Origin of the sequence: Enterobacter sp. KB-221C9, from assembly GCF_041320715.1 — a bacterium.
GTDB lineage: Bacteria > Pseudomonadota > Gammaproteobacteria > Enterobacterales > Enterobacteriaceae > Enterobacter > Enterobacter asburiae_D.
Genome location: NZ_JBGIWG010000001.1, coordinates 226,266 through 339,803, shown reverse-complemented (window position 1 = coordinate 339,803; position 113,538 = coordinate 226,266). Strand labels below are relative to the sequence as shown.

114 protein-coding genes and 2 tRNA genes (1 of these 116 cut by a window edge) are annotated in these 113,538 nt (G+C 54.9%); 46 read left to right on the top strand and 70 right to left on the bottom strand.

The window, feature by feature from the left end; translation table 11 throughout:
- Nucleotides 1-93: 93 nt before the first annotated feature.
- From AB8846_RS01630 to AB8846_RS01620, 3 genes are all read right to left on the bottom strand, one after another.
- The gene (locus tag AB8846_RS01630) at nt 94-342 is read right to left on the bottom strand and encodes a GlsB/YeaQ/YmgE family stress response membrane protein (RefSeq protein WP_006174788.1); all 249 of its coding nucleotides are present in this window, start codon (nt 340-342) and stop codon (nt 94-96) included.
- Between the two features lie 285 nt (nt 343-627).
- Entirely contained in the window at nt 628-2,112 is a 1,485-nt protein-coding gene (locus AB8846_RS01625; RefSeq protein WP_370731854.1) for a diguanylate cyclase, read from the bottom strand.
- A gap of 113 nt (nt 2,113-2,225) precedes the next feature.
- Nucleotides 2,226-3,746: an EAL domain-containing protein gene (locus AB8846_RS01620; protein ID WP_370731853.1), complete on the bottom strand. Its 1,521-nt coding sequence runs from the start codon at nt 3,744-3,746 to the stop codon at nt 2,226-2,228.
- Between the two features lie 235 nt (nt 3,747-3,981).
- Between AB8846_RS01620 and AB8846_RS01615 the strand changes: the two genes are divergently transcribed.
- Nucleotides 3,982-5,481, top strand: a complete 1,500-nt coding sequence (locus AB8846_RS01615) for an EAL domain-containing protein (RefSeq protein WP_370731852.1) — start codon at nt 3,982-3,984, stop codon at nt 5,479-5,481.
- A gap of 290 nt (nt 5,482-5,771) precedes the next feature.
- Here the strand turns inward: AB8846_RS01615 and AB8846_RS01610 are convergent, their stop codons facing one another.
- The 3 genes from AB8846_RS01610 to icd form a co-directional block, all read right to left on the bottom strand.
- Complete coding sequence (locus AB8846_RS01610) at nt 5,772-6,017, bottom strand: YmjA family protein (protein WP_370731851.1); 246 nt, start codon at nt 6,015-6,017, stop codon at nt 5,772-5,774.
- A gap of 74 nt (nt 6,018-6,091) precedes the next feature.
- Entirely contained in the window at nt 6,092-6,439 is a 348-nt protein-coding gene (locus AB8846_RS01605) for a DUF1304 domain-containing protein (protein ID WP_202774394.1), read from the bottom strand.
- A 77-nt stretch (nt 6,440-6,516) separates the two neighbouring features.
- Nucleotides 6,517-7,767 (bottom strand): NADP-dependent isocitrate dehydrogenase, encoded by a 1,251-nt coding sequence (gene icd / locus AB8846_RS01600; protein WP_063142859.1) that lies wholly within the window; start codon nt 7,765-7,767, stop codon nt 6,517-6,519.
- A 117-nt stretch (nt 7,768-7,884) separates the two neighbouring features.
- Here icd and rluE point away from each other — a divergent pair, with 117 nt between their 5' ends.
- The 8 genes from rluE to AB8846_RS01560 all read left to right on the top strand — a co-directional run bounded on the left by rluE (nt 7,885) and on the right by AB8846_RS01560 (nt 15,694).
- Entirely contained in the window at nt 7,885-8,538 is a 654-nt protein-coding gene (gene rluE, locus AB8846_RS01595) for a 23S rRNA pseudouridine(2457) synthase RluE (protein ID WP_069302654.1), read from the top strand.
- A 9-nt stretch (nt 8,539-8,547) separates the two neighbouring features.
- Nucleotides 8,548-9,021, top strand: coding sequence for an NUDIX hydrolase (locus AB8846_RS01590; RefSeq protein WP_033145233.1), 474 nt, complete (start codon nt 8,548-8,550; stop codon nt 9,019-9,021).
- 40 nt (nt 9,022-9,061) lie between these two features.
- Nucleotides 9,062-10,174 carry a tRNA 2-thiouridine(34) synthase MnmA gene (mnmA, locus tag AB8846_RS01585; RefSeq protein ID WP_032657963.1) on the top strand — a complete coding sequence of 371 codons (1,113 nt, stop codon included), beginning with the start codon at nt 9,062-9,064 and terminating at the stop codon, nt 10,172-10,174.
- A 27-nt stretch (nt 10,175-10,201) separates the two neighbouring features.
- Nucleotides 10,202-10,831, top strand: a complete 630-nt coding sequence (gene hflD, locus AB8846_RS01580) for a high frequency lysogenization protein HflD (RefSeq protein WP_013097081.1) — start codon at nt 10,202-10,204, stop codon at nt 10,829-10,831.
- 19 nt (nt 10,832-10,850) lie between these two features.
- Entirely contained in the window at nt 10,851-12,221 is a 1,371-nt protein-coding gene (gene purB, locus AB8846_RS01575; RefSeq protein ID WP_370731850.1) for an adenylosuccinate lyase, read from the top strand.
- 123 nt (nt 12,222-12,344) lie between these two features.
- Complete coding sequence (gene phoP / locus AB8846_RS01570; protein ID WP_028019015.1) at nt 12,345-13,016, top strand: two-component system response regulator PhoP; 672 nt, start codon at nt 12,345-12,347, stop codon at nt 13,014-13,016.
- Nucleotides 13,017-14,480, top strand: a complete 1,464-nt coding sequence (phoQ, locus tag AB8846_RS01565; protein WP_063145804.1) for a two-component system sensor histidine kinase PhoQ — start codon at nt 13,017-13,019, stop codon at nt 14,478-14,480.
- Between the two features lie 92 nt (nt 14,481-14,572).
- Entirely contained in the window at nt 14,573-15,694 is a 1,122-nt protein-coding gene (locus tag AB8846_RS01560; RefSeq protein ID WP_370731849.1) for a JmjC domain-containing protein, read from the top strand.
- Nucleotides 15,695-15,779: 85 nt separating this feature from the next.
- Here the strand turns inward: AB8846_RS01560 and AB8846_RS01555 are convergent, their stop codons facing one another.
- Together AB8846_RS01555 and pepT are read right to left on the bottom strand one after the other, a co-directional pair.
- Nucleotides 15,780-16,271, bottom strand: coding sequence for a transposase (locus AB8846_RS01555; RefSeq protein ID WP_370731848.1), 492 nt, complete (start codon nt 16,269-16,271; stop codon nt 15,780-15,782).
- A gap of 96 nt (nt 16,272-16,367) precedes the next feature.
- Nucleotides 16,368-17,591 (bottom strand): peptidase T, encoded by a 1,224-nt coding sequence (gene pepT / locus AB8846_RS01550; protein ID WP_121931268.1) that lies wholly within the window; start codon nt 17,589-17,591, stop codon nt 16,368-16,370.
- A 237-nt stretch (nt 17,592-17,828) separates the two neighbouring features.
- Here pepT and potA point away from each other — a divergent pair, with 237 nt between their 5' ends.
- Genes potA through potD form a run of 4 tightly spaced genes read left to right on the top strand, consistent with a single transcriptional unit; the run spans nt 17,829 to nt 21,637 of the window.
- Nucleotides 17,829-18,977, top strand: a complete 1,149-nt coding sequence (gene potA / locus AB8846_RS01545) for a spermidine/putrescine ABC transporter ATP-binding protein PotA (protein ID WP_173651701.1) — start codon at nt 17,829-17,831, stop codon at nt 18,975-18,977.
- Entirely contained in the window at nt 18,961-19,818 is an 858-nt protein-coding gene (gene potB / locus AB8846_RS01540; RefSeq protein ID WP_370731846.1) for a spermidine/putrescine ABC transporter permease PotB, read from the top strand. The genes potA and potB overlap by 17 nt, the downstream gene beginning before the upstream one ends.
- The gene (potC, locus tag AB8846_RS01535) at nt 19,815-20,606 is read left to right on the top strand and encodes a spermidine/putrescine ABC transporter permease PotC (RefSeq protein WP_370731845.1); all 792 of its coding nucleotides are present in this window, start codon (nt 19,815-19,817) and stop codon (nt 20,604-20,606) included. The genes potB and potC overlap by 4 nt, the downstream gene beginning before the upstream one ends.
- Nucleotides 20,603-21,637, top strand: coding sequence for a spermidine/putrescine ABC transporter substrate-binding protein PotD (gene potD / locus AB8846_RS01530; RefSeq protein ID WP_370731844.1), 1,035 nt, complete (start codon nt 20,603-20,605; stop codon nt 21,635-21,637). Before potC ends, potD begins: the two co-directional genes overlap by 4 nt.
- Before the next feature lie 47 nt (nt 21,638-21,684).
- Here the strand turns inward: potD and AB8846_RS01525 are convergent, their stop codons facing one another.
- Nucleotides 21,685-22,914, bottom strand: coding sequence for an EAL and HDOD domain-containing protein (locus AB8846_RS01525; RefSeq protein ID WP_370731843.1), 1,230 nt, complete (start codon nt 22,912-22,914; stop codon nt 21,685-21,687).
- Between the two features lie 237 nt (nt 22,915-23,151).
- Here AB8846_RS01525 and AB8846_RS01520 point away from each other — a divergent pair, with 237 nt between their 5' ends.
- Entirely contained in the window at nt 23,152-25,083 is a 1,932-nt protein-coding gene (locus AB8846_RS01520; RefSeq protein WP_370731842.1) for a methyl-accepting chemotaxis protein, read from the top strand.
- 45 nt (nt 25,084-25,128) lie between these two features.
- Here the strand turns inward: AB8846_RS01520 and cobB are convergent, their stop codons facing one another.
- From cobB to lolC, 5 genes are read right to left on the bottom strand one after another with little or no spacing between them, the layout of a single operon-like run.
- Nucleotides 25,129-25,950, bottom strand: a complete 822-nt coding sequence (gene cobB, locus AB8846_RS01515; RefSeq protein WP_121425907.1) for a Sir2 family NAD+-dependent deacetylase — start codon at nt 25,948-25,950, stop codon at nt 25,129-25,131.
- A 14-nt stretch (nt 25,951-25,964) separates the two neighbouring features.
- Complete coding sequence (gene nagK, locus AB8846_RS01510; protein ID WP_370731841.1) at nt 25,965-26,876, bottom strand: N-acetylglucosamine kinase; 912 nt, start codon at nt 26,874-26,876, stop codon at nt 25,965-25,967.
- A 53-nt stretch (nt 26,877-26,929) separates the two neighbouring features.
- A complete protein-coding gene (gene lolE / locus AB8846_RS01505; protein ID WP_063144613.1) occupies nt 26,930-28,174 on the bottom strand; it encodes a lipoprotein-releasing ABC transporter permease subunit LolE in 1,245 nt (414 codons plus the stop codon).
- Nucleotides 28,174-28,875 carry a lipoprotein-releasing ABC transporter ATP-binding protein LolD gene (gene lolD / locus AB8846_RS01500; protein WP_010429765.1) on the bottom strand — a complete coding sequence of 234 codons (702 nt, stop codon included), beginning with the start codon at nt 28,873-28,875 and terminating at the stop codon, nt 28,174-28,176. Before lolD ends, lolE begins: the two co-directional genes overlap by 1 nt.
- Nucleotides 28,868-30,067, bottom strand: coding sequence for a lipoprotein-releasing ABC transporter permease subunit LolC (gene lolC / locus AB8846_RS01495; RefSeq protein WP_032668182.1), 1,200 nt, complete (start codon nt 30,065-30,067; stop codon nt 28,868-28,870). The genes lolD and lolC overlap by 8 nt, the downstream gene beginning before the upstream one ends.
- Before the next feature lie 256 nt (nt 30,068-30,323).
- Between lolC and AB8846_RS01490 the strand changes: the two genes are divergently transcribed.
- From AB8846_RS01490 to AB8846_RS01480, 3 genes are all read left to right on the top strand, one after another.
- The gene (locus tag AB8846_RS01490; protein ID WP_331412619.1) at nt 30,324-31,397 is read left to right on the top strand and encodes an acyltransferase family protein; all 1,074 of its coding nucleotides are present in this window, start codon (nt 30,324-30,326) and stop codon (nt 31,395-31,397) included.
- 149 nt (nt 31,398-31,546) lie between these two features.
- Nucleotides 31,547-34,993: a transcription-repair coupling factor gene (gene mfd, locus AB8846_RS01485; RefSeq protein ID WP_370731840.1), complete on the top strand. Its 3,447-nt coding sequence runs from the start codon at nt 31,547-31,549 to the stop codon at nt 34,991-34,993.
- 657 nt (nt 34,994-35,650) lie between these two features.
- Complete coding sequence (locus AB8846_RS01480; RefSeq protein ID WP_063144617.1) at nt 35,651-36,616, top strand: L,D-transpeptidase family protein; 966 nt, start codon at nt 35,651-35,653, stop codon at nt 36,614-36,616.
- Between the two features lie 74 nt (nt 36,617-36,690).
- Here AB8846_RS01480 and bhsA read toward each other — a convergent pair whose 3' ends face one another.
- The gene (gene bhsA, locus AB8846_RS01475; protein WP_023616599.1) at nt 36,691-36,948 is read right to left on the bottom strand and encodes a multiple stress resistance protein BhsA; all 258 of its coding nucleotides are present in this window, start codon (nt 36,946-36,948) and stop codon (nt 36,691-36,693) included.
- A gap of 245 nt (nt 36,949-37,193) precedes the next feature.
- Between bhsA and AB8846_RS01470 the strand changes: the two genes are divergently transcribed.
- On the top strand, nt 37,194-37,829 hold the full coding sequence (locus AB8846_RS01470; RefSeq protein ID WP_029739866.1) for a TetR/AcrR family transcriptional regulator: 636 nt from the start codon (nt 37,194-37,196) through the stop codon (nt 37,827-37,829).
- 59 nt (nt 37,830-37,888) lie between these two features.
- Here AB8846_RS01470 and AB8846_RS01465 read toward each other — a convergent pair whose 3' ends face one another.
- The 8 genes from AB8846_RS01465 to hinT all read right to left on the bottom strand — a co-directional run bounded on the left by AB8846_RS01465 (nt 37,889) and on the right by hinT (nt 43,977).
- Nucleotides 37,889-38,428, bottom strand: coding sequence for a glycine zipper 2TM domain-containing protein (locus tag AB8846_RS01465; protein ID WP_063144618.1), 540 nt, complete (start codon nt 38,426-38,428; stop codon nt 37,889-37,891).
- A gap of 193 nt (nt 38,429-38,621) precedes the next feature.
- Nucleotides 38,622-39,926 carry an NAD(P)/FAD-dependent oxidoreductase gene (locus tag AB8846_RS01460; RefSeq protein WP_023335290.1) on the bottom strand — a complete coding sequence of 435 codons (1,305 nt, stop codon included), beginning with the start codon at nt 39,924-39,926 and terminating at the stop codon, nt 38,622-38,624.
- 238 nt (nt 39,927-40,164) lie between these two features.
- Nucleotides 40,165-40,707: an alpha/beta hydrolase YcfP gene (ycfP, locus tag AB8846_RS01455; RefSeq protein ID WP_370731839.1), complete on the bottom strand. Its 543-nt coding sequence runs from the start codon at nt 40,705-40,707 to the stop codon at nt 40,165-40,167.
- Between the two features lie 34 nt (nt 40,708-40,741).
- A complete protein-coding gene (gene nagZ, locus AB8846_RS01450) occupies nt 40,742-41,767 on the bottom strand; it encodes a beta-N-acetylhexosaminidase (protein ID WP_202774434.1) in 1,026 nt (341 codons plus the stop codon).
- 11 nt (nt 41,768-41,778) lie between these two features.
- Nucleotides 41,779-42,603 (bottom strand): thiamine kinase, encoded by an 825-nt coding sequence (gene thiK, locus AB8846_RS01445; RefSeq protein WP_370731838.1) that lies wholly within the window; start codon nt 42,601-42,603, stop codon nt 41,779-41,781.
- Nucleotides 42,584-43,231: a penicillin-binding protein activator LpoB gene (gene lpoB / locus AB8846_RS01440; RefSeq protein ID WP_331412627.1), complete on the bottom strand. Its 648-nt coding sequence runs from the start codon at nt 43,229-43,231 to the stop codon at nt 42,584-42,586. Before lpoB ends, thiK begins: the two co-directional genes overlap by 20 nt.
- Before the next feature lie 10 nt (nt 43,232-43,241).
- Entirely contained in the window at nt 43,242-43,616 is a 375-nt protein-coding gene (locus AB8846_RS01435) for a YcfL family protein (protein WP_063144624.1), read from the bottom strand.
- A 1-nt stretch (nt 43,617) separates the two neighbouring features.
- Nucleotides 43,618-43,977 carry a purine nucleoside phosphoramidase gene (gene hinT / locus AB8846_RS01430; RefSeq protein WP_006809243.1) on the bottom strand — a complete coding sequence of 120 codons (360 nt, stop codon included), beginning with the start codon at nt 43,975-43,977 and terminating at the stop codon, nt 43,618-43,620.
- A 349-nt stretch (nt 43,978-44,326) separates the two neighbouring features.
- On the opposite strand from hinT, the gene fhuE reads away from it, so the two are divergent.
- Nucleotides 44,327-46,516: a ferric-rhodotorulic acid/ferric-coprogen receptor FhuE gene (gene fhuE / locus AB8846_RS01425; RefSeq protein ID WP_370731837.1), complete on the top strand. Its 2,190-nt coding sequence runs from the start codon at nt 44,327-44,329 to the stop codon at nt 46,514-46,516.
- 141 nt (nt 46,517-46,657) lie between these two features.
- Here the strand turns inward: fhuE and ptsG are convergent, their stop codons facing one another.
- The 14 genes from ptsG to yceD form a co-directional block, all read right to left on the bottom strand.
- Entirely contained in the window at nt 46,658-48,091 is a 1,434-nt protein-coding gene (gene ptsG / locus AB8846_RS01420; RefSeq protein ID WP_029739869.1) for a PTS glucose transporter subunit IIBC, read from the bottom strand.
- A gap of 297 nt (nt 48,092-48,388) precedes the next feature.
- On the bottom strand, nt 48,389-49,183 hold the full coding sequence (locus AB8846_RS01415) for a metal-dependent hydrolase (protein ID WP_214578989.1): 795 nt from the start codon (nt 49,181-49,183) through the stop codon (nt 48,389-48,391).
- Between the two features lie 10 nt (nt 49,184-49,193).
- Nucleotides 49,194-50,198 carry a DNA polymerase III subunit delta' gene (holB, locus tag AB8846_RS01410; protein WP_370731836.1) on the bottom strand — a complete coding sequence of 335 codons (1,005 nt, stop codon included), beginning with the start codon at nt 50,196-50,198 and terminating at the stop codon, nt 49,194-49,196.
- Nucleotides 50,195-50,836 carry a dTMP kinase gene (gene tmk / locus AB8846_RS01405; protein ID WP_370731835.1) on the bottom strand — a complete coding sequence of 214 codons (642 nt, stop codon included), beginning with the start codon at nt 50,834-50,836 and terminating at the stop codon, nt 50,195-50,197. Before tmk ends, holB begins: the two co-directional genes overlap by 4 nt.
- Complete coding sequence (yceG, locus tag AB8846_RS01400; protein ID WP_063144629.1) at nt 50,826-51,848, bottom strand: cell division protein YceG; 1,023 nt, start codon at nt 51,846-51,848, stop codon at nt 50,826-50,828. Before yceG ends, tmk begins: the two co-directional genes overlap by 11 nt.
- Nucleotides 51,849-51,850: 2 nt before the next feature.
- Nucleotides 51,851-52,660, bottom strand: coding sequence for an aminodeoxychorismate lyase (gene pabC / locus AB8846_RS01395; RefSeq protein WP_370731834.1), 810 nt, complete (start codon nt 52,658-52,660; stop codon nt 51,851-51,853).
- Between the two features lie 120 nt (nt 52,661-52,780).
- A complete protein-coding gene (gene fabF / locus AB8846_RS01390) occupies nt 52,781-54,022 on the bottom strand; it encodes a beta-ketoacyl-ACP synthase II (RefSeq protein ID WP_024909028.1) in 1,242 nt (413 codons plus the stop codon).
- 91 nt (nt 54,023-54,113) lie between these two features.
- The gene (gene acpP / locus AB8846_RS01385; protein ID WP_003857954.1) at nt 54,114-54,350 is read right to left on the bottom strand and encodes an acyl carrier protein; all 237 of its coding nucleotides are present in this window, start codon (nt 54,348-54,350) and stop codon (nt 54,114-54,116) included.
- A 154-nt stretch (nt 54,351-54,504) separates the two neighbouring features.
- Entirely contained in the window at nt 54,505-55,239 is a 735-nt protein-coding gene (fabG, locus tag AB8846_RS01380) for a 3-oxoacyl-ACP reductase FabG (RefSeq protein WP_008500795.1), read from the bottom strand.
- Nucleotides 55,240-55,251: 12 nt separating this feature from the next.
- A complete protein-coding gene (gene fabD / locus AB8846_RS01375; protein ID WP_331412639.1) occupies nt 55,252-56,181 on the bottom strand; it encodes an ACP S-malonyltransferase in 930 nt (309 codons plus the stop codon).
- 15 nt (nt 56,182-56,196) lie between these two features.
- Complete coding sequence (locus tag AB8846_RS01370) at nt 56,197-57,150, bottom strand: beta-ketoacyl-ACP synthase III (protein ID WP_032658014.1); 954 nt, start codon at nt 57,148-57,150, stop codon at nt 56,197-56,199.
- 6 nt (nt 57,151-57,156) lie between these two features.
- Nucleotides 57,157-58,191 carry a phosphate acyltransferase PlsX gene (gene plsX / locus AB8846_RS01365; protein WP_060568787.1) on the bottom strand — a complete coding sequence of 345 codons (1,035 nt, stop codon included), beginning with the start codon at nt 58,189-58,191 and terminating at the stop codon, nt 57,157-57,159.
- An 80-nt stretch (nt 58,192-58,271) separates the two neighbouring features.
- Complete coding sequence (gene rpmF / locus AB8846_RS01360; protein WP_003857964.1) at nt 58,272-58,445, bottom strand: 50S ribosomal protein L32; 174 nt, start codon at nt 58,443-58,445, stop codon at nt 58,272-58,274.
- Nucleotides 58,446-58,461: 16 nt separating this feature from the next.
- Complete coding sequence (gene yceD, locus AB8846_RS01355) at nt 58,462-58,983, bottom strand: 23S rRNA accumulation protein YceD (RefSeq protein ID WP_014883375.1); 522 nt, start codon at nt 58,981-58,983, stop codon at nt 58,462-58,464.
- A 140-nt stretch (nt 58,984-59,123) separates the two neighbouring features.
- On the opposite strand from yceD, the gene AB8846_RS01350 reads away from it, so the two are divergent.
- On the top strand, nt 59,124-59,708 hold the full coding sequence (locus AB8846_RS01350) for a nucleoside triphosphate pyrophosphatase (protein ID WP_370731833.1): 585 nt from the start codon (nt 59,124-59,126) through the stop codon (nt 59,706-59,708).
- A 100-nt stretch (nt 59,709-59,808) separates the two neighbouring features.
- Here the strand turns inward: AB8846_RS01350 and rluC are convergent, their stop codons facing one another.
- Complete coding sequence (rluC, locus tag AB8846_RS01345) at nt 59,809-60,756, bottom strand: 23S rRNA pseudouridine(955/2504/2580) synthase RluC (RefSeq protein WP_024909023.1); 948 nt, start codon at nt 60,754-60,756, stop codon at nt 59,809-59,811.
- 572 nt (nt 60,757-61,328) lie between these two features.
- Between rluC and rne the strand changes: the two genes are divergently transcribed.
- Nucleotides 61,329-64,457 carry a ribonuclease E gene (gene rne / locus AB8846_RS01340; RefSeq protein ID WP_370731832.1) on the top strand — a complete coding sequence of 1,043 codons (3,129 nt, stop codon included), beginning with the start codon at nt 61,329-61,331 and terminating at the stop codon, nt 64,455-64,457.
- 41 nt (nt 64,458-64,498) lie between these two features.
- Here the strand turns inward: rne and AB8846_RS01335 are convergent, their stop codons facing one another.
- The gene (locus AB8846_RS01335) at nt 64,499-65,401 is read right to left on the bottom strand and encodes a LysR family transcriptional regulator (protein ID WP_074147299.1); all 903 of its coding nucleotides are present in this window, start codon (nt 65,399-65,401) and stop codon (nt 64,499-64,501) included.
- A gap of 145 nt (nt 65,402-65,546) precedes the next feature.
- Between AB8846_RS01335 and AB8846_RS01330 the strand changes: the two genes are divergently transcribed.
- On the top strand, nt 65,547-66,761 hold the full coding sequence (locus AB8846_RS01330; protein WP_370731831.1) for an MFS transporter: 1,215 nt from the start codon (nt 65,547-65,549) through the stop codon (nt 66,759-66,761).
- Nucleotides 66,762-66,836: 75 nt separating this feature from the next.
- Here the strand turns inward: AB8846_RS01330 and flgL are convergent, their stop codons facing one another.
- From flgL to flgB, 11 genes are all read right to left on the bottom strand, one after another.
- Nucleotides 66,837-67,790 carry a flagellar hook-associated protein FlgL gene (flgL, locus tag AB8846_RS01325; RefSeq protein ID WP_063144641.1) on the bottom strand — a complete coding sequence of 318 codons (954 nt, stop codon included), beginning with the start codon at nt 67,788-67,790 and terminating at the stop codon, nt 66,837-66,839.
- 14 nt (nt 67,791-67,804) lie between these two features.
- Complete coding sequence (gene flgK, locus AB8846_RS01320; RefSeq protein ID WP_063144643.1) at nt 67,805-69,445, bottom strand: flagellar hook-associated protein FlgK; 1,641 nt, start codon at nt 69,443-69,445, stop codon at nt 67,805-67,807.
- Between the two features lie 75 nt (nt 69,446-69,520).
- On the bottom strand, nt 69,521-70,474 hold the full coding sequence (flgJ, locus tag AB8846_RS01315) for a flagellar assembly peptidoglycan hydrolase FlgJ (RefSeq protein WP_024909017.1): 954 nt from the start codon (nt 70,472-70,474) through the stop codon (nt 69,521-69,523).
- Complete coding sequence (locus tag AB8846_RS01310; protein WP_063144647.1) at nt 70,474-71,571, bottom strand: flagellar basal body P-ring protein FlgI; 1,098 nt, start codon at nt 71,569-71,571, stop codon at nt 70,474-70,476. Before AB8846_RS01310 ends, flgJ begins: the two co-directional genes overlap by 1 nt.
- 12 nt (nt 71,572-71,583) lie before the next feature.
- Entirely contained in the window at nt 71,584-72,282 is a 699-nt protein-coding gene (gene flgH, locus AB8846_RS01305; protein ID WP_024909015.1) for a flagellar basal body L-ring protein FlgH, read from the bottom strand.
- 57 nt (nt 72,283-72,339) lie between these two features.
- A complete protein-coding gene (gene flgG, locus AB8846_RS01300; protein ID WP_008500810.1) occupies nt 72,340-73,122 on the bottom strand; it encodes a flagellar basal-body rod protein FlgG in 783 nt (260 codons plus the stop codon).
- A gap of 11 nt (nt 73,123-73,133) precedes the next feature.
- Entirely contained in the window at nt 73,134-73,889 is a 756-nt protein-coding gene (locus tag AB8846_RS01295; RefSeq protein ID WP_029740347.1) for a flagellar basal body rod protein FlgF, read from the bottom strand.
- A 20-nt stretch (nt 73,890-73,909) separates the two neighbouring features.
- On the bottom strand, nt 73,910-75,160 hold the full coding sequence (gene flgE / locus AB8846_RS01290) for a flagellar hook protein FlgE (RefSeq protein ID WP_331412647.1): 1,251 nt from the start codon (nt 75,158-75,160) through the stop codon (nt 73,910-73,912).
- Nucleotides 75,161-75,186: 26 nt separating this feature from the next.
- Nucleotides 75,187-75,897 (bottom strand): flagellar hook assembly protein FlgD, encoded by a 711-nt coding sequence (flgD, locus tag AB8846_RS01285; protein WP_063144650.1) that lies wholly within the window; start codon nt 75,895-75,897, stop codon nt 75,187-75,189.
- A gap of 11 nt (nt 75,898-75,908) precedes the next feature.
- Entirely contained in the window at nt 75,909-76,313 is a 405-nt protein-coding gene (gene flgC / locus AB8846_RS01280; protein WP_008500814.1) for a flagellar basal body rod protein FlgC, read from the bottom strand.
- 3 nt (nt 76,314-76,316) lie between these two features.
- On the bottom strand, nt 76,317-76,733 hold the full coding sequence (gene flgB, locus AB8846_RS01275; RefSeq protein ID WP_023311135.1) for a flagellar basal body rod protein FlgB: 417 nt from the start codon (nt 76,731-76,733) through the stop codon (nt 76,317-76,319).
- Nucleotides 76,734-76,890: 157 nt separating this feature from the next.
- Here flgB and flgA point away from each other — a divergent pair, with 157 nt between their 5' ends.
- From flgA to flgN, 3 genes are all read left to right on the top strand, one after another.
- Nucleotides 76,891-77,550, top strand: a complete 660-nt coding sequence (flgA, locus tag AB8846_RS01270; protein ID WP_370731830.1) for a flagellar basal body P-ring formation chaperone FlgA — start codon at nt 76,891-76,893, stop codon at nt 77,548-77,550.
- 93 nt (nt 77,551-77,643) lie between these two features.
- Complete coding sequence (flgM, locus tag AB8846_RS01265) at nt 77,644-77,937, top strand: flagellar biosynthesis anti-sigma factor FlgM (RefSeq protein ID WP_023335261.1); 294 nt, start codon at nt 77,644-77,646, stop codon at nt 77,935-77,937.
- A 4-nt stretch (nt 77,938-77,941) separates the two neighbouring features.
- Nucleotides 77,942-78,367, top strand: coding sequence for a flagella biosynthesis chaperone FlgN (flgN, locus tag AB8846_RS01260; protein ID WP_025755834.1), 426 nt, complete (start codon nt 77,942-77,944; stop codon nt 78,365-78,367).
- Nucleotides 78,368-78,426: 59 nt separating this feature from the next.
- Here flgN and murJ read toward each other — a convergent pair whose 3' ends face one another.
- The 4 genes from murJ to rimJ form a co-directional block, all read right to left on the bottom strand.
- A complete protein-coding gene (gene murJ / locus AB8846_RS01255) occupies nt 78,427-79,962 on the bottom strand; it encodes a murein biosynthesis integral membrane protein MurJ (RefSeq protein ID WP_331412650.1) in 1,536 nt (511 codons plus the stop codon).
- Nucleotides 79,963-80,091: 129 nt separating this feature from the next.
- The gene (locus AB8846_RS01250) at nt 80,092-81,015 is read right to left on the bottom strand and encodes a Gfo/Idh/MocA family oxidoreductase (RefSeq protein ID WP_311390710.1); all 924 of its coding nucleotides are present in this window, start codon (nt 81,013-81,015) and stop codon (nt 80,092-80,094) included.
- 2 nt (nt 81,016-81,017) lie between these two features.
- The gene (locus tag AB8846_RS01245) at nt 81,018-81,668 is read right to left on the bottom strand and encodes a YceH family protein (RefSeq protein WP_370731829.1); all 651 of its coding nucleotides are present in this window, start codon (nt 81,666-81,668) and stop codon (nt 81,018-81,020) included.
- A 9-nt stretch (nt 81,669-81,677) separates the two neighbouring features.
- Nucleotides 81,678-82,262, bottom strand: a complete 585-nt coding sequence (rimJ, locus tag AB8846_RS01240) for a ribosomal protein S5-alanine N-acetyltransferase (protein WP_008500822.1) — start codon at nt 82,260-82,262, stop codon at nt 81,678-81,680.
- A 236-nt stretch (nt 82,263-82,498) separates the two neighbouring features.
- On the opposite strand from rimJ, the gene mdtH reads away from it, so the two are divergent.
- The 9 genes from mdtH to AB8846_RS01195 all read left to right on the top strand — a co-directional run bounded on the left by mdtH (nt 82,499) and on the right by AB8846_RS01195 (nt 89,177).
- Nucleotides 82,499-83,707, top strand: coding sequence for a multidrug efflux MFS transporter MdtH (mdtH, locus tag AB8846_RS01235; protein WP_063144660.1), 1,209 nt, complete (start codon nt 82,499-82,501; stop codon nt 83,705-83,707).
- A 123-nt stretch (nt 83,708-83,830) separates the two neighbouring features.
- Nucleotides 83,831-84,391, top strand: a complete 561-nt coding sequence (locus AB8846_RS01230; RefSeq protein WP_023311126.1) for a lipoprotein — start codon at nt 83,831-83,833, stop codon at nt 84,389-84,391.
- Between the two features lie 126 nt (nt 84,392-84,517).
- Entirely contained in the window at nt 84,518-85,564 is a 1,047-nt protein-coding gene (pyrC, locus tag AB8846_RS01225) for a dihydroorotase (protein ID WP_063144662.1), read from the top strand.
- A gap of 74 nt (nt 85,565-85,638) precedes the next feature.
- The gene (gene dinI, locus AB8846_RS01220; RefSeq protein WP_008500826.1) at nt 85,639-85,884 is read left to right on the top strand and encodes a DNA damage-inducible protein I; all 246 of its coding nucleotides are present in this window, start codon (nt 85,639-85,641) and stop codon (nt 85,882-85,884) included.
- A 274-nt stretch (nt 85,885-86,158) separates the two neighbouring features.
- A complete protein-coding gene (bssS, locus tag AB8846_RS01215; protein ID WP_008500827.1) occupies nt 86,159-86,413 on the top strand; it encodes a biofilm formation regulator BssS in 255 nt (84 codons plus the stop codon).
- Nucleotides 86,414-86,529: 116 nt separating this feature from the next.
- Nucleotides 86,530-87,648: an N-methyl-L-tryptophan oxidase gene (gene solA, locus AB8846_RS01210; RefSeq protein WP_370731828.1), complete on the top strand. Its 1,119-nt coding sequence runs from the start codon at nt 86,530-86,532 to the stop codon at nt 87,646-87,648.
- Between the two features lie 60 nt (nt 87,649-87,708).
- The gene (locus AB8846_RS01205; RefSeq protein ID WP_032638658.1) at nt 87,709-87,822 is read left to right on the top strand and encodes a YceO family protein; all 114 of its coding nucleotides are present in this window, start codon (nt 87,709-87,711) and stop codon (nt 87,820-87,822) included.
- 208 nt (nt 87,823-88,030) lie between these two features.
- A complete protein-coding gene (locus AB8846_RS01200) occupies nt 88,031-88,597 on the top strand; it encodes a cytochrome b (protein ID WP_331412655.1) in 567 nt (188 codons plus the stop codon).
- A 1-nt stretch (nt 88,598) separates the two neighbouring features.
- Nucleotides 88,599-89,177 carry a YceI family protein gene (locus AB8846_RS01195; protein WP_063145758.1) on the top strand — a complete coding sequence of 193 codons (579 nt, stop codon included), beginning with the start codon at nt 88,599-88,601 and terminating at the stop codon, nt 89,175-89,177.
- Nucleotides 89,178-89,218: 41 nt separating this feature from the next.
- Here the strand turns inward: AB8846_RS01195 and AB8846_RS01190 are convergent, their stop codons facing one another.
- On the bottom strand, nt 89,219-90,268 hold the full coding sequence (locus tag AB8846_RS01190; RefSeq protein ID WP_063145759.1) for a rhodanese-related sulfurtransferase: 1,050 nt from the start codon (nt 90,266-90,268) through the stop codon (nt 89,219-89,221).
- A 222-nt stretch (nt 90,269-90,490) separates the two neighbouring features.
- Here AB8846_RS01190 and AB8846_RS01185 point away from each other — a divergent pair, with 222 nt between their 5' ends.
- The 3 genes from AB8846_RS01185 to AB8846_RS01175 all read left to right on the top strand — a co-directional run bounded on the left by AB8846_RS01185 (nt 90,491) and on the right by AB8846_RS01175 (nt 93,247).
- Entirely contained in the window at nt 90,491-91,417 is a 927-nt protein-coding gene (locus tag AB8846_RS01185) for a Kdo(2)-lipid IV(A) acyltransferase (protein ID WP_032658045.1), read from the top strand.
- A gap of 140 nt (nt 91,418-91,557) precedes the next feature.
- The gene (mdtG, locus tag AB8846_RS01180) at nt 91,558-92,775 is read left to right on the top strand and encodes a multidrug efflux MFS transporter MdtG (RefSeq protein WP_370731827.1); all 1,218 of its coding nucleotides are present in this window, start codon (nt 91,558-91,560) and stop codon (nt 92,773-92,775) included.
- 97 nt (nt 92,776-92,872) lie between these two features.
- Nucleotides 92,873-93,247, top strand: a complete 375-nt coding sequence (locus AB8846_RS01175) for a MysB family protein (RefSeq protein WP_023311118.1) — start codon at nt 92,873-92,875, stop codon at nt 93,245-93,247.
- 6 nt (nt 93,248-93,253) lie between these two features.
- On the opposite strand, the gene AB8846_RS01170 is transcribed toward AB8846_RS01175, so the two are convergent.
- From AB8846_RS01170 to mdoG, 3 genes are all read right to left on the bottom strand, one after another.
- Entirely contained in the window at nt 93,254-93,481 is a 228-nt protein-coding gene (locus AB8846_RS01170; protein ID WP_024908995.1) for a YceK/YidQ family lipoprotein, read from the bottom strand.
- An 84-nt stretch (nt 93,482-93,565) separates the two neighbouring features.
- Nucleotides 93,566-96,094: a glucans biosynthesis glucosyltransferase MdoH gene (gene mdoH, locus AB8846_RS01165; protein WP_370731826.1), complete on the bottom strand. Its 2,529-nt coding sequence runs from the start codon at nt 96,092-96,094 to the stop codon at nt 93,566-93,568.
- Nucleotides 96,087-97,622, bottom strand: a complete 1,536-nt coding sequence (gene mdoG, locus AB8846_RS01160; protein WP_080460236.1) for a glucans biosynthesis protein MdoG — start codon at nt 97,620-97,622, stop codon at nt 96,087-96,089. The genes mdoH and mdoG overlap by 8 nt, the downstream gene beginning before the upstream one ends.
- A 272-nt stretch (nt 97,623-97,894) precedes the next feature.
- Here mdoG and mdoC point away from each other — a divergent pair, with 272 nt between their 5' ends.
- Nucleotides 97,895-99,034 (top strand): glucans biosynthesis protein MdoC, encoded by a 1,140-nt coding sequence (mdoC, locus tag AB8846_RS01155; RefSeq protein ID WP_370731825.1) that lies wholly within the window; start codon nt 97,895-97,897, stop codon nt 99,032-99,034.
- Nucleotides 99,035-99,067: 33 nt separating this feature from the next.
- Here the strand turns inward: mdoC and ymdB are convergent, their stop codons facing one another.
- The 5 genes from ymdB to csgB all read right to left on the bottom strand — a co-directional run bounded on the left by ymdB (nt 99,068) and on the right by csgB (nt 101,545).
- Nucleotides 99,068-99,610, bottom strand: a complete 543-nt coding sequence (gene ymdB, locus AB8846_RS01150; RefSeq protein ID WP_370731824.1) for an O-acetyl-ADP-ribose deacetylase — start codon at nt 99,608-99,610, stop codon at nt 99,068-99,070.
- Between the two features lie 106 nt (nt 99,611-99,716).
- Entirely contained in the window at nt 99,717-100,037 is a 321-nt protein-coding gene (locus AB8846_RS01145) for a type 1 fimbrial protein (protein ID WP_370731823.1), read from the bottom strand.
- A 164-nt stretch (nt 100,038-100,201) separates the two neighbouring features.
- Nucleotides 100,202-100,534: a curli assembly chaperone CsgC gene (csgC, locus tag AB8846_RS01140; RefSeq protein ID WP_148243262.1), complete on the bottom strand. Its 333-nt coding sequence runs from the start codon at nt 100,532-100,534 to the stop codon at nt 100,202-100,204.
- 62 nt (nt 100,535-100,596) lie between these two features.
- The gene (gene csgA, locus AB8846_RS01135; protein ID WP_063145768.1) at nt 100,597-101,049 is read right to left on the bottom strand and encodes a curli major subunit CsgA; all 453 of its coding nucleotides are present in this window, start codon (nt 101,047-101,049) and stop codon (nt 100,597-100,599) included.
- A 40-nt stretch (nt 101,050-101,089) separates the two neighbouring features.
- On the bottom strand, nt 101,090-101,545 hold the full coding sequence (gene csgB, locus AB8846_RS01130) for a curli minor subunit CsgB (protein WP_370731822.1): 456 nt from the start codon (nt 101,543-101,545) through the stop codon (nt 101,090-101,092).
- A 763-nt stretch (nt 101,546-102,308) separates the two neighbouring features.
- On the opposite strand from csgB, the gene csgD reads away from it, so the two are divergent.
- From csgD to csgG, 4 genes are read left to right on the top strand one after another with little or no spacing between them, the layout of a single operon-like run.
- A complete protein-coding gene (gene csgD / locus AB8846_RS01125; RefSeq protein WP_023335238.1) occupies nt 102,309-102,959 on the top strand; it encodes a biofilm master transcriptional regulator CsgD in 651 nt (216 codons plus the stop codon).
- A 4-nt stretch (nt 102,960-102,963) separates the two neighbouring features.
- Nucleotides 102,964-103,353, top strand: coding sequence for a curli production assembly/transport protein CsgE (csgE, locus tag AB8846_RS01120; protein WP_370731821.1), 390 nt, complete (start codon nt 102,964-102,966; stop codon nt 103,351-103,353).
- A gap of 23 nt (nt 103,354-103,376) precedes the next feature.
- Nucleotides 103,377-103,790, top strand: coding sequence for a curli production assembly/transport protein CsgF (gene csgF / locus AB8846_RS01115; protein WP_023335236.1), 414 nt, complete (start codon nt 103,377-103,379; stop codon nt 103,788-103,790).
- A gap of 26 nt (nt 103,791-103,816) precedes the next feature.
- Nucleotides 103,817-104,650, top strand: coding sequence for a curli production assembly/transport protein CsgG (gene csgG, locus AB8846_RS01110; protein ID WP_063143912.1), 834 nt, complete (start codon nt 103,817-103,819; stop codon nt 104,648-104,650).
- Nucleotides 104,651-104,693: 43 nt separating this feature from the next.
- Here csgG and AB8846_RS01105 read toward each other — a convergent pair whose 3' ends face one another.
- From AB8846_RS01105 to ghrA, 4 genes are all read right to left on the bottom strand, one after another.
- Entirely contained in the window at nt 104,694-105,176 is a 483-nt protein-coding gene (locus tag AB8846_RS01105) for a DUF1097 domain-containing protein (RefSeq protein ID WP_073961616.1), read from the bottom strand.
- 96 nt (nt 105,177-105,272) lie between these two features.
- Complete coding sequence (locus tag AB8846_RS01100) at nt 105,273-105,827, bottom strand: molecular chaperone (RefSeq protein WP_033145180.1); 555 nt, start codon at nt 105,825-105,827, stop codon at nt 105,273-105,275.
- 21 nt (nt 105,828-105,848) lie between these two features.
- On the bottom strand, nt 105,849-106,586 hold the full coding sequence (locus AB8846_RS01095; RefSeq protein WP_370731820.1) for a phosphatase: 738 nt from the start codon (nt 106,584-106,586) through the stop codon (nt 105,849-105,851).
- 84 nt (nt 106,587-106,670) lie between these two features.
- Entirely contained in the window at nt 106,671-107,609 is a 939-nt protein-coding gene (gene ghrA, locus AB8846_RS01090; RefSeq protein WP_370731819.1) for a glyoxylate/hydroxypyruvate reductase GhrA, read from the bottom strand.
- A gap of 232 nt (nt 107,610-107,841) precedes the next feature.
- On the opposite strand from ghrA, the gene AB8846_RS01085 reads away from it, so the two are divergent.
- Nucleotides 107,842-107,929: transfer RNA gene (locus AB8846_RS01085), tRNA-Ser, on the top strand.
- A gap of 243 nt (nt 107,930-108,172) precedes the next feature.
- Here AB8846_RS01085 and AB8846_RS01080 read toward each other — a convergent pair.
- A complete protein-coding gene (locus AB8846_RS01080; RefSeq protein WP_370731817.1) occupies nt 108,173-109,078 on the bottom strand; it encodes a LysR family transcriptional regulator in 906 nt (301 codons plus the stop codon).
- A gap of 109 nt (nt 109,079-109,187) precedes the next feature.
- Between AB8846_RS01080 and AB8846_RS01075 the strand changes: the two genes are divergently transcribed.
- The 3 genes from AB8846_RS01075 to AB8846_RS01065 all read left to right on the top strand — a co-directional run bounded on the left by AB8846_RS01075 (nt 109,188) and on the right by AB8846_RS01065 (nt 110,981).
- Nucleotides 109,188-110,048: a pirin family protein gene (locus tag AB8846_RS01075; protein WP_331412668.1), complete on the top strand. Its 861-nt coding sequence runs from the start codon at nt 109,188-109,190 to the stop codon at nt 110,046-110,048.
- 20 nt (nt 110,049-110,068) lie between these two features.
- Nucleotides 110,069-110,746 carry an isochorismatase family protein gene (locus tag AB8846_RS01070; RefSeq protein WP_032638688.1) on the top strand — a complete coding sequence of 226 codons (678 nt, stop codon included), beginning with the start codon at nt 110,069-110,071 and terminating at the stop codon, nt 110,744-110,746.
- Nucleotides 110,747-110,893: 147 nt separating this feature from the next.
- Nucleotides 110,894-110,981, top strand: a tRNA-Ser gene (locus tag AB8846_RS01065).
- A 171-nt stretch (nt 110,982-111,152) separates the two neighbouring features.
- Here the strand turns inward: AB8846_RS01065 and phoH are convergent.
- Nucleotides 111,153-111,941 carry a phosphate starvation-inducible protein PhoH gene (gene phoH, locus AB8846_RS01060; protein WP_008503509.1) on the bottom strand — a complete coding sequence of 263 codons (789 nt, stop codon included), beginning with the start codon at nt 111,939-111,941 and terminating at the stop codon, nt 111,153-111,155.
- Nucleotides 111,942-112,441: 500 nt separating this feature from the next.
- Nucleotides 112,442-113,538 carry the 3' portion of an iron uptake transporter deferrochelatase/peroxidase subunit gene (gene efeB / locus AB8846_RS01055; RefSeq protein ID WP_370731816.1) on the bottom strand. Its footprint extends 187 nt past the window's final position, so 1,097 of the gene's 1,284 nt are visible here — the last part of the coding sequence; the start codon falls outside the window, past its right edge; it ends in the stop codon at nt 112,442-112,444.

The following is a 113,538-nucleotide window of genomic DNA, read 5'->3' as shown; positions in this document are numbered from 1 at the left end:
ATCGCGGCGTTTGCCGGCACGCAGCTTGGCTGGTGGTAAACCCGCCACGTAAAAAAGGCCGCCATCCGGCAGCCTTTTTTAACGCGTTAAGGATCAGCTTTTGATTTTTCTGTAGATAAACAGCACAACCAGCGCACCGATCACCGCGACGGCGAAGCTGCCGAAGTTAAAGCCATCGACTTTACCAAAACCGAACAGCGTACTGATCCAGCCGCCCACTACCGCGCCGATAATACCCAGTATTACGGTGACGATAAACCCACCGCCATCTTTGCCCGGCATGATCCACTTCGCCAGAATACCCGCAATAAGCCCAAAGATAATCCAGGATAAAATTCCCATAACTTTCCTCTCTGTATGGTTTTTGTCATTAAATCAACGACACAAAAAAGAATAGCACAGGATTTCAGAAAGGAAATTTGTGATAGGCATCACAATGCGAGAGTGCACAATTATTCATCAACAAAAAGAGCGTGCCACATAAACTGTGGGGTTGCATCTTTTGTTGAGAAAGATTATCTTTCTCAACACTGAATAGTTGAGCGAAACACTCAGGTATTCAGTACGACATTGCTCACATTGCTTCCAGTATTTCTTGCCCACTTTTAAGTGGGCTTTTTTTTCTGTTCATACCCCAACAAACGCGTACCGGTTACGTCCTGCGCGTTTTGCCTGGTAGAGCGCCTGGTCAGCGGCAATAATGATATTCTGCTGGCTGCCCGCAATGTCGACGGCACGCGCGGTAGAAATTCCGACGCTTACCGTTACCCGCCCGAAGGGGCTAAAAGCATGCGAGATTTGCAGAGAAAACACGTTGCGTATAATCGTCTGCGCCAGTCGAAGCGACTCCTGGATATCCGTATCCGGCAATATCAGCGCAAACTCCTCCCCGCCGTATCGCGCCACAATCTGATCATCACGGGTAAGGCTCTCCCTGAGACTGTTACCCAGCAGCGCCAGACACCGGTCCCCTTCCGGATGTCCGTAGTTATCGTTGTATTTCTTGAAGAAGTCCACGTCCACAATCATTATCGAAATCGGTGCATCATGCCCGGCACAAAGCGCGATTTCCGAGAGGATTTTTTCATCAAAAATGCGACGGTTATAAAGCCCGGTTAGCGCATCCTCAGAAGCGATAATCTTCAGCGCCTTGTTATCTCTGGTTTTTCTGGATAAGTCGGAATACAGGAAGTATGACGCGACGATGAGTATCGCCGTGAAAACGAAAATGAGCACCGCCAGCTGAATGGCCTGCTTGCGCCACGGTGAGAGGGCTTCATCAATGCTGACGGCCACGGTGGTGACCAGTCCGTAGCGTCCGTTTTTCTCATAGGCATAAATGCGTTCGATTTTATCAAACCGCGAAATGGAACTGGCTATCCCGGTATTTTGTACCTTGAGGTATTTCCTGAAGAGCGGTGAATCAGAAACAATCGTGCCGATATAGGTATTTTTAAAAGGATAACGGACCAGCAGCACGCCTGACTCTGTTGTTAAGCCAATGACGCCCGCGTGACCAATATTAATCTGCCCGTAGAGCGCGAGAAAATTCTCGATACCCAGCGTCACCACCACCACACCGTTAAATGCCCCGGTGTGGGTTTCAAGGCGCCGACTAATGGTGATGACCCATTTACCATTGGTTCTGCTGACTACGGGCTCGCCAATAAAAATCTGCTGATTTTTATTTTCCTTGTGATAGATAAAAAATGACCTGTCCGACCCTTTGCGCGGGCCCGTAAACGTTTCGTGCAATGCGGTAAAGATATCGCCCCTGGCATCGTAAACAACCACATTATTAATCTGGGTAAGGAGATTATCCTGATTATTTATCATTCGTTGAATATGGCTCGCCTGCTGTGGGGTCATGCCATAAATTTCGATTATGTCGGAAACGGTAGTAATTAACATTTCACTCTGGCGCATGATCCCCTCGGTATAGACATCAAGGGTATGGCTCAGGTTAGCGACGCTGGTATTAATTTGCTGGATTGACTGCTGTCTGGACGTGGCAATTTGGACGGCAAGCGACAGCGAGATAATCAATGAGACAATGATGACGGTAATGGTTGTTGTGTAAAAAGTATTTTTCACATGCACGAGCTTTTCCACCTTATCACGCCTGACATCCCTGGCTGACAACTCTAGTCACTGTAACAAAGCTCATGATAAGAGGAAAATGAATTGCACTTAAGCATACAACAGAAGCTCGTCTTAATTTCGTTTTACAAACTTACCGTCTCCCGGGGCTTAGATAAAATGACTTTAATAAAATCGATATACGAGACGGGCTTACCAAAATAATAACCCTGCAGCAGGGTAATCTCATTACGATTGAGATAATCCAGCTGCGCTTTCGTTTCTACGCCTTCAGCCACAATGCGCAATGAGAGTTTTTTTGCCAGGTCAATGACGCAGTCCAGCAGGATCGTTGAGTCCTTTTCATCTGAAACCCGGTTCACAAAGCTTTTATCAATTTTAATATAATCAATGGCAAGCGCATTAAGGCATGACAGCCCGGAATAGCCTGTACCAAAATCATCCAGTGCAATGACAAAACCGGCGTTATGCAGCATGTTAAGGTTTTCCACCAGATGAGGATTATCGATCAACGGTTCACGCTCGGTCACCTCGAGAACCAGTTTGACTTCTTTACCCTGAAACCCCTTTCCGAAGACGCGACAGTCACCGATGAAGGAAGGCGCATTGATGTGTCTGGCGCTGATGTTCACCCCGATATGAAACCCGTCCGGTAGCTTAGGCAAAAGCGGCTTAAGCTGTGTAACGACTTTCGCCATCAACCCTTTGGTTAGCGGAATAATCAAACCGCTGCGTTCGGCAATCGGAATAAAGACATCCGGTGGGATAAAGCCTGATTTTGGATGCTTCCATCTTGCCAGGACTTCAACGCCATACAGCCCGCCGGTATCGCCGTTCACGATCGGCTGGTAATACGGCACGATCTCCCCCTGCAAAATGGCCTTACGTAAATCGTCCTCAAATGAGGTGCTTTTCCCCTTGTAACGGCGGATCAAAATGCCCACCGCCACCGATAGCGCAAGAATAAGCAGTATCAGGCTCCATCCCTGTTGCAGTAGCCGCGTCAGGCTAAAAAAGGCAGGGGGTTGCCAGGCCAGGCTAAAGGGGAATTGCGTTGACGCCGTAATCGCCCCCGCCCAGGAGGCGGCTTTCCAGCCGGTAACATCCCCCTTGCGTCCAAGCATGCTTTCGCCGACAACCAGCCCCAGATCTACGCTGTTTGATGCGCTTGCGATGACGTCCCGCAAGTGTGCATCACTCACGCTGACGATGACGCGCCCTGCCGCGACAGGCGTCTGGAAAATAAGCACCGGAATGCCGTTCACCAGCCGATTGCCGGGTAACAGCATCAGTTTTTCGACAGGTAGCGTCTCCGGATGAATAATCAACACGCCATTCCCGGGAAGGGAAGTACAGATGATTTTACCCTGCTGCTGGATCATGATGGCGCGCAGATGCGGTTTTAGCGCGGCCTCTGTCCCCAGCGCCAGCTGTCCGCTACTGGTACACCCTTCGGCCGCAACATGCTTCGCCGTGTTGGCCGCACTGACGGCTTCAGCCAGAATATTTTCTATTTTTTGGGTGCTTGCCGTGGCGGTATGACTAATATTAAGCTTCGCCATCTGCCATAGCTGCCAGTTAATAATCAGAATGCCGCTCAGAAAAAGAAACAAGGCACTGAGAATAGGGATCATCACGTTGCGCACGATGTTTTCCTTAATAGAAAAAGCAAGCATGGATGTTCTGGGAGTAGAGCCTGTGCTAACCCGGTATTGCTTATAACAATGAAAATAGCTTAGCTGAGAATTGTCTTAAAAAACTGATGCTTTCGTATGAGTTCACCTGCCCGAATTTACTCACCTGACGTGACTATCAGGGTTGTGCCTTGCCCTGGCTGTGTTAAGATTTGTGAAATCAGGGAGCGGACAGGATAACCGGGAAATGAAAAAGCTCATTGCCGTTGCGATCGTTTCAACGCTTCTGGTCATTCTGTCTCTTTATGCGGTCAATGCTGTTATCGTGGGGCAGCAGAAGAGCAAACAGCGTGAGATATCCCATACCCTATTACATTATTCAGAAGACCTGTCCCAAAGCGTGGCGATGGCCCTTAAAAGCATCAGTACGCAGGGATGTGATAAAACCAGCCTTGATAGCTACAGGCAAATAACGCTGAATAACTATTATTTCGACGATATCGGTTTTATCGAGAAGGGAAAAATAGTCTGTACTGCCTTTTGGGGTAAACTTGCAGCGCCCGTTGCGCTTCCTGCAGAGCTGCATAAAACGCCGAGAGGCTTTCTCCTGGCGCAGTTTTCCAGAAAAGATTTTTTCACGGGCAATGCGGCAATTTATAATAATCTTATTATCTTCACCACCCGCTATGCTTACGATAAATTCACCCCGGTTACGGCAAGCTATTCTCTGAGTACCACGACCAAAGACTTCGGCAGAGTCTTTTTTTCAACCGTCCCTGAGTTAACGCAGCAGAGCTGGCTGCATTCGAAGCTGTTTACCCTGACCCTGACGCAGTGCAGCGCCCTCTGGGACCTGTGCGTCATCGTGAAGCATCACGACGCTGGGCTGGCCTCGTTACCCCCGTTTATCTTTTCGTTTCTCGCCGTCATTCTCTATTTTATCTGGGTCGCGATAACGTTATTTATCTTCCGCATCTATGAAGACCGTTTTTCTCTGGAACGCACGCTGATCAAAGCCGTCATCACCAATACCATCAGCGTTAACTACCAGCCCATTATCCGCATTCACGATCAAAAAATCGTGGGCGTCGAAGTTCTGTCGAGATGGCGCGATCAAAAGCACGGGGACGTCTCTCCGGAGCTGTTTATCCCATTAATTAAGAAGATTGGTCTTTATAAAAAATATTATAATAATATTATCGAGAAATCCCTTTCTGAGATTGCCCCACTGGCGATTAAACACCAGCTGATCGTCTCCATTAACGTTGGGCGGACGGAAATTGAAGACGGGCAGTTCATTAGCACTTTGCGGCGTGAGTGTTTAGCCAATCACCTTCCCCTTTCCCTGATGAAGGTCGAACTTTCCGAGAAAGCCGTTTCCACGGCAGATATCCTCGAGGGGTTTTGTCAGGAGCTCAAATCACTCGGTGTTAAAATATCAATAGATGATTTTGGCGTGCAAAATTCAAACCTCGCTCGCCTGTCGCTGCTTGAATATGATGAGATCAAAATCGATAAGTCGCTGGTGGACGGCATTAGCGAGCATTATAAGCAAAACATCTTTGCTATCTTCAGCGATGCCCTCGCGAGATTGAATAAGACCCTTGTTTTCGAGGGCGTGGAAAATGAAATTCAATATCGCTTTATTGCGAGCAGATATCCCGATGCGCTGATTCAGGGATGGTATTTTTCTAAAGCACTCACCCGCAGCGAACTGGCGAAGCGACTCACCGGGGTTGCACCGTAACCAGAAGCCTTGCATATCCATTTTTTTCCAGCCGGGCATTTCCATTTTTTACGCAAAAACATATAGTCGTCACAATCAGACGGTAAATTACCCTGAAGCACACTCATATTTTGGTTAAAAACGTGAAATTATCCTTACTATTCCCAGTGGTACTCTTTTGTCTGACCGTTATTTTAGCGCTGTTTATCGACGCCCCCGCTTCACATATTCTGCGGAAAAAATGCATGTGGTCCGATAGCGTGATGCTGAGCTGTATCGCAAAGCATCAGCATAACGGTTTTTGAAGCAGACTATTCATTTCCCCACTGATTGAGGAAATTCGCAATATCATCAATGCGACCCGCAAGGATCCCGGCCTCAGCGGCCATCTCCTGCTGAGCCTCCTCGCTGATCTCCTCATTATTCGATAAACGGGTGAGCAGCAGCTGGAAATAATGCGCCAGCGCGTCGCGCTCTGACTCCGCGACCGGGTCTGCGGCTTCCGTCGCATACTCATCGGCAATGTCATAATATTTCAGTGGGATATCGTTGTTCATAACTGTCTCGTCGCTAACCAGCAAAGGTAAAGCCATCAGTATATCGGACGCCTTACCTCAACCAAAGCATTGCTTCAGATGAGTAACGCAAGCAGCGCTGCGAGCGCGGGCGCGGCCTGTACATACAAAATTTTTCGGCTGGCGGTGGCTGCGCCAAAGAGCCCGGCAATTAACACGCAGGTCAGGAAGAAGATGGCCACCTGAATACCCTTTTCGCCGAGCCAGAGGCTCCAGAGCAGACCTGCGGCCAGAAAACCGTTATACAGCCCCTGATTTGCGGCCAGCACGCGGGTGTCGCGCGCAAAGTCGGGACGCAGATTAAAGGCCTTGTGCCCTGTTTTGGTATTCCACAGGAACATTTCCAGCACAAGAATGTAGAGATGGATGAGTGCAACGACAGCGATAAGGACAGTGGCTAACATCGTGTTGTCTCCCGCAGGCAGAGGCAAAAAAAACGGGAACCCTCAGGCCCCCGCTCTTGTTTAACCCAGATTCTGGATTACATGTTCGCGATAATCGCGTCGCCAAACTCTGAACATTTCAGCAGCTTAGCGCCTTCCATCAGACGTTCGAAATCGTAAGTTACGGTTTTCGCGTTGATCGCGCCTTCCATACCTTTAACGATCAGGTCTGCGGCTTCGAACCACTCCATATGGCGCAGCATCATCTCTGCGGACAGGATGATAGAGCCTGGGTTCACTTTGTCCTGACCGGCGTATTTTGGTGCAGTGCCGTGGGTCGCTTCGAACAGGGCGCACTCGTCACCGATGTTCGCGCCTGGGGCGATACCGATACCGCCAACCTGCGCTGCCAGGGCATCAGAGATGTAGTCACCGTTCAGGTTCATACAGGCAATCACGTCGTATTCTGCAGGACGCAGCAGGATCTGCTGCAGGAACGCATCGGCGATCACATCTTTAATGATGATCTCTTTGCCGGTATTCGGGTTCTTGATCTTCTGCCATGGGCCGCCGTCGATCAGCTCGCCGCCGAACTCTTCGGTCGCCAACTGGTAGCCCCAGTCTTTGAACGCGCCTTCGGTGAACTTCATGATGTTGCCTTTGTGAACCAGGGTCACAGAGTCACGGTCGTTGGTGATTGCATATTCGATGGCCGCACGCACCAGACGTTTAGTACCGTCTTCAGAGCACGGCTTGATGCCGATACCGCAATGTTCAGGGAAGCGAATTTTCTTCACGCCCATCTCTTCGCGCAGGAATTTAATCACTTTTTCTGCGTCAGCAGAGTCCGCTTTCCATTCGATACCCGCGTAGATGTCTTCTGAGTTTTCGCGGAAGATAACCATATCGGTCAGTTCAGGGTGCTTAACCGGGCTAGGGGTGCCCTGATAGTAACGAACCGGACGCAGACACACGTACAGGTCCAGCTCCTGACGCAGTGCCACGTTCAGGGAACGGATACCGCCGCCAACTGGCGTCGTCAGTGGGCCTTTAATAGCAACGCGGTAGTCGCGGATCAGGTCCAGCGTTTCTGCTGGCAGCCAGACGTCCTGGCCATAAACTTGAGTAGATTTCTCACCGGTGTAAATTTCCATCCAGGAAATTTTACGCTCGCCTTTGTAGGCTTTCTCAACAGCGGCATCAACCACTTTCAGCATCGCCGGGGTAACGTCTACACCGATACCGTCACCTTCGATGAACGGGATAATCGGATTGTGAGGAACGTTAATCTTGCCGTTTTGCAGGGTGATCTTTTTACCTTCCGCCGGAACAACTACTTTGCTTTCCATTAACCTCTCCTTCGAGCGCTTCTGGTTGTTACTGATCTTATGTTAATAAATTGTAATGAGCCCTTCGATAGTACCTGATTGTCCTGCGCCATGAAAGGTCTTCGTTATTAGGCTATAATGCGGCAATTGATAACGCCTGAAAATACCATGAAGAAAACTTCTTTTACAAAACACCGGGTTGAGCGATTCAGCTCGCGACAAGCCGCCAGAAGACCGCAGGAAACCCAGCCGAAGCGGGTCATTTTGTTCAATAAACCCTACGATGTTTTGCCGCAGTTTACCGATGAAGCCGGGCGCAGCACCCTGAAGGACTACATCCCCGTTCAGGGCGTCTACGCAGCCGGGCGTCTGGACCGCGACAGCGAAGGCCTTCTGGTCTTAACCAACGACGGCGCATTACAGGCGAAGCTCACGCAGCCCGGAAAACGCACCGGTAAAATTTACTTCGTACAGGTGGAAGGCGAGCCGGATGACGCGACGCTGGCAGCGCTACGCAGCGGCGTGACGTTGAACGACGGTCCAACCCTGCCCGCAGGTATTGAACGCGTGAATGAACCGGAGTGGCTGTGGCCGCGCAATCCGCCGATTCGCGAACGCAAATCCATTCCGACAAGCTGGCTCAAAATTACCCTTTATGAAGGCCGCAACCGCCAGGTTCGCCGCATGACCGCGCACGTCGGCTTCCCTACCCTGCGTCTGATTCGCTACGCTATGGGTAGCTACACCCTGGAAACGCTGGCAAACGGCGAATGGCGCGACGTTGCCCCTTAAGGAGTCACTATGTTTAAACCTCATGTCACGGTTGCCTGCGTGGTCCACGCCCGGGGTAAATTCCTTGTTGTCGAAGAGAGCATTAACGGCAAAGCGCTGTGGAACCAGCCTGCCGGACACCTTGAAGCCAACGAGACCCTGCTGCAGGCAGCGAAACGCGAGCTGTGGGAAGAGACCGGCATTCACGCTGAGCCCCAGCACTTCATCCGTATGCACCAGTGGATCGCGCCGGATCACACCCCGTTTCTGCGCTTTTTATTTGCCGTTGAGCTTAGCGAAACGTGCGCCACAGAGCCGCAGGATGACGATATCGACCGCTGTCTGTGGGTCACCGCCGACGAGATCCTGAACGCGCCAAACCTGCGCTCGCCGCTGGTTGCGGAAAGCATTCGCTGCTGGCAGTCTGCTGGCCGCTTGCCGCTGGATGTTATCGGCGCATTTAACTGGCCGTTTACAGAGGGTGTCAATGGTGGGGGGGCGTGATAGAATACGCCGCCTTGAAGTTCAATGTCGTGAGTATTCCATGTCAGATAACAGCCAGAAAAAAGTAATCGTCGGCATGTCCGGCGGTGTCGATTCCTCCGTTTCCGCCTACCTGTTGCAGCAACAGGGCTATAAGGTGGAGGGCCTGTTCATGAAGAACTGGGAGGAAGATGACGGCGAGGAATACTGCACCGCCGCTGCGGATCTCGCCGACGCGCAGGCCGTATGCGATAAGCTCGGCATTGAACTGCACACCGTTAACTTTGCCGCAGAATACTGGGACAACGTTTTTGAACTGTTCCTGGAAGAGTACAAAGCCGGCCGCACGCCAAACCCGGATATTCTGTGCAACAAAGAGATCAAATTTAAAGCCTTCCTGGAATTCGCCGCGGAAGATCTGGGCGCAGACTACATTGCGACCGGTCACTACGTGCGTCGTGCAGACGTGAATGGCAAAAGCCAGCTGCTGCGCGGTCTGGACGGCAACAAAGATCAGAGCTATTTCCTCTATACGCTGAGCCACGAGCAAATCGCCCAGAGCCTGTTCCCGGTCGGCGAGCTGGAAAAGCCGCAGGTGCGTAAAATCGCCGAAGAGCTGGACCTGATCACCGCGAAGAAAAAAGATTCCACCGGCATCTGCTTCATCGGCGAGCGCAAATTCCGCGATTTCCTGGGTCGTTACCTGCCTGCACAGCCGGGTAAAATTGTCACCGTCGACGGTGAAGAGATTGGCCAGCATCAGGGGCTGATGTACCACACCTTAGGCCAACGTAAAGGGCTGGGTATCGGCGGGACCAAAGAAGGTAGTGAAGATCCATGGTACGTCGTCGACAAAGACGTCGAAAACAATATTCTGGTTGTTGCCCAGGGTCACGATCATCCGCGTCTGATGTCCGTTGGCCTTATCGCGCAGCAGCTGCACTGGGTCGATCGTGAGCCGCTGAAAGGCACGCTGCGCTGCACGGTGAAAACCCGCTACCGTCAGACCGATATTCCTTGCACCATTACCGCGCTTGATGACGATCGCATTGACGTGCGTTTCGACGAGCCGGTCGCCGCCGTCACTCCGGGTCAGTCCGCTGTCTTCTACAGCGGTGAGATCTGCCTGGGCGGCGGGATCATTGAACAGCGCCTGCCGCTGCCTGCTGTTTAATACGATTGCACACATAAAGGAGACCGTGTGGCGAAGAACTACTATGACATCACCCTGGCGCTGGCGGGAATTTGCCAGTCAGCCCGTCTGGTGCAACAGCTTGCGCATCAGGGTCATTGCGACGCTGATGCCCTGCACGTTTCACTGAACAGCGTTATCGATCTCAACCCCGGCTCGACCCTGGGCGTGTTCGGTGGCAGTGAAACCAATCTTCGCCTCGGTCTTGAAACCCTGCTTGGCGTGCTTAACGCCAGCAGCCGTCAGGGATTAAACGCAGAGCTGACCCGCTACACGTTGAGCCTGATGGTGCTGGAACGTAAGCTGAGCGCAGCAAAAGGCGCGCTAAATACTCTGGGCGATCGTATTGCCGGGTTACAGCGTCAGCTCGACCATTTTGACCTGCAGTCCGAAACGCTGCTCAGCGCCATGGCCGGCATTTATGTCGACGTCATCAGCCCGCTGGGCCCGCGTATTCAGGTCACCGGATCCCCTGCCGTGCTGCAAAGTCCGCAGGTACAGGCAAAAGTGCGCGCGTCCCTGCTGGCAGGGATCCGCGCCGCCGTGCTGTGGCACCAGGTTGGCGGTGGCCGCCTGCAGTTAATGTTTTCTCGTAATCGCCTGACCACTCAGGCAAAACAAATTCTTGCTCATTGTTAACCTCCCGGAGTTGCGAATTATGGAATTATCCTCACTGACCGCCGTATCCCCTGTAGATGGACGCTACGGCGATAAAGTCAGCGCGCTGCGCGGGATCTTCAGCGAATATGGTTTGCTGAAGTTCCGTGTTCAGGTTGAAGTACGCTGGCTGCAAAAGCTGGCCGCCCAGGCAGCAATCAAGGAAGTTCCTGCTTTTGACGAAAAGGCAAACGATTACCTTGATAAAATCGTTGCTGAGTTTAGCGAACAAGACGCCGCGCGCATTAAGACCATTGAACGCACCACCAACCACGACGTGAAAGCGGTTGAGTATTTCCTGAAAGAGAAAGTGGAAAGCGTCCCTACGCTGCATGCCGTGTCTGAGTTCATTCACTTCGCCTGTACCTCTGAAGATATTAACAACCTGTCACATGCGCTGATGCTCTCCACCGCGCGCAAAGAGGTCGTGCTGCCTTACTGGCGTAAAATCATCGACGCGGTAAAAGCGCTGTCCGTGGAATACCGCGACCTTCCGCTGCTCTCCCGTACCCACGGCCAGCCAGCCACCCCATCCACGATGGGTAAAGAGATGGCGAACGTCGCGTACCGTATGGAGCGCCAGTACCGTCAGCTGGAGCAGGTTGAGATCCTCGGCAAAATCAACGGCGCGGTCGGTAACTATAACGCCCACATCGCCGCTTATCCGGAAGTGGACTGGCACCAGTTCAGCGAAGAGTTCGTGACCTCTCTGGGCATTCAGTGGAACCCGTACACCACCCAGATTGAGCCGCACGACTATATCGCCGAGCTGTTTGACTGCATCGCGCGCTTCAACACCATCCTGATCGACTTCGATCGTGACGTGTGGGGCTACATCGCCCTGAACCACTTCAAGCAGAAAACCATCGCCGGTGAAATCGGCTCTTCCACCATGCCGCACAAAGTAAACCCAATCGACTTCGAAAACTCCGAAGGCAACCTGGGCCTGGCGAACGCCGTGCTGCAGCATATGGCGAGCAAACTGCCGGTATCCCGCTGGCAGCGCGACCTGACCGACTCCACCGTACTGCGTAACCTGGGCGTGGGCATTGGCTACGCGCTGATCGCGTATCAGTCCACCCTGAAAGGCGTGAGCAAACTGGAAGTGAACCGTGACCGTCTGCTGGACGAGCTGGATCACAACTGGGAAGTGCTGGCGGAGCCAATCCAGACCGTGATGCGCCGTTACGGCATCGAAAAACCGTACGAGAAGCTGAAAGAGCTGACCCGCGGCAAACGCGTCGACGCCGAAGGCATGAAGCAGTTTATCGACGGTCTGGCGCTGCCGGAAGAAGAGAAAACGCGCCTGAAGGCGATGACCCCGGCGAACTACATTGGCCGCGCCATCACCATGGTCGACGAGCTGAAGTAACGCCCCTCTCCCCCTTTTCGCCCGAAAAGGGGGATGCTTTTCCCCGGTTTACTCAATGTTTATCCCCACAACAACATAATCAGCGTTAAACTATTCATACCAATTATTTAGGGAGAAGAGATGATGCGCGTACTGGTTGTTGAGGATAACGCATTGCTACGTCATCACCTGAAGGTTCAGCTTCAGGAGATGGGACATCAGGTGGACGATGCTGAAGATGCAAAAGAAGCCGATTATTATCTCAATGAACACCTGCCGGATATCGCCATTGTCGATTTAGGGTTGCCTGACGAAGACGGTCTGTCGTTAATTCGCCGCTGGCGCAGCCACGATGTCTCTCTCCCGGTTCTGGTTCTCACCGCCCGTGAAGGCTGGCAGGATAAGGTTGAAGTGCTCAGCGCGGGTGCGGATGATTACGTCACCAAACCGTTTCATATTGAAGAGGTGGCGGCGCGCATGCAGGCGCTGTTACGCCGCAACAGCGGGCTGGCTTCACAGGTTATTTCCATCCCGCCTTTCCAGGTCGATCTCTCCCGCCGGGAATTAGCGATCAATGATGAAGTGATCAAGCTCACCGCCTTCGAATACACCATCATGGAAACGCTGATCCGTAACAATGGCAAAGTGGTGAGCAAAGATTCCCTCATGCTCCAGCTCTATCCTGATGCTGAACTGCGCGAGAGCCATACCATTGACGTGCTGATGGGACGTTTGCGTAAGAAAATCCAGGCGCAGTATCCACAGGATGTGATTACCACCGTCCGCGGTCAGGGCTACCTGTTCGAATTACGCTAAATGAGACGGATTTTACGCCACATTCTGCCCCTCTCGCTGCGGGTTCGTTTCTTACTGGCAACTGCCGCGGTCGTGCTGGTGCTGTCGCTCTCCTACGGCATGGTCGCCCTGGTGGGCTACAGCGTCAGCTTTGATAAAACCACCTTTCGCCTGCTGCGTGGCGAAAGCAATCTGTTTTATACCCTGGCGAAGTGGGAAAACAACCGAATCACCGTCGAAATGCCGGAAAACCTCAACCAGCAGAGCCCGACGCTGGCCCTGATTTATGACGAAAAGGGAAAGTTACTGTGGGCGCAACGTGACATCCCCTGGCTGGTCAAAAGCATTCGTCCCGACTGGCTCAAAACCAACGGATTTCATGAAATTGAGGCCGATCTCAACACCACCAGCTCGCTACTCCGTGAAGATCGCTCCCTGCAGCAAAAGCTGAACGAGATCCGCGCTGATGATGCCGAAACGGAGATGACGCACTCCGTTGCAATTAACCTCTATCCGGCGACGCTGAATATGCCGCAGCTGACCATCGTGGTGATCGACACCATCCCGGTCGAGCTGAAGCGTTCGTATATGGTCTGGAGCTGGTTCATCTACGTTCTGGCTGCGAATCTCCTGCTGGTGATCCCGCTGCTGTGGGTGGCGGCGTGGTGGAGCTTGCGCCCTATTGAATCACTGGCGAAAGAAGTTCGTGAACTGGAAGAACATCATCGCGAAAAGCTGAACCCGGAAACGACCCGTGAACTCACCAGCCTGGTGCGTAACCTCAACCGCCTGCTGAAAAGTGAACGCGAACGCTACGATAAATACCGTACCACCCTTACGGACCTGACCCACAGCCTGAAAACTCCGCTGGCCGTCATGCAAAGTACCCTGCGTTCAATGCGCAGTTCGAAGCTGAGCGTCGATGATGCCGAGCCGGTGATGCTGGAGCAGATCAGCCGTATTTCACAGCAAATTGGCTATTACCTACACCGCGCCAGCATGCGTTCCGGCAGCGCCCTGCTGAGCCGTGAACTGCACCCGGTAGCCCCGCTTCTGGATAACCTCACGTCCGCCCTCAACAAGGTGTATCAACGTAAAGGGGTGAACATCAGCCTCGATATCTCGCCAGAGATAAGCTTTGTGGGTGAAAAAAATGACTTCATGGAAGTGATGGGCAACCTGCTGGATAACGCCTGCAAATACTGCCTGGAGTTCGTGGAAGTGTCTGCGCGTCAGACGGAAAATGAGCTGCATATTATCGTTGAGGATGATGGCCCGGGGATCCCGCGCAATAAGCGTGATGTGGTGTTCGATCGCGGTCAGCGCGCCGATACGCTACGTCCTGGCCAGGGCGTAGGATTAGCCGTCGCGCGCGAGATTGTCGATCAGTACGACGGAAAAATTGAAACCAGCGAAAGCCTGCTGGGCGGCGCCAGAATGGAGGTCATTTTTGGTCGCCAGCAGCCCACATCGAACGATAGTTAACCCGTTATGTGAAAAATGCGAGGATCTCGCAGCCGGGGGGCTGAGCTTCCGTTATAATCCGAGTCAGTAAGAGCCTGCGGAATAAAAAAATTATGGATTATCACTTAACACTTAACTGGCCCGAGTTTATTGAACGTTACTGGCAAAAACGCCCGGTGGTTCTGAAGCGCGGGTTCAGCAATTTTGTCGACCCCATCTCGCCTGACGAACTGGCCGGTCTTGCCATGGAAAACGAAGTCGACAGCCGTCTGGTCAGCCACCAGGACGGGAAATGGCAGGTCAGCCACGGTCCTTTCGAAAGCTACGATCACCTCGGTGAAAACAACTGGTCGCTGCTGGTGCAGGCGGTTAACCACTGGCACGAGCCAACTTCCGCCTTAATGCGTCCGTTCCGCGCCCTGCCCGACTGGCGCATGGACGATCTGATGATCTCCTTCTCCGTACCTGGCGGCGGCGTGGGTCCGCATCTGGACCAGTACGACGTGTTTATCATTCAGGGTACGGGCCGCCGCCGCTGGCGCGTGGGCGAAAAAGTACCAATGAAGCAGCACTGCCCGCATCCGGACCTGCTTCAGGTTGACCCGTTTGAAGGGATTATCGACGAAGAGCTGGAGCCGGGTGACATTCTCTACATTCCACCGGGATTCCCTCACGAAGGCTACTCTCTGGAAAACTCACTCAACTACTCCGTAGGGTTCCGCGCGCCGAGCGGCCGCGAGATGATCAGCGGATTTGCCGACTATGTTCTGCAGCGCGAACTGGGCAGCTATCGCTACAGCGATCCTGATGTGCCTGCACGCGAGCATCCGGCGGATATTCTGCCAGAAGAACTCGATAAGCTGCGCGGCATGATGCTGGATCTGATTAACGAGCCGGAGCACTTCAAACAGTGGTTTGGTGAGTTTATCAGCCAGTCTCGTCATGAGCTGGACGTTGCGCCGCCGGAGCCGCCTTATCAGGCTGACGAGATTTACGATGCGCTACAGCAGGGCGATAAGCTGGCGCGTCTGGGCGGATTGCGCGTGCTGCGCATTGGCGAAGAAGTGTTCGTCAACGGCGAGAAGCTGGACTCTCCGCACCGTCCGGCGCTCGAAGCCATTGCCAGCCATCTGGTGCTGACTGCCGACACCTTTGGCGATGCGCTGGAAGACCCGTCCTTCCTCGCGATGCTGGCCGCGCTGGTCAACAGCGGATACTGGTTCTTTGAGGACTGAGTCGCTGTAATGCCCGGTGGCGCTTCGCTTACCGGGCCTACATTCGGATCGTAGGCCGGGTAAGGCGTAGCCGCCACCCGGCTTTTTACTTCCGCTCACCCGCTGCAAAATCCTTTATCTCTCCCGCCCAATCCGCCGGATATAACCCTTCCCGTACATCGCGATGAAACGTTGAATACGGCCAGTCCATGACTTTGCTGACGTAGCCATGCTTCAGCGGATTGATGTAGACGTAATCCATATGCCGCCGGTAGTCCTCTTCGTTACGGACGGTGTGCTCCCAGAAGCGTGGTTGCCAGATATGGCGCATTTCGATGTTGCGGCTAAATGTCTTTTTGATATCCCGCCAGCGTGCCGAAAAGTTACTGTCGCCTTCCGGTAAGGTCCAGATACAGTGCATATGTTCAGGAAGGATTACCCATGCGTTGATAGCGAATGGCTTTGCGTGCTTAACCATTGAGGTGGCAGCACGCAGGCTGTCGATATGACGGGTAAGCAAATCGCTCTGGCGGTTTTGCAGGTTGACGGTGAAAAACCAGGTTCCACCCGGGACGTATTGGCGGCGATAGTTTGACATGGGCATTCCTTGCCTTAATGCCGGGTGGCGGCTGCGCCTTACCCGGCCTACATTCTGTTCGTAGGTCCGGTAAGCGAAGCGCCACCGGGCTTTTTCCTACCGCTTCGCGGTCAACTCCGCTATCCGCACTATCACTTTCACCGCTTTTTCCATCCCTTCCAGCGTCACAAACTCATGCTTGCCATGATAGTTGTAGCCACCGGTAAAGAGGTTCGGGCACGGCAGCCCCATAAACGACAGCTGAGAACCGTCGGTGCCGCCGCGAATCGGCTTCAGCTGGGGTTCAATATCGCAGTCGCGCATCGCCTGCTGGGCGATATCGAGAATATGCGGATGCGCCATCACCTTCTCGCGCATATTGTAATAGCTGTCTTCAATGATCAGCTCAATATAGCAATCAGGGTGTAATCCTTTACCGACCTTCTTGGCGATCTCCATCATCTTACGCTTGCGCGCCTCAAAGGCTTTGCGGTCAAAATCGCGGATTATGTAGTGCATCTGCGCGCTGTCCACGGTGCCTTTGATGCTGGTCAGGTGATAGAACCCTTCATACCCTTCGGTCTGTTCAGGGCTCTCTTCCGCCGGGACTTCCGCATGAATACGCGACGCCAGCGACAGCGCGTTCACCATGACCCCTTTCGCCGAACCGGGGTGAACGTTGTTGCCGACAATTTTGATCGTGACGGACGCGGCGTTGAAGTTTTCATACTCCAGTTCACCGACGCCGCCGCCGTCAACGGTATAGGCCCACTGCGCGTTAAAGGCTTCCACGTCGAAGTGCTTCGCGCCCTTGCCGACCTCTTCGTCCGGCGTAAAGGCCACGCGGATATCCCCGTGCGGGATATTTTTCTCTTTCAGCACCGCCAGCGCGGTCATGATCTCCGCAATGCCCGCCTTGTCATCCGCCCCCAGCAGCGTTTTGCCGTCGGTGGTGATCAGCGTCTGGCCCAGCAGCTGGTGCAGCACCGGGAACATCACGGGCGAGAGCACTTCGTCGCCAATACCCAGCGCAATGTCGCCGCCGCGGTAGTTTTCCACAATCTGCGGGTTCACATGTTTACCGCTAAAATCCGGAGAGGTGTCGACATGGGAGATAAAGCCAATCGCCGGAATATCACCCTGGACATTCGCCGGCAGCGTTCCCATCACAGTGCCTTTCTCGCTTAACGTGACGTTGACCAGCCCCATGGCGTCAAGCTGCTCTTTAAGCAGGTTTAACAACTTCCACTGGCCTTCGGTGCTTGGCACCTGGCGAACACCCGGCTTAGATTGGGTATCCAGCGAAACGTACTGTAAAAAACGCTCAAGTAATTTATCCATGCAGTCACCCTCACTTTTTGTGACAACATTATCAATAAGCATCAAAACGCAAATATTGCGTCAGGTCACTTTTATCCCGCAAACGAGAATATTTTCCGTTTATATCGTTATGCGTTAATAAATGTAGCTTATGAATCAGTGACAAGGATTGGCGATTGCAGGGTATTGCCGTAGAATGTCCGCCCTCATTACGAGTCACCAAGGTGGTTACACACAAACCCCGCTTCAGTCTGCTGCCTGAGGCGTCTATATGGGACAGCGCAAAAATTGAATACACAATCCCGTTCACGTTCACCGCTGGTGCAACTGGAACGAATTCGTAAAAGCTTTGATGGCAAAGACGTTATTTCCGACCTCACGCTCACCATCAATGACGGTGAGTTTCTGACGCTGCTTGGCCCCTCTGGCTGCGGCAAAACAACCGTACTGCGCCTTATCGCCGGGCTGGAAAGCGTCGATAACGGCCATATCCATCTTGAAAACCAGGACATCACCCGGCTTCCCGCCGAAGATCGCCACGTCAATACCGTCTTTCAGAGCTATGCCCTGTTCCCGCACATGACCGTGTTTGAAAACGTGGCGTTTGGCCTGCGGATGCAAAAAACCCCGGCGAGCGAGATCGAACCGCGCGTCACCGACGCCCTGCGCATGGTGCAGCTTGAGACGTTTGCCCAGCGTAAACCCCATCAGCTTTCCGGCGGCCAGCAGCAGCGCGTGGCCATCGCCCGCGCCGTCGTCAACAAGCCTCGCCTGCTCCTGCTGGATGAATCCCTCTCGGCGCTGGATTACAAGCTGCGCAAGCAGATGCAGAACGAGCTCAAAGCCCTGCAGCGCAAGCTCGGCATTACCTTTGTCTTCGTCACCCACGATCAGGAAGAGGCCCTGACCATGTCCGACCGCATCGTGGTGATGCGCGACGGCAAAATCGAGCAGGACGGCACGCCGCGCGAGATCTACGAAGAGCCGAAGAATCTGTTTGTTGCCAGCTTCATTGGCGAGATCAATATCTTCGACGCCACGGTGATTGAGCGTCTGGACGACCAGCGCGTGCGCGCCAGCGTCGAAGGACGCGAGTGCAATATCACGGTGAATTTCCCCGTCGAAAAGGGACAAAAGCTCAACGTTCTGCTGCGCCCGGAAGATCTGCGCGTCGATGAAATTCACGGCAATACCGAGGCCGAAGGGTTAATCGGCTATATCCGCGAGCGCAACTACAAAGGGATGACGCTGGAGTCTGTCGTCGAGCTGGAGAACGGCAAAATGGTGATGGTCAGCGAATTCTTTAACGAAGACGACCCTGACTTCGACCACTCTCTCGACCAGAAAATGGTTATCAACTGGGTAGAAAGCTGGGAGGTTGTGCTGGCTGATGAAGAACACAAGTAAATTCCAGAATGTGGTGATCGCCACGATCGTCGGTTGGCTTGTGTTGTTTGTTTTTCTACCCAACCTGATGATCGTTGCCACCAGCTTCCTGACCCGCGACGACGCTAGCTTCGTTTCGCTGGTCTTTACGCTGGACAACTACGTGCGCCTGCTCGATCCGCTCTATTTTGACGTGCTGCTGCACTCACTCAATATGGCGCTGATTGCCACCCTTGCCTGTCTGGTGCTGGGTTATCCCTTCGCATGGTTCCTCGCGGGCCTGCCGCAAAAGGTGCGGCCTCTGCTGCTGTTTTTACTGATTGTTCCGTTCTGGACGAACTCGCTCATCCGTATTTATGGCCTGAAGATCTTCCTCAGCACAAAGGGCTATCTCAATGAGTTTCTGCTGTGGCTCGGGGTGATTGATACGCCGATCCGCATCATGTTTACCCCGAGCGCGGTGATTGTGGGTCTGGTCTATATCCTGCTGCCGTTTATGGTGATGCCGCTCTACTCCAGCATTGAGAAGCTGGATAAACCGCTGCTGGAAGCGGCAAAAGATCTGGGCGCCAGTAAGCTGCAGACTTTTCTTCGCATAATTATTCCGCTGACGATGCCCGGCATTATCGCGGGCTGTCTTCTGGTGATGCTCCCGGCGATGGGCTTGTTCTATGTGTCGGACCTGATGGGAGGCGCGAAAAACCTGCTGATCGGTAACGTAATCAAGAGCCAGTTCCTGAACATCCGAGACTGGCCGTTCGGGTCCGCCACCAGCATTACGCTGACGGTGATAATGGGCCTGATGCTGCTGGTCTACTGGCGCGCCTCGCGCCTGCTGAACAAAAAGGTGGAACTCGAATGATCGGTCGACTGCTTCGCGGCGGTTTTATGGCCGCCATTTATGCCTGGCTCTATATCCCGATCGTTATTTTGATCGTGAACTCGTTTAACAGCTCGCGGTTCGGGATTAACTGGCAAGGGTTTACGACCAGCTGGTACAGCCTGCTGATGAACAATGACAGCCTGCTGCAGGCCGCTCAGCACTCGCTGACGATGGCGATCTTCTCCGCCACCTTCGCGACGCTGATTGGCTCGCTCACAGCTGTAGCGCTTTACCGCTATCGCTTTCGCGGCAAACCGTTCGTCAGCGGCATGCTGTTTGTGGTGATGATGTCACCGGACATCGTGATGGCCATTTCGCTGCTGGTGCTGTTTATGCTGCTGGGCGTACAGCTTGGCTTCTGGTCGCTGCTGTTTTCCCATATCACCTTCTGCCTGCCATTTGTGGTGGTGACCGTCTTCGCGCGCCTGAAAGGGTTCGACGTGCGCATGCTGGAGGCGGCGAAAGATCTGGGTGCCAGCGAGATGACCATCCTGCGTAAAATCATCCTGCCGCTGGCGATGCCTGCCGTGGCGGCCGGATGGCTGCTTAGCTTCACCCTGTCGATGGATGACGTTGTCGTATCCTCCTTCGTCACCGGGCCGAGCTATGAAATTCTGCCGTTGAAGATCTATTCAATGGTGAAAGTTGGCGTCTCACCAGAGGTGAACGCGCTGGCGACCATTCTGCTGGTATTGTCGCTGGTTCTGGTGATCGCCAGCCAGGTTATTGCTCGTGATAAAACAAAATCTCAGGGGACAATGAAATGAAAAAAATGCTCGCCGCTGCGGCGCTGGTGCTTGGCATGGGTGCCGCGCACGCTGATGACAGCAAAACGCTCTACTTCTACAACTGGACCGAATACGTGCCGCCGGGCCTGCTGGAACAGTTCACGAAGGAGACGGGCATCAAGGTGATCTACTCGACCTACGAGTCGAATGAAACCATGTACGCCAAGCTGAAAACGTACAAAGACGGCGCGTACGATCTGGTCGTTCCTTCCACCTACTTTGTCGACAAAATGCGTAAAGAGGGCATGATCCAGAAGATCGATAAAACGAAGCTGAGCAACTTCAGCAATCTCGATCCAGAGATGCTCAACAAGCCGTTCGACCCGAATAACGACTACTCCGTTCCGTATATCTGGGGTGCGACCGCGATTGGCGTGAACAGCGAGGCCGTCGATCCGAAAACGGTGACGAGCTGGGCCGATCTGTGGAAGCCGGAATACAAAGGGAGCCTGCTGTTAACCGACGACGCGCGTGAAGTGTTCCAGGTGGCGCTGCGCAAGCTGGGCTACTCGGGCAATACGACGGATCCGAAAGAGATTGAAGCGGCGTATAACGAGCTGAAAAAGCTGATGCCTAACGTGGCGGCGTTCAACTCTGATAACCCGGCTAACCCGTATATGGAAGGCGAAGTGAATCTGGGGATGGTGTGGAACGGCTCCGCGTATGTAGCCCGCCAGGCCGGTACGCCTCTTGAGGTGGTCTGGCCGAAAGAAGGTGGGATCTTCTGGATGGATAGTCTGTCGATTCCGGCCAATGCGAAAAACGTTGAAGGAGCGCTTAAGCTGATTAACTTCCTGCTGCGCCCGGACGTGGCGAAACAGGTTGCCGAGACGATTGGCTACCCGACGCCAAACCTCGCCGCACGCAAGCTGCTGAAGCCTGAAGTGGCTAACGATAAATCGCTCTACCCGGATGCCGAAACCATCAGCAAAGGTGAATGGCAGAACGATGTCGGTGACGCCAGCCGCCTCTATGAAGAGTATTACCAGAAATTAAAAGCGGGCCGCTAGCCGGTATCGCGTTCCTCCTCACGCCGCCTGTACGGCGTGAGGAAGGATTAACTGACCGTATTCTCTCCTGCCCAGATCGTCGCCTTTCGCATCGCCTCAACCACATCCTCATCCGACAGACCCAGCGCCTCACGAACCCGGGTCGCCTCGTCCCACTGCTGCTGCTCGTAGTAACGGCAAAGGCTCACCATATTGGCTAACCGTCCCTCCTGGTGGCACAGCGCATTGCTCACGCTCTGCGGCACCGCAATTTGCTTCATCAACTCTGCCATCGGCAGCTCAAGGAGGGTATCGAGCAGGGAAAACAGGCCGCACATGAAGGCATTTTCAGCCAGCGCCGGTTCTTTCATCGTCTCAGCTATCAGCTCACAGAACTTACCGCGCATCATACTCAGCGGGTAAAGCTCGCTGACGGTGTCATTGCCCGCACTGGCGAGGACCACCACGGCAACAAACCGTCGGAGCTGGTTTTCACCGAGATATCTGAGCACTTCACTCAGGGTTAACTTACTGAAATTGCAGGCACCGATATGTTTAAATGCGGTGTGTTTCATGTAGCGCATGATTTTCCAGGACAGCGTGAGATCGGTTTTAATCAACGACTCAACGATCCGAAAATCAGGCTTATTGCGTCCGACCTCCATTTGCAGCCGAAAAATCGCCAGCTGATTTTGCGATAGCCGTTTATATTTAATCACCTCGGGGCGGCAGAAAAAATAGCCCTGAAACAGCGAGAACCCCTCTTCTCTGTATTGGTTGAATTCCTCTTTAGTCTCAATTTTTTCAGCGAGATATTTTATATGTGCGGTCTGTTTTTTACGCGATGCGAGATACTCTCTAATTTGCGCTAAGGTGTAATTTCTGACGTCGAATTTCAGTATCGAAATATAGGGTAAAAAAGCATCCCATTCTGGTGCAAGGGTGAAATCATCAAGCGCAAACTGATAGCCGTGCGCATTCATCTCCCTGACGGCCTGAAGCAGTTCAGCCCCCGGCACAGCATCTTCAAGGATCTCAATGACCACGCTCTCTTTATCCAGCGCTTCTCCACTGCGGTCAATGACCATTCGCGACGGGAAATTAATAAACGACGTATGCGCCCCGGCGATGCGCTGGGACGGCACGCATAAAAACTGATCTGATATCATTCTGGATGTGGCATATTCCGCCGACACGTCCGGAAAACGGTTAGTCATCCCATCTCTGAAGAGCAGCTCATAGGCCACCGTCTTCATTTCAGGGTTAAAAATGGGTTGTCGCGCAATAAATCCGTACATATCCCATCCTCCTCTACAACTTTATATTTATTAGCATCCTCTTTCTACACGACGATAACGAGCATTATCGAGCACTATTTTGATTGAATGCACAAAATAAAAGCATCCACACTAATTAACGGGATTTATATGTTCAGGATTTAAATTAAATATACCTGGCGATCTACAGAAAGAGGAAAAAATATCCGATAAGGAATATGTGCCTGCCCGACATGCATAATATTACGGGAGAAGAGAATGAAAGACGCCATGGTCCGAAGACAAAAAATAAGAGTCAAGACGTTGATGCTATTGTCCATTTTCCTCACCGTGACGGTGGGCTTTACGGCAACGATCGGGTTTATGATGTGGCAGTGGATGGCGCAGCAGGAGGTTCTGGCCAAAAAACATATCCGCCAGATTGCCGAGGTGCAATCGTTGCAGGTGAGCAAACAGCTGGATTCTGCCCTGGCTGCCGCCCGGGACATGGGCAACAGCGCCCTGGCGCTGCGCGAGGCGGGGGTATCCGATCGCCAGAGCCTGAACCAGCTGCTCATCCACTATCTGTCGGCTCATCCACAGTTTCTCTCTATGTCGATGGCCTTTGAGCCCAACGCGTTCGACGATAAAGATGCCGCCTGGGCCGGTCAGAGCGGTGAAGATCCTGCCGGACGTTACGCCCGCTACGTTGACCGGGACGCCACCGGCAAACCGGCATTACACCTGCTGACGGACATCGAAACCCCCGGCAGCGGTGATTATTATCTGCTGCCGAAACAACGGCATACAGATGTGATCATCGAGCCCTATATTTATCCCTACAACGGCGTGGACGTGATGCTCACCTCGATTGCCGCCCCCATCATGCGCGACGGTCAGTTTCTGGGCTCGGTCACTTCTGACTTCTCCCTCGCCACGCTGCAATCGACGATCGGCGCGATTAAACCGTGGAACGGCACTGGCTACGCCCTGCTCCTCTCCGCGGATAATAACGTGGTGTCCAGCCCGGACAAGCGCGCGGCAGGCAAGCCTTACGCCGGTCAGATTACCGGTCATGACGTCACCCGGGTAAACGATCCGCTGCTGAAGGAGGACGTGTTTATCACCTGGCAGGACATCGCCGTCGGTAATAGCCAGACGCCGTGGAAACTCGCCATTATCACCCCGGTCAGCGAAGTGATGGCCGAAGCGCGCGCATTTTTACTGAAAGCCATTGTCCTGATGGTGTTAAGCATCGTGGCGGTTAGCCTGGTGATGGCGCAGATCTTTACCCGCAAAGTGGACCGTCCGGTGGGGGGTGAACCTTCGGAAGCCGCCGGGATTGCCCTGGCCGTTGCCCGGGGGGATCTGAACAACACCATCCCGGTTCGCTCCGGGGATACCCACAGCATTTTTTATGCCCTGCACACCATGCAGATGCAGCTCAAGCGCATCGTCGACAATATCAGCGAAGCCAGCCATTCCGTGCACGGCGGCACCAGCGAAATTTCGGCGGGCAACCTTGACCTCGCCTCGCGAACCGAAGAACAGGCGGCTGCGATTGTTGAAACGGCAGCCAGCATGGAAGAGATTTCGGTCACAGTGAAGAATAATGCCGACAACGCCCATAAGGCGACCACGCTGACCGATCGCGCCGCGAGCCTCGCCGGGCATGGCGAAACGCTGGTGAACGACGTGGTCGTTGTGATTGGGGAGATTGATGAGAGCGCGCGTAAGATCGGTGAGATTAACAGCATTGTCGACGGTATCGCCTTCCAGACCAATATCCTGGCGCTGAATGCTGCCGTTGAAGCAGCACGGGCTGGCGAACAGGGGCGCGGCTTCGCGGTCGTCGCAGGGGAAGTCCGCAATCTTGCCCAGCGAAGCGCTAACGCGGCAAAAGAGATCTCTCAGCTGATTGCCGAGTCCTCAGGCCGCGTAAGCAAAGGCGTTGAGCTGGTCAATGAAACCGGGGTGATGATGAAACAGGTGATTGAAGCGGTGTCGCATGTGCATCTGGTCATCAACGATATCGTTCAGGCGCTGGACGAGCAAAATCGGGGGATTAGCCAGGTGAGCACCGCCGTTAACCAAATGGACAGTACAACCCAGCAGAACGCCTCTCTGGTTCAGCAGATCTCTGCGGCAGCACTCTCGCTGGATGAGCAGGCTAAATCGCTGGAGAAGACGCTGGCGTTCTTCCATTCATAACTAAACGGGCACCCGCTGGACGGGTGCCCGTTTACTCTCTTACCGTTACAGCCCTTTCAGCAGCTTGTCGACAAACTCCGGGACGACCGTGCTTGCCAGACCATAGTGTTTCTCCTCAAACTCGCTGCCCACCTGGCTTGGCTCAAGGTTGAGTTCAACCGTATGCGCACCGTGCAGTCGCGCTTCGTGGACAAACCCCGCCGCCGGGTAAACATGTCCGGATGTGCCGATGGCAATAAACACGTCGGCCATCGCCAGCGCGCTGTAGATCTCATCCATTCCCAGCGGCATTTCGCCGAACCAGACCACGTGCGGCCGCAGGCGCGACGGGAACTGGCAGCAGTGGCACTTATCCTCTGGCAGCACGTCTTCTTTCCAGTCCAGCACCTGACCGCTCCAGGCGCAGCGAACCTTGAGCAGCTCGCCGTGCATATGGATGATGTTCTTGTTACCGGCCCGCTCGTGCAGGTTGTCGATATTCTGCGTCACCAGCAGAAAACGATCGCCGAGCTCCTCTTCCAGCTTCGCCAGCGCAAGATGCGCCGCATTCGGCGCAACTTCAGGCTGCTGAAGCTGACGACGGCGGGCGTTGTAAAACGCCTGCACGAGATCCGGATCGCGGGCAAAGCCTTCCGGCGTGGCCACATCCTCCACGCGGTGCTCCTCCCACAGCCCGTCCGCCGCGCGGAAGGTTCGAATTCCTGACTCGGCGGAGATCCCCGCTCCGGTCAGCACCACCACTCTGGGTTTATCCATCGCTTCTGGCATCATTCTGTCTCTGAAAAAGATCCGCTGGCGCAAGCGCTCACGCAAGCGGCGTTTGTTTTTGCGAAAACGGCTGAGTCGACCCTGGCGACGCGACAGCATAGAAACCTCGTAAACTAATCGGTGAGATGAAGGAATGCGGCTCCGCGCATGCCTCCTGCGTCCCCGTGTCGCGCGCGTTCAATACGCGGCACGCGGGCAACCGGCAATAAATGTCGGGGCAAACGCCCGGACAACCGTTCCGTAATCGCGGTAAAGTTTGAAAGCCCTCCCCCGATCACCAGCAGATCCGGGTCGACGATGGTGAGAATATTTCCCAGACACACCGCCAGCAGATCCAGATAGCGCTCGACGTGCTCACGCGCCTGCGCATCCCCTTGCTCCCACAGGGTAATGATTTGAGGGGCCTCAAGTTTCTGATGATAGAAGTGTTCGTAAAGCCATGCAAACCCGCGGCCGGAGAGATAGTTCTCAATACAGCCGTGCTGGCCGCAGCCGCAGCGGGTCAGCGGGAAATCACGCCCCACCACTTCCAGGGCATCCACCGGCAAGCGGATATGGCCAAACTCACCGGTAATGTAGCTGCGCCCGGTAATCGGCTTACCGTTAATCACAATCCCCCCGCCGACGCCGGTACCGAGGATCAGCCCCATCACCAGCGGATAGTGACGGAATTCATCATCCCAGGCTTCAGAGAGCGCAAAGCAGTTGGCATCGTTGTCTAAACGCACGTCGCGTTCAAGGATGGCAGAGAGATCGGCGCGCAGCGGTTTACCGCTGGCGGCAGGCACGTTGGCGGCATACAGCGTGCCGTCGTCGGTTTCGGGCATCCCGGGAATGCCGATGCCGACGCTGCCTTTCACGCCAAAGCGTTCATCAGCCTGCGCCACCAGCGCGGCAATTGCGGTTAAAAATTCGTCGTAGCTTTCGCGCGGCGTGGGAACGCGGGTTTCCCACTGCAGTTTGAGGTCTTTATCAAACACGCCGAGCGCAATCTTGGTGCCGCCAATATCAAATCCATAATACATAACGCATTCCTCTTTCGACCTGGCGGCCCGAAAGCCGCTAGATCATGACGTAATTACTGGCCACTTAATACCCTCGCCGGATCGATTCGGCTTGCGCGACGCGCCGGATACCAGCTTGCCAGCAGACTCAGTAAAAGTGCTGTAACCAGCACATAAAAAACATCCAGCCAGTGCAGTTCAGACGGCAGGAAGTCAATAAAATAGATATCACCGGACAGGAACTGGTGGCCGATAAGCTTTTCGATCCCGTTGATAATTGGGGTCAGCTGCAGGGAAACCACCACGCCAATCACCACGCCGCACAGGCTGCCAAACAGCCCGGCCAGCAAACCGTACCAGACGAAGATGGCGCGAATAAGACCGTCTTTCGCCCCCAGCGTACGCAGCACGGCGATGTCGCCGCTCTTGTCCTTGACCGCCATCACCAGCGTCGAGACGATATTAAAGCACGCCACACCAATCACCAGCACCATCGCCAGATACATAATGGCGCGGATCATCTGGATATCACGGTACATATACCCGTAAGTGCCGATCCAGCTTTTGATGTAGACATAGTTATTGGTCACGCTGCCCGCGTCGCGTACCAGCTTGTTGGCGTTAAAGACGTCGTTCACCTTAATGGCAATACCCGTCACGCTGTCGCCCATATCGAGATACTGGCGCGCATCTTCCATCGGCACCATGGCGAAGCTGTGATCGAGCTGACCGCTCAGCTGAAGAATACCGGTGACGTGCAGGCGCACGCGCTTAGGCTGCTGCAGCTTGTGGTCGGCGCTGGCGTTCGGGATCATGATTGACACCCAGTCGCCCTGCTTGACCTTCAGGGCATCGGCAACGCCTTTACCCATGATGATCTGCTGCTCGCCGGCCTTAAAGTTGGCCCACGCGCCGTTCTGCACATAGTTTGGCAGCGCGCTGAGACGCGCTTCCTGGACGGGGTTGACCCCTTTCACCTGAATGGCGCGCAGGTTTACCCCGCTCTCCACCAGCCCGGTAAAGTTGATGTAGGGCGCGGCCGCGGCAATGCCCGGCACTTTTTCAACTTTGTTGAGCGCATCGCTCCAGTTCGTCCACGGCTGGTTAACCGGCTCGATCTCCCCGTGCGGCACCACTGCCAGAATACGGTTATTCAGCTCGCGCTCAAAGCCGTTCATGGCGCTCAAGCCCACAATCAGCACCGCCACGCCCAGCGCAATACCGATGGTCGAGATGACGGAGATCAGCGACACCATGCCGCCTCGACGGCGGCCGCGGCTAAAACGTAAACCGATGAGTAACGATAACGGTGACGCCATTACTCTGCTCCCATCAGGGTCAGTTCCGCGTTCAGATGGCCGTCGCGCATCTCAAGCTGACGCCCCATGCGTTTTGCCAGCTGCAGATCGTGGGTCACGACCAAAAACGCGGTGCCCTGCGAGGCGTTCAGCTCGCCCAGAAGCTGGAAAATACTGTCCGCATTGCGGGCATCCAGGTTACCGGTAGGCTCATCCGCCAGCACCAGACGCGGGTTGTTAACCAGCGCACGGGCAATCGCCACGCGCTGGCGCTCGCCGCCGGAAAGCTCAGAGGGACGATGGTTACCGCGATGGCCCAGCCCTACCGCTTTCAGCATATCGCTGGCGCGAGCGTTTATTTCTGCCGGTTTCTTTTTACCAATCAGCAGCGGCATCGCCACGTTTTCCAGCGCCGTGAAATCCGGCAGCAGGTGGTGGAACTGGTATATAAAGCCCAGCTCGCGGTTACGCAGCTCGGCCTTCGCCGCGGAGGACATTTTGCTCATCGGCTGGCCGGAGAAAATCACGTCGCCTTCGGTTGGCGTATCCAGCCCGCCCAGCAGATGCAGCAGCGTACTTTTGCCCGAGCCGGAGCTGCCGACAATCGCCATCATCTCGCCTTCACCCACGCTAAAGCTCACATTGTGCAGCACGTCGGTTTGCACAGTGCCTTCCTGATAGCGTTTGGACAGGTTGTCGCATTGCAACAGGATCTTATTCATAACGTAAAGCCTCAGCGGGTTGAGTGGCGGCGGCGCGCCAGGAAGGATAAAGCGTAGAAAGCAGCGCAATGGCCATCGCGGCCAGCGCAATACCCACCACCTGCAGCGGCTCGATAGCCACCGGCAGCGCCGCGCCGTCAAGCAGCGCGCCGATGATCGGCATTAAGTTATTAAGCTGGCTGGCAAGCAATGCCCCCAGCACGGCGCCGAGCAGCGCGCCGATGATACCGGCACTGGCCCCCTGCACCATAAACACCGCCATGATCTGGCGCGGCGTGAGCCCCTGGGTTTGCAGAATGGCGACTTCGCCCTGCTTCTCCATCACCATCAGGCCCAGCGAGGTGATGATGTTAAATGCGGCCACGGCCACGATCAGGCTCAGCAGCAGCCCCATCATGTTTTTTTCCATCCGCACGGCCTGGAACAATTCGCCTTTGCGCTCGCGCCAGTCCTGCCATTTGGTGCCGTCCGGCAGTTTTTGCTGGCTGAGGGTATCGACCTTCAGCGGCGCGTCGAGCCACAGGCGCCAGCCGGTGATATTCCCCGCCGGGTAGCGCATCAGGCGTGAAGCATCCTGAATGTTCACCAGCATCTGGTAGCCATCGACTTCGCTGTTGGCGGCAAAGGTACCAATCACGTTGAACAGGCGCTGGCTTGGCAGGCGCCCCATCGGCGTAAACTGGCTGGCAGAAGGCACCATCACGCGCAGCTGATCGCCGCGGTTGACGCCAAGCTGGCCGGCAAGCTGCTCACCCAGAATCACGTTGTATTTTCCGGCTTCCAGATCGGTCTGCTTCACGTTAACCAGATACGGCGTCAGCGGATCGTTTTGCGCCGGGTCGATACCCAGCATCACGCCGACCGCCACGCTGCGGGCGCTTTGCAGCACCACGTCGCCGGTCGTCAACGGCGCTACGCGCGTGACGCCCTGTAACTTCGCCGCGCTTTCCGGCAGCTGTTGCGGGTTAACCGAACCGTTGGAGGATGAGAGAACGGCCTGCGGCATCAGCCCCAGGATGTTGTTTTGCAGCTCGCGTTCGAAGCCATTCATGACGGAAAGCACCGTCACCAGTGCCATCACGCCAAGCGTAATGCCAATAGTCGAAAGCCAGGAGACAAAGCGACCGAAGCGGTCCGCGGCGCGCCCACGCATGTAACGTAAGCCTATGAAGAGTGCGACAGGTTGATACATGAAATCCGTCTGTTTGCTGATAGCAGACCCACGAGTATATAAGCGAATCCGCTAAGCGTAAATGACTGAAACCGTAAGCTTTGGTAATCATTTTTTCGAAAAAATCAGATAAATCAGGGTGCTATTGTCTGAATGCTCACCTCGCAACCTCCACCTTTTCCGAAAAACCTCCTGATACAGACTGTTACCCATTACATCCTGGTTACGTTTTACAACAATTGTTCGTTCGTTTATGGCAAAAAGGTAGTGGCGAACAATGAAGCAAAAAGCATTATGGATTAACCAGATAAAAGGGCTGTGTATCTGCCTGGTGGTTATCTACCATTCGGTTATCACGTTTTATCCGCATCTGATCGGGCTGCAACACCCGCTCTCCGGCCTTCTCGCCAAATGCTGGGTCTATTTTAACCTCTATCTCGCACCGTTTCGTATGCCGGTCTTCTTCTTTATCTCCGGCTATCTGATCCGTCGTTATATTGACGAGGTGGACTGGCGGACCAGTCTCGACAAACGGATCTGGAGCATTGTCTGGGTTCTGGCGCTGTGGGGCGTCCTGCAATGGCAGGCGTTGACCCACCTGAACGCCTGGCTGGCGCCCGAGCGCGAGCTTGCCACCTCGTCGAACGCGGCCTACGCCGACTCGTTCTCAGGCTTTGTGCTGGGGATGGTCACCGCCAGCACCAGCCTGTGGTATCTGTATGCTCTGGTGGTCTACTTTACGCTGTGTAAACTGCTGAGCCGCTGGAAGCTGCCGGTACTGGGACTGCTGGCGCTGGCAAGCATCGCGATTAACTTCCTGCCGCTGCCGTGGTGGGGAATGAACAGCGTGGTACGCAACATGATCTACTACAGCCTCGGGGCGTGGTATGGCGCAGAGCTGATGGCGTGGATGAAAGGCGTTAACCTGCGCCGCATCTGGCTGGCGACCGGCGCTTTCGCCGCCGTCTCCGTGGTGCTGTGGTTTGCTAACGTTCCGCTGCTGCTCTCATTGCTGTCGATTGTGCTGATCATGAAGCTGTTCTATAGCCTTGAGCAGCGCTATGCCGTTCACCCGAACAATCTGCTGAACGTGATTGGATCAAACACCATTGCGATTTATACCACCCACCGCATCCTGATTGAGGCCTTTAGCCTGTTCCTGATTGGCGAAATGAATGCCGCATACTGGCCGGTCTGGGCTGAGCTGTGCTTAATTCTGGTCTACCCGTTTGCCAGCCTGCTTGTCTGTACCCTTGCCGGGCTCGGGGTGCGTAAAGTTTCTACCGCCCTGTTTGGGGACGTTTTCTTCTCTCCTCCGTCTACGCTGACCCTGTCACCTTCAACGCGTTAATGCCCTCTCCGCCCCCGTTTCGGGGGCGTTTAGCCCTGCCGTGCGGTTACGATTTGCTTATGTAAAACGATCGAGGATAATAAAGACATTGCGTATCAGTGATATGCCCCAATACTGTTGGTATATCCATAAGAGACTCTGACATAGCCATGCCTGAACACTATCGTTATTCCTTACCTGTCAAAGCGGGCGACCAGCGCCAGCTGGGTGAACTCACGGGCGCGGCGTGCGCCACGCTGGTGGCGGAAATCGCCGAGCGTCATCCAGGCCCGGTGATTCTGGTTGCCCCGGATATGCAAAACGCCCTGCGCCTGCACGATGAAATTCGCCAGTTCACCGATAGCCTGGTGTTCAGCCTGGCCGACTGGGAAACGCTGCCGTATGACAGCTTCTCTCCGCATCAGGAGATTATCTCCTCGCGCCTGTCGACGCTCTATCAACTCCCGACCATGCAGCGCGGCGTGCTGATTGTGCCGGTGAACACCCTGATGCAGCGCGTCTGCCCGCACAGCTATCTGCACGGTCACGCGCTGGTGATGAAAAAAGGCCAGCGCCTGTCCCGGGATGCCCTGCGCGCGCAGCTTGACGGTGCCGGCTATCGCCACGTCGACCAGGTGATGGAGCACGGGGAATACGCGACCCGCGGAGCGCTGCTCGATCTTTACCCGATGGGCAGCGACCAGCCGTATCGTCTGGACTTTTTCGATGATGAAATCGACAGCCTGCGCGTATTCGACGCCGACACGCAGCGCACGCTGGAAGAAGTGGAGTCCATCAATTTACTGCCCGCGCATGAGTTCCCCACGGACAAAACCGCTATCGAACTGTTCCGCAGCCAGTGGCGCGATAAGTTCGAGGTGAAGCGCGACGCGGAACATATTTATCAGCAGGTCAGTAAAGGTACGCTTCCAGCCGGGATCGAATACTGGCAGCCGCTGTTCTTCAACGAGCCGCTGCCTGCCCTGTTCAGCTACTTCCCGGCGAATACGCTGATTGTTAACACCGGCGATATCGACGCCAGCGCCAGCCGCTTTGAAAGCGAAACCCGCGCCCGCTTTGAAAACCGTGGCGTTGACCCAATGCGTCCGCTGCTGCCGCCGGAAGCGCTGTGGCTGCGCACCGACGAGCTCAACGCCGAGCTGAAGCGCTGGCCGCGCATGCAGCTGAAAACCGATTCGCTTGCCGATAAGGCCGCCAACACCAACCTCGCCTTCCGGACGCTGCCGGACCTGGCCGTTCAGGCGCAGCTGAAATCCCCGCTGGATAATCTGCGCAAGTTTCTGGAGTCCTTTACCGGCCCGGTGGTGTTCTCCGTTGAGAGTGAAGGCCGCCGTGAAGCTTTAGGTGAGCTGCTGGGACGCATTAAGGTGGCGCCGAAGCGCATCCTGCGTCTGAGCGAAGCGACCGGAAACGGTCGTTACCTGATGATTGGTGCCGCCGAGCATGGGTTCATCGACACGCTCAACAACCTGGCGCTGATTTGCGAAAGCGACCTGCTGGGTGAGCGCGTCGCGCGCCGCCGTCAGGACAGCCGTCGGACCATCAACCCGGACACGCTGATCCGTAACCTGGCCGAGCTGCATCCTGGCCAGCCGATTGTCCACCTGGAACATGGCGTTGGGCGCTATCAGGGGATGACCACGCTGGAAGCGGGCGGCATCAAAGGTGAATACCTGATGCTGACCTACGCTAACGACGCCAAACTGTATGTTCCGGTATCGTCCCTGCATCTGATCAGCCGCTACGCGGGGGGCGCTGAAGACAATGCGCCGCTGCACAAGCTGGGCGGCGATGCCTGGGCGCGCGCGCGCCAGAAGGCTGCGGAAAAAGTGCGCGACGTGGCGGCCGAGCTGCTGGATATCTACGCCCAGCGCGCGGCCAAACAGGGCTTCGCCTTTAAGCATGATAAAGAACAGTACCAGCTGTTCTGCGACAGCTTCCCGTTTGAAACTACGCCGGATCAGGCCCAGGCCATCAACGCCGTGCTGAGCGACATGTGCCAGCCGCTGGCAATGGACCGCTTAGTCTGCGGCGACGTCGGCTTCGGTAAAACCGAAGTGGCGATGCGCGCCGCCTTCCTTGCGGTGGAAAACAACAAGCAGGTGGCGGTGCTGGTGCCGACCACCCTGCTCGCTCAGCAGCACTTCGACAACTTCCGCGACCGTTTCGCCAACTGGCCGGTACGTATCGAGATGCTGTCGCGTTTTCGCAGTACTAAAGAGCAGACCCAGATCCTCGAACAGGCAAGCGAAGGCAAAATTGATATTCTGATCGGCACCCACAAGCTGCTGCAAAGCGACGTGAAGTGGAAAGATCTGGGGCTGCTGATCGTCGACGAAGAGCACCGCTTCGGGGTGCGTCATAAAGAACGCATCAAAGCGATGCGCGCCGACGTCGATATCCTCACCCTGACCGCAACGCCAATCCCGCGAACCCTGAACATGGCGATGAGCGGCATGCGCGATCTGTCGATTATCGCCACGCCGCCGGCGCGCCGTCTGGCGGTGAAAACCTTTGTCCGCGAGTACGATAATCTGGTGGTGCGTGAGGCCATTCTGCGTGAAGTACTTCGTGGGGGGCAGGTCTACTACCTCTACAACGACGTGGAAAATATCCAGAAAGCGGCGGACAGGCTTGCGGAGCTGGTGCCGGAAGCGCGCATTGCTATCGGTCACGGGCAGATGCGCGAGCGCGAGCTGGAGCGGGTCATGAACGACTTCCACCACCAGCGCTTTAACGTGCTGGTGTGCACCACCATCATTGAGACCGGGATCGACATTCCGACGGCGAACACCATCATCATAGAACGCGCGGATCACTTTGGTCTGGCGCAGCTTCACCAGCTGCGCGGCCGCGTCGGGCGTTCGCACCATCAGGCTTACGCCTGGCTGCTGACGCCGCATCCGAAAGCGATGACCACCGACGCGCAAAAGCGCCTGGAAGCCATCGCCTCGCTGGAAGACCTCGGCGCAGGCTTTGCGCTGGCCACGCACGATCTTGAGATCCGCGGTGCCGGCGAGCTGCTGGGTGAAGACCAGAGCGGCTCCATGGAGACCATCGGCTTCTCGCTGTACATGGAACTGCTGGAGAACGCGGTTGATGCCCTGAAGGCCGGGCGCGAGCCGTCGCTGGAAGATCTTACCAGCCAGCAGACCGAGGTCGAGCTGCGTATGCCTTCCCTGCTGCCGGACGATTTCATTCCGGACGTGAATACCCGTCTCTCATTCTACAAGCGCATCGCCAGCGCGAAGAAGGAGAACGAGCTGGAAGAGATCAAGGTTGAGCTGATCGATCGCTTTGGTCTGCTGCCCGATGCGGCGAGAAATTTGCTGGACATCGCGAGACTGCGCCAGCAGGCGCAAAAGCTGGGGATTCGCAAGCTCGAAGGTAATGAAAAAGGCGGCGTGATTGAATTCGCCGAGAAGAATCACGTCAACCCGATGTGGCTGATCGGCCTGCTGCAAAAACAGCCGCAGCATTTCCGTCTGGATGGCCCAACCCGTCTGAAGTTTACCCAGGAGCTGACGGAGCGCAAAACCCGTATGGACTGGGTGCGTAACTTCATGCGTCAGCTGGAAGAGAACGCGATCGCTTAACCTCCATTCCCCTGTTACCTGAGGAATTTCATGTAGTTTATTAACCGGAAGCGATGAAAGTTGCTTCCGGGAAATGAATAGCTTACAGCGACACCCTGGTCCGGCTGTAAATCGCTGAGGCGTTTCCTGCAGGCCGGGACGAGGCGCAGGGATGCGCCGAGAGGGCGGGCTTTACAGGGATGTTACCTCCGCCCGTACCCGATAAGCCGGAAGGAATAAGCCGAAGACAAAATTGCCGGGAGCAATTTTGGACAGCGCTAGCGCTGGCCTCGAAGGGGTGAGCCCCAGGGATGGGGCGAACAATCCGCGTAGCGGCGATTTACCGCCGGGAGCCCGGGTCGCAGGGTGGTGGCAACTGAGCCACCCTGGCACGTTCACAGGTCATGTCGTTACAGAGTAGCAAGGAACATAAAGTGAACGGAATGACCACCAGAGCCGTATGTTCCCCCTCACCCCAGCCCTCTCCCTCAATGGAGAGGGGGTCGTCCGTGCAGGCATCATTTTATGGGGATCCCTTCCCCCTGTTAGCCCAGCGCTACGGGGGGACAATTTACAAACTCTTTGCACTTCACCCGATCTTCCCGACATACCCATTCGCCATAATTATGTTTAACGCCTTATAAAACAATAACCTTATTATTTTCATGGATTATGGTGATGATGACCTCTTCGCGTTTTACTCGCTGGATGACCCTGTTTGCGCTGGCAGCCACCGTCGCGGTTGCGCTTCCCGCTCGGGCAAACACCTGGCCCCTTCCCCCTCCCGGCAGCAAGGTGGTGGGTGAAAACCGCTTTCATGTGGTTGAAAACAATGGTGGTTCACTGGAAGCGATTGCCAAAAAATATAACGTCGGTTTTCTGGCCCTGCTGCAGGCGAACCCCGGCGTCGATCCGTATGTCCCGCGCGCGGGCAGCGTACTGACCATCCCGTTACAGACTATTCTGCCAGACGCCCCGCGCGAGGGGATGGTGATAAACCTCGCCGAGCTGCGTCTGTACTATTACCCGCCGGGTAAAAACGAAGTGACCGTCTACCCTATCGGTATTGGTCAGCTGGGCGGCGACACGCTGACGCCGACGATGGTCACCACCGTCTCGGATAAACGTGCAAATCCAACCTGGACCCCGACGGCCAACATCCGTGCCCGCTATAAGGCCCAGGGGATCGATCTTCCTGCTGTGGTGCCGGCAGGTCCGGATAACCCGATGGGGCATCACGCGATCCGCCTGGCGGCATACGGCGGCGTCTACCTGCTGCACGGAACGAATGCGGACTTTGGCATCGGCATGCGCGTCAGCTCCGGCTGTATTCGTCTGCGCGATGACGATATCAAAACGCTGTTTAACGTCGTTACGCCGGGAACCAAAGTAAATATTATCAATACGCCGATTAAAGTTTCAGAAGAGCCCGGCGGCGTGCGGCTGGTTGAGATTCACCAGCCGTTATCGAAAAACATTGGCGACGATCCGCAGACGCTGCCCATTAACCTGAATGCCGCGATGGTAAGCTTTAAAACGAATGCCAATACCAATAGCGTGGTGATGGAGCGCGCGATGGAAGCGCGGTCTGGCATGCCGACCGATGTCACCCGGCATCACGACGTCGTCCAGCAGTCGATGTAAATCAGAAATAAAAAACGCCCTGCTGAGCAGGGCGTTTTTTATTGCAGTGGCATAAATGAGGGTTTATGCACGGCTTATTTGTAGATGACAGCCGTACCGTGCAGGGTGTTAGGACCGGTCACGGAGGTGATGCGGTAAGATTTTGCACCCATCTCTTGCGCTTTTTGTGCCAGCTGATCTTCCAGGGAACCCAGGTTAGTCCCGGCAGAGGCAGAGATTGTCCCGACTTTATGCTGGTCAGCAGGGGTGGATTGCACTTGTACAGCAGCAAAGCTTGCGAAAGAGAGTGAACTCAGGACAGCGGCAGCGATGAGGGTTTTGACGTTTTTCATGATGTTTACCTTTAGCAGATGAATTTGGGAGGTCGTTAATCATTTAGTTAACGATCGATAGGTAAATCATAAATGTGATCCAGGTCACGCGTCAACATAATTTTATAACGAGCGTTAACTTAATTTTAAAATTCTTATTTTTCATACATATATGATTAATTTATTTTTAAGCATTCTGCACTGGTGGTGGGTTGCGTTTATTTTTATAATGGTCATTCACCAAACCAACAGAGGACCAACGGCAAATGACAACCGATGTCACGAGTTGTGCGAAGAAAAGCCGTGGCCGACCAAAAGTGTTTGACAGGGATGCAGCGCTTGATAAGGCCATGACTCTCTTCTGGCAACATGGGTATGAAGCAACCTCGCTTTCCGATCTGGTAGAAGCCACCGGAGCAAAAGCGCCGACGCTGTATGCCGAATTTACCAATAAAGAGGGGCTGTTCAGGGCGGTGCTGGACAGGTACATTTCGCGCTTTGCGGCGAAACACGAAGCCCAGCTGTTCTGTGAAGAGAAAAGCGTTGAACAGGCGCTTCGCGACTATTTCACCGCCGTCGCGACCTGTTTCACCAGTAAAGAGACGCCTGCGGGCTGCTTTATGATTAACACCTCTGCCACCCTTGCGGCGTCCTCTAAAGAGATTGCCAATACGGTGAAATCGCGGCATGCCATGCAGGAGGAGACGCTCAGCGCATTTCTGGCGCAGCGCCAGCAGCGCGGTGAAATCCCGGCGCAATGCAACCCTCAGCTGCTGGCGCAATACCTGAGCTGTATTTTGCAGGGGATGTCGATCAGCGCCCGTGAAGGGGCCACGCTGGAGAAACTGCAGCATATTAGTGAAACCACGCTGCGGCTGTGGCCTGAGCTACTGAAAATCTGACGCAAAAAAAAGCTCCTCAGCCTGAGCGCATGAGGAGCTAAATTCAGAGAACATCTTTTTTACACTTTGTTATTCAGAACCAGCTGGCCATTTCCATCCAGTGGAATTTGCGTGCCCGGGTCTTTATCCATGCGGATTTTGCCCTGCTGATCGCCAATTTTGTACGTCACGTCATAGCCCAGCATTTTTTCCGACTTGTCATAGACGGTTTTGCAGCGCTGCTGAGACGTGGTGTAGGTATCATTATCCTGCATCGCGCCCTGCACCTGGTTACCGGCATAGCCGCCACCCAGCGCGCCGACCACGGTCGCCACATCTTTACCCCGGCCGCCGCCAAACTGGTGACCAATCACCCCACCCGCTACCGCACCCAGAACAGAACCGGCGATGCGGTTTTCATCCTGTACCGGACGACGGTGCGTCACGGAGACGTTGCGGCACTCCTGACGAGGGGTTTTCACGGTTTCTTTAATCGGTGTAGCAGAAACCACCTGCGCATACTGCGGGCCACGATCTAATACGTTGAGACTAGCAACGGCAGCCACACCTAACGCAGCCGCGACGCCAATCCCTATACCCGCCAACATTGATTTATTCACGGGACTTCCTCCTTTGTTGCTATTGGTAACAATTTTGCAATGGAGGCAACGCTTCGCCAATAAGATAAAGGATCAAAAAAGGGGCGTTGAGAGGAGATATATTGTATTTAGGAGAACTCTTAAGCAGTCAAACTGTGATCTACAGCATGAAATGCTAAAAACTCCCTCCGGAGGGCCCGGAGGGAGTGGAAGATTAGTGCAGCTTCAGACGCGGACGGATCACGCGGTTGATTCTGCCCACCAGCATCATCAGCCCGGTTTTGAAGTAGCCGTGCAGCGCAATCTGGTGCATACGGTACAGGGAGATATACACGAAGCGGGCAATACGCCCTTCTACCATCATTGAGCCACGCATCAGGTTGCCCATCAGGCTGCCGACGGTAGAAAAGTTTGACAGCGACACCAGTGAACCGTGGTCTTTGTAGACATAGGCTTTCATTGGCTTGCCTTTGTACTGCGCCAGAATATTGTGCAGCACCAGGCTTGCCATCTGGTGAGCGGCCTGCGCGCGCGGCGGCACGAATCCGCCTTCAGGACGCGCGCAGGAGGCACAGTCACCGATAGCAAAGATTTCAGGGTCACGCGTGGTTTGCAGCGTTGGCTCGGTTACCAGCTGGTTAATGCGGTTCGTTTCCAGACCGCCGATCTCTTTCATAAAGTCAGGCGCTTTGATACCTGCCGCCCAGACCATCAGATCCGCTTTGATATACTCGCCGTCTTTGGTGTGCAGACCGCCTTCGTCGGCGCTGGTCACCATGGTTTGCGTCAGCACCCGCACGCCCAGCTTGGTGAGCTCATTGTGCGCCGCACCGGAAATACGCGGAGGCAGCGCGGGCAGGATGCGTTCACCGGCTTCAACCAGCGTGACGTTCAGCGCTTCGTTAGTTAACCCTTTGTAACCGTAGCTGTGCAGCTGTTTCACCGCATTGTGCAGCTCCGCAGACAGCTCAACGCCGGTCGCACCGCCGCCAACAATGGCGATATTCACCTTACCGTTCGCACCCATATTGCTGGTGTACTTCAGGAACAGGTTCAGCATTTCCTGATGGAAACGACGCGCCTGGTGCGGGTTATCGAGGAAGATACAGTGCTCTTTCACGCCCGGCGTGTTGAAATCGTTGGAGGTACTGCCCAGCGCCATGACCAGCGTGTCGTACGCCAGTTTACGCTCGGGAACCAGCAGCTCCCCTTTTTCATCGCGCAGCTCTGCAAGGGTGATGGTTTTGCTTTCACGGTTGATGTCCACCACCGAGCCCAGCTGGAACTGGAAATGATGGTTACGCGCGTGCGCCAGATAGCTGAGCGCATCCACGCCCTCATCCAGAGAGCCGGTCGCCACTTCGTGCAGCAGAGGTTTCCACAGGTGGCTGTGGTTACGATCCACCAGCGTAATTTTGGCTTTTTTACCGCGACCCAGCTTCTTGCCCAGCTGTGTAGCCAGCTCCAGCCCGCCAGCACCACCGCCTACAATCACTATCTTTTTCAATGGCGTAGTCAACGTGACCCCCTCAAATTATTAACCAATTGTTAATTAAAAGTTATAAAAATAACCCTTAATTAACAACAGGTTACAGCACTGAAACCATTCAGGTGCATTGAGAATAACACGTCAGGCGCATTGGTCATACCAAAATTGATATGCATCAAGTTTTGATGGCTTAAAAGTAGACAATTCTGGTCGAAAAGAAAGCCCGGTACGCTTTCGCGGCCGGGCTTTGATGCCTGCGGGTAAGGGGTTAACCCAGCGTTTTAAACGCTTTGATGCGCTGCAGATGCGGGGAGATGTTCTTGAACTTGTGGGTCTGTTCTTCGTCCCAGACGATCTCATAGTAATGATGCAGCAGTTCTGCTGCCCGATGGCTGTTAAGCGCTTCATCATTACGTGAAAGGATCACCAGGCAGCGGTCGCGGTTTTTCTCACGAAAATTGCTGACGCACTTGGTCGCAATATCGACATACTCTTCCGGGCGGTCAATTTTGCCTTCCATGTTCTCGTTCGGGAACAGGTTAGGATTGAACACCACCTGACGGATGTCGCACAGGAAGCCAATGCGCTCCGCCCAGTAGCCACCCAGCCCCACGCCGCAGATCAGCGGGCGATCGTCGACGTTGAGCTGCAACATCTTGTCCACCTCTTTGAGCAGATGCTGCATATCATGCTTCGGATGGCACGTGCTGTAGCTGATCAACCGTACATCCGGATCGATAAACTGCAGCTGCAGCACCTTCTCATGATTACCAGGACTGTTTGAGTCAAAACCGTGTAAATAGATGATCATCGTCTTCTCACCACGCTACGCCTTCCGGGAGGGTTTACAGGCTGGCTTTATGTGCCTGCCAGCGCTCATTCAGGTCTTCAAGCCGGGCGTTGACCGTCTTCCAGCGCGCCGAATCCATCAGCTCCTGACGGCTAAATGAACCTTTATGATACAATTGTGTAACACGCTCTGCATTGATCGGCGACAGGTTATCCAGCACGCTAACGGCACCTTTACGATTATTGCAGACCAGGATCATATCGCAACCTGCATCCAGCGATGCCTGACCGCGTTCAGCGTAGCTGCCCATGATCGCGGCCCCTTCCATCGATAAATCGTCAGAGAAAATCACGCCGTTAAAACCCAGCTCCTGACGCAGAACGGTTTTCAGCCAGTGCGGAGAACCGCTGGCAGGACGCGGGTCAACGTCGCTGTAAATAACGTGCGCGGGCATAATGGCATCCAGCTTGTTATCGGTGATAAGCGACTGGAAAACCGACATATCTTTGGCGCGTATTTCCGCTTCCGGGCGCGGATCGCGCGGGGTCTCTTTGTGGGAATCCGCCGTCACCGCCCCGTGACCCGGGAAGTGTTTCCCGGTGGTTTTCATCCCGGCATCGTGCATGCCGTCGATGAATCGGGTCGCCACTGCCAGTGCAATACGCGGATCTTCATGGTATGAGCGTTCGCCAATGGCAGCGCTGATATGCCCTACATCCAGCACCGGGGCAAAGCTAATGTCGATATCCATGGCAATCATTTCGCTGGCCATCAGCCAGCCGGCCTCCTGCGCCAGTTTTCCACCCTCTTCCGTGCCGAGCAGCGCGGCAAAAGACTGGGCGGCGGGCAGGCGGGTAAAACCGTCGCGAAAACGCTGCACGCGTCCGCCTTCCTGATCGACGGCCACCACCAGATGGTTACGCGACGCGGCGCGGATCTGACGCACCAGCTCGCGCAGCTGCGCCGGATCGTGATAGTTGCGGGTAAACAGGATCAGGCCGCCCACCAGCGGATGCGCCAGAATTTCACGCTCCTCCGCATCCAGCTCAAACCCTTCTACATCCAACATGACTGGACCCACATCCACCTCTCTTATCCTTTAGTTTGTAACTGACGCCAGGCATCGTCTGCCAGCGCAATAAATTGTTTGTCTCTGGACTGCCGATAGCGCATTTCAAACCAGCCGGCCATTAACATGACGACCCAGGGTCGCCAGCGCCTGACCTGACGCCTAAGCGCGTCGGGGTCAATATGTGCCACCTGAGCGTAGTCCCTGATGAGCATCTGCCGCGCGGCTTCACTCTCCGTCCAGACTGCCGCCAGCTCCAGCGCCACATCGCCATCTCCGGCATACTCCCAGTCGATAAGCCTGATGTCCGCTGGCGTATGAACAATATTCCCGGCATGAACGTCCATATGCAACGGCGCGAGCCGAATCGGCTGCGGCTCGCCCGTTTTACGCAGCCGCTTAAGATGTGCCAGCCACATTGGGGTACGCCTGCCAGGCAGGGCTTGCTGCCAGTAGTGCTCAAGCAGCGGGAATAACGTAATTCGCCATCCCAGACGTGGCTGCCGGTGCAGATGATACAGTATTGCCGCAAGCTCTGGGGTGTCCGGCAGCGCGCTTTTAACTTCACCGTCCAGATAGTCGACGCCCATCCAGCCCTGTCTGAAAAAACGGGGTTCAGGCACGAGATCTGACGGAAGACGTCTCAGGGCACGAAACTGACGACGGAAATGGAAAGCAGGCGCGTAGGGATCGTGATTCTGCCGCAAGACCAGACGGTGTTCGCCCTGCTCTATAATGCAACTCGCGCCGCCAAGCCCGGAATGGGCCTGCGGCGCGATAAGGCGATACTGAGGAAAATAGCGCGTCAGAATTTCTTCACGCGTGCCGTCATTGTTGCGTAACCGCACCTTTACCTGACCAGATAATTTCGCCTGTTTGAACCAGCATCAGCTGCATCTGCAGGGCTGGGGTATTCACGTTACCGGTGGCGTTAGAGTACAGCACATACTGTGCGCCAACGTTTCGGGCAATACCGATCGCCTTGCTACGTGAGCCGAGGCTATCCTGCGGCGACAGGCCCAGCTGCTGTTTGGCTACCGCGAGCTGTTGAGCCGAAACCAGCGTAAACTTGCCGTTGTTTGCCAGGGCATTGCGCAGGGTTTCCGTCGCTTCACCCGCGTTCAGCGAACCGTTGGTACGGTTGTTCACGCTGTCGACCAGCAACACGCTGCCCGCCGTCACGCCCTGCGCCTGCAGCATTTTACCGACCATCGGCTGCATTGCCCCGTTCCAGTCGTAATGGCGCACGCGCGGCGTGGGCTGTGAAGTCTGGTCCGGATGCTCAATCGGGCCTGGCTGGGCCGGAATAGACGGTACAGACGGCACGGTTGGCTGCTGCTGCGTTGGCGGTGTCGGCTGTTCAGTACCCGGTTTAGCCTCTTCCACAGGCGCAGGCTGTTCAGTTCGGGTCACACACCCTGCCAGGAACAGAGCGAAAGCTGTCACGAGCGCATAGCGGCTCAAATTTTTAATCAAGGTTCACCCCTCAGAGATAAAGATAAAGTCTCACCTTATGCGCACCCAGATAGTTGGCGCTGCCATAGAGCGTTACCGACGACCTGGCCGGAATGGTGACGCTGCGCGGCGCCTCCAGCGGATGCATTTCAAGACCTCTTACGTCATACCAGAAAAAACGGTAGTGGACCGTCACTGGTTCATGTCTTTCATTAAAGAGCGTAGAGGAGGCAGATGAGTTGATTTCACTGATGGTCAACGCGGGCTGTTGCGCCGTGATGCCCGCGGCAAGCACGGAGGATTCCATGACCAGCGTCTGTTCATCATTCACGGGGATCGCCGGACGCGAGCTGCACCCCACAATCATCATCGTCATTACCAGCGCTGCAATACGCCCTTTAAGCATGTCAGAGACCTTTATGTGCCAGCATCGGCCCCAGAGGACGTCCACCCAGCAGATGCATGTGAATATGATAAACTTCCTGGCCACCATGACGGTTGCAGTTCATGATCAGACGGTAACCGTCTTCTGCAATCCCTTCCTGTTCAGCGATTTTCGCGGCCACCGTCAGCATACGACCTAACGCCACTTCATGCTCGGTTTTTACGTCGTTTACAGTCGGAATCAGAATATTGGGAATGATAAGGATGTGCGTCGGGGCCTGAGGGGAAATGTCCCGGAAAGCCGTCACCAGTTCATCCTGATAGACGATATCTGACGGAATTTCGCGACGGATAATTTTACTGAAAATCGTTTCTTCAGCCATGACCTTTTCCTTTTTTGTTTAATCTGGCGCAATGCGTCCGCTGTAAACACACTGCCGGGATCGGTGTGTGACACAATTCAAGAGTATGAGCGAGTTTCTCCTGTCCTTTCAACCTCCTCCCTCGATTTCTTTCCTGAATGTTCATCAGCTGGGTGAAGAGTGACCGCTCGTATGCCTCAACGGGCTGAAACATTATTTCAGTTCCGTCCGACACATCTGTTTACAGGATTAATAGCAATGCGTATATTTCGCATTTGCATTTTCATGCGCATTTTCAACATAGAAAACGACGCCAGCCCGTTTCTGCGGGACTGACGCATACCCTCTTCACCGTTATAAGGGTTTGATAATGTCTTTCATTAATCACACCAGGGATGGGCAACATCAGCCTGTCGCAACGCCTTCGTTGCTGGCAGTCTGCATTGCTATGGCATTGACGCCAGCCGCCGCTTTCGCTGCATCAACAGCCGAAGATACCGTCATCGTAGACGAAGGTTTTGACAAAACACAGGATCCTTCCACAAACCAGGCTCAGGATTACAGCGTAAAAACCACCACCACCGGCACCAAACTGTTGCTGGTTCCCCGCGATATCCCGCAGTCCGTCAGCGTGATCAGCCAGCAGCGCATGGCCGATCAAAACCTGCAGTCCATCGGCCAGGTGTTAACTAACACCACGGGCGTAACGGCGCAGGTGCAGGACAGCGACCGTACCGTATTTTACTCGCGCGGATTTTTCGTTAGTAACTACGCCTATGACGACCTGCCGACCTCCATCAGCGAGGTGTGGAACTTTGGCGATACCGCCGCCGATACCGCGATCTACGACCGTATCGAAGTGGTGCGCGGCGCAACCGGCCTGATGTCCGGCACGGGCAACCCGGCGGCGTACGTCAATATGGTACGTAAGCATGCGGACAGTAATGAATTCAAAGGGAATGTTTCGGCCAGCTACGGCAGCTGGGACAAGCAGCGCTACGTGCTGGATTTGCAGGCGCCGCTGGTGGAGTCCGGTAAGGTGCGGGGCCGCCTGATTACGGGTTATCAGGATAACGACAGCTTCGTGGATAACTATCACTACCGGAAGAAATTCCTCTACGGCGTGATGGACGCGGATGTCACCGACAGGACTACCCTCTCTGTGGGGTATGAGTATCAGGAAAGTAATACCGACGACCCGACCTGGGGCGGACTGCCGACCTGGTACAGCGACGGGAGTAAAACCAATTACAATCGTAGCCAGACCGTCGCGCCTGACTGGGCCTACTCGGACAAGGACAGCACCCGCATCTTCGCTAACCTGACACAGCGTTTCGACAACGGCTGGGAAGCGCACATTAACGGCATGCATGCTGAAACCAACTTCGACTCTAAGCTGATGTATATGTCCGGTTATCCGGATAAAGAGACCGGCACGGGCATGGTGGGCTACGGCGGCTGGAACCGTGGGGAACGTAAACAGGATGCCGTAGATGCGTTCCTGCGCGGCGATTTCGAACTCTTTGGCCGTCAGCACGAAATGATGTTCGGCGGCAGCTTCAGCCGCCAGCGTAACCATTACGACAACTCAATGCCTGACGCGGTTTACGGCATGGTTGATGTGGGTAACTTTAAGAACTGGAACGGTAACATTGCCGATCCGCAGTGGACGCCGTGGAAGCTCTACAGCAAGGATGACATCCGCCAGTCCTCAGCGTATACCTCCGCCCGCTTCTCGCTGGCTGACCCGCTGCATCTGATCCTCGGCGCGCGTTATACCAACTATAACATTCGCTATAACCCGGCGGGCTCCCCGGACACCCGTCTGGAAAGCACTAAAGATGACGTTACGCCCTACGCGGGCCTGGTCTACGACATCAATGAAGACTGGTCGACCTACGTCAGCTATACCACCATCTTCCAGCCGCAGGACAAGCGTAACGCCAGCGGACGCTATCTCGACCCAACCACGGGCAAAAGCTACGAAGCCGGTGTGAAGGCAGACTGGTTCAATACCCGTCTTACCACCTCGCTGGCGATTTTCCGCATTGAGCAGGATAACGTCGCAAGCAACACGTATACCTACATGCCGAGCGGTGAGTCGATCTATCAGTCGCTGGACGGCGTAGTGAGCAAAGGGATTGAGTTCGAGCTGAACGGAGCGCTGACCGATAACTGGCAATTGACCTTCGGCGCGACACGCTACATTGCTGAAGATAAGAATGGCAACGCCGTCAGCGCCGATCAGCCGCGCACGACCATGAAACTGTTCACCCGTTATCAACTGCCTATGCTGCCAGCCCTGACCGTTGGCGGGGGCATAAACTGGCAAAATAAAGTGTGGACGGATGTGGATGGCGCTCCGGCTGGCCGCAACCGTGCGGAGCAAGGCAGCTACGGGCTGGTTAACCTCTTTAGCCGCTATCAGGTCACCACAGATTTTGCCGTTCAGGCGAACGTCAACAACCTGTTCGACAAAGAGTATTACGATTACGTCGGCTCTTATGTGGTTTATGGCGCGCCGCTGAACGTCTCGGTGAGCGCGAGCTACGACTTCTGAGTGACAGAAGCCCGGTGGCGCTACGCTTGCCGGGCCTACCCATCACACAGGCCGGGTAAGGCGCAGCCGCCACCCGGCACCACAAACCGCAGTAATAAAAAAGGCAGCCATTCGGCTGCCTTAGTCTCCCCAGGTCACAACTTAGTTGCTGCGGATGTACTCATCCATTTCGGTTTTCAGGTTATCGGATTTGGTACCGAAGATTGCCTGTACACCAGAACCTGCAACAACTACGCCCGCTGCGCCCAGTTTTTTCAGACCCGGCTGGTCTACTTTCGCGACGTCGGCAACGCTCACACGCAGACGAGTGATGCACGCGTCCAGGTTAGTGATGTTCTCTTTACCACCGAACGCTGCGACCAGTGCCGGAGCCATTTCGCTGGTAGCGCCTGCTTTGCTGTCTTCTGTCGCATCTTCACGGCCTGGGGTTTTCAGGTCCAGTGCCTTAATCAGCACGCGGAAGATGGTGTAGTACGCAACCGCATAGCACGCACCCACGATTGGGAACAGCCACAGTTTGCTGCTGTTACCGGACAGAACGATGAAGTCGATCAGGCCGTGAGAGAAGGACGTACCGTCACGCATACCCAGCAGAATACAGATTGGGAACGCCAGGCCCGCCAGAATCGCGTGGATAACGTACAGGATCGGCGCAACGAACATGAAGGAGAACTCGATCGGCTCGGTGATACCGGTCAGGAACGAGGTCAACGCTGCGGAGATCATGATACCGCCCACTTTTGCACGGTTCTCTGGCTTAGCAGAGTGCCAGATAGCAATCGCAGCTGCTGGCAGACCGTACATTTTGAACAGGAAGCCACCTGACAGTTTACCTGCAGTTGGGTCGCCCGCCATGTAACGTGGGATATCGCCGTGGAATACCTGGCCTGCTGCGTTGGTGAATTCACCAATCTGCATCTGGAATGGAACGTTCCAGATGTGGTGCAGACCAAATGGCACCAGGCAACGCTCGATGAAGCCGTAGATACCAAACGCCACAACCGGGTTCTGGTAAGCAGCCCACTGAGAGAAGGTCTGGATAGCGGAGCCGATTGGCGGCCAGATGAAGGACAGGATCACGCCAGTGAAAATCGCTGCCAGACCAGAGATGATCGGAACGAAACGCTTGCCCGCGAAGAAGCCCAGATACTCAGGCAGCTTGATGCGATAGAAGCGGTTAAACATATACGCTGCAATCGCACCGGAGATGATACCGCCCAGAACACCGGTGTCTGCCAGGTGTTTCGCGGCGATCTCTTCTGCCGGTAAATGCAGAACCAGCGGCGCAACCACAGCCATGGTTTTCACCATGATGCCGTAGGCAACCACTGCAGCCAGCGCAGAAACGCCGTCGTTATTGGTGAAGCCCAGAGCCACACCGATCGCGAAGATCAGAGGCATGTTAGCAAAGACAGAACCGCCTGCTTCGGCCATCACGTGGGACACTACGGCTGGCAGCCAGCTGAAGTTAGCAGAACCGACACCCAGCAGGATACCTGCGATAGGCAGTACGGATACTGGCAGCATCAGCGATTTACCGACCTTTTGCAGGTTAGCAAATGCATTCTTAAACATAATTGAGAGTGCTCCTGAGTATTTGTGCTTTTTTTACGCTTTCACGCATTGGCCCGGGGGGAGTACCGTGCCGTGGACAGGACATCTAAGCGCCCTTTATTTATTACACAGAGTAAAATAATTCCCTCTGAGTTTGTTTGACGGCTATCACGTTTCAGCTTAAGGCGGTCGAAAAACTTTCAGTTATTTACAAAAAGCATGTCCGGATGTGTCTAAAAACACCCTCACCGCCCCAAATGAGGCGGTGAACTTTACTCGCTTTACTTATTAATTACGAGCCTAAAAAAAACAGGTGCATCAGACAGATTGCAGGCGGGCGGGGTCGATATGGAACAGCGTGGAGAAGTTTTCCGTCGTCACACGGGCCAGCTCATCAATGCTGACGCCCTTCAGTACGGCCATGTACTCAGCCACATCTCTCGTCATAGCGGGCTGGTTCTCTTTACCGCGATGCGGTACCGGTGCCAGATACGGCGAGTCTGTTTCCACCAGAATGCGATCGAGCGGAACATAGCGTGCAGCATCACGCAGCTGCTCAGCATTACGGAACGTCACGATCCCCGAAAACGAGATATAAAACCCTAAATCAAGCAGCTTACCCGCCGTTTCTCTGTCTTCTGTGAAACAGTGTAGTACGCCACCGCAATCCGTCACGTTTTCTTCCCGGAGGATCGCCAGCGTATCCGCACGCGCATCGCGGGTGTGGACGATAACCGGCTTGTTCAGCTCCCGGCCAATGCGAATATGGTTACGGAAGGACTCCTGCTGACGCGGTTTGGTTTCCGGCGTGTAAAAGTAGTCCAGCCCGGTCTCGCCCATCGCCACCACGCCCTCTTCTGCTGCCAGTCGGCGCAGCTCCTCAACGTCGTACGCCTCGTCCTGATTCAACGGATGCACGCCGCAGGAGAACACCACGTTATCGCGAACGCCCACCAGCTCACGCATGGAGCGGTAGCCCGGCAGCGTGGTTGCCACCGCAAGACAGAATTTCACATCGCGGGCGGCGGCTTTTGCCAGCACGTCGTCCACGTTTTTATGCAGGGATTGATAATCCAGGCCATCAAGATGGCAGTGTGAGTCGACTAAAAACATAATGTCTCTCTCAGAGATGGGAAACTGGCGGTATGACGCCGGGTTGCAGGTAATGTTCGATACGCAGTAACTGGTCGGTCAGTAAAAGCTCGCGATTAAGACCGGTCACGGTTAAAAGCTGTTCACGACTCTGGCAAATTTCATGGAGCATCGCGTGAAGAATCTTCCCTGAGAGACGGTTCGCCAGCGTATTCACCAGCGGCCACGCATCCGGGTTGGTCAGAAGCGTTGTCCCTTGCTGGATTTTGAGCGCATCCAGCAGCAAGGAGGCCAGCCAGTGCAAACGCTCAACGGCCCGATCGCTGTTAAGTGCAGGCAGTAAACTTAGCCAGTCGTGACTGTTCAGTGAAGCGTCGACGGCCCGGCAGAGCGTTTCTCGCTCTGACCAGACGTCAGGCTGCAGTAATGCCAGCGCCGCAGCAGGCGCACCGCTGCTCAGACGCAAGGCGGTCAGCGCGCTCTCAGGTGACGTTGTCACCTCACGCTCCAGCCAGCTCAGCGCCCACGATTCCTGGGGCACCGCCAGGTGATGGAGACGACAGCGGCTGCGCAACGTGGCCAGCAATCGTCCCGGGTCACGGCATGAGAGGAAAAACCACGTTTTTACCGGCGGCTCTTCCAGGGTTTTGAGCAGAGCGTTAGCGGCCGCCTCGGTGAGCAGCGTGGCGTCTTTAAGCCAGACCACTTTAGCGCCGCCCAGCCGAGCGTGTTCATACAATTTTTCACCGACTTCACGCACGGCATCAATACCGAGCGCGCTTTTGCCCTTCTCAGGCTCAAGCGTGTAGTAGTCAGGATGCGTGCCCGCCTGCATCAGCTGACAGCCACGGCATTTGCCACAGCTCTTGTGCCCTTCCGGCTGCTGACACATCAGAAAACGGGTGATGGCATAAATCAGCGCATCATCACCCATCCCCGGCAATGCCTGAATCAGTAACGCATGATGCCCCCGCCCCGCCTGATAGCTGCCGATCAGCTGTTCAAAGTGTGGGCGCAACCATGGATACCATTTCATGCCTGCTGCTCCTGCACCCACTGCGTAATGGTATGCTGAATATCACGCGTGACGTCGTCCAGGGACTGCGTCGCATCAATGGTACAAATTGAGCTGTCCTGTGCGGCCAGTTCAAGATAGCGCGCACGGGTACGGTTAAAGAAATCAAACGACTCTTGTTCAATGCGGTCCAGCTCGCCGCGCGCGCGGGCACGCTTGAGGCCCACTTCCGGGGTGACATCCAGATAGAGCGTCAGGTCGGGGCGAAAATCACCCAATACGGCATTACGCAGCGTGGCCAGCATTGTCTGGTCGATACCGCGTCCTCCGCCCTGATACGCCTGAGTCGACAGATCGTGACGATCGCCAATCACCCACTTGCCGTCGGCCAGGGCGGGTTTAATAACCGTCTCAACCAGCTGAACGCGCGCCGCGTAGAACATCAGCACTTCGGCTTTGTCAGTGATAACTTCGTCGCCGACGGATTTGATATCCAGTACCAGGCTGCGCAGCTTTTCGGCCAGCTGCGTTCCGCCCGGCTCGCGGGTAAATACTATGTCCGCCACGCCAAGCGCTTTGAGCGTATCCACCACCACGTTGCGGGCGGTGGTTTTACCCGCCCCTTCGAGTCCCTCAATGACAATGTATTTACTGCGCATTTTTTTCCTTAAGTGCCTTCAGATAGTCCTGAACAGAGCGATTGTGGCTGGCAAGGTTGGTGTTAAAGGTATGCCCCCCTTTTCCATCAGCCACAAAATAGAGATACGGTGTTTTAGCCGGATGCGCGGCGGCTTTGAGCGACGCTTCGCTCGGCGTGGCGATCGGGCCCGGCGGCAAACCGCTAATCACGTAGGTATTATACGCCGTTGGCGTCTCCAGATCTTTTCTTGAGATCTTGCCGGTATAGCTCTCGCCCATGCCGTAGATAACGGTAGGGTCGGTTTGCAGACGCATGCCGATGCGCAGACGGTTGATAAAGACTGACGCCACCCGATCGCGCTCGGCGGCAACGGCCGTCTCTTTCTCGATAATCGAGGCCATGGTGACAAACTGATTTTGATCTTTATAGGGTAAACCATCCATTCGCCCTTCCCAGGCGGCATCCACGGCGGCGACCATTTTTTTGTGCGCCCGCTTCAGGATGGCAACATCGGTCGTGCCTGCCGTGTACATCCAGGTATCTGGCCAGAACCAACCTTCCACCCATTCCGGGTGTTCAAACTTCAGCGCGTCAGCCACCGTCTGATAGCTATCGTCTTTTAACGTATGTTTGATATACGGCGCGTCACGCAGCTGTTTGAGGTAATCGCTCAGGCGCATTCCTTCCACAAACCGCAGGGGAAACTGGGCTTCTTTGCCGCTTTCCAGCAGCTGCAGCATCTCTCTGACGGTCATTCCCGGCGTAAAGCGATAGGTACCGGCTTTAAAATGCGACAGCTCAGGCTCCACGCGCAATAACCACTGGAAGACCCGTGGACGATTGATAATCTTGTCGCCATAGAGCTGTTCCCCCAGCGCCTGACGGCCGGTTCCCGCTTTCAGGGTAAAGATCGTTTCGTCTTTAACCAGGATTTTGCTGTCCGCCAGCTGGCGAACTTTCCATACGCCAGCTCCGCCAGCGACGCCCAGCGCAACGATGAGGATAAGGACAAAGCGCAACATTTTTTTCATGACTATCTGGTTTGCTCACATATCGGGGCTAAAAACTGAAACAGCTCGCGCGAAGACCAGCGTTGTTGGCCATACGCACGGACGGGTACAACAGGCATCAGCGCATTGCAGATGATGACTTCATCTGCGGTGTGTAGCGCGGCTTCTCCTGCGCTAACTTCGACAACGCGAAAGCCAGAGCGTGCCAGCTGTTGCAGACAAAACTGACGCATTAACCCATTTACGCCAGCGTGCTCCAGCGACGGGCTGAACACATCTTCCCCCTGCCGCCAGAGTAAATTAGCCGCACAGCATTCCGTAATGAACCCTTCGCTGTCAAGAACCAGCGCCTCATCGGCGTCCGTCTGTTCAAGATGAGTACGAATGAGCACCTGCTCCAGGCGATTGAGATGCTTAAGCCCGGCCAGCATCGGGTTTCGTCCCAGCCGTACCGGGCTCAGCGTCAGCGTGACGCCGTCTTCTCGCCAGCGAGAGTAATGCGCGGGATAAGCAGAAACGGAGAGAATACGCGTTGGGTTGATACACGATGCGGCGCTGTAACCCCGGCCACCGCTACCGCGGCTGATGATGACCTTGAGTACGCCGCTGTGCTTCCCCGACGCGAGCTGGCACATTTCCTGGCGCAGTGTGTCCCAGTGCGTAAAGGGGATCATTAACTTTTCACAGCCATGCTGCAAGCGTTGAATATGCGCCTCCAGCAGGCAGACATCGCCATCAAGAATGCGCGCCGTCGTAAAGCAACCATCACCGAACTGTATCGCCCTGTCGCTGGCAGGCAGCGTGTCCTGCTCAAGGCCATTGATTAAAAACATGGTGGCTCCTTATGCGTGGGCGTTTAGTCTGGCAGGATGTCATGCAGCCGACAAGAAGATTAGGCTTAATAAAAAAGGCCCGACAAGCGGACCTTTTTAAATGCTATCGGGACGACAGGATCAGATCTTTTTGAAGATCAGAGAGCCGTTGGTGCCGCCGAAACCGAAGGAGTTACACAGGGTGTACTCCATACCGCTAACCTGACGCGCTTCGTGAGGAACGAAGTCCAGATCGCAACCTTCATCCGGGTTATCCAGGTTGATGGTTGGCGGAACAGCCTGATCGCGCAGCGCAAGGATGGAGTAGATTGACTCTACTGCACCCGCCGCACCCAACAGGTGACCGGTCATGGATTTCGTGGAGCTCACCATTACGCGGCTGGCAGATTCGCCGAAGATAGACTTAACCGCCTGAGCTTCAGCTTTATCGCCTGCAGGCGTAGAGGTGCCGTGCGCATTCACGTAGCCGATTTGTGCTGGGGTAATACCCGCATCACGAATCGCGTTTTCCATCGCCAGTGCAGCACCTGCACCGTTCTCAGGAGGAGACGTCATGTGGTAAGCATCGCTGCTCATGCCGAAACCAACGATTTCAGCATAAATTTTCGCACCGCGTTTTTTCGCGTGTTCGTACTCTTCCAGTACGATCATGCCCGCCCCGTCGCCCAGCACAAAGCCGTCACGGTCTTTATCCCACGGACGGCTCGCCGCCTGCGGGTTATCATTACGGGTAGACAGCGCACGCGCCGCACCAAAACCGCCGACACCCAGTGGGGTACTGGCTTTTTCAGCACCGCCCGCAACCATAGCATCTGCATCGCCGTACGCGATAATGCGCGCGGCCTGGCCGATGTTATGTACGCCAGACGTACAGGCGGTCGCGATAGAAATGCTTGGCCCACGCAGGCCGAACATGATGGTCAGGTGACCCGCCACCATGTTAACAATCGTGGACGGAACGAAGAACGGGCTGATCTTACGCGGGCCGCCATTCATCAGAGATGTATGGTTTTCCTCGATCAGGCCAAGACCGCCAATCCCGGAGCCGATAGCGGCGCCGATACGGGTTGCGTTCTCTTCCGTAATCACAAGGCCAGAATCCTGCATGGCCTGAACGCCAGCGACAATTCCATATTGAATGAAGGCATCCATCTTGCGCTGTTCTTTGCGCGAGATGATCTCTTCACAGTTAAAATCCTTTACTAAGCCAGCAAATTTCGTTGCATAGGCGCTAGTATCGAAATGGTCGATTAGGCTGATGCCGCTCTGACCGGCAAGGAGAGCTTTCCAGGTGGACTCTACGGTATTGCCGACAGGAGACAACATGCCAAGTCCGGTCACAACTACACGACGCTTAGACACGTTTGTCCTCCAGGGAGGGATAAAAAAAGAGATTCGTGGGACTAAAAAAGATAAAACTCAGGCGGTCGAATGACCGCCTGGAGATGTTCACTTACGCCTGGTGACCGTTGATGTAATCAATGGCAGCCTGAACGGTGGTGATCTTCTCAGCTTCTTCGTCCGGAATCTCAGTATCAAACTCTTCTTCCAGAGCCATTACCAGCTCAACGGTGTCAAGAGAATCTGCGCCCAGGTCTTCAACGAAGGAAGCGGAGTTCACAACTTCTTCCTGCTTAACGCCCAGCTGTTCGCCGATAATTTTCTTAACGCGTTCTTCGATAGTGCTCATACTCTTAAATTTCCTATCAAAACTCGCTTTCGCGATGGTTTTCGTAGTGTATAAAATGTTGAAAAATTTGCAACTAAATCCCGGCAGTTCGTACCACGATTTTACGTTATTTTGAGGCCATTCGCCCTAATAACGCAAATATTTTTCATCGTGGTTAAACCATATACATCCCGCCGTTGACGTGGAGGGTCTCACCAGTGATGTAACCCGCTTCGTCAGAGGCTAAAAATGCAACCGCACTGGCGATTTCTTTAGGGTCGCCAAGACGACCCGCCGGAACTGCCGCCAGCGTACCCGCACGCTGCTCATCAGTCAGCGCACGCGTCATGTCCGTTTCAATAAAGCCCGGAGCAACAACGTTTACCGTAATACCGCGGGACGCAACTTCACGCGCCAGCGACTTACTGAAACCAATCAGGCCTGCTTTCGCCGCAGCGTAGTTAGCCTGACCAGCATTTCCCATGGTACCAACCACAGAACCGACAGTGATAATACGACCATGACGCTTTTTCATCATAGCGCGCATTACCGCTTTTGACAGACGGAATACAGATGACAGGTTGGTTTCGATGATATCGTTCCACTCGTCGTCTTTCATTCGCATTAACAGGTTATCGCGAGTGATCCCGGCATTGTTTACCAGAATATCCACTTCGCCAAACTCTGCGCGAATATTTTCCAGAACAGATTCGATAGATGCAGGTTCAGTCACATTCAGCACCAGACCTTTACCGTTTGCACCCAGATACTCGCTGATGGCCTGAGCGCCATTCTCGCTGGTTGCTGTACCAATCACCTTCGCGCCGCGCGCAACCAGTGTTTCAGCAATTGCACGCCCGATACCGCGGCTTGCGCCAGTGACCAGGGCGATTTTTCCTTCAAAACTCATGGTATTCCTCTTTTATTGCGAGAGTGCCGCTGACATTGCTTCCGGCTCGTTAATCGCCGAGGCTGTCAGGGTGTCAACAATACGTTTCGTCAGACCGGTGAGGACTTTACCTGGGCCGACTTCATACAGATGCTCAACGCCCTGAGAGGCCATAAACTCAACGGTTTTGGTCCACTGTACCGGGCTGTAGAGCTGGCGAACCAGCGCGTCACGGATAGCTTCCGGCGTGGTTTCGCATTTCACATCGACGTTGTTCACAACGGAAATCGTCGGTGCGTTAAACGCAATTTTTTCCAGCTCAACCGCCAGTTTCTCGGCAGCAGGCTTCATCAGCGCACAGTGAGACGGCACGCTAACAGGCAGCGGCAGCGCACGTTTAGCACCCGCAGCTTTACAGGCCGCGCCGGCACGTTCAACCGCTTCTTTATGGCCAGCGATAACCACCTGGCCCGGCGAGTTGAAGTTTACCGGAGAGACAACCTGGCCTTCAGCGGATTCTTCACACGCTTTTGCAATTGCAGCATCATCCAGACCGATGATGGCAGACATGCCGCCCGTGCCTTCCGGCACCGCTTCCTGCATGAATTTGCCGCGCAGTTCAACCAGACGTACCGCGTCAGCAAACGCGATCACGCCGGCACACACCAGCGCAGAGTATTCACCCAGGCTGTGACCCGCGAGCAGCGCTGGCGCTTTACCGCCCTGCTGCTGCCAGACACGCCACAGCGCAACGGACGCGGTCAGCAACGCTGGCTGGGTCTGCCAGGTTTTGTTCAGTTCTTCGGCCGGCCCCTGCTGGGTCAGCGCCCATAAATCATAACCCAGTGCATCAGAAGCTTCACGGAAAGTCTCTTCAATTACCGGATAGTGTGCTGCCATTTCAGACAACATCCCAACGGTTTGAGAGCCCTGGCCCGGGAACACAAAAGCAAATTGCGTCATTTTTAATTCCTTATACTAGAAACGAACCAGCGCGGAACCCCAGGTGAACCCGCCACCGAAGGCTTCAAGCAAGACCAGCTGGCCCCGTTTGATTCGCCCGTCGCGTACCGCTTCATCAAATGCGCACGGTACCGACGCCGCAGAGGTGTTGCCGTGACGATCCAGCGTCACCACAACGTTATCCATCGACATGCCGAGCTTTTTCGCGGTCGCGCTGATGATACGCAGGTTAGCCTGATGCGGCACCAGCCAGTCGAGCGCGGAGCGCTCAAGGTTATTCGCTTCCAGCGTTTCATCAACGATGTGCGCAAGCTCGGTCACCGCCACCTTGAACACCTCGTTCCCAGCCATAGTCAGGAAAATCGAGTTGTCCGGATTAACGCGATCGGCGTTAGGCAGGGTCAACAGTTCGCCGTAGCTGCCATCAGCATGCAGATGCGTCGAGATGATACCCGGCTCTTCGGACTGCCCCAGCAGCACCGCGCCCGCACCATCACCAAAAATAATGATCGTTCCGCGATCGGTTGGATCGCAGGTGCGCGCCAGCACGTCAGCACCGATCACCAGCGCATATTTAACGGCACCGGATTTCACGTACTGATCGGCGACGCTCAGCGCATAGGTGAAGCCTGCGCACGCGGCAGCGACGTCAAACGCCGGGCAGCCTTTAATGCCGAGCATGTTCTGCACCTGGCACGCCGCACTTGGGAAAGCATGCGTAGCAGACGTCGTGGCGACCACGATCAAACCAATCTGTTCTTTATCAATGCCCGCCATTTCGATAGCACGCTGTGCGGCTTCGTAACCCATGGTAGAGACGGTTTCGTCTGGCGCGGCAATACGACGTTCACGGATACCTGTGCGCGTGACAATCCACTCGTCAGACGTATCTACCATTTTTTCCAGATCGGCGTTGGTACGCACTTGTTTTGGCAGGTAGCTGCCGGTACCTAAAATCTTCGTATACATGTACGCTCAGTCACTTTTAGCTAATACAGATTCCAGGCGAGCGGCAATCCGCTGAGGGACTTGTCGCTGCACCGCCTGCACTGCCTGTTCAATCGCGACAGCAAATGCTCGCTGATTGGCGGCGCCATGACTCTTAATCACGATGCCGCGCAATCCTAACAGACAGGCGCCATTATACTGGTCGGGGTTGAGGTGACTGAATCGCCGCGTCAGGCTCTTTTGTAACCAACGCTTCAATAAAATCAGCCACCAGGCGCTTTTTTTGCCTTCCCCCTGAGATTTCAGCAGAGAAAGGAACATGCGCACGACCCCTTCCATGGTCTTCAACGTGACGTTTCCGGTGAAGCCATCGCACACCAGAACATCCGTTTTACCCGTCAACAACTCATTGGCTTCGAGATAACCAATATAGTTGATGGAGGGAACCTGTTTGAGCAATTCAGCCGCTTCGCGAATGCTGTCCAGGCCTTTGGTCTCTTCTTCACCAATGTTCAGTAACGCAACACGGGGAGTGTTGATCCCGACGACTTCTTCTGCCAGCACCGATCCCATCACGGCAAACTGAGCCAGCATAGTACTATCACAGTCGACGTTAGCGCCCAAATCGAGCACCACCGTTTTGCCCTTCTGCTGATGCGGTAACACCGTCACCAGCGCCGGACGCTCAATACCTTCAATAGGTTTGAGCAGTAATTTAGACAGCCCCATCAGCGCGCCGGTATTCCCCGCGCTAACGCAAGCCTGGGCTCGCCCTTCTTTCACCAGCTCCAGCGCTATCCGCATAGAGCTGCCACGACTATTGCGAATAGCCTGCGAGGGTCGGGCATCACTGGCAATAACTGACTGCGCAGGAATAATCTGCAGACGCGAACGTTGTTCAAAGTCAGCTTTTGCGAGTAATGGCGTGATTGCGTCGGGATTGCCGACTAAAAGAAGTGTGAGTTGCGAATTAGAATTCAGTGCCTGCAATGCTGCAGGCACTGTCACGGAAGGGCCAAAATCTCCCCCCATGACATCTAACGCCAGGGTTAGACGTGTCAAGGTATCGTCGCAGCCTGGTTCGGTAAATTCCCCGTTTGCACGGGGAAATCCTCACTAAGCCTAATCACGCTTACGCGTGATTACTTAGTGATAACCTTGCGGCCGCGGTAGAAACCGTCAGCGGTGATGTGGTGACGCAGGTGTTTCTCACCAGAAGTCTTGTCTACAGACAGGCTGGTAACTGCGGTCAGCGCGTCATGGGAACGACGCATGCCACGTTTGGAACGGGTTGGTTTATTCTGTTGTACGGCCATGGACCTTACTCCTCAATTACTTACGCTTTAAGCTGGCTAATACGGCAAATGGGTTTGGTTTTTGCGCTTCATCAGGCAGTTCCCCAAAGACCATGTCCGCCTCGGACACTTCACAGTGTTCAGAATCATGCACCGGAACCACTGGCAAGGTGAGGATGATTTCATCTTCAACCAGAGCCAGAAGATCGATTTCACCGAATTCGTTAACCTCAATCGGCTCATACGCTTCCGGGAGTGCTTCAGCCTGTTCGTCAGAACGAACGGGACTGAAACAATACGTTGTGTGAACATGCTGTACAAACGGTTTCCCGCAACGCTGACACTCGAGCGTTACCGTCACCTTTGCATCACCGGTTAAAACGGCGAGACGCTGGTTGTCGATAGCGAACGACATGGAGCATTCTACATCACTGTCCACACTGACTACGGATTCGGCAATACGCTCAGCCTGATCGGAAGTATAGATACCTTCATAATCGAGGCGTTTTTGAGCCGTACGAACCGGATCAAGAGTCAGGGGTAATTTTACCTTTTGCATAGGGCGCGCATATTAACTTTGTAACGTCATAGAGTCAAAGAAAAAGGCAACCAGAGCTGCCTTTTGCCAATTATTCGCACACATTGCGGCCTGTAGTTTAAAATGGCTGGCATCGATACGCTATATCTGGTGATAAAAATATGCCAAATCTCGTCCTTGCCTCAACTTCTCCCTACCGCCGAACGCTGCTGGAAAAGCTCGGGATCCCGTTTGAATGCGCCGCACCAGAGGTTGATGAGACGCCACAGCCGGGCGAGTCACCGCGTCATCTGGTGACGCGTCTCGCGAAAGAGAAAGCGCAGTCGCTGGCCGCACGTTACCCCGCACATTTGATTATAGGCTCCGACCAGGTTTGCGTGCTGGACGGCGAAATCACCGGCAAGCCCCATTCGGAGGAGAACGCCTGCCAGCAGCTTCTGCGTGCGCGAGGCACTATCGTGACCTTTTATACCGGCCTAGCGCTCTATAACTCCGCCACCGGTCATCTGCAAACGGAGTGCGAGCCTTTCGATGTGCATTTTCGCCATCTCAGCGAGCAAGAGATCATGGACTATGTGCGTCGGGAACGTCCGCTGAACTGCGCAGGAAGCTTTAAAAGTGAAGGACTGGGAATTGCGCTGTTCGACAAGCTGGACGGTCGCGATCCCAACACGCTGGTGGGGTTACCGCTGATTGCCTTGTGTCAGATGTTAAGACGAGAAGAGTGTAATCCGCTGACCATGTGACTGGGACGCTGCGGCCTGATGCCCTCACCCCGGCCCTCTCCCACAGGGAGAGGGAGCAAACATTAAAAACGGCAACATTCGTTGCCGTTTTACGTTTACCTTAGCCGCGCAGAACCTTAAGACAGCGTTTCAACTGCTCATCCAGCGGCGCTTCAATACGGATGACTTCTCCCGTATTAGGATGGGTAAACTTCAGCGCTGCCGCATGCAGGAACAGACGCGACAGTCCCGTCCCCGCCAGCTGCTTATCAAACTCGCGGTCGCCATAGCGGTCATCAAAGGCGATTGGGTGCCCTGCAAACTGCGTATGCACGCGGATCTGGTGGGTACGACCGGTCACCGGACTGCAGCGCACCAGCGTGGCAAACTCATAGCGCTCTTCAACTTTAAAGCGCGTCTCAGACGGTTTCCCTTCCTGGCTCACGCGGACAATACGTTCACCGCTTTGCAGAATGTTCTTCAGCAGCGGCGCCTGCACCACTTTTACATGGGACTGCCACTGGCCGCGAACCAGCGCCAGGTAATCTTTCTGCATCCCTTTTTCACGCAGCTGTTCATGCAGCGAACGCAGCGCAGAACGCTTTTTCGCCACCAGCAGTACGCCAGAGGTGTCACGGTCAAGACGGTGCACCAGCTCAAGGAAACGCGCTTCCGGGCGCAGGGCTCGCAGCCCTTCAATCACCCCAAAGCTCAGACCGCTACCGCCATGGACAGCCGTTCCTGACGGTTTATTGAGCACCAGAATGTGGTCATCTTCGTAAAGGATCACATCGCTCAGGGCCGCCACTTTCTGTAGCTTTGGTGAAACGGTCTCTTCTTCACGTTCCGCAACGCGCACCGGCGGAATACGCACTTCATCGCCCGCCTCGAGTTTGTACTCGGGCTTCACGCGCTTTTTGTTAACCCGCACCTCGCCCTTACGCAGGATGCGGTAAATCATGCTCTTTGGCACACCTTTCAACTGGGTGCGCAAAAAGTTATCGATACGTTGCCCCGCGTCATCTTCGGCGATAGCAACCATTTTTACGGCTGGAGTCTCTGTTTTCATGGTTGGCGATTCTAAATATCGTCAGCCATTAGCGCCACTCATTTTTCTATGCTTATATTTACTTTTATCCGGCCAGCTTCCCGTTTCGCGCAACCGATTTGGTGGTTATTAAACCAATCGCCGTTCTGAAGTGAAGAAACTGTGAGTAACCGGGTGATAATTGGTAAAAGTCATCTTGCTATAACCCGGCGAGCAGTGGAATAATGAGGCTGTTTTCCGTGTTAAATCCTGGTTAAGTAAGGATGTTGACGGAATGACCAATTTTGTCTGACCGATCATCCACGCAGCAATGGCGTAAGACGTATTGATCTTTCAGGCAGTTAGCGGGCTGCGGGTTGCAGTACTTCCCGGTATAAGGATTGTTCTCTGGAGAGTTCTACCCAGGCAATTCCCCTGATAATTGCGCTGTGTTTCCGTATGAAGCACAGGCAACCGACACTCTGCGCCTCTTAAGCGAGCGACAACCGTGAGGTTGGCGACGTGAACAGACACGAGGCCATCGGTTCATACCCCGGAAAGCGTCACCTTGCCCGCAGCTTTGTCGTCAATGTAAGAATAACGAGTAAGTTACGATGAAAAGAATGTTAATCAACGCAACTCAGCAAGAAGAGTTGCGTGTCGCCCTTGTGGATGGGCAGCGCCTGTACGATCTGGATATCGAAAGTCCTGGACACGAACAGAAAAAAGCGAACATTTACAAAGGTAAAATCACCCGCATTGAACCAAGCCTTGAAGCTGCATTTGTCGATTACGGTGCTGAGCGTCATGGTTTCCTCCCTCTGAAAGAAATCGCCCGCGAATATTTCCCTGCAAACTACAACGCCCATGGCCGCCCAAACATCAAAGATGTTCTGCGTGAAGGTCAGGAAGTTATCGTTCAGATTGATAAAGAAGAGCGCGGCAACAAAGGTGCCGCACTGACCACCTTTATCAGCCTGGCAGGGAGCTATCTGGTTCTGATGCCTAACAACCCGCGTGCGGGTGGTATCTCTCGCCGTATCGAAGGTGATGACCGTACCGAGCTGAAAGAAGCGCTGGCAAGCCTCGAACTGCCTGATGGCATGGGGCTTATCGTGCGTACCGCAGGCGTAGGCAAATCAGCCGAAGCGCTGCAATGGGACCTGAGCTTCCGTCTGAAGCACTGGGAAGCCATTCAGAAAGCAGCGGAAAGCCGCCCTGCTCCGTTCCTGATCCACCAGGAAAGCAACGTTATCGTGCGTGCCTTCCGTGATTATCTGCGTCAGGACATCGGTGAGATTCTGATCGATAACCCGAAAGTGCTTGAGCTGGCGCGCCAGCACATCGCCGCGCTGGGTCGTCCGGATTTCACCAGCAAAATTAAACTGTACACCGGTGAAATCCCGCTGTTCAGCCACTATCAGATCGAATCCCAGATTGAGTCGGCCTTCCAGCGTGAAGTGCGTCTGCCTTCCGGCGGTTCTATCGTCATCGATACCACTGAAGCGCTCACCGCTATCGACATCAACTCCGCGCGTGCAACGCGCGGTGGCGATATCGAAGAGACCGCCTACAACACTAACCTCGAAGCCGCTGATGAAATCGCCCGCCAGCTCCGCCTGCGCGACCTGGGTGGTCTGATCGTTATCGACTTCATCGACATGACCCCTGTACGCCACCAGCGTGCGGTTGAAAACCGCCTGCGCGAAGCGGTGCGTCAGGACAGGGCGCGTATCCAGATTAGCCATATCTCACGCTTTGGCCTGCTGGAGATGTCCCGTCAGCGTCTGAGCCCGTCTCTCGGTGAGTCCAGCCATCACGTTTGTCCGCGCTGCTCCGGCACCGGTACCGTGCGTGATAACGAATCTCTGTCCCTCTCCATTCTGCGTCTGATTGAAGAAGAAGCGCTGAAAGAGAACACCAAAGAGGTTCACGCCATTGTGCCTGTGCCCGTTGCCTCTTACCTGCTTAACGAAAAACGTGCAGCTGTCAGTGCGATTGAAGCGCGTCAGGGTGGCGTTCGCTGCATCATCGTGCCAAACGACCAGATGCAGACCCCACACTATCACGTACTGCGTGTGCGTAAGGGCGAAGAGACGACCACCCTCAGCTACCTGCTGCCGAAGCTGCATGAAGAAGAGATGGCCCTGCCATCCGATGAAGAGCCTGCAGAGCGCAAACTGCCAGAGCAGCCTGCGTTAGCGACCTTCATCATGCCAGAAGCGCCACCGGAAGCAGCGCTGGAAAAACCTGCTGCCAAACCTGAAGCGCAGAAACCAGAAGCAGCGGCAGCGAAGGTCCAGCCGGCACAGCCGGGTCTGCTGAGCCGCTTCTTTGGCGCGCTGAAGAAGATGTTTGCTGAAGAAGACGTTCAGCCAGAGCAGCCGAAAGAAGAGCCTAAAGCGGCCAAACCAGAGCGTCAGCAGGATCGTCGCAAGCGTCAAAACAACCGCCGCGATCGTAACGACCGCAGCGACCGTAATGACCGTAATGACCGCAGCGAGCGTCGTGACAACCGTGACAATCGCTCTGAGAATGGTGAAGGCCGCGAGCAACGCGAAGACAACCGTCGCAACCGTCGCGAGAAACAACAGCCGAATGTTGAAGATCGTGAAATTCGCCAGCAGGCGGGCGATGAGTCTGAGAAGAGCAAACAGCGTGATGACCAGCAGCCGCGCCGTGAACGCAGCCGTCGTCGTAACGACGAGAAGCGTCAGGCACAGCAGGAAGTCAAAAACCTGAACCGCGAAGAGCCTGTTGAACAGCAGGACGGCGAGCAGGAAGAACGTACTCAGGTTATGCCGCGTCGTAAGCAGCGCCAGCTTTCTCAAAAAGTTCGCTTCGCCTCTGAAGTAACCGAAGAGTCAGCCGTTGTCGCGGTTGAAACCAGCGAGAGCACAACCGGTACGCAGCTGGCGAAAGTTGATCTGCCAGCGGTCGTTGAAAACAACGTTGAGCAGGACGATAACGGTGAAAACCGTGATAACGCCGGTATGCCGCGCCGTTCACGCCGTTCTCCACGTCATCTGCGCGTCAGCGGCCAGCGCCGCCGTCGCTATCGTGACGAGCGCTACCCGACTCAGTCTCCAATGCCGCTGACCATTGCCTGTGCTTCACCAGAAATGGCCTCCGGTAAAGTCTGGATCCGCTACCCGGTTGCTCGCCCGGAGCAGGTTGTTGAAGAACAGCCTGTAACCGAAGAGGTGATTGCACCGGCAGCAGCGGTAGAAGACGTCATGACTGAAGCGGCAACCGTGGTTGAACCTCAGGTTGTTGAAACTGAAGCACCTCAGGCAGTGGAAGTTGAAACCACCCATCCAGAAGTGATTGCCGCGCCGGTTGATGCCGCACCGCAGCTTATCGCCGAAGAAGATGCCGTGGTGGCTGAGGAAATCGCTGAAGAGGCTGAACCTGTAGCCGCAGTGGAAGACACCGCTGAAACCCTCGTTGAAACCACCACTGAAGAAGTCGTTCAGGACGTTGAGATTCAGGTTGAACCGGTTGTTGAAGAACCGAAAGCGGCTGAAGTGAAACCTGAGCCGGTTGTCTCTGCACCAGCCGCTGCCCACGTGGCGACAGCACCAATGACGCGCGCCCCGGCGCCGGATTACGTGCCTGAAGCCCCGCGTCACAGTGACTGGGTTCGCCCGGAGTTCAACTTCGACGGTAAAGGCGCTGCAGGCGGCCACAGTGCAACGCATCAGGCGACCGCACCGGCAACGCGTCCGCAGTCTGTCGAATAACGACGCTGAAAGTAAAAAGCCGACCTTAGGGTCGGCTTTTTTTATGGCTGCTGCACGGGCTTTCTCATCCCGGTGACCTCCGGCATGACCTGCCGCATCAGCTCCAGAAAACGCCGCAAGCGTGCCGGATAATAACGGGACCAGGGGTAAACCAGATGCACCGGTAACGCCGCTGGCTGCCAGTCTGGCAGCAAATGCACCAGCCGCCCTTCCCGAATATCATCCTGTACCGTCCAGCTGGATACCACCGCCACGCCAAGGCCGGTGAGCGCCGTATTGCGTGCGACATACAGGCTATCGGTGCTGAGGCGTGGGGTAATCGCCACTCGCGCGGTGGCAGGTGATGCATCGTGAAAGAGCTCGACATGGCGCTGGTAGAAAGAGCTGATGGCTATCCAGGGAAACTGCTGCAAATCCTCCGGCGTGGTAACCGTCGGAAAACGGGCCAGCAGCGCCGGTGAAGCCACCACCGAGCGCGGCACTTCCGCCAGCAGCACGGATACGGTCGCCGGATCGACTTCCACGCCCACCCGAATAGCACAGTCAAGGTTGTCGCCGAGGAAGTCCGCCGACCGATCGTTGAGCATCCACTCAATCGAAAGCTGCGGATAGCGTTGCAAAAATTCGGTTACGGGTTTCAGAAGCTGATCCTGACCAAACGCGTGGGGTGCCCGCACCCGCAGCACGCCTACGGGCTCATCTTCCGTGTGCCCCACCTCATCTTCCAGCGCCAGCCAGCTGTCAATCACCCGGCGAGCATGCTGATAGCAGCGCTCGCCATCATCCGTCAGCCGCGTCGTGTGGGTGGTACGCAGTATCAGGCGCACCCCCAGCATGGTCTCCAGCGACTGTAACCGCCTGCTCACCGTGGCCTGGGTGGTTGCAAGCTGCCGCGCCGCCGCAGAGAGGGAACCCGCCTCCACAATTCGAACAAACGTCCGCATTAACTCCACCCTGTCTATACGCTCAGCTCTTTTCATCGCATTTTCATTTATACGTTCAACGTATAAGCGTTTTACCACCGGGCCCGCTACCGTCGCAAGGCGTACTGATAAAAAATAGCCTCACACGACGAATGAGGAACATCTTATGAACACAACAACCGCCGCCCATGCCGTGAGCCGCTGGGTAATCTTAATGCTGGCGATAGGTGCAGGTTTCAGCGTGGCATCTATCTATTATGCCCAGCCTCTGCTGCCGCTGATGGGCGCAGACCTTCACCTGAGTATCGAAGGAATGGGCCTGGTCCCGACGCTCACCCAGGCGGGATATGCCCTGGGGATCCTGTTCCTGCTACCGCTCGGCGATCGCCACGACCGCAGGACGTTAATCCTGATAAAGAGCGCGGCGCTGGCGCTGTTTCTTCTCGGCTGTAGCCTGACCGGGCAGATCCATTCTCTGCTGCTGGCAAGCCTGCTCATCGGCATGGCCGCCACCATGGCACAGGATATCGTCCCTGCCGCGGCCATCCTTGCGCCGGAGGGTAAACAGGGGAAAACCGTGGGCACGGTAATGACCGGGCTGCTGATGGGTATCTTATTATCAAGAACCGTGAGCGGCGTGGTGGGCGAAGCGTTTGGCTGGCGCGTCATGTACCAGCTGGCGGCGGCGAGCATTGCGTTCATCGGAGTGATGATGTGGTTTGTGCTTCCCCGTTTTGCCATTCACTCCACGCTGAGCTACCCGGCGCTGATGCGCTCAATGGAACATCTGTGGCGTCGCTATCCGGCTCTGCGCCGTGCGGCGCTGGCCCAGGGTTTTCTGTCGATTGCCTTTAGCGCCTTCTGGTCTACGCTTGCGGTCATGCTGCTAGAACGCTATCACCTGGGCAGTGCCGTAGCGGGGGGCTTTGGTATTGCGGGTGCCGCCGGTGCGTTAGCTGCCCCGCTGGCGGGAGGTCTGGCGGACAAACTCGGCGCGGGAAAAGTCACGCAGCTTGGTGCCGTTCTTGTGACCGTTTCATTCGCTCTGATGTTCCTGATGCCCGCGTTGAGCGTTCATGGACAGCTGATACTGATCGCCGTCTCTGCCGTCGGGTTCGACCTGGGTCTGCAGTCCAGCCTGGTCGCTCACCAGAACCTGGTATACAGCCTTGAGCCGCAGGCGCGGGGTCGTCTCAATGCCCTGCTCTTTACGGTGGTCTTTATCGGGATGGCGCTGGGCTCCGCGTTAGGCAGCAATATCTACTCGCTGGCCGGCTGGACGGGCGTGGTCGCGCTGGCGACAGTCTGTGGCGTCATTGCGCTGGCAATCCGTCTGATAGAAAGCGCTCGAGTCGCCTCCGCACCGGCGGAAGTTGCATAAAAAAAATGCCCAATCCAGACGAATTGGGCAGTAAAACATGCCCAGTTTCAAGACATGCTCTAAGAGGTCAAGATGTTATTTGTTCAGCTGGAACAGAGACATGCCCTGCATATCGCTAAACGCTTTATAAGACGCCTGCAAGGCCGCCTGCTGCATGGTGTAAGAGGAAATCGCTTCGTTCCAGTCAACATCCACCAGGTCACTCATCTGCTTGGTCTGACCCAGCGCGCGGTCATCACCCAGCGTATCGAGTTTTTCCAGCTCGTTCATCTTGGTTCCCACATCCGCAACGACCGTCAGGACATTGTTCTGGGCGTTTTTGATGCCGATTTGCGCATTGGTAATCACCTGGCTTTGCGCCGTTGCGGCAGCCGGATCGTTCTCAATCGGTGTCTTCAGCGACGCAATGGCAGAATCCAGGATTTTGAACATGTTTGTTTCGCCATATCCACCGCCCGGCAGCTGTTCCGCATTACTGGTAATGCTTTCGAAAATTTGCTGTCCGGTATGGCTAATGGTCATATTTCGCGCCGTATCAACCTGCTGCGTGATAGCCTCTGCGCCGCCGTTGTAATCCCCGGTCGCGGCATCAAACGGTGCGCTCTCGGTTTTGTATCCCGCAAAGATAAAGCGACCGTTGCCATCCGTCGTGTTGGCCAGGTTCATCAGCTGATCGCGGATCCCCTGAATATCGGTCGCCAGAGAAAGACGGTCGTCATCGCTTAATGTGCCGTTTGAGGCGTAAACCAGCTTCTCGCGCACGCTTGAGATCGCGGTATTCACCTGCGTTAACACGTTATCTTCCAGCGAGACCTTCTGTGTTGCAAAGGTACGCGCGAGTGCGAACTGGCTGTTTTGCGACTGAGATTGCGACAGAACGATGGCCTGCGACGCGGCGATAGGATCGTCCGAAGGACGATTGACGCGCTTACCGGTGGACATCTGCTCACCGTAGCTCAGCCATCTGCTCTGGGAATCGGTGATCCCACGCATGTTCTGCTCGTACATCATCTGGGTGCTAATACGCATTGTTCACCTCAACCTTAACGAATGTTGATAATTGCATCGAAGAGCGTACTGGCAGTTTGTAGTACCTGGGCATTGGCCAGGTAATACTGCTGATAACGCTGCAAATTGCCATACTCTTCGTCGAGGTTTACCCCAGAGATGGTCTGCTGCTGCTTGATTAACTGCGTTTCCACATTGGCTTTCGTCTGGCTACTCACCTTCAGAGACGCCGTTGAGCTACCGACGGTACTGACGAGCGAGGCATACGCATCGTTGAAGGTTTTATTCCCACCCACTACTTTGCCGTTTTGCAGATCGAGCAGTTTTTGACCGTTACGGTTGTCACTTTCGCCGCCGTTCTGCACCGATGCCATCGCCAGTTTGGACTCGTCGCTGATCGCGAGATCCATGTTCATGATGACGTTGGAAACAGGCTTCACGGTGAAACTATCTTTGGTATTTGCCGTGCCGCTGACGTTGACGTTAAGGCCATCAAACGACAGATTACCGCTGGCATCCGGGCTCATCGTAAAGCTGGTTTTGTCTGATGTGCGGGTGACAGTCCAGTCAGTGCCGTTAAACTGCAGCTTATAGTCTGTCGCCTGGACCTGTTTACTGTCCGTCACAGAGGCCGTGACAACGGCCGAGCCGCCGTTCTTGCTGTTGGAAAGCACCGCCGGAGAACCAAAGTTGAACAGCTTACCGCCCGCATCACCGTTTGCATCAAAACCGGCTTCATGCTGCGTGTTCATCGCATCGGCAAAGGCCAGCGCCATCTGGTTCAGGCTGTTACGGGCTTTATCCAGATCTTCATTACGGAAGCTCAGTAAACCGCCCAAAGAACCGGTGGTGATAAATTTCTCGGGGATCTCAATATTGCCCGCCACGTCATCGACGTAGGCGATGGTCGTACGAGCCGGATCGGCGCTGGACTTCACGGCCGCCAGCTGGCTGGCTTTGCTGCCCTGCACCAGGCTGTAACCGTTGCCGAGAGAGATATTAAACGTGCCGCTATCCTGTACCGAGACTTCCACGCCCACGATTTTGTTCAGTTCGGTCACAAGCTGATCGCGCTGGTCAAGCAGGTCGTTAGGTGAAGCACCCGCACCGACACCGGTCAGACGAGAAATCTGATCGTTCAGATTCGCAATCTGTGTCGCGTAGTTGTTGATCTGAGACACGCTGCTGGAGATGGCGGTATTAACCTGCGTATCCTGGTCACGGAGATACTGATCGGTGGTTTTAAACTGATTGACCAGACCACTCGCTTTACCCAGCACCGTCTGACGTGCTGCCGGGTCTTCCGCGTTACTCACCAGGGTTTGCAGGCTTTTGAAAAAGTCTTGCAGGGTGGTGGAGAGCGAGTTGGTGGTATCGGAGAGCACATCGTCGATTTTTGACATCTGCTGATAGCGCGTCGTCAGACCGCTGCTCTGCGTCTGCGCGGCGCGCAGCTGGTTGGTGATGAAGGCGTCATACTCACGCTGTACACCGGAGACATAGACTCCGTTACCCACCCAGCCACCGCCGGTCAGCGTGCTGTTAGATGCGCCCAGCACCGTGGTCTGGCGGGTGTAACCTGCCACGTTATAGCTTGAAATATTATTACTGACGGTATTGAGTGCCGACTGCGCAGCACTGAGGCCACTCATGGCGCTGTTAATCAAACTGGACATGGGGGTTCCTTTTATACGTTCAGACACGAGTCCTGATGAAGGTTATCGGCAACCTCCACCGGGACTTGAGAACTTTCAGAACAGATTTTCAATATCTGTGCTATAGGCTTTGCTGACCTTCTCGCCCATGGATTTCAGCTGCTGGATCATGCTGGTGAGCTTACGCGCATAGTTCGGGTCAGTCGCGTAGCCCGCGTTTTGCAGCGCCTGAGCTCCCTGCTCCGCCGTCGCCGCCTGCGTAACGGCGGTATAACGCGGATTTCGGCTCAGCAGGCCGACATAATCGGACAATGCTTCCAGATAAGAGCTGTAGACGCGGAATTTTGCTTTGACCTTCACCGCCGCACCGTTCTCGTATTCGGTGGTCGTGATCTCCGTTGTCGGCCCCTTCCAGCTGGAGGTGGCCTTCACGCCGAAGATGTTGAAGCTCGGCTCGCCGTTTTCCTTGCGGATCTGGCGCTGGCCCCAGCCCGACTCCAGCGCAGCCTGCGCCAGAATCAGGTGATGCGGCACGCCGCTCTGTTCGCTGGCAAGGCGCGCAGGCAGAGAAAGCTGCGCCAGGAAGTCTTTGCTGTCGCCCGAGAGCGGCTCATCGCCGCTGCCCGTGGCTTTTGGCATCGCTTTACGCACCAGCTGCGTCAGAGCCTGGTTTTGGTAACTGGTCACCGTTTCCAGGTCAAACTTCATCGGCACCTGCTGCGGCTGCTCCTGAGGCTGAATGCCCTGCGCGGCTTCGGTCTGTTTCACAATCATGTCAGCCAGACCGAGGCCTTTACCGGCGGTCATCTGCTGCGCAATCTGCTGGTCATACATGCTGGTGTAGAGACGCGTTGAATCACTGCTGAACATCCCGTCTTTCGGCAGGGTTTCACGCATGCTTTTCAGCATCATCTGTACAAACATCCCCTCCACCTGGCGGGCGACCGGGCGGATATTCGCCGCCGGGTCTTTTCCTGCTTTGGTTTTCAGTTCGTTGAGCGACTGGGCGTCCCAGGCTGCACTGGTCAACAGTTTGCTATCGGTCAGCATTAGATGATTTCCAGTTTGGCGCGCAGGCAGCCCGCGCTTTGCATGGATTGCAGAATGGACATCAGGTCCATCGGCGTTGCGCCCAGGGCGTTCAGGGCACGCACCACGCTGTTCAGGTTGGCGCTGGAGCGAACGCTCTGCAGTGACCCGCCGCTCTGACGCATATCAATCTGCGTTTGCGGCGTCACCACCGTCTGACCGCCACCAAATGGCGTGTTCGGCTGGCTCACGTTCGCGGAGCGGTTTACCGTCACGGAAAGGTTACCCTGCGCGACGGCACAGCTGTCCAGCGACACTTCCCGGTTCATCACCACCGAGCCGGTACGGGAGTTGATGATCACCTTAGCATCCTGTACCGGAACGTTCACTTCCATATTCTGGATATCCGCCAGCATGCGCACCTGGTTGCTGCTGCCGGTGGAGGTACGGATCTGCACGGTGCGCGCATCGAGTGCCGTTGCATTACCGTAGCCGCGGCTGCGGTTGATGGTATCGGCAATTTGCTGCGCCATCGTGAAGTCTTCATTATTGAGCTGCAGGTTGATGGTATTGCCTGTGCCAAACTGGGTTGGCAGTTCACGCTCAATGATCGCCCCGTTGGTGATACGCCCACCGTTCAGCTGGTTCACCTGCACGCTGCTTCCGCCTGCGGATGCACCCGCACCGCCAACCAGAATGTTCCCCTGCGCCAGCGCATAGACCTGGCTGTCCACGCCTTTCAGCGGAGTCATCAGCAGCGTACCGCCGCGCAGGCTTTTGGCGTTACCCATTGAGGAAACCACCACATCAATGGTCTGCCCCTGACGCGCAAACGCCGGGAAGGACGCGGTGACCATTACCGCGGCCACGTTTTTCAGCTGCATGTTGGTTCCCGCCGGCACGGTAATGCCGAGCTGGGAAAGCATGTTGTTCAGGCTTTGGGTGGTGAACGGCGTCTGTGTCGTCTGGTCACCGGTACCATCCAGCCCCACCACCAGGCCGTAGCCAATCAGGGAGTTTTCACGTACGCCCTGAACGCTGGTGAGGTCGCGAATACGGTCAGCCTGGGCAAAGGTTGCCACCAGCGCGAGCGCCACGGCGAAGATCGATTTAAACATGGGTCACCTCGCTTACATCGGCGATAAATTAAGGAAGAAGCGCTGCAGCCAACCCATATTTTGCGCTTCATTGATATAGCCGTTACCGACGTACTCAATGCGCGCATCCGCCACCTGGGTGGACGGAACGGTGTTGGTGCCGCTGATGGTGCGAGGGTTAACCACGCCCGAGAAGCGAATGAATTCAGTGCCCTGGTTGATGGCGATCTGTTTTTCACCCACAACGTGCAAGTTGCCGTTAACCAGTACCTGGTCAACCGTGACCGTCAGCGTACCGCTGAAGGTGTTGCTGGCGTTCGCGCCGCCTTTGCCGTTAAAGGTGTTGCCGCCGGACGCGTTCACATCAGCACGCGCGTTGCCGAACAGCCCTTCGAGATAGCGTGGCACGGTATCGAAGCCAAAATTGGTTTTGCCATCGCGGCTGGCGTTCGCCGACGAGCTCTTGCTCGCGCTGACGTTTTCCTGCAGCACAATGGTCAATGTATCGCCGACATTACGCGGGCGGCGATCTTCAAACAGCGGCTGATAGCCGTAATTAATCGGCTGCGCGGTCTGGAAAATGGAGCCGTTTACCACTGGCGCAGGGCCAGGAACGGGTTGGGCAGTCGTCGCACCCTGGACCAATGGTTTAGACGGGATCAAAGCACACCCGCTGAGGGTGACAGCCAGAACAGTCAGTATCGGATAACGAAACGCCGCGTTTTTTTGCATTGCCTTCATCTTCGAAAACAGGGAGCCGGTGCGGCGTTTACCGCACCGGGCTACACCTTAGAGTTGCGTCAGTTTCTGCAGCATCTGGTCGGTCGTCGACACTGCTTTACTGTTAATTTCATACGCGCGCTGAACCTGGATCATATTCACCAGCTCTTCCGCCACGTTCACGTTGGACGTTTCAACATAACCCTGGTACAGCAGGCCCGCACCGTTCAGGCCCGGGGTGCTCTCATTGGGCGTACCGGAGGATTGCGTTTCGGTGTAGAGGTTCTCACCAATGCTTTCCAGACCGGTATCGTTCATGAAGGTGGTCAGGTTGAGCTGCCCAACCTGAACCGGCGCGGCCTGTCCCTGCTGGGTCACACTGACCACACCGTCACGTCCGATGGTGATGCTCAGGGCGTTCGCCGGGATGGTGATCGCAGGCTGAACCTGGAAACCGCCCGCCGTCACCAGCTGGCCGTTCTGATCGACCTGGAACGAACCGTCGCGGGTATAGGCAGAGGTACCGTCAGGCAGCTGCACCTGGAAGAAGCCCTGGCCTTTGATCGCCACGTCTTTACTGTTGTTGGTCTGAGACAGGTTGCCCTGGCTGTGCAGGCGCTCGGTGGCCACCGGGCGAACGCCGGTACCGATCTGCAGGCCCGACGGCAGCGTCGTCTGTTCAGAAGACTGCGCGCCCGGCTGGCGGATGGTTTGATAAAGCAAATCTTCGAAAACGGCGCGCTGACGCTTGAAACCATTGGTGCTCACGTTTGCCAGGTTGTTGGCAATCACGTCCATATTGGTTTGCTGGGCGTCCAGGCCTGTTTTCGCGATCCATAAAGAACTGATCATAAGGAGTCCTGTTAACTCATAGCCAGAAGTTGGTTAGCCTTGCCCGCGTTTTCATCCACGCTGCTGATGATCTTCATCTGCATTTCAAAACGACGGGCGCTGGCGATCATGTCGCTCATGGCGGCTACCGGCTTAACGTTGCTGCCTTCCAGAACGCCGGACATCACGCGGATGCTCGGGTCGGCCTGTAACGTGGCACCACGCGTCGCCTGCGCCGCCTGGGTCAGACGGAACATGCCGTCATCGCCACGCTGCACGTCTTTGCCTTCCGCCTTAACCAGCTTCAGACGTCCGACGGGCGCAACGGTGTTGGCCGGGTCGCCCGGGTTCAGCGCGGAAATGGTGCCGTCCGCGGCGATAGTCAGCTCAGAGCCTTCCGGCACGGTCAGCGGGCCCGCTTCACCCATCACCGGATGCCCCTGAATCGTCAGCTGGCCGGTCGCGCTCACCTGGATATTCCCGTTACGGGTATAGCCTTCGCTGCCGTCCGCAGTTTGCACCGCCAGCCAGCCGTCCTGCTGCAGGGCAACGTCCAGCGGGCGTGAGGTGTAGTCCATCTGCCCAGGCGTCATATCTGCGCCAGGGGTCGATGCCGTCACCAGCGTACGGGTTGGCAGGGAGAGCCCTTCAACCGGCACCGCGCGCAGCGCATTAAGCTGCGCGCGAAAGCCCGGCGTTGAGGCGTTTGCCAGGTTGCTGGCGGTAACGGCCTGCTGATTGAGCGTCTGGCTTGCCGCGCCCATCGCGGTATATATTGCGTGATCCATTGCGCTTTCCTGTTAGCCGCTTAACGCAGGTTAACCAGCGTGTTGAGGATCTGATCCTGGGTTTTGATGGTCTGCGCGTTCGACTGATAGTTACGCTGCGCGACAATCATGTTCACCAGTTCTTTACTCATATCCACGTTGGAGGCTTCCAGCGCGCCGTTGGTCAGCTTGCCGAAGTTACCGGTGCCTGCGGTACCCAGCAGCGCCACGCCGGAGGACTGAGACGCAGACCAGACGTTATCGCCTTCCGATTTCAGACCTTCGTTGTTGGCGAAGTTTGCCAGCACGATCTGGCCCAGCACCTGAGACTGTTCGTTAGAGTAGCTACCCACCACGGTGCCATCGTCGTTGATCTGGTAGCTGACCAGGTCGCCTGGCTTGTAACCGTTCTGATTGGTTGCCACAACGCTGTTCGCGCCGGTGTTCTGCTGCATGGAGTTCTGGAAGCTCAGGGAGAAATTCGCAGCCGTCGCACCGCCGACAGAGCCGGTGGTGATGTTGATGGCCGGCGTGGCGTTTGGCGTTCCGCTCAGTGCACCCGCAGCGTCGTAGTTATAGACACCCGCCAGGTTACCGTTCGCATCAAAGTTCATCTGCGCCGCTTTCGTCGCTGTAGAACCTGCTACGCTGCCGTCCTGAGTGTAAAGATCCCATTTATTGTTAGCTGTCTTCACGTAGTAGACATACATGTTATGGGCGTTACCCTGGCTATCGAAGACGGTCACGGTCCCTTTTTTGTTATAGGTATCCGGGTTAGTCGCATCGAACGGGGCAGTTTGAACAGGGTCGGTTGAGTTGAGGTTGATCTGCTGCGTCGCGGTGGTGGTGGCTTTCGCCGACATCAGCGTATTCGGAATGGTGATAGCCTGAGGGTTCGCACCGGTCTGAACGGTTGGAGGCGTTCCCGCTACCGGGTAGCCCGTCAGCTGCATACCCTGCATGTTCACCAGCGTACGGTTTTCGTCCAGCTTGAACTGGCCGTTACGGCTGTAGAACACAGAGCCGTTTGAATCGACCATACGGAAGAAACCGTTCTGGCTAATGGCAACGTCCAGACCGCGACCGGTATTGGTAGTGGTGCCGTCGGTAAAGTCCTGAGTGATGCCTGCAACCTTCACGCCGAGGCCGACTTTGGAACCGGCAAACATGTCTGCAAAGGAAGCAGAACCGGATTTAAAACCATAGGTCGCGGAGTTGGCGATGTTGTTGCCAATGACGTCCAGGTTGGTGGCCGCAGCATTCAGGCCGCTGACCGCTTGAGAAAAGGCCATGACTTACTCCTGATAAGTGTTAGGGCTTAGATAATCTGCCGAACTTCGTCGAGTGTGGTGGTACCAGAGGTACCCAAATCCAGTTTGTTGCCGTCGCTACCTTTAATTACGCCCTGGACCAGCGCGAACTGCAGCGGCTGCGCCACCAGCTGGGTTGTCCCGTTGCTGGCGCTAATCGCCACTTTGTAGGATCCGTTTGGTGCTTTAGTGCCGTCGGTCAGGCTGCCATCCCAGGTAAAGGTGTGAACGCCCGCCTTCAGCTCACCAATATCAATGGTGCGCACGACCGTGCCGTTGCCATCGGTAATGGTTGCGGTAACTTTCTCTGCTGGCTGCTGCAGCTCAACGCCAAACGGCGTGGTGGTCGTGGTGGCGTTGCCATCGGTGGTGCTGGTGCCCGCCAGGATCGTGGTACCCGGGATCATCACCCCGTGACCAATCAGGCTTGCCGCCTGCAGAGACTGGGCGCTGTTAATCTGTCCTGAGACGGAACCAAGGGTGGTGTTGAGTTTCTCAATGCCGCTAACGGTGCTGATCTGCGCAAGCTGCGTGGTCAGTTCGTTGTTCTGCATTGGGTTGGTGGGATCCTGGTTCTTAAGCTGCGCCACCAGCAGCGTCAGAAAGCTGCCCTGAAGATCGGAGGCATTGCTCCCGGTGAGGGAGTTAGAACCCGTCGTACTCTTCGTGTTATTAACACCCGAGTTCGTAGGATCATTCACATTTACGGCGATGGACATGCATGTCTCCTTTACTGGCCGAGAGTGAGCGTTTTGAGCATCATGCTCTTCACGGTATTAAGCACTTCGACGTTGGCCTGGTAGCTACGGGAAGCCGACATGGAGTTCACCATCTCACCCACCACATCCACGTTTGGCATCTTCACGTATCCGCTGGCATCCGCGAGCGGGTTACCCGGCTCATACACCAGCCTGTCCGGCGCCTGGCTCTCTACCACATCAGACACTTTCACGCCGCCCGTCGCCGCGCCTGGCGCAGCATCGACCTGAAAGACAACCTGTTTGGCACGATACGGCTGGCCGTCTGGTCCGGTTACGCTGTCGGCGTTCGCCAGGTTACTGGCAGCCACGTTCAGGCGTTTGGACTGCGCGGTTAATGCCGAACCGGCAATATCAAAAATATTCAGCAAGGCCATCTATCAGTTCCCCCCCTGCAGGACGTTCATCATGCCTTTGATTTGTCCGCCGAGTACGGTCAGGCCCGTCTGGTATTTCAGGCTGTTATCGGCAAACTGCGTACGCTCCCGGTCCATATCCACGGTGTTACCGTCGAGTGAGGGCTGATCGGGAATGCGGTAAAGTAAATCGGTCGCTGGCGCGGTCATCGCCTGAGCAGGAATATGGCGAGAGGATGTCATGGCAAGTGCAACACCCGTTCCTTCGGCACGTCCGCGCTCCATCACCTTTTTGAGTTCACTGGAAAAATCAATATCGCGCGCCTGAAACCCTGGGGTATCGGCGTTAGCGATGTTGGCGGCTAAAATCTCCTGCCGCTGGGCGCGTAAATTGAGCGCTTCCTGCTGAAAACGTAACGCGGCGTCGAGTTTATCGAGCATGTCTCCTCCGCTGATGGCAAAATTTCAGTTCACAGCTTAAATCTCACCCGGTCTCCCCTATCGACGGAATAAGCGCAAAATGCGTCGCTATTTATTGCGTTGATGCAAAACCACTGCAGGTAGAATTCATTCAACTCTGGAAACGGTGGAACTTGCGATGCAAACGTTAAAACGTGGCCTGATGGCAACTTTCTTGCTGTTTAGCCCCCTGGTACAGGCTGAAGGCTTAGAGAATCAGCTGACGGCTTTTTTTGCTGAAAAGCTGGCGGGCTTTAGCGATGAGGTTAACGTTACCGTGCGCACCCCACCGAATCTGTACCCGACCTGTGACCAACCGTCATTCAGCGTGACGGGGACCACCAGGCTGTGGGGGAATGTGAACGTGCTGGCACGCTGCGCCAACGAAAAACGCTATTTACAGGTTGCAGTTCAGGCAACGGGCAATTATGTTGTCGCCGCCGTGCCCATTGCGCGCGGCACCGTGCTGCAGACGAACAGCGTGACGTTAAAGCGCGGCCGTCTGGATCAGCTGCCTCCACGCACCATGCTGGAAATGAACCAGGCACAGGACGCCGTCAGCCTGCGCGATGTCGCCCCCGGCCAGCCGATACAGCTCTCAATGCTGCGTCAGTCATGGCGGGTAAAAGCGGGTCAACAGGTGATGGTCGTGGCCAACGGAGATGGCTTTAGCATCAACAGTGAAGGGAAAGCGTTAAACAATGCCGCGGTGGCGCAAAATGCCCGCGTCAGAATGTCCTCAGGGCAGGTGGTGAGCGGAACCGTCGATTCTGATGGGAATATTCTGATTAACCTATAATCTTTTTAAAGATTTTGCGGCGCGTGCCGATAAATATTCCATTAATGATGATGTCAGGCGCAAACGCCGCGAACCCTCGATGAGGACAACACTATGAGCATTGATCGTACATCAGCCCTGAAGCCGGTAAGCGCTGTACAACCTCGCGAAACGAATGACGCGACGACGCAAAAAACGCGTCTGGAAAAGCCGTCAACGTCCAACAGCACCAGCGTAACCCTGAGCGACGCGCAGGCAAAACTGATGCAGCCAGGCAGCAACGATATCAATATGGAACGTGTTGAAGCGCTGAAAACGGCTATTCGTAACGGTGAACTGAAAATGGATACCAGCAAAATTGCTGATGCCCTGATTCAGGAAGCACAGAGCTTCTTACAGAGTAACTAACCGTATGAGTCGACTGTCAGAAATACTGGATCAAATGACGGTTGTCCTGAACGACCTGAAAACGGTAATGGACGCTGAACAGCAGCATCTCTCTTCCGGTCACATCAACGGCAGCGCGCTGCAGCGTATTACTGAAGACAAAAGTTCGCTTCTGGCAACGCTGGATTATCTGGAGCAACAGCGCCGCGCTGAGCAAGATCCAAAGCGCAGCGCCAATGACGATATTGTTGAGCGCTGGCAAACCATTACCGAAAAAACCCAGCACCTGCGCGATCTTAACCAGCACAACGGCTGGCTGCTTGAAGGTCAGATTGAGCGTAATCAGCAGGCGCTTGAGGTATTAAAACCGCATAAAGAAACCGGACTGTACGGTGCGGATGGTCAGACGGCGACTGCGCGTATTGCGGGAGTTAAAAAGATTTCGATTTGAAGCCTGTGCGACAAATCATGCAGCGGGGAGCACCATAAGGTGAACTCCCCTTTTGGCGTTTATGCCGTCCGGCGGGCAAACTCTTTCACTTTGAAGCCCAGCACCGCGAGCGTGGCAAAGTAAGCCACCACCCCGACGCCCACCACGGCCATCAGCCGCATCAGACGGTAGGGCATGGTGCCCTGGGACCACTCCGGCATCACGTACATCATGCCGAGCAGCGCGGCAGCCATCACCAGTACCGCAACGATCAGACGCACCAGGAAACTCCCCCAGCCCGGCTGCGGCGTGAAAATATCCTGCTTGCGCAGCTGCCAGTACAGCAGCCCGGCATTCAGACAGGCCGCCAGACCAATCGACAATGACAGGCCTGCATGCTTCAGCGGACCAATAAACGCCAGGTTCATCAGCTGCGTCATAATCAGCGTAACAATCGCAATTTTCACCGGCGTTTTAATGTCCTGACGCGAGTAGAACCCGGGCGCCAGCACCTTGACGACAATCAGCCCCATCAATCCGACCGAGTAGGCAATCAGCGCGCGCTGGGTCATAGCGGCATCAAAGGCGGTGAATTTCCCGTACTGGAAGAGCGACACCGTTAGCGGTTTAGCCAGAATACCCAGCGCCACCGCGCTTGGCAGGGCCAGCAGGAAGCAGAGACGTAAACCCCAGTCCATCAGGCGGCAATATTCATCATGATTGCCGCTGGCAAAACTTTTCGACAGCGACGGCAGCAGGATGGTCCCCAGCGCCACGCCCAGCACCCCGGACGGGAACTCCATCAGACGGTCGGCGTAGTACATCCAGGAAACCGAGCCGGACACGAGGAAAGAGGCAAAGATGGTGTTGATGATAAGCGAGATCTGGCTGACGGAGACGCCGAGAATGGCGGGCCCCATCTGCTTGATCACGCGCATCGCCCCGGCATCTTTGAGATTGATGCGCGGCAGCACCAGCATGCCGATTTTTTTCAGATGCGGCAGCTGGTACGCCAGCTGCAGCACGCCGCCGACGGTGACCGCCCAGGCCAGCGCCAGCACCGGCGGGTTGAAGTGCGGCGCGGCGAACAGGGCAAAACCGATCATGCTGACGTTAAGAAACGTCGGCGCAAACGCCGGAACAGAGAAGCGGTTCCAGGTATTCAGGATCGCCCCCACCAGCGAGGCCAGCGAGATGAGCAGAATATAGGGGAAAGTAATGCGCAGCAGCTGCGAGGTCAGCGCAAATTTGTCAGCCGTATCGGCAAAACCGGGCGCGGTCACCATAATTACCCACGGCGCGGCCAGCATACCGAGTACGGTCACCACCGCCAAAGCCAGCGTCAGCAGCCCGGAGACATAAGAAACAAAGACGCGCGTCGCGTCTTCACCCTGCTTGCTTTTATATTCCGCCAGAATAGGCACGAATGCCTGAGAAAACGCCCCTTCAGCAAAAATACGACGCAGCAGGTTCGGCAATTTGAACGCGACGAAAAAGGCGTCCGTGGCCATCCCCGCACCAAATACCCTTGCCACAATGGCGTCGCGCGCAAAACCCAGCACGCGGGAAAACATGGTCATCGAGCTGACGGCCGCCAGCGATTTTAATAAGTTCATTAACGTGAATTTCCAGAACCATACGGATTTGTAGGCCAGGTAAGCGTAAGCGCCACCCGGCAAAGCCAACAAGCGGCGCTTAGTCTAACCGGATTTCAACGAATTACTATCCGCAGATGTTACAGCGAGTTATTCGCTCATGGCCTCGCGCCAGAGCCTTTCCACAATGCGCTGCGCCAGAATGGCCTGCTCGCCGGACGTTTCAGGAACCGTCTGATTTTGCACGCAGGTGATAAAGTGGCGGGCGCATCCTGCGAAACCGCGCTGCTCCAGAGTACTCTGCCAGCCTGGCGCCGGGAGCGTCACCACGCCGTTGCCCTTCTCTTCCCGCCACTCGCGCATGTCCGTAATGTCATACAGCGCGCCGTCGGTCACCGCCTGCACGGATTCACGCTGGCTTCCCGCCCGACGGTGCATGCTGGTGGTAATCTGAAGATGCTCAACGGCGAAGTGGTGTTCCGCATAGACCATCTGCCCCTGGTCATTCGTCAACAGGGTACCGCTTTTCAGCTGTGCATTACCGTTGCTCAGCCACAGCGCCGTATCCACAACGTGCAGATAATCATCCAGAAGGGTGAAGCGCAGATCGTTAGGCCCAATGCTGTCGGTGCGGTGCTTATCCATCCGCAGCGAGGCGAGCGTGCCCGACTGCGCCTTCAGCTGCTGATAAAGCGGCGCAAAGCGGCGGTTGAAGCCCACCATCAGCGTCAGTTTTTTGCGCGCGGCCAGCTCAATCAGCCGTTCGGCATCCTGAACATTTTCCGCCAGCGGTTTATCCACGCAGACGTGAACCCCCGCATTGAGCAGCTCGCTCACCACCTGATAGTGGGTTGCCGTTGAGGTATGCACAAAAACCGCATCACACTCGCGGGCCAGATCCTGCAGGGAGGCGGCATACGGAATGCGCCAGGTTTCGCAGATACGTTCTGCCTTTTCGCGGGTGGGTGACCATGCCCCTTGCAGGGTCCAGTCCGTCGCCGCACCTAAAACAGGCAGCCAGGCTTTCTGCGCGATGCCGCCCAGCCCCACCACGCCTACGCGTAATTTTTTCACCGTCAGTCTCCCAAATGTGCCAGCAACGCATCCAGACGCTGTTTCAGCCCGGCGACCTCGTCTTCCAGCGCCTCTACGCGTGCGGCAAGACCGTCATTGCCTGCTGAGGATCCCTCGTCGCTCTCCACGGTAGCGACATCGACGTCGCCGCTGAACAGATGCATATAGCGGCTTTCACGTTTGCCCGGCTCGCGGGCCAGACGCACCACGTATGGGCCGTCTTCACGAGAAGCCAGCCCTTCCAGGGTCTGCTCGACCTCCTGCATATCGCTGAACTCATGCATACGGGAAGCACGCGTGCGCAGCTCCCCCGGCGTCTGCGCCCCGCGCAGCAATAGCGTGGTGATGACCGCCACTTCCGCACTGCTCAGCTTCAGGTCACCGAATTCGGAGTTACAAAAGCGCTGTTCGTATTTGGTCACGCGGTTGCCAAAGCCGCTGACGGTGCGCAGATAGTGGCGTTTTACCAGCGCATCCAGCACGTCCTGAACGTCATGCTCGCTGAGGTTCATCACCGGCTCGCGGTTGGTCTTCTGGTTGCAGGCCATGGTCACGGCGTTGACGGAGAGCGGATACTGCTCCGGCGTGGTGACCTGTTTTTCGAGTAAGCACCCAATCACGCGCGCTTCTGTACCGTTTAGCTGATACTTCATCTTTTCTCCTTAACGACCTGCGGTCCAGTCCCGGGTGGTTAACGCCGTCAGAACGTGGTCGCGCCACTCTCCGTCTATCAGCAGATAGTCTTTAGCGTAACCCTCTTTCTCGAACCCTAAACGCGCCAGCAAATTGCCGCTGCGCTGATTATGCGGCATATAGTTCGCCATGATGCGATGGATATGTTGCGTGCGTTGCATATAGCGGATCGCCACCGTTAACGCCTCGTACATCAGCCCCTGCCCCTGCCATTTCTGGCCGATGGAGTAGCCAAGGTAGCAGGCGTGAAACGATCCCCGCACCACGTTTGAAAAATTGGCGATCCCGATAATCTCTTTCTCTTCAGGATCCAGCAGCGCGAAATAGAACGCGCTGCCCTGCTTGTGAAATTCCGTAATCATGCTGAGGCGCGCCTGCCAGCCGGAAGGGTAACAATGGCTCTCATCCCGAACGGGTTCCCAGGGTTTTAAAAACTGGCGATTCTCGGCGTAATAATCCGCCAGACGCCAGGCATCACGCTCATGCACCAGACGAACGACCAGCCTGTCCGTTGTCAGACGCACTTTTGGCACATTACTGCGATAGCCAAACATCGATACCACTCCTTCCCGTCACTTCTGCTTACCCATTAGCTTTACTATACCTGCGCCCGCGCCGTCTGTGAAAACAGTGACATACCATTTTGCCCTCTTTTCATTATTTTCGATGAGAACTCTCTATCAAAGCACCCTTTTGATAAAAAAATATTGTCACGCCCAGGGGTGGGAAAAAACGCGGCGACACCGCAGAATGTTAGCGTGCTCACCTTCTTATTTTCCCTGGAGGGAAAATGTCCCGCGTATCACAGGCCAGGAGCCTGGGTAAATATTTCCTGCTCGTCGATAACATGCTGGTCGTGCTCGGCTTTTTTGTCGTTTTTCCATTGATATCGATTCGCTTTGTCGATCAGATGGGCTGGGCGGCATTAATGGTTGGCATTGCCCTGGGGTTACGCCAGTTTGTCCAGCAGGGCCTGGGGGTCTTTGGCGGGGCCATCGCCGACCGCTTTGGCGCTAAGCCGATGATCGTTACCGGTATGCTGCTGCGCGCGGCAGGCTTTGCCACGATGGCGGTCGCCCAGGAACCCTGGCTGCTCTGGTTCTCCTGTTTCCTCTCCGGTATCGGTGGCACGCTGTTCGATCCGCCACGCACCGCGCTGGTGGTGAAGCTGATTCGCCCGCAGCATCGAGGCCGTTTCTTCTCGATTCTGATGATGCAGGACAGTGCCGGGGCGGTTATCGGCGCCCTGCTGGGAAGCTGGCTGCTGCAGTATGACTTCCGACTGGTCTGCGCGGCGGGGGCGGTGCTCTTTATTCTGTGCGCGCTGTTTAATGGCCTGTTCCTGCCCGCCTGGAAACTGTCGACGGTCAAAGCGCCGGTCCGGGAAGGGCTTGGCCGCGTCCTGCGCGACAAACGTTTTGTCACCTATGTGCTGACCCTGACGGGCTACTACATGCTGGCTGTGCAGGTCATGCTGATGCTGCCGATCATGGTTAACGACATTGCGGGCACGCCTGCGGCAGTTAAATGGATGTACGCCATTGAAGCCGCACTTTCCCTGACGCTGCTCTATCCGATAGCCCGCTGGAGCGAGCGGCGTTTTCGTCTGGAGCATCGCCTGATGGCTGGGCTGTTCCTGATGACGCTGAGCATGATGCCGATCGGCCTGGTGAACTCTCTCCAGCAGCTGTTTACGCTGATTTGCACGTTCTACATAGGGTCGATCATCGCCGAGCCTGCCCGTGAAACGCTAAGCGCCTCGCTTGCGGATGCGCGTGCACGCGGGAGCTATATGGGTTTCAGCCGGCTGGGGCTGGCGCTTGGCGGCGCATTAGGTTACGCCGGTGGCGGCTGGTTGTTTGACGCCGGCAAAGCGTTAAACCAGCCCGAACTCCCGTGGATGATGCTCGGCGCGGTGGGCTTTATGACGCTCCTTGCCCTGTGGTGGCAGTTCAGCCAGAAACGCAGCGCGAGCGGGATGCTCGAGCCTGGCGCGTAGCCTTTCCCTCGGGCGGGAGCCCTTCCCGCCCCACTTCTCAGTTTTTTCTGCTGGTTTCTGCCAATTCACACTGACATACTGACGTAACAGGACAGAAGCGCCGATTTTTCGTTGAGGAACACTATGAAGAAAATTGTCTTTGCCGCGGCATTAGTTGTCAGCGGTCTGCTGGTTGGCTGTAACCAGCTCACGCAATATACCGTCAGTGAACAGGAAATTAATCAGGCGCTGGAAAAACATAACAATTTTTCTAAAGACATTGGCGTGCCGGGGCTGGCGGACGCGCATATCGTGCTCACGAATCTGACCAGCCAGATTGGACGTGAAGAACCAAACAAAGTCACCCTGGCCGGTGACGCGGATCTTGATATGTCATCCCTCTTTGGCAATCAGAAAGCCAACATCAAGCTCAAGCTGAAGGCCCTGCCCGTTTTCAACAAAGAGAAAGGGGCGATTTTCCTCCAGGAGATGGAAGTCGTCGATGCGCAGGTGTCGCCGGACAAGATGGCACCGGTACTGCAAACCCTGATGCCCTATCTGAACCAGTCGCTGCGTAATTATTTTAACCAGCAGCCCGCGTACGTCCTAAGCGAAGACAAAAGCAAGGGTGAAGCTCTGGCGAAAAAATATGCAAAAGGCATAGAGGTGAAACCGGGTGAAATTATCATTCCTTTCACCGATTAACCTGAAGGGCGCTGCGGCGCCCTTTTTTTTACGGAAAAGTGTGCAAACGAAAACGTTTCCGCTTATGATTTGTGTCCGGCAAAAACAGCCATCCTTATGACTGATTCCTGACAAGCCGGAGCTTCCATGACTGCACAACCCCAGGTTCTTAAAATCCGCCGCCCTGACGACTGGCATATCCATCTGCGTGATGGCGATATGCTGAAAACCGTCGTGCCTTATACCAGCGAAATTTATGGCCGCGCGATTGTCATGCCTAACCTGGTTCCACCAGTCACCACCGTCGATGCCGCGATCGCCTATCGCCAGCGCATCCTGGATGCCGTGCCTGCGGGACACGATTTTACCCCGTTGATGACCTGCTATCTGACCGACTCGCTGGACCCAAACGAAGTCGAACGTGGGTTTAACGAAGGCGTATTTACGGCAGCGAAACTCTACCCGGCGAATGCCACTACCAACTCCAGCCACGGCGTCACCAGCATTGATGCGATCATGCCGGTTCTGGAACGCATGCAGAAACTGGGCATGCCGCTGCTGGTCCATGGTGAAGTCACGCATGCCGAGATTGACATCTTCGACCGTGAAGCCCGCTTTATCGAGACCGTAATGGAACCTCTGCGCCAGCGCCTGCCTGCGCTTAAAGTGGTCTTTGAGCATATCACCACCAAAGACGCGGCAGAGTACGTGCGTGACGGCAACGAACTTATCGCCGCCACCATTACGCCGCAGCACCTGATGTTTAACCGTAACCACATGCTGGTGGGCGGGGTGCGCCCTCACCTGTACTGCCTGCCGATTCTCAAGCGCAACATCCACCAGCAGGCGCTGCGCGAGCTGGTTGCCAGCGGCTTCTCCCGCGCGTTCCTCGGCACAGATTCCGCACCTCACGCCCGCCATCGTAAAGAGGCGAGCTGCGGCTGCGCAGGCTGCTTCAACGCTCCAACGGCGCTTGCCAGCTACGCGACCGTATTTGAAGAGATGAACGCGCTGGAACATTTCGAAGCGTTCTGCTCCCTTAACGGCCCGCGCTTCTACGGCCTGCCGGTCAATGACACCTTCATCGAACTGGAGCGTAAAGCGAGCCACGTTGAGGAGTCCATTGCGCTGACGGATGACACGCTGATCCCCTTCCTGGCGGGCGAAACCGTCAACTGGACGGTAAAACGTTAAAAAATCAATGCCCCTTGTTGTCAAACCGACAATATGCCTGTATAAATAAACAGTATATTACACAGGGGGCATTTATGCGTATTGAAGTCACCATAGCCAAAACAACCGTTCTGCCTGCCGGCGCGCTTGATGCACTGGCAGGCGAATTATCCCGCCGTATTAACAACACTTTTCCCGACAACGCGGGTGCCGTAACGGTGCGTTACGCCGCGGCGAACAACCTCTCCGTCATTGGTGCAGCTAAAGAAGATAAAGACCGCATCAGCGAAATCCTGCAGGAAACGTGGGAAAGCGCAGACGACTGGTTTATCACAGATTAACACTGCTCCCTCATTGTGTTTTTTTGCCGGGTCGCCCCGGCTTTTTTTTGCCTAAAAATACGGTAAGTTCAAATTAATTCGGCATCTTCTTTAAGAATCGTGAACAAGATGGTGTTTTATTGTTCGAACAATCCTAAAAAGCAGAAAAATGTGTTGCCACCTGTTTATTTTTCCCTTCGGAACCCTTATTACTTGGTATACTGAAGATGCTTTCAGAAAAACATGCATTGAACCTCAAAGCCGTTGTCTTCTAACACGCATTAAGGGGGTTATAATGGAAAAGAATAGTGAAGTGATCCAGACCCATCCACTTGTTGGCTGGGATATCAGTACCGTAGATAGCTACGATGCGCTGATGCTGCGTTTGCACTACCAGACCCCGAATCAACTCAACCGTGAAGAAGCGGAAGTTGGACAGACGCTGTGGCTTACAACAGACGTCGCCCGTCAGTTTATTTCTATTTTAGAGGCAGGTATTGCAAAAATAGAATCTGGCGACTATCAGGAAAATGAGTATAAACGGCACTAAGCTTATGCCCACTTTTCTCTCTACAGGCACCCTCGCGGTGCCTTATTTATTTCTCCCTTGTCTAACCCCGCGTTGTTAATTACTCTGCTAACAAAACATCAGTTTACGAGATGCATATGAGATACGACTTAATCATTATTGGTAGCGGCTCCGTGGGTTCCGCCGCCGGTTATTACGCAACACAGGCAGGCCTGAAGGTCCTGATGATCGATGCCCATCTTCCTCCCCATGCGGAAGGCAGCCATCATGGCGATACCCGCCTCATGCGCCATGCGTATGGAGAAGGCGAGCGCTATGTACCGCTGGTGCTTCGCGCCCAGACGCTGTGGGACGAGCTGGCGAAACAGACCGAAGAGCGTATTTTCGAGCGCACAGGCGTTATCAACCTTGGCCCTGCCCATTCTGACTTTCTCGCCAGCGTCGAGCGCAGCGCGAAAGCCTTTAATCTCGATGTTGAGAAGCTGGACGCCACGGGCATTACCGCGCGCTGGCCTGAAATTACCGTCCCGGACGATTACATTGGCCTCTTTGAAGCCCACTCCGGCGTATTGCATTGTGAAACGGCGATCAAAACCTGGATCGATCTTGCCGCGAAAGCCGGCTGTGCGCAGCTGTTTAACTGTCCGGTAGAGGCCATCACCCATGACGAGAATGGCGTCACGGTAACGACTATTGACGGCGACTATTCAGCGTCCCGCCTGCTCGTCAGCGCAGGAACCTGGGTCACTCGCCTGCTGCCGGAACTGCCGATCCAGCCGGTGCGCAAGGTCTTCTCCTGGTTCCAGTCGGATGGTCGCTACAGCGCGCAGAATAAATTCCCGGCCTTCACCGGCGAATTGCCGAATGGCGATCAGTTCTACGGTTTCCCTTCCGAGAAAGACGCGCTGAAAATCGGTAAACACAACGGTGGCCAGGCTATCACCTCCCCTGAAGAGCGTAAGCCTTTCGGCGCTTTCCCACAGGATGGTTCGGAAGCTTTCTCGTTCCTGCGTACTGTTCTTCCAGGCGTCGGTGGCTTGCTGTATGGCGCGGCCTGTACCTACGACAACACGCCGGATGAAGACTTTATCATTGATACGCTGCCCGGGCATGACAGCACCCTGCTTATCACCGGACTGAGCGGCCACGGCTTTAAGTTCGCTTCCGTGCTGGGTGAAATCGCCGCGCAGTTTGCCCAGGGTATCACGCCGCAGTTTGATCTGACGCCCTTCTCACTCTCGCGTTTTAACGGATAATCCGCTACGGGCTCCGGACGTCCCGGGGCCCGTTTCATTCACACTGCATTACGGGGCGTTATGCGCAGGATCGTTAGCTTTCTTATGAATAATATTCGCGAGCATTTTATGCTCTATATCTTATTGTGGGCGCTGCTGGCCATTATTGATTTTGTTTACATTGTATTTTATTGAAAAGCACAGCTGACAATAACTGACATTAATTTAAATTTATTGAAACTCTCAATTTCATCTTGCACGAAGACATTGAATTACCTTTATCAATCCTGTTCAAAAGCGCTGAAATAAATAAAATAAAAATCAATAGACAATTATTTCAGTTGCATTATCACATCTTCCCGTTCATTTTTACCCTTCGGTTAATTTGAAAATGGACATTCTGATGCAATTGCGTAACTCCTCCCGGCGCTACGGAATAATATCCATAGCTTTGCACTGGATATTTGCCATCGCCGTCTACGGTATGTTTGGACTTGGGCTCTGGATGGTCACGCTCAGCTATTACGATGGCTGGTATCACCAGGCACCGGAGTTACATAAAAGCATTGGCGTCCTCCTGATGCTGGGCCTGGTTTTTCGCGTAATCTGGCGGCATGTTTCCCCGCCGCCCGCCGCGCCGAAGACCCACGGTAAAATGACCCGCCTGAGTGCAGTTGCCGCGCATATCGCGCTCTATGCGCTGCTCTTCGCCATCCTGATCAGCGGCTACCTTATCTCAACGGCGGACGGTAAGCCGATTAGCGTCTTTGGCCTTTTTGACGTCCCGGCAACGCTCAGCGATGCGGGCGCTCAGGCCGACACCGCAGGGGTCGTTCACCTCTGGCTTGCGTGGAGCGTCGTGATCCTGTCTGTACTGCACGGGCTGGCCGCCCTCAAACACCACTTTATTGATAAAGACGATACGCTAAAGCGCATGCTTGGCCGCTCGTCAGTTGACTCTGGAGCATAAAATGAAAAAACACCTGCTGGGTATCGCATTGGGTTCTCTGTTATTCACCGCCGGTTCCGCCGTGGCGGCCGATTATAAAATTGATAAAGAGGGCCAGCACGCTTTCGTCAATTTTCGTATTCAGCACCTGGGATACAGCTGGCTGTACGGTACCTTTAAGGATTTTGACGGTACATTCACCTTTGACGAGAAAAATCCTGCCGCCGACAAGGTCAACGTGACCATTAATACTAACAGCGTGGATACCAATCATGCTGAACGTGATAAACATCTGCGCAGCGGGGAATTTCTCAATGTCGGGAAATACCCACAGGCTACATTCACCTCCACGGAAGTGAAAAAAGAGGGTGATAAGCTGAATATTACCGGCAACCTGACGCTTAATGGCGTAACAAAACCGGTCACGCTGGATGCTAAATTACTGGGTCAGGGTGACGATCCGTGGGGCGGTAAACGCGCAGGTTTTGAAGCGGCGGGTAAAATTCACCTGAAAGATTTTAATATCACAACGGATTTAGGCCCGGCGTCTCAGGACGTTGAGCTGGTTATTTCCGTTGAAGGTGTACAGCAGAAATCATAATAGATTCGCCCGGCAGGCTTTTGCCGTGCCGGGCGTTATTATCATTCCGGGTCGGGGATACCCAGTTTGGTATTCAGACGGCCGCGTGATTTATTGAAAATCTTGTTGCCGTTTTCACGTCCTGCGCGACGGCGACGCTGCTCTTCTTCCGGCAGGATGCTCTCTTCGCTGCACAACTCGCTGCAGCAGCCGTTAAACTTCTCGGCACAGGCCGGGCACTGAATAAACAGCAGATGGCACCCGTCGTTTTTGCAGTTGGTATGGGTATCGCACGGCGCACCGCACTGGTGGCACTGGGCAATCACGTCTTCGGAAATACGCTCGCCCATACGCTCGTCAAAGACAAAGTTTTTCCCGATAAAGCGTACCGGTAAACCCTGCTCGCGGGCGCGGCGGGCGTACTCGATAATGCCGCCTTCAATATGCCAGACCTTATTAAAGCCGTTGTGCTTCATCCACGCGCTGGCTTTCTCACAGCGGATACCGCCGGTGCAGTACATAACGATCTTTTTATCTTTATGTTCCTGCATCATCTCGACCGCTTTGGGCAGCTGCTCGCGGAAGGTGTCGGCCGGGATTTCCATCGCGTTCTCGAAATGCCCCACTTCGTACTCATAGTGGTTACGCATATCAATGAACACGGCATCCGGATCGTCCAGCATCGCATTCACTTCCGCAGCCTTCAGATATTCACCGACATCCGCCGCGTTAAACTCAGGATCGTCGATACCGTCCGCCACGATGCGTTCACGCACCTTCATGCGCAGCACCCAGAAGGATTTCCCGTCATCGTCCAGGGCAATGTTCAGGCGTAAGCCGTCGAGGGCCGGATCGAAGTGATAAAGAGCGTCGCGGAAAGCGCTGACTTTGCTTTCCGGTACGCTAATTTGCGCGTTGATGCCTTCACGGGCAAGGTAGACGCGGCCGAAGACGTTCAGCGCCGTGAATGCCTGATAAAGCGCATCGCGGGTCGCCTGCGGATCGTTGATGGTGAAGTATTTGTAGAAAGAGATGGTTGTGCGCGGTTCGGTTTCAGCCAACATGCGCGCTTTTAACATCTCATTCGACACGCGGTTGTGTAACACTGGCATGGTGTACAGTCCTGGAATCGTTAGAGAGAATGAAAAATCGGTCGGCATCATATAGCAAACAAAACCAATTTACATCCACACAATTTACGCTACATTTCACACACCCTGATTAATCAGGCTTAACAATTGCTGTATTCGTGCACGCTTCGAAAGCAGATATTTTGGCTACGTCTCAAAAAATGAGACACTAGCAGAACAGGACGTTTGAAAAACAGGATAGACATGACCCAGTTACCAAAATTTACTGCCGCCCTTTTGCATCCCCGTTATTGGTTGACCTGGCTTGGCATCGGCTTTTTATGGCTTCTGGTACAGCTTCCCTACCCTGTTATTTTTCGGTTGGGTAAATTTTTGGGCCGTTTCGCGCAACTGTTTATGAAGCGTCGCGCCAGAATCGCGTACCGCAATCTTGAGCTGTGTTTTCCGCAGATGAGCGAGTCAGAGCGTCACGATATGGTCGCGAAGAATTTCGAATCCGTCGGGATGGGGCTCATGGAAACCGGTATGGCGTGGTTCTGGCCGGACAAACGCATGGCCCGCTGGAGCGAGGTGACGGGGACCGGCATGGAGCCGGTGCATACGCTTCAGGCCAATCAGACGGGCGTGCTGCTGATCGGCGTCCATTTCCTGACGCTGGAAATCGGGGCGCGCATGTTCGGCATGCAGGCGCCCGGCATTGGCGTTTATCGTCCTAACGATAACCCGGTCATCGATTTAATCCAGACCAACGGCCGCATGCGCTCCAACAAAAGCATGATCGACCGCAAGGATCTGAAGGGGATGATCCGCGCGCTAAAATCCGGTGAAGTGGTCTGGTATGCCCCCGACCACGACTATGGCCCACAGGCCAGCGTGTTTGTCCCCTTCTTCGCCGTTGAAGAGGCCGCCACAACGACCGGTACGTGGATGCTGGCGCGCATGTCCAAAGCCGCCATCGTGCCTTTTGTTCCCCGCCGTAAGCCGGATGGTTCAGGCTACGAGCTGATGATGCTGGAGCCGGAACTCGCGCCGCCGCTTGACGATGCAGAAACCACCGCGCGCTGGATGAACAGCGTTGTGGAGAAGTGCATCATGCTGGCGCCCGAGCAGTACATGTGGCTGCACCGCCGTTTTAAAACCCGGCCACAAGGTACGCCGTCCCGCTATTAATCCTCCTGCGGTCCTCAGGGCCGCATGCCGTTTTAGCTTTAAAAGCTCCTCCTCATTGCGGCATTCATAACCCAGGCGCATAATTAGCAGGCTTATTACTTTATGCTTCAGGTGCTCTGCACCTCATTATGCGGATTGTTATGTCACCCTCAGATGCCCCCATAAACTGGAAGCGTAACCTCACGGTTGCGTGGCTTGGCTGTTTTCTTACCGGCGCGGCGTTTAGCCTGGTCATGCCCTTCCTGCCGCTTTACGTCGAACAGCTTGGCGTGACGGGCCACAGCGCGCTCAATATGTGGTCTGGCCTGGTATTCAGCATCACGTTTCTCTTTTCCGCGATAGCCTCGCCCTTCTGGGGCGGCCTTGCCGATCGCAAGGGACGTAAAATCATGCTGCTGCGCTCGGCGCTGGGGATGGCCATTATCATGGCGCTGATGGGCGTGGCGCAGAACGTCTGGCAGTTTCTGATCCTGCGCGCGCTGCTGGGCCTGCTGGGAGGATTTATTCCCAACGCGAACGCCCTGATAGCCACGCAAATTCCCCGCCATAAGAGCGGCTGGGCGCTAGGAACACTCTCCACCGGCGGCGTGAGCGGTGCTCTGCTGGGACCGCTGGCGGGTGGATTACTGGCGGATAACTACGGCCTGCGCCCGGTCTTTTTCATCACCGCCAACGTGTTGTTCCTGTGCTTTATCGTCACCCTGCTCTGTATTCGTGAAAACTTCACGCCTGTCGCCAAAAAAGAGATGCTCCACGCCAGGGAGGTGCTGACCTCGCTTAAAAATCCCAGACTGGTGCTGAGCCTGTTCGTGACGACAATGATTATCCAAGTCGCTACCGGGTCAATAGCCCCTATTCTGACGCTGTACGTTCGCGACCTGGCGGGTAACGTCAGCAATATTGCGTTCATCAGCGGGCTGATTGCCTCCGTACCCGGCGTGGCGGCGCTGCTGAGCGCCCCGAGGCTGGGAAAACTGGGGGATCGGGTGGGTCCGGAAAAAATCCTGATCTGCGCGCTGGTGATTTCCGTCCTGCTGCTTATCCCGATGTCGTTGGTGCAAACGCCATGGCAGCTGGGCTTACTTCGCTTTTTGCTGGGTGCCGCCGACGGCGCGCTGCTGCCCGCCGTACAGACCCTGCTGGTCTACAACTCCACGAACCAGATTGCCGGGCGTATCTTCAGCTATAACCAGTCATTCCGGGATATCGGCAACGTCACCGGACCGCTTCTCGGGGCAGGGATCTCCGCCAGCTTCGGTTTTCGCGCCGTCTTTATCGTGACGGCGGGCGTCGTGTTGTTCAATGCCATTTATTCATGGTTCAGTTTATCCCGTGCGCTACGGCCCGCGACGGAATAAGACGAACGCCTGACGGCTTATTTTCGCATTCATACTTGCAGAATCTTATATTCAGCTATTCTTTCCCTGAAACCTTCTGGAAAACAGGGAGACACCAATGACCATGTACGCCACGCTGGAAGAAGCTATTGATGCCGCTCGTGAAGAGTTCCTCGCCGATAATCCCGGCGTTGAAGAAGAAGATGCTGACGTGCAACAGCTTAATATCCAAAAATACGTTCTGCAGGATGGGGATATTATGTGGCAGGCCGAATTCTTTGCCGATGAAGGTGAAGAAGGGGAATGTTTACCGATATTAAGCGGTGAAGGTGCGCAGGCCGTCTTTGATGGCGACTATGACGAAATCGAACTTCGCCAGGAATGGCTAGAGGAGAACACCCTGCACGAGTGGGATGAGGGAGAGTTTCAGCTCGAGCCACCGCTGGATACGGAAGAAGGTCAAACCGCTGCCGATGAGTGGGACGAGCGGTAATTTACGCTATTCGTAAGGGCCGTGGCTGGCATCGATCGGCAGCAACAGCGTGTCGAAAATCAGCGAGAACGGCAGATCGAGCACGGTCAGGTAGCGCCATGCGGAATCACGGAGATCCCATTTCACGCCCGGGTAATACTGATTCCCATGGCCTTGCCCTGGAATGGTGCGGCTGATGATACTGCCGCAGCCGCTGAGCAGGCATGCCATCATGACGACGATGATTATTCTCATCTCTAACCTCTAAAAAAATACCGGCCTCACAGCCGGTATTTTATCTGGCGGGTGGCGCTTCGCTTACCCGCCCTGCTTAACAACTTACTTCGCCTTCAGTGCAAGCGGATTCAGCTTCACGTCCTTATAGTAGCTCACCCACGAAGAGTATTTCTCCGGAGCGGACCACACGCGGTAGTGAAGTCGCGCCATTGTCACCGGGTCGCTCAACAGCACCAGTCGACGGTCGCGGTTGAGTTTTTCCGGGGTCTCGTTAAGCGCCTGCTCAACGTGACGATCGCGAGCAATCTCGAGCACATGGCTGGCACGGTGACGCGCCGTGGCCATCGCCGTTGCCAGGGCGTTGAATGACGGGTTAAACACGGCGTGCATGAAGCCGTCATCCAGCGAGCGACTGCGGTTCTGTTCCAGATAACGATCGGTATCCACCAGCACCTGCGGCGGGGAATACTCTTCCGGGATCAGGAACAGTTTCCAGCGTTTGGTTCGCAGCCCCACCGTTGAACGGCTGGAAATTACGGACACAAACGGCGACAAGATCAGCGAGAAGACAATCGGCGCCAGCCAGAACAGGAAGCGCAGATCCAGCCAGGCCATCCCGGCCGCCCACACCAGGCCCAGCAGTAGCTGTGAACCGTGGCGCATAAAGGCTTCACTCCACGGCGTGGAGTCGTCATCACGCTGCGGCGAGTTCCAGACCACTTCCCAGCCCAGGAACGCACTGACCACAAACACGGTGTGGAACAGCATACGTACCGGCGCCAGCAGCACGGAGAACAGCACTTCCAGCAGCAGAGAAAGGGTCACGCGGAAGAAACCGCCGTACTCTTTCGAGCCTTTGCACCAGATCAGGATGATACTGAGCAGCTTAGGCAGGAACAGCAGCACCATGGTGGAGGCAAACAGCGCAATCGCCAGCTCAGGACGCCACTGCGGCCACACCGGGAACAGCTGGCGCGGTTGCAGGAAGTATTGCGGCTCCGTCAGGGCATGGACGACCTGCAGCGCAGTGGAGAGCGCGAGGAACATAAACCACAGCGGTGCGGAGAGATAAGACATCACGCCCGTCAGGAACACCGCACGGTGAACCGGGTGCATCCCTTTTACCAGGAACAGGCGGAAGTTCATCAGGTTACCGTGACACCAGCGGCGGTCACGCTTGAGCTCGTCCAGCAGGTTTGGCGGCAGCTCTTCGTACGATCCCGGCAGGTCGTAGGCAATCCAGACGCCCCAGCCAGCACGACGCATCAGCGCTGCTTCAACGAAGTCATGCGAGAGAATAGAACCCGCAAACGAACCCTCACCCGGCAGCGGCGCCAGCGCACAGTGCTCAATGAACGGCTTCACGCGGATAATGGCGTTGTGACCCCAGTAGTGCGACTCACCCAGCTGCCAGAAGTGCAGACCCGCCGTAAACAGCGGCCCGTAAACACGGGTGGCGAACTGCTGGCAGCGCGCATAAAGGGTGTCCATGCCGGACGCTTTTGGCGAAGACTGAATAATGCCCGCGTTCGGGTTGGCTTCCATCAGGCGCACCAGACCGCTCAGGCAGTCTCCGCTCATGACGGAGTCAGCATCCAGCACCACCATATAACTGTACTGGTTACCCCAGCGACGGCAGAAGTCATCGATGTTGCCGCTTTTACGCTTCACGCGACGGCGGCGACGGCGGTAGAAAATCTGACCTTCGCCCTGCACTTCAGCAATCAGCTCCATCCACGCTTTTTGTTCAGCCACGCAGATATCCGGGTTGTAGCTGTCGCTCAGGATGTAAACGTCAAAATGCTCCGCGTTGCCGGTCGCCTTTACGGACTCCCAGGTCGCACGCAGGCCCGCAAATACGCGGTCAACGTCTTCGTTACAGATAGGCATAATCAGCGCGGTACGGTGCTCGGGATTGAGGGGTTCATCCCCGACCGTTGACGCCGAAATGCTGTATTTGTCACGCCCCATCAGCAGCTGCAGGAAGCCCATCAGCGCGGTCCAGAAACCGGCAGAGACCCAGCAGAAGAGGACCGCGAACAGCAGGAGAATGCCGCTCTGCAGGATATACGGCAGCAGCTGCATGAAGGAGACCCAGAGATCCTGGCCCATCATGTCCGTCGGGTTGATAAACGCCCAGCCCTGGTAAGGCAGGATGGTTTTCATGTACCAGGTCGCGACGACGGTCTGCGCCAGCGTCAGAAGCAGCAGGATATAGCGACGGATTGTCCCTACGGTACGCCATTTCTGTTCGGACGCCTGCTCTTCTTTCGTCAGGCGCGACAGATAGCGCGGCGTCACATCACGCCCGCGCAGGCGATCCCAGAAGCGACCCACCGGGTTGGTGCGCCATGGATCGGGGAACATAGAGGAACGCGTGGCCTTCGGCATCGCCTGAAGCTGATCGCGTCCTTCATCGTCTTTAATCAACTGCCCTTCCGCCAGCGAGTCCGGCCAGGCCTGCTCCAGACGCGCCTTGACTGACCCGAGCGGCGTATCATCATCACGAGAAAACGTATGATGTTCACCATCCAGCGCGGTGTGAACCGCGCGGATGTCGCTCTTAGGCAGTGCCGCTTTTTCAATATCCGTCAGCGGCATGGCATCAATATATTCAGATGTATTATTCATTGGCAGGTAGCTGATAGCTCCAGGTTTCACTCAGCGGCTGATCGTTACTGACCAGCGCAGCACGCATTTCAGTGGTCTGTTTCGGATCTTTCACTTTCACGCGCAGGGTCAGACGCCAGCCTTTGGTTACCGGGTTGTAACGCACGGTATTTTCAACGATTTCACCGTTATCACCGATGCTGGCCTGAGCGGCAACGGCGGTATCCGGTGACAGTTTCTTCATATCCTGGCCTGCGAAGTCCACGACGAACGCCACGGTACCGTCAGGCTGACGGATAAGATTAGACTGCTTCACATCACCCGTTGAGCGGCGAGTCTGCATCACATACGCGTTATCCGGCGCATGCAGCTTATCTTCATCACGGCTGAAGGTAATGGTGTACTTGAAGTTCATCTCTTTACCGGCTTCCGGCAGCTGATCCGGCGTCCAGTAAGCGACGATGTTATCGTTGGTTTCGTCGTTGGTTGGAATTTCTACCAGCTCGACCTTACCTTTACCCCAGTCACCGTTTGGCGTGACCCAGGCGCTTGGACGCTGGTCATAGCGATCGTCCAAATCTTCAAAGCGGGAGAACTGACGACCACGCTGCAGCAGGCCGAAACCTTGCGGGTTTTCCATCGCGTAGCTGCTAACAGCCAGATGTTTCGGGTTATTCAGCGGACGCCAGATCCACTCACCGTTACCGGCATGAATAGACAGACCGTTGGAGTCATGCAGTTCCGGGCGGAAGTTCGTTGCCGGAGACGGCTGGTTCGGCCCAAACAGGAACATGCTGGTCAGTGGCGCAACGCCCAGTTTGCCCACTTTATCACGCAGGTAAACCTTGGACTGCACGTCAACCACCGTGTCACGGCCCGGCATAATCACAAAGCGATAGGCACCGGTTGCACGCGGGGAATCCAGCAGCGCATAAATGGTCAGACGTTTGTCCGTTGGTTTTGGACGTTCAATCCAGAACTCACGAAAACGTGGGAACTCTTCACCTGATGGCAGCGCGGTATCAATAGCCAGACCACGCGCAGAAAGCCCGTACACCTGCCCCGCGCCAATGACGCGGAAATAGCTGGCACCCAGCATGCTGACGATTTCGTCGTTTTTATCTTTGCTGTTGATCGGGTAAAGCACCTTAAAGCCCGCGAAGCCCAGGTCTTTCACCGTATCTTTGTCGTGTTGCACATTGCCAAAATTGAAGTAATCCGGGCTGTACTTGATCTTGCGTACTGCTGTCGCCGTCACTTCATTGATGGCAACAGGCGTGTCGAAGTACATACCCTGATGATAAAACTCAAGCTTGAACGGGGTCTTTATATTGTTCCAGTACGCTTTGTCGTGATTGAACTGGATCTGCTGATAGTCCGCGTACTTCATGTCGCGGAAAACGGAGGGCAAGTTACTTTTCGGCGCTTCGTAGCTCTTGCCTGCCATCGATTTTGCCTGTTTTGCGACATCGTCGATGTTAAAGGCCAGTGCCGATGAGGTATACAGTGATAACACCACTGCAGCACCCAACCAACGCATTTTCATCATCTGTGGTTTATGTTTCATAATAAGTAAGCACTTCCCCCTTTGTGTGCTTATATCGATCCGATCCATTTTAATGGAAACTCAGGCAATCCGACAACATTATCACTGCTTTGTTCAGCTGCTGGCTCATGGAATAAGCAAATGAAAGAACCCGCTTTTCACTTTGCGTGCTTATCCTGGAGACAGGGTGTCGGTCTTGGTGTAGGGTTGGCTTCGAATGTAACCATTATGAGTCTTAGGGATAAGACGAAAAGTCTGAGAATGCACAACGTTATATGAGCACAACACCAATACAACGGGAATATTTCCTCGACTCGATCCGGGCATGGCTGATGCTATTGGGGATCCCCTTTCACATTTCACTGATTTACTCCAGCCACACCTGGCATGTGAATAGCCAGATGCCCTCCTGGTGGCTGACGCTGTTTAATGACTTTATTCACGCCTTCCGTATGCAGGTGTTTTTCGTCATATCCGGCTATTTCTCTTACATGCTGTTTCTGCGATACCCGCTCAAGCGCTGGTGGAAAGTGCGCGTAGAGCGCGTGGGGATCCCCATGCTGACCGCAATTCCGCTGTTGACGCTGCCTCAGTTCATTATGTTGCAGTACGTAAAGGGCAAGGCGGAGAACTGGCCGAATCTTACGCCGTATGAAAAATACAATACGCTGGTCTGGGAGCTGGTGTCTCACCTGTGGTTCCTGCTGGTCCTGGTGGTGCTCACAACGGTGAGCCTGTTGATTTTCAGCCGCCTTCGCTACCATCTAAGTACGAAAGCCGACACCTTTTTCGCCAACGTTACGATGGGCAAACTGTCAGTGCTCTTCTTGCTGTTGGGGATTGCCTATGCCGCCGTGCGGCGGACCCTGCTTATCGTCTACCCGCCGATTTTGAGCGACGGGCTATTTAATTTTGTGGTGATGCAGTCGCTGTTCTACATTCCGTTCTTTTTAATCGGCGCGCTGGCCTTTATTCATCCGAAGCTTAAATCGCTGTTTGTCACCCCGTCACCGTGGTGCGCACTGGGAGCCACGCTCGCGTTCGCGGCCTATCTGCTGAATCAGCGCTACGGCAGCGGCGACGCCTGGATGTATGAAACGGAAAGCGTGATCACTATGCTGCTGGGCCTGTGGATGGTGAACGTGGTATTCGCGCTGGGTCACCGTTTGCTGAACTTCAAGTCCAGCCGCGTGACCTACTTCGTTAATGCTTCGCTGTTTATCTATCTGGTGCATCACCCGTTGACGCTTTTCTTCGGGGCTTACATCACACCGCACATCGCCTCCAACACGCTGGGCTTCTTTACCGGGCTGGTGTTTGTGGTGGGGGTGGCAATCGTACTCTACGAGATCCATCTGCGGATCCCGCTCCTGCGTTTCCTCTTTTCAGGAAAACCACCGGCGAAAGCTTCATAAACAACGCGGCGCACTCGATGCGCCGCGTTTGCTTCAGCTTTCCAGCTCTTGTCTGCGCTGAGTCAGAAGCCGCTGATAAAGATGCGTGGTGTCGTCGTCGAAACAGACAAAAATCACCTTCTCCGGCAGCGGTTTTAAAGACAGATAGCGATAAACGGTTTCTACGGCGATCGTAGCGGCGGCGGCCTTAGGGTAACCATAGACGCCGGTGCTGATGGCCGGGAACGCCATCGTTTTATAGCCGTTGTCGGCGGCCAGTCGCAGACAGTTTCGGTAAGCCTCTTCCAGAATACTCGCTTCGTGCTGGTCGCCGCCATGCCAGACGGGCCCTACGGCATGAATAACCGCTCTGGCGGGCAGATTGCCCGCAAGCGTAATCACCGCGTGACCGGGAGGACATTCGCCCTGCTGTTGCCGCACGGTTTTACAGGCTTCCAGCAGCTGCGGTCCGGCAGCCCGGTGGATAGCGCCGTCCACGCCGCTTCCCCCCATCAGGGATGGATTGGCCGCATTGACGATAACGTCGACGTGCATTGTCGTAATATCGCCATGAATAATGTCAATTTGCGGTTTCATAAAGCCCCTCTGCAACCCGCCATTTTCTTAAGTGTATCGCAGAGGAGACCGGGAGAAAAAACTATCAGAAAAAATCCTCTTCCACCGCAGGGCGGGAGAATGCGCATTAGTGATACTGGATTTCGACAACCGCGAGCGTTTTTTCAGGATTAAGGTATTTCATATTGAGCGTCGCCAGGCTTGAGTCGCTCACTTTCCCGTTAAGCGCCTCTTCATAGCTGACCATACGCGTTTGCATATGGTTATTATTTGGACATGACATTGCAAACTGTTGCTTCAGGGGAGTGACTTCACAGGGGTCTGCGACAATGGCACCGCGAAAATGAATGACACCACCGTCAACAATCGTGGCCGAATAAGCCGGGATACTCAAAGCAGAAACGACCAGACCCAGACCTGCCGCGAGTCGAGCAAAATAGTTGTTCATTATAGATACTCCTCAATGAAAATCGTCCATGAGGGGTAAACGCGCTTCATTTATTATGACAAACGAAGTTTCACGTTACGGAACATAACAACCTGGTCCCTGATATCAGCATAGCTCAACGGCACAGACCCGCCACATTCGCAACATATTGATTTCATGAATATTTAAAGCGAACGTTCCGCTGGCGACCACTGTTGTGATAAATGTAGCGATTTACCGTCTGAAACGGTGACAACGATTTTTACCGTGTCTCCCGCGCTTATATTTAAACTCAGGCGCATTAAATCAATCGTCTGATTAGCGGGTATAAAAAGTGTGTTTTGCTGTCGGGAAGAGCTTTGTCCCCCCTGCCCTTCTCGCACGGAAACGATCTGAACCTGACAATCACACGATTGCGCCAGAGTGACCTGGGGAATAATGGTGGTCATATTTTCCTGCTGTGACGTTTTGAAGGTTATCTGGCTGGAAAGCGCGGCAAGGAGAATTAAGGTATTCATGATGAACTCCCGAAAAAAAACAGGGCTGATGCCCTGTTTTTTTTGTAGCACAGATTTCAGTATTAATACTGATGAGCTGTCGCGTGGTTACCAAAACCGATCTGGGTCACGTTTACAGTAGAGTTAGACGCAGTCTGATCTACCAGTGCACCGTTAAGACCACCATACTGGCTAACATTCATTTTGGAATCTTTACTGTTCCACTGATCAAGGGTTGCACTGTTACCAAAACCGTTCTGGGTCAGGTTGATGCTACTGTCATCAGACCCCTGGCCAACGTCGGCACCGTTACCGCCACCCGTCTGGCTAATATTCAGGACGGAATTTCTGGCGTTTGTCTGCAGAGCCAGCGCGGAGTTACCGCCACCGTTTTGATAAATATTCAGGGTTGAATTTGGGCCGCCATATCCGCCATGCCCATGTCCATGACCCCAACCGCCCTGATCAATCAAACCAGCCATAGCACTACCAGAAACTACGATTGCTGCAAGTGCTGCCACTTTAATAAATTTCATGGTAAACCCCCATCGGATTGATTAAATTCGTCGCGAAAAGCTAGCGTTGAATAACGCGAATAGCCATCTGCGACTGTTTCTGTACTACAACTGCGGTTTTCTGCGTACCGTACTGCGTAATACTTGCTCTATTACCCGACCCTTTCTGGATAATTTTCGCACTATTACCATATCCATCTTGCGTAATACCTGCATCATTCGCGTTACCGCTCTGATCGATCCAGGCTATATTGTAACTCCCTGATTGATCGACCCTGGCTCTATTGCCTGCTCCATCCTGGGAAACAATGGACATTAATTTTGAACCGTCCTGGCGTACCTGAGCGTCGTTAAATACACCCTGTTGACCAATAATGGCTGCCTGATTTAGTGATGAAAGACTTAATTCGTTAACCGCAAAGTTATATTCAGGATTTGCCATATCTGAATTAGCTGCAGTTACCAATCCAGGCGCACTCAGTAATGTAAACATCATAAATAACGATGCGTTTTTCATGTTGTCACCCTGGACCTGGCTATTTAATCACACCATAACCCAATAACACTGTTACTTGTTAAAACGACTCGTATTGTGTTAACGCGTCGTTACGGTGAAGAGTATGTCCGCTGAAACATTTTAAATATCTCACCCGCGCGGCTTATTTTTATTTATCGGCTCACCACAAAGTCGTAATTTACATCAAAAATCACTTTAATCAGGCCAGCTTATATTTTTTATTAAATGTGTCTTGCAAAGGTGTTGTACAACGAGACGAAGGCTGTCCGCGCCTCTCTCGGATTGTTTAAACGTAACGGCAGGAGAACATCTTTACACAGTGCGTGACACGCAGCCTGTTTTCTTAAGCCAGACAGTCGTTCATTCCTGGACTTAGAAATAATCTGCAACTCATACTTAATAAACGCTTTAGATAAATAATAAAAAATCATAAATATCATGTAATTAAAAATATTTGTATGATTTTTAAAATCTGTGCATCTCTATATAGATGTACAACTTTCTCATCAATTCTCGCCATTCATTATCGTCTGATTTCACAAATTAATATTGATTTTTACATTATGTTACATGTTTAACACTTGCTTTAAACTTCGTAAAAGCTAGATTGAAATTAGATGTACGAAATTGGTTTTATATTTACCTCCCTGCGGAGGTTATGGTCTGATTCTACACACAGCAGTGCAACATCTGTCAGTACTTCTGGTGTCCTCTTTTAAACAGGAGGACAGCTGCCAGGTGCCAAAAAAAGTGGGGTTTCATCATGTATAATGAAGTCCATAGTTTACATGGTCATACATTACTGTTGATCACAAAACCTTCTTTGCAAGCGACAGCGTTATTACAACATTTAAAGCAATCTTTATCACTGAACGGGAAATTGCATAATATTCAACGTTCTTTTGATGATATTGCACCTGGCAGCATCATTCTGCTCGATATGATGGAAGCTGATAAAAAGCTTATCCATTACTGGCAAGATATTTTAAGCAGGAAAAACAATAATATCCGCGTGCTATTATTGAATACACCTGATGAGTACCCTTTCAGAGATATTGAAAGCTGGCCGCATATCAATGGCGTGTTCTACGTCACTGAAGAAGAAGACCGGGTGGTAGAGGGGCTGCAAGGTATATTGCGCGGAGAGTGTTATTTTTCGCAAAAACTTGCCAGCTATCTCATCACTCACTCCGGAAATTATCGCTATAACAGCTCAGAGTCAGCGCTGCTCACGCACCGTGAGAAAGAGATCCTGAACAAGTTACGCATTGGTGCTTCAAATATTGAAATCGCCCGTTCGTTATTTATCAGCGAAAATACGGTAAAGACGCACCTTTATAATCTTTTCAAGAAGATAGCTGTGAAAAACCGAACTCAGGCTGTTTCGTGGGCAAACGATAACCTCAGGCGTTAAACACATGAAGCGCACGTTGAGTTGGATCGCCGCAGTGAGTTTCCTGCTCGCTGCAGGGAATCTGAAGGCCGTCGAGGTCGAAGTTCCCGGATTGTTAACTGACCACACTGTCTCCTCTATCGGGCACAGTTTTTACCGCGCCTTCAGTGATAAATGGGACAGTACTTACAAGGGTAATATAACAATCAACGAGCGGCCCAGTGCACGATGGGGGAGTTGGATAACAATAACGGCTAATCAGGACGTTATTTTCCAAACCTTTTTATTCCCCACAAAAATGGACTTCGATAAAAACGTAGCCATAGCACTGGCACAATCAGAAGACGCTATCAATCGCCTGCAAATAGATAAAGCCCTATTAAGCACCAGCGATTTAGCAAAAGACGAGTTCTAGCGAACCGATATGCGGAGGCTGTCATGCGTATTGCATATGCAGTTGTTTCGATAATGCTGATAACACCCATAAGCTGGGCCGGAAACATGACGTTTCAGTTCCGTAACCCTAACTTTGGCGGTAACCCTAACAACGGCGCGTTCATGTTGAATGAAGCTCAGGCGCAAAATTCCTATAAAGATCCAAGCTTTAAGGATTTTAACGTTGATACCCCGTCTGCACTGGATAATTTCACTCAGGCTATCCAGTCGCAGATTTTAGGTGGGTTACTGACCAACATTAATACTGGGAAACCCGGCCGAATGGTGACTAACGACTTTATTGTCGATATCGCCAACAGAGACGGACAACTCCAGTTGAACGTGACCGATCGTAAAACCGGAAAAACCTCAACGATTCAGGTTTCCGGCCTACAAACTAATTCAACTGACTTCTAAACAATAGCTAAATAAGGACAACGATCATGCAGCGCTTCCTGATATTTGTTGCAGTGTGCTTATTGAGCGGTTGTTTAACTGCTCCACCTAAAGAAGCTGCAAAACCAACATTAATGCCTCGGGCCCAGAGTTATCGTGATTTAACGCATTTACCTTCCCCTACGGGGAAAATATTTGTCTCTGTATATAACATTCAGGATGAAACCGGACAATTCAAACCTTATCCGGCAAGTAACTTCTCCACGGCAGTGCCGCAAAGCGCCACCGCCATGCTGGTTACCGCGCTCAAGGATTCGCACTGGTTTATTCCTCTGGAACGTCAGGGGCTTCAGAACCTGTTGAATGAACGCAAAATCATTCGTGCCGCACAGGAGAATGGCACCGTCGCGGACAATAACCGGACGCCGCTGCAATCCCTGGCGGCAGCGAACGTGATGATTGAAGGATCGATTATTGGCTACGAAAGTAACGTTAAATCGGGTGGTGCAGGAGCACGTTACTTCGGTATCGGTGCGGATACCCAGTACCAGCTCGACCAAATCGCCGTTAACCTGCGTGTGGTCAACGTCAGTACGGGCGAAGTGCTCTCTTCGGTGAATACCAGCAAAACCATTCTGTCTTATGAAGTTCAGGCTGGGGTATTCCGCTTTATTGATTACCAGCGCTTGCTGGAGGGTGAAATTGGCTACACCTCTAACGAGCCGGTCATGATGTGTCTGATGTCGGCCATTGAAACCGGCGTGATTTTCTTAATCAATGATGGTATCGACCGCGGGCTGTGGGATCTGCAAAACAAAGCAGAAGTCCAGAACCCGATACTGGTGAAATACCGCGATATGTCAGTCCCTCCGGAATCCTGACAGGAAGCGCATAAAAAAGGCGAGATAACTATCTCGCCTTTTTTTATTCACTCACTGCAGTAATGTTTTGCGCTTTTTCCCGCCGGGACGCCAGCCAAAGACCGCTGTTTTTCATGGCATAGCCAAACAGCAACCCCAGCGCCAGCGAGGGGACCACCAGCTTCCAGTCCCCCTGCCCTGCAAAGGTCGCACATGCTCCCATAAAGGTGCCCGGCACAAACGAAAGCAGCAGATGCTTAGCCTGGATGCACATTAAAAAGGCGACGACACCCGTCATCACGTATCCCAGTATTTCCAGATGCGGCGCCAGCGCGCTGCCTTTCATGATTACCAGCGCCCAGATAACACCGCTCATCAGCGTGCAGCCTGAGATAAAGAGCCCTTTGACTCCCCCCTGCGGGCAGGCGAAATAGGCGGTGCAGCCGAGGAACCCGGCCCAACTGAGCAATCCGAGAGACACGGCCACCCATCCCCAGAGTCCGGAGAGAATACCTGTCGTTATTGCGATACAAAGTAATATGTTCATGGTGCGCATCTTAGCAGAAGCGCACCATAGAAATGAGATCGGCAGCACATTACGTGCAAGTTGAAAAGTTGAGTTGCAGAATTTATGTGATCTAAATCACTCTTCGTTCTCTTCTTCCAGCTCATCCCACATTGCCGCGATAGCGTCGCGGGTCAGCGGGGCCAGCGTTCTCCAGAATGGCGAGGTGGCATGCGCTTCAACTTTACCCAGGAAAGTCCCGACCCACGGCAGCAGGTACGTTTCGAACAGGGTTTCAATGGCTTCGTTCTCATCATCACCGGCGTTGTCTTCGATCCAGGACGCCGCCAGCAGCAGCGTACCGATATGATCGGCTGGCGTATCGCTCAGCGGCATACCGCGCGTGGAGAGGAAAGCACGGACTTCGGCTTCCGTTGCCCCGTCCTGCCAGGCTGAACGGTATGGCGAAACGCGGCACTCATCGCCGACGAACAGCGCATTGTAGTCCGTCGCAATCTGCTGCATGTCACAGCTTTTTTGCAGACGTTCCAGTAAATCATCCTGTTCCAGCGGCCAGTTCTGCGCCAGTTTACCTTCACGGATTAACGTAAAAAGGGGAACCAGCAGCGGGTCTTGCGGCTGGCGATAGTAGAGGGTACCCAGCACGCGGCAAAGGATGGAAAACTCGTTCATTTTTATGATTCCATTACACAATTAAAGATCGGCAAATTCGGCAATCGGTTCCATTCCGCGCGACTCGAGGAAATCGAGCATGCGGCGTGGGGTCACGTTCAGGATTTGCGCTTCCGGGAAGTTAACATCATTCAGCACTTTCAGGCACTCGCTGAAATCACCCAGCGTAAACGCGGTATGAGAGTCTGAGCCCAGCGCTACCATGCCGCCCGCATCACGCACGGCAGCCGCCACTTCGCGACAGTTGGCTTCACTGCCCTTACGCGAATGAACAAAGGAGGAGTTATTGATCTCCAGCGCTACGCGGTGCTTCGCCGCCGCCTGTGCGACAGCTTGAATATCAATCGGGTACTTCGGGTTGCCCGGGTGACTGATAATATGCACGTTGCCGCTGGCAATGGTGGCAATCATCGCCGCAGTGTTGGTGTCTTTATCCTGAGGCGGGAAAACCGGCTCGTGGAAACCGGCGAGGATCAGGTCAAGAGACGTCAGCATCGGGCCGGTGCAGTCGATCTCACCGCCGACATTTTTGATGTTCGCCTCAATGCCGCGCAGTATCCCAATGCCGTCCACCAGACGTGGCCAGATCCGCATATTCACAAAATGCCAGTAGTGCGGCGCATCCGCCATGTCCGGGCCATGATCGGTGATCGCGAACAGCTTAATGCCTTTAAGCTTCGCCTGGGCGATATAATCATGGAGGTTGCTATACGCGTGGGTGCTGGCGACGGTGTGCATATGCAGGTCAACGGGATACATCTCTCTCTCCTCTGCGGTTTTTCCAAAGGATAGCAGTTATCAGCGGCGAATATTAGCAAAAACCCGGCGAACGCCGGGTTTCTCTCAGTAGCCGCGCTGTCTGTCGACCTGGCCGGTGACCGCGTTACCCTTTTCCATTTCGCTGATGGTATGGGATATATACGCCACCGCCTCTGCCGGACGCGTCACGGCAGCCACGTGCGGCGTCATCGCCACGCGCGGATGCGCCCACAGCGGGCTTTCCGCGGGCAGCGGCTCACGGCTGTAAACGTCCAGCATGGCGCCTTTTAGCTTTCCGCTGTCCAGCGCCTTCAGCAGATCGCCTTCCACGACATGGACCCCGCGCGCCAGATTCATTAAATAGCTCTGCTCGGCTAACTGGTTCAGGAGAGTACTATTGATAATGCCCACCGTTTCGGCGGTGTTCGGCAGCAGGTTGATAAGCACGCGTGTCCCTTTCAGGAATGCAGGAAGCTCATCCGTTCCGGCAAAGCTCTCAACGCCCGGATAATCCTTACGGCTGCGGCTCCAGCAGCGCAGCGGAAAGCCCCACGGGGCGAGTGCTTCTGCCACTTTTGAGCCGAGCACACCTGCGCCGAGGATCCCGACGGTAAAGTCTTCATGTCGATAATCCGGCAGCGGCTCCCAGTGGGCCTGCTGTTTAAAGGCCTGATAATCGTCGAAGCGGCGGAACCAGTGCAGCACCTGGCTCACGGCATATTCCTGCATTTGCTGGCCCATTCCGGTGTCTTCGAGACGGAACAGCGGAATATTTTCAGGCAGCATTTCTGGATGCGCTTTCAGTTTACTGAGGATCGAATCAACGCCCGCGCCCAGGGCGAAAACCGCCTTCAGCTTGCGGCCCTGCAGCATCTCAACCGGCGGGTGCCAGACCAGCGCATAGTCGGCATGTTCATTATCGCCACGCTTCCACTCGTGAACGCGTGCACCGGGCAGCGCCGCCGAAAGTGCGTCAATCCAGTAAGCGGTATCAAATGTAGGGTGATAGAAGAGAATATCCATGGTCATTCCTGCCTTTTATTGCGCTGTTTTGTTTTCATTTTCAAGTGGATTGCCAGCATAACAAATTTATCAGGAAACCGCGTTGCTGATAAAAGAGGCGCTTTGTGCACATTTCGGAATCAGGTTGCTTGAAGTTTGTCTAAACGCGCTAAATTACTGAAAAAGTGAGTTGACGGCAGTTCGGCTTTTCCTTACATTAGCGCCCGTCCCGGCAACAACGGGATGACAATATGGTGAGGTGTCCGAGTGGCTGAAGGAGCACGCCTGGAAAGTGTGTATACGGCAACGTATCGGGGGTTCGAATCCCCCCCTCACCGCCATATTTGAGATGAGAGCTCGTACGAAAGTACGGGCTTTTTTCTTTTATATTCTCCGACAAGGGGGGGATGAGAACCCCCGACCGGGGTTCGACAACTGGCGACAGCCAGTTGGACAGACTGAGAGCGAAGCGAACAGGCTGCCCGCAGGGCGAGCGAAGCGAGTCAATCCCCCACGTTGATATATGCAGCTCGGTGCGGCCTGAGCCCCTCACCCTGACCCTCTCCCCAGGGGAGAGGGAACTGTTATTCTTCCACCATCCGCGCATACTCTTCGGTAAGAAAATCCACCAGCGTCCTGACCGACGGCAGAAGACCGCGCCGCGAAGGATAAACCGCGTGAATCACTTCCCGACGGGGTTCCCACGCGTCCAGCACCCGTACCAGCTCCCCTGACGCAAGCTGATCCTTCACCATCAATATCGGCAGCTGCACAACGCCTACGCCCGCCATCGCCGCTTCCCGCAGTGCCAGCATGTCGGTGGTAATAAAGCGCGGGGCGTAGTGGATCTCCGCTTTCGCTCCCGCAGGACCACTGAGTTCCCATTTATGCACCTGTTTACCGGCCCCCATACTTAAGCCAGGCCATTCACTGAGCTCAGAAGGCATTCGAGGTTTACCCATACGTTCAATCAACTGCGGACTCGCCACCAGGCAATGCCCCCTGTCAGCCAGCACCCTTAAGACCAGATCGCTGTCATCAAACGGACGCGGGCGCACGCGGATCGCCACATCAATGCCTTCGCCAACAAGATCGACCCGACGATTGGTGGCCTCAAGCTGGAGATTAATCCCGGGGTAGCGCGCCATAAACCGCGCCAGCATCGGTCCCACGTGGACGTGCAGTAACGTGACGGGACAGGTGATCCTGACGACGCCGCGCGGCTCAGCCTGCAGCGCAGCAACGGCCTCTTCTGCCGCTTCTGCTTCTATCAGCATTGCCTTACAGTGCTGATAGAAAGTCTGCCCCACTTCCGTCACCGTAAACTGCCGCGTAGTGCGCTGTATCAACCGCACGCCAAGCCGCTCCTCCAGCTGCGCGATCCTGCGGCTTAGTTTGGACTTGGGTTGGTCAAGCGCCCTTCCCGCCGCCGCAAACCCCCCGTAGTCCACCACCTTCACAAACCAGACGAAGTCATTGAGATCCTGCATAAATCCTCATCGTTCTATTTTCGGAACAGTGAATGCCATTTTCACTATCTACCGGGATATTAACTCTGAATATAAGCTAATTACATCAACAGAACATCAGGAGTTAATCATGAAAAACGTAACAGGCGTTTATACCGCCCCCCGCCAGCACTGGGTTGGCGATGGTTTCCCGGTCCGCTCGATGTTTTCTTACCAAACCCACGGCGAGCCGCTGAGTCCGTTCCTGCTGCTGGACTACGCGGGCCCGTACACCTTTCCGGCAGATGGGGCGAAACGCGGCGTAGGCCAGCACCCTCACCGGGGTTTTGAAACGGTCACCATCGTCTATTCCGGTGAAGTGGAGCATCGCGATTCCACGGGCAAAGGCGGCGTTATTGGCCCCGGCGACGTGCAGTGGATGACGGCAGGCGCAGGCATTCTGCACGAGGAGTTCCACTCCAGCGCGTTCTCGCAGAAAGGCGGAGAACTGAAAATGATGCAGCTTTGGGTCAACCTTCCGGCGAAAGACAAGATGGCGGCACCGGGCTACCAGAGCATTACGAAGGACGCGATCCCGGTCGTGACGCTACCGGATAACAGTGGTTCGCTGCGCGTCATTGCCGGTCGCTACGACACGGTAACCGGCCCGGCGCACACCTTCTCACCGCTCAACGTCTGGGACATCGCGCTGAACCAGGGAAGCCATCTGACGCTCAATCAGCCCGAAGGCTGGAGCACCGCGCTGGTGGTGCTTGAAGGCAGCATCACGGTGAACGGCACAACGCAGGCAGGTGAAGCCCAGCTGATCGTATTGAGTCAGGAAGGCGACAAACTGCACCTGGAGGCAAACAGCGATGCAAAAGTGCTGCTGATGGCCGGAGCGCCGCTGAATGAACCTATAGTGGGCTATGGCCCGTTTGTGATGAACAGTAAAAGCGAAATCAACGAAGCCATTCGTGATTTCAACTCCGGCCGCTTCGGCCAGATCTGAAGGTAATAAAGGAGAAGAACATGTCTACACCTGCGAATTTTAACGGTACCCGTCCGGTTATTGATGTGAACGATGCGGTGATGTTGCTTATCGATCATCAGAGCGGCCTGTTCCAGACCGTTGGAGATATGCCAATGCCGGAACTGCGCGCACGTGCGGCTGCACTGGCAAAAATCGCGACCCTGGCGAAGATCCCGGTGATCACCACCGCGTCCGTCCCACAGGGACCGAACGGACCGCTTATCCCGGAGATCCACGCTAACGCGCCGCATGCGCAATATGTTGCCCGTAAAGGTGAGATCAACGCCTGGGATAACCCGGAATTCGTGGCCGCGGTGAAAGCGACCGGACGCAAGACGTTGATTATCGCGGGCACGATTACCAGCGTTTGCATGGCCTTCCCGTCAATCAGCGCGGTGGCGGACGGGTATAAAGTGTTTGCGGTGATTGATGCCTCCGGCACCTACAGCAAGATGGCGCAGGAGATCACCCTGGCGCGGGTTGTGCAGGCCGGTGTGGTGCCAATGGATACGGCGGCGGTGGCCTCTGAGATCCAGCGAACCTGGAACCGTGAGGACGCGGCTGAGTGGGCTGAGGTGTACACCCACATCTTCCCGGCTTACCAGCTGTTGATCGAAAGCTACGGCAAAGCACAGGAAGTGGTTAAAAACAGCGAAGTGCTCGATTCACAGCGCTAATCCCCTGCTCCACGGCGTAAAAACCGTGGAGCTGATTAATGCTTAACCGAACAGGCACTAAAGCTGAAAATCTGCTTGACCGTGTTAGCGCAACTCCCTATAGTAGCGCCCCGTTGCCCCCCAAGCGGTCAGGCAGCAAAACAATATGGTGAGGTGTCCGAGTGGCTGAAGGAGCACGCCTGGAAAGTGTGTATACGGCAACGTATCGGGGGTTCGAATCCCCCCCTCACCGCCATATTTGAAGAAGAGCTCGCATGAAAATGCGGGCTTTTTTTTGCGTTGCCTGGTGGCGCTACGCTTACCAGGCCTACGGGTATTGTAGGTCGGGTAAGCGCAGCGCCACCCGACAAAAAGCCCGCACAAAAAACAAAGCCCGGTTTCCCGGGCCTTGAACACAACAGCAAACTCAATAATACGCTTGCAGCGTGCGCTGACAGAGCGCCGAGCGCACGCAATCATCTTTGGTGAAGCGTACCACCCCAATCATCTCATCTTCCTCAAAACGTGACATGGCGTCGCTCAACCCGGATTTCACGCCGGATGGCAGGTCACACTGGGTAATATCGCCGTTAACGATAACCGTCACGTTCTCCCCGAGGCGCGTTAAAAACATCTTCATTTGCGCAGCGGTCACGTTCTGAGCCTCGTCAAGAATGACGACCGCATTTTCAAATGTACGTCCGCGCATATAGGCGAACGGCGCGATTTCCACCTTGCCAATCTCTGGTCGCAGGCAGTACTGCATGAAGGATGCACCCAGCCGCTTCACCAGTACGTCATAGACGGGCCTGAAGTACGGGGCAAACTTCTCCGAAATATCTCCGGGCAAGAAGCCGAGATCTTCATCAGCCTGCAGTACCGGACGGGTAACAATAATTCTCTCCACGTCCTTATGGATCAATGCTTCCGCCGCTTTGGCTGCACTAATCCAGGTTTTCCCGCATCCGGCTTCACCGGTTGCAAAGATGAGCTGTTTACTCTCGATAGCATTCAGGTAGTGCGCCTGAGCCTCATTGCGCGCCACAATTGGAGAATTATCACGGCTGTCTCGGGCCATGCCAATTGCTTCTACGCCACTCATCTGCACAAGCGAGGTGACCGATTCTTCTTCACGCTGTTTATGGCTACGTGAATCCCGTCTCAGCACACGTTTTGCTTCGCGACGAGCTTTGATCACTGCTTTTTGTCTTCCCATGGATAGCACCTTGAGTTGTTGGTATTCATCACACGCGCCAGCTTCGGCACGATTATGCGCACGAACATCAGAGGGTTGGCTTCCTTGTAAGCCATTGCTTGCTTTATCGGATGACGATACGGAACAGCTACGCGCACCGTTCTGCACGTCGGTCGAATCAGATTCTGGAGGAAGGGGGGAGAATTTAGTGGTGAGGAAATCGCTGCCGGAGTCTGAGCCTCCGCGCCGGGTGCTGCGGTTGTTATGTTTACCTTGTCCAGTACAGGACGCAACCATTCGCGATCTCCATAGTGATTCAGCATCACTGCCGGGAACTACCGCTGTCTTATCTTAAGTACATCAGGAGTTATCATAAATGCAACATTTATTTTACCTGAATGCAACTTTTAAGACTGTCCCTACAGGTGGAATCAGTCTCATATAGAAATATTACAGAAATATAACAGGAGGATAGTCATATGAAAAAATAATGTCCCCGCGAACTGTCGCAGGGACGATTATCAGGCCTCGATAAGACCTTGTGCGAGGTACGCGTTGCTGTCGCGCACGCCCGGCAGGGCAAAGAAATAGCCGCCGCCGATGGGCTTAATGTACTCTTCCAGCGCTTCGCCGTTGAGCCGCTTCTGTACGGTCAGGAAGCCTTTTTCCAGATCGTGCTGATAGCAGACGAACAGCAGCCCCATATCGAGTTGGCCGGAGTTGGTCACGCCCAGCGAATAGCTGTAGCCCCGACGCATCATCAGGCTGGACTGCGTCTCTTTGGTGCGCGGATTGGCCAGACGAATGTGGCTGTCCAGCGCGATGGTATCGCCATTGGGATCGCTGGCGTAGTCAGGCACGTCGTGCTCGTTCTTCATGCCGAGCGGTGCCCCGCTTTGCTTATCCCGACCAAAGATCGTCTGCTGCTCTTTCAGCGGCGTGCGGTCCCAGAACTCCACGTGGAACTGAATGATCCGTACCGCCTGATAGCTGCCGCCCACCGCCCACGCCGGTTCGTCCTGATTTGCGGTTACCCAGACCACGTCTTTCATCAGTGCTGCATCGCTGCTGTCCGGGTTGGCCGTGCCGTCCTTAAAGCCCAGCAGGTTAACCGGGGTCTCTTTCCCCTTGCTGCGGGCGGCGTGGTCCGAGATAAACCCTTCCCGCTTCCAGCGCACGCTCAGCAGATCCGGCGTGTGCTTAATGATATCGCGCAGGGCGTGGATCACCGTGTCCTGAGTATTGGCGCAAATCTGCAGGAGCAGGTCGCCGTGGCACAGCGCCGCGTCGAGGGAGTCATTCGGGAAACGCGTCATTTTCTGCAGCGCTTTCGGCTTCTGTTTTGCCAGCCCGTAGCGCGCGTCAAACAGCGATTCACCGAGCGAAACGGTAATGGTCAGGTTATCCGGGGCGATAAACGGCCCCAGAATGCCGGAGTCCATCGGCGGCAGGCGCGGGTTCGGCGTATCGGGCGCCGGTCCACCCGCGGTAAGAAACGCGATGCGCGTCGTCAGCAGGCGGAACAGACGCGCCAGATCGGCTTTATCGCTGGCCAGAGAATCAAAGGCCACCAGCATCATAGATGCCTGCTGCGGCGTCAGGATGCCCGACTGATGCT

Excerpts from the sequence above, each read along its gene's own strand:
- AB8846_RS01525 (WP_370731843.1), bottom strand. The coding sequence starts at position 22,914 with ATGTACGGATTTATTGCGCGACAACCCATTTTTAACCCTGAAATGAAG.
- fabG (WP_008500795.1), bottom strand. The coding sequence starts at position 55,239 with ATGAGTTTTGAAGGAAAAATCGCCCTGGTCACTGGCGCAAGCCGCGGT.
- bssS (WP_008500827.1), top strand. The coding sequence starts at position 86,159 with ATGGAAAAGAATAGTGAAGTGATCCAGACCCATCCACTTGTTGGCTGG.
- rpmF (WP_003857964.1), bottom strand. The coding sequence starts at position 58,445 with ATGGCCGTACAACAGAATAAACCAACCCGTTCCAAACGTGGCATGCGT.
- dinI (WP_008500826.1), top strand. The coding sequence starts at position 85,639 with ATGCGTATTGAAGTCACCATAGCCAAAACAACCGTTCTGCCTGCCGGC.
- potC (WP_370731845.1), top strand. The coding sequence starts at position 19,815 with ATGATCGGTCGACTGCTTCGCGGCGGTTTTATGGCCGCCATTTATGCC.
- murJ (WP_331412650.1), bottom strand. The coding sequence starts at position 79,962 with ATGAACTTATTAAAATCGCTGGCGGCCGTCAGCTCGATGACCATGTTT.
- csgA (WP_063145768.1), bottom strand. The coding sequence starts at position 101,049 with ATGAAATTTATTAAAGTGGCAGCACTTGCAGCAATCGTAGTTTCTGGT.
- AB8846_RS01335 (WP_074147299.1), bottom strand. The coding sequence starts at position 65,401 with ATGCGGACGTTTGTTCGAATTGTGGAGGCGGGTTCCCTCTCTGCGGCG.
- AB8846_RS01415 (WP_214578989.1), bottom strand. The coding sequence starts at position 49,183 with ATGTTTTTAGTCGACTCACACTGCCATCTTGATGGCCTGGATTATCAA.
- csgD (WP_023335238.1), top strand. The coding sequence starts at position 102,309 with ATGTATAATGAAGTCCATAGTTTACATGGTCATACATTACTGTTGATC.
- csgF (WP_023335236.1), top strand. The coding sequence starts at position 103,377 with ATGCGTATTGCATATGCAGTTGTTTCGATAATGCTGATAACACCCATA.
- AB8846_RS01370 (WP_032658014.1), bottom strand. The coding sequence starts at position 57,150 with ATGTATACGAAGATTTTAGGTACCGGCAGCTACCTGCCAAAACAAGTG.
- yceG (WP_063144629.1), bottom strand. The coding sequence starts at position 51,848 with ATGAAAAAAATGTTGCGCTTTGTCCTTATCCTCATCGTTGCGCTGGGC.
- purB (WP_370731850.1), top strand. The coding sequence starts at position 10,851 with ATGGAATTATCCTCACTGACCGCCGTATCCCCTGTAGATGGACGCTAC.
- phoP (WP_028019015.1), top strand. The coding sequence starts at position 12,345 with ATGCGCGTACTGGTTGTTGAGGATAACGCATTGCTACGTCATCACCTG.
- csgC (WP_148243262.1), bottom strand. The coding sequence starts at position 100,534 with ATGAATACCTTAATTCTCCTTGCCGCGCTTTCCAGCCAGATAACCTTC.
- flgM (WP_023335261.1), top strand. The coding sequence starts at position 77,644 with ATGAGCATTGATCGTACATCAGCCCTGAAGCCGGTAAGCGCTGTACAA.
- AB8846_RS01520 (WP_370731842.1), top strand. The coding sequence starts at position 23,152 with ATGAAAGACGCCATGGTCCGAAGACAAAAAATAAGAGTCAAGACGTTG.
- acpP (WP_003857954.1), bottom strand. The coding sequence starts at position 54,350 with ATGAGCACTATCGAAGAACGCGTTAAGAAAATTATCGGCGAACAGCTG.
- AB8846_RS01470 (WP_029739866.1), top strand. The coding sequence starts at position 37,194 with ATGACAACCGATGTCACGAGTTGTGCGAAGAAAAGCCGTGGCCGACCA.
- flgN (WP_025755834.1), top strand. The coding sequence starts at position 77,942 with ATGAGTCGACTGTCAGAAATACTGGATCAAATGACGGTTGTCCTGAAC.
- ymdB (WP_370731824.1), bottom strand. The coding sequence starts at position 99,610 with ATGAAACCGCAAATTGACATTATTCATGGCGATATTACGACAATGCAC.
- AB8846_RS01230 (WP_023311126.1), top strand. The coding sequence starts at position 83,831 with ATGAAGAAAATTGTCTTTGCCGCGGCATTAGTTGTCAGCGGTCTGCTG.
- flgA (WP_370731830.1), top strand. The coding sequence starts at position 76,891 with ATGCAAACGTTAAAACGTGGCCTGATGGCAACTTTCTTGCTGTTTAGC.
- bhsA (WP_023616599.1), bottom strand. The coding sequence starts at position 36,948 with ATGAAAAACGTCAAAACCCTCATCGCTGCCGCTGTCCTGAGTTCACTC.
- AB8846_RS01330 (WP_370731831.1), top strand. The coding sequence starts at position 65,547 with ATGAACACAACAACCGCCGCCCATGCCGTGAGCCGCTGGGTAATCTTA.
- AB8846_RS01075 (WP_331412668.1), top strand. The coding sequence starts at position 109,188 with ATGAAAAACGTAACAGGCGTTTATACCGCCCCCCGCCAGCACTGGGTT.
- icd (WP_063142859.1), bottom strand. The coding sequence starts at position 7,767 with ATGGAAAGCAAAGTAGTTGTTCCGGCGGAAGGTAAAAAGATCACCCTG.
- flgK (WP_063144643.1), bottom strand. The coding sequence starts at position 69,445 with ATGTCCAGTTTGATTAACAGCGCCATGAGTGGCCTCAGTGCTGCGCAG.
- hinT (WP_006809243.1), bottom strand. The coding sequence starts at position 43,977 with ATGGCTGAAGAAACGATTTTCAGTAAAATTATCCGTCGCGAAATTCCG.
- flgH (WP_024909015.1), bottom strand. The coding sequence starts at position 72,282 with ATGCAAAAAAACGCGGCGTTTCGTTATCCGATACTGACTGTTCTGGCT.
- pyrC (WP_063144662.1), top strand. The coding sequence starts at position 84,518 with ATGACTGCACAACCCCAGGTTCTTAAAATCCGCCGCCCTGACGACTGG.
- phoH (WP_008503509.1), bottom strand. The coding sequence starts at position 111,941 with ATGGGAAGACAAAAAGCAGTGATCAAAGCTCGTCGCGAAGCAAAACGT.
- mnmA (WP_032657963.1), top strand. The coding sequence starts at position 9,062 with ATGTCAGATAACAGCCAGAAAAAAGTAATCGTCGGCATGTCCGGCGGT.
- AB8846_RS01605 (WP_202774394.1), bottom strand. The coding sequence starts at position 6,439 with ATGTTAGCCACTGTCCTTATCGCTGTCGTTGCACTCATCCATCTCTAC.
- potD (WP_370731844.1), top strand. The coding sequence starts at position 20,603 with ATGAAAAAAATGCTCGCCGCTGCGGCGCTGGTGCTTGGCATGGGTGCC.
- AB8846_RS01070 (WP_032638688.1), top strand. The coding sequence starts at position 110,069 with ATGTCTACACCTGCGAATTTTAACGGTACCCGTCCGGTTATTGATGTG.
- flgJ (WP_024909017.1), bottom strand. The coding sequence starts at position 70,474 with ATGCTGACCGATAGCAAACTGTTGACCAGTGCAGCCTGGGACGCCCAG.
- AB8846_RS01490 (WP_331412619.1), top strand. The coding sequence starts at position 30,324 with ATGAAGCAAAAAGCATTATGGATTAACCAGATAAAAGGGCTGTGTATC.
- ghrA (WP_370731819.1), bottom strand. The coding sequence starts at position 107,609 with ATGGATATTCTCTTCTATCACCCTACATTTGATACCGCTTACTGGATT.
- AB8846_RS01100 (WP_033145180.1), bottom strand. The coding sequence starts at position 105,827 with ATGAACGAGTTTTCCATCCTTTGCCGCGTGCTGGGTACCCTCTACTAT.
- tmk (WP_370731835.1), bottom strand. The coding sequence starts at position 50,836 with ATGCGCAGTAAATACATTGTCATTGAGGGACTCGAAGGGGCGGGTAAA.
- holB (WP_370731836.1), bottom strand. The coding sequence starts at position 50,198 with ATGAAATGGTATCCATGGTTGCGCCCACACTTTGAACAGCTGATCGGC.
- mdtH (WP_063144660.1), top strand. The coding sequence starts at position 82,499 with ATGTCCCGCGTATCACAGGCCAGGAGCCTGGGTAAATATTTCCTGCTC.
- flgE (WP_331412647.1), bottom strand. The coding sequence starts at position 75,160 with ATGGCCTTTTCTCAAGCGGTCAGCGGCCTGAATGCTGCGGCCACCAAC.
- phoQ (WP_063145804.1), top strand. The coding sequence starts at position 13,017 with ATGAGACGGATTTTACGCCACATTCTGCCCCTCTCGCTGCGGGTTCGT.
- pabC (WP_370731834.1), bottom strand. The coding sequence starts at position 52,660 with ATGTTTTTAATCAATGGCCTTGAGCAGGACACGCTGCCTGCCAGCGAC.
- solA (WP_370731828.1), top strand. The coding sequence starts at position 86,530 with ATGAGATACGACTTAATCATTATTGGTAGCGGCTCCGTGGGTTCCGCC.
- rimJ (WP_008500822.1), bottom strand. The coding sequence starts at position 82,262 with ATGTTTGGCTATCGCAGTAATGTGCCAAAAGTGCGTCTGACAACGGAC.
- nagK (WP_370731841.1), bottom strand. The coding sequence starts at position 26,876 with ATGTATTATGGATTTGATATTGGCGGCACCAAGATTGCGCTCGGCGTG.
- AB8846_RS01195 (WP_063145758.1), top strand. The coding sequence starts at position 88,599 with ATGAAAAAACACCTGCTGGGTATCGCATTGGGTTCTCTGTTATTCACC.
- lolD (WP_010429765.1), bottom strand. The coding sequence starts at position 28,875 with ATGAATAAGATCCTGTTGCAATGCGACAACCTGTCCAAACGCTATCAG.
- AB8846_RS01310 (WP_063144647.1), bottom strand. The coding sequence starts at position 71,571 with ATGTTTAAATCGATCTTCGCCGTGGCGCTCGCGCTGGTGGCAACCTTT.
- AB8846_RS01435 (WP_063144624.1), bottom strand. The coding sequence starts at position 43,616 with ATGCTTAAAGGGCGTATTGCAGCGCTGGTAATGACGATGATGATTGTG.
- mfd (WP_370731840.1), top strand. The coding sequence starts at position 31,547 with ATGCCTGAACACTATCGTTATTCCTTACCTGTCAAAGCGGGCGACCAG.
- mdoG (WP_080460236.1), bottom strand. The coding sequence starts at position 97,622 with ATGATGAAAATGCGTTGGTTGGGTGCTGCAGTGGTGTTATCACTGTAT.
- AB8846_RS01560 (WP_370731849.1), top strand. The coding sequence starts at position 14,573 with ATGGATTATCACTTAACACTTAACTGGCCCGAGTTTATTGAACGTTAC.
- rne (WP_370731832.1), top strand. The coding sequence starts at position 61,329 with ATGAAAAGAATGTTAATCAACGCAACTCAGCAAGAAGAGTTGCGTGTC.
- fhuE (WP_370731837.1), top strand. The coding sequence starts at position 44,327 with ATGTCTTTCATTAATCACACCAGGGATGGGCAACATCAGCCTGTCGCA.
- flgG (WP_008500810.1), bottom strand. The coding sequence starts at position 73,122 with ATGATCAGTTCTTTATGGATCGCGAAAACAGGCCTGGACGCCCAGCAA.
- yceD (WP_014883375.1), bottom strand. The coding sequence starts at position 58,983 with ATGCAAAAGGTAAAATTACCCCTGACTCTTGATCCGGTTCGTACGGCT.
- flgL (WP_063144641.1), bottom strand. The coding sequence starts at position 67,790 with ATGCGTATTAGCACCCAGATGATGTACGAGCAGAACATGCGTGGGATC.
- AB8846_RS01190 (WP_063145759.1), bottom strand. The coding sequence starts at position 90,268 with ATGCCAGTGTTACACAACCGCGTGTCGAATGAGATGTTAAAAGCGCGC.
- lolC (WP_032668182.1), bottom strand. The coding sequence starts at position 30,067 with ATGTATCAACCTGTCGCACTCTTCATAGGCTTACGTTACATGCGTGGG.
- AB8846_RS01245 (WP_370731829.1), bottom strand. The coding sequence starts at position 81,668 with ATGAAGTATCAGCTAAACGGTACAGAAGCGCGCGTGATTGGGTGCTTA.
- AB8846_RS01480 (WP_063144617.1), top strand. The coding sequence starts at position 35,651 with ATGATGACCTCTTCGCGTTTTACTCGCTGGATGACCCTGTTTGCGCTG.
- potB (WP_370731846.1), top strand. The coding sequence starts at position 18,961 with ATGAAGAACACAAGTAAATTCCAGAATGTGGTGATCGCCACGATCGTC.
- AB8846_RS01170 (WP_024908995.1), bottom strand. The coding sequence starts at position 93,481 with ATGAGAATAATCATCGTCGTCATGATGGCATGCCTGCTCAGCGGCTGC.
- flgB (WP_023311135.1), bottom strand. The coding sequence starts at position 76,733 with ATGCTCGATAAACTCGACGCCGCGTTACGTTTTCAGCAGGAAGCGCTC.
- mdoC (WP_370731825.1), top strand. The coding sequence starts at position 97,895 with ATGAGCACAACACCAATACAACGGGAATATTTCCTCGACTCGATCCGG.
- AB8846_RS01350 (WP_370731833.1), top strand. The coding sequence starts at position 59,124 with ATGCCAAATCTCGTCCTTGCCTCAACTTCTCCCTACCGCCGAACGCTG.
- mdoH (WP_370731826.1), bottom strand. The coding sequence starts at position 96,094 with ATGAATAATACATCTGAATATATTGATGCCATGCCGCTGACGGATATT.
- mdtG (WP_370731827.1), top strand. The coding sequence starts at position 91,558 with ATGTCACCCTCAGATGCCCCCATAAACTGGAAGCGTAACCTCACGGTT.
- ycfP (WP_370731839.1), bottom strand. The coding sequence starts at position 40,707 with ATGATCATCTATTTACACGGTTTTGACTCAAACAGTCCTGGTAATCAT.
- AB8846_RS01590 (WP_033145233.1), top strand. The coding sequence starts at position 8,548 with ATGTTTAAACCTCATGTCACGGTTGCCTGCGTGGTCCACGCCCGGGGT.
- pepT (WP_121931268.1), bottom strand. The coding sequence starts at position 17,591 with ATGGATAAATTACTTGAGCGTTTTTTACAGTACGTTTCGCTGGATACC.
- AB8846_RS01200 (WP_331412655.1), top strand. The coding sequence starts at position 88,031 with ATGCAATTGCGTAACTCCTCCCGGCGCTACGGAATAATATCCATAGCT.
- lolE (WP_063144613.1), bottom strand. The coding sequence starts at position 28,174 with ATGGCGTCACCGTTATCGTTACTCATCGGTTTACGTTTTAGCCGCGGC.
- AB8846_RS01185 (WP_032658045.1), top strand. The coding sequence starts at position 90,491 with ATGACCCAGTTACCAAAATTTACTGCCGCCCTTTTGCATCCCCGTTAT.
- AB8846_RS01295 (WP_029740347.1), bottom strand. The coding sequence starts at position 73,889 with ATGGATCACGCAATATATACCGCGATGGGCGCGGCAAGCCAGACGCTC.
- AB8846_RS01175 (WP_023311118.1), top strand. The coding sequence starts at position 92,873 with ATGACCATGTACGCCACGCTGGAAGAAGCTATTGATGCCGCTCGTGAA.
- cobB (WP_121425907.1), bottom strand. The coding sequence starts at position 25,950 with ATGCTGTCGCGTCGCCAGGGTCGACTCAGCCGTTTTCGCAAAAACAAA.
- AB8846_RS01615 (WP_370731852.1), top strand. The coding sequence starts at position 3,982 with ATGAAAAAGCTCATTGCCGTTGCGATCGTTTCAACGCTTCTGGTCATT.
- csgG (WP_063143912.1), top strand. The coding sequence starts at position 103,817 with ATGCAGCGCTTCCTGATATTTGTTGCAGTGTGCTTATTGAGCGGTTGT.
- AB8846_RS01205 (WP_032638658.1), top strand. The coding sequence starts at position 87,709 with ATGCGCAGGATCGTTAGCTTTCTTATGAATAATATTCGCGAGCATTTT.
- csgB (WP_370731822.1), bottom strand. The coding sequence starts at position 101,545 with ATGAAAAACGCATCGTTATTTATGATGTTTACATTACTGAGTGCGCCT.
- fabD (WP_331412639.1), bottom strand. The coding sequence starts at position 56,181 with ATGACGCAATTTGCTTTTGTGTTCCCGGGCCAGGGCTCTCAAACCGTT.
- rluC (WP_024909023.1), bottom strand. The coding sequence starts at position 60,756 with ATGAAAACAGAGACTCCAGCCGTAAAAATGGTTGCTATCGCCGAAGAT.
- flgC (WP_008500814.1), bottom strand. The coding sequence starts at position 76,313 with ATGGCCTTGCTGAATATTTTTGATATTGCCGGTTCGGCATTAACCGCG.
- AB8846_RS01610 (WP_370731851.1), bottom strand. The coding sequence starts at position 6,017 with ATGAACAACGATATCCCACTGAAATATTATGACATTGCCGATGAGTAT.
- rluE (WP_069302654.1), top strand. The coding sequence starts at position 7,885 with ATGCGGCAATTGATAACGCCTGAAAATACCATGAAGAAAACTTCTTTT.
- ptsG (WP_029739869.1), bottom strand. The coding sequence starts at position 48,091 with ATGTTTAAGAATGCATTTGCTAACCTGCAAAAGGTCGGTAAATCGCTG.
- AB8846_RS01105 (WP_073961616.1), bottom strand. The coding sequence starts at position 105,176 with ATGAACATATTACTTTGTATCGCAATAACGACAGGTATTCTCTCCGGA.
- csgE (WP_370731821.1), top strand. The coding sequence starts at position 102,964 with ATGAAGCGCACGTTGAGTTGGATCGCCGCAGTGAGTTTCCTGCTCGCT.
- flgD (WP_063144650.1), bottom strand. The coding sequence starts at position 75,897 with ATGTCCATCGCCGTAAATGTGAATGATCCTACGAACTCGGGTGTTAAT.
- AB8846_RS01095 (WP_370731820.1), bottom strand. The coding sequence starts at position 106,586 with ATGTATCCCGTTGACCTGCATATGCACACCGTCGCCAGCACCCACGCG.
- AB8846_RS01080 (WP_370731817.1), bottom strand. The coding sequence starts at position 109,078 with ATGCAGGATCTCAATGACTTCGTCTGGTTTGTGAAGGTGGTGGACTAC.
- AB8846_RS01555 (WP_370731848.1), bottom strand. The coding sequence starts at position 16,271 with ATGTCAAACTATCGCCGCCAATACGTCCCGGGTGGAACCTGGTTTTTC.
- AB8846_RS01630 (WP_006174788.1), bottom strand. The coding sequence starts at position 342 with ATGGGAATTTTATCCTGGATTATCTTTGGGCTTATTGCGGGTATTCTG.
- AB8846_RS01145 (WP_370731823.1), bottom strand. The coding sequence starts at position 100,037 with ATGAACAACTATTTTGCTCGACTCGCGGCAGGTCTGGGTCTGGTCGTT.